This window comes from Clostridium sp. AF28-12 (assembly GCF_003435225.1).
In the GTDB taxonomy this organism is placed as follows: Bacteria; Bacillota; Clostridia; order Lachnospirales; family Lachnospiraceae; genus Pilosibacter; species Pilosibacter fragilis.
Genome location: NZ_QWGJ01000007.1, coordinates 58,074 through 153,680, shown reverse-complemented (window position 1 = coordinate 153,680; position 95,607 = coordinate 58,074). Strand labels below are relative to the sequence as shown.

The following is a 95,607-nucleotide window of genomic DNA, read 5'->3' as shown; positions in this document are numbered from 1 at the left end:
GCCCTGTCGCTCAAGGCGAGTATTATAATAACAAATCCCCACGGAAAAGTCAACACTTTTTTCCAGTTTTTTTAAAGTTTTTTCTTTTGTTTGTGCAATTACAACATATTGCGGTTCATAATCGTTTTGCACACAATATATGCAATTCGGTATTCAAGCCATCATTTGAGCAATTTCAAATTGCTCTTTTACACTATAAAAACAGGGATTGCAGCTCAACGTTTTCTCCTGCTGCAATCCCTATTATCAAACTATCTTGTCCTTTTTATATATGAATACCATATAAGTCCGCATACTTCTCTTTCATGTAGTCAAGAAATGGCACAGCGTCCAATGTTTTTCCTGTCAATCGCTTCAACATTTCTCCCGATGTATAACAGCACCCATACTGCCAGATATGTTCCTTCATCCACTTGTTCAGCCTGTCAAACTCTCCGTGGCGTATCTGCTCATACAAATCCGGAATTTCTGATAACAATGCTTTTCGAATCTGTCCATCATAAATATTTCCCAAAGCATAACTTTGGAAATATCCAATATAGTCTCCAGCCCAATGCATATCCTGTAAAATTCCTTCAGTATCGTTTTCAGGACAAACTCCCAGATATTTTTTATATTTATCATTCCATGCAATGTTCAGATCTTCCGTTCCTATTTTTCCGCTGAAATAATCGCGTTCCAGCTCATATCGCAAGATAACATGAAGGCTATATGTAACTTCATCTGCTCCAATTCTGCGCAGACTTGGACGGACTGTATTCATGGCACGATAAAATTCATCCATTTTTATATCTTTGAAGAATGGGAATGCTTTCTGAAATTGTGGATAATAAAACTCCCAGTATTCCCTACTTCTTCCCACGATATTTTCATAGAATCTGGCATTTGCTTCGTGAAAGCTGCCTTCTATTCCTCCCCACATGTTTGCTGCATTGACCTGGTCGTTTCCGCCGCTGGAAAACATTGCATGTCCCGCTTCATGAAGACAGGTGAAGATCAGATGTGGACTTCCGCTTCTCTGTGTTGATACGCGGGCATCCTGCGGTCCAAGAAATGACGTAAATCCGTGAATAACCTTGTCATTAAATCCACCCTTTCGCTGATCATATCCGGCTTCCGCTGCTAATCGTCTTCCAAATGCAGACATTTCATCCGGATCCTCTTCTCTGAGAAATATTTCTTCATTTACTCCAAGATCTGCTTTTGTAATCTTGTCAAGAATTTCTCCAATTCCCCGTTTTAATACATCGAATTCTCTGCTTACGTCTGCACTTTTCAAGCCTTCATCCACAGCTCCGATCATCGTGTCAAACGCAGGGGCATCCGGATCTATCGCCAGGGCAATCTTCTTTTTCAGATCAAATACCTGTTTCAGCCACGGTTCAAACACATGATAATCTTTCCGCTCCCGTGCATGTTTCCATGCCGACATCACATCCGCACGCAGAAGATTATACTGTTTCATCGTTTCTTCCGGCACACGGACAGCATTCCGGTACCTGCTTTTAAATGTCCGGATCAGTCCATGTTCTATTGGGTCCTCTATTTGTCCTTCATCTACATTTGCAAAATATTCAAAGGCCTTTTTCGCATCTTCTGTTTGAAACAGCCCCGCCTTCTGTGTCCCAACAAAAGCGCTCATCTGCTGGCGATACGCGCCTCCAAGCTCCGGAAGACCGGACCATTGATCCAGTTCAAACAGGGATTCTATACTTTTATAATAGCGAAAGCGGTCATTTACCGTCCGGATTATATCCATATATTCCTGATATCGCATATCTACTCTCCCCTTTCCTCTTTTTTCTCTGTTTTCAGATAATCCATTACCGCGACCGCTGCTGACACGGCAATCACAATCAACATATAATATGCACTTGCCACTTTTGTACAGTAGCAGAAGAACAGGCAGACTGCCAGTGGAATCAGATAGTGAAAGATTTCTTTTTTCCCTTTTATCACAGTCTGAGCCACAAGTCCTCCAAATAGCGCCGGAACTACATAGTCAAATGCAGGTTGGAGAACAGGTGCCTGGATAATCGGGGTAAGCGGTCCTGATACAACGACTCCGAGTGCAACAATCACTATAGATGTGATCACAGAAGCGCCGCAGGCAATAATTGCCAGCGTATGACACTCATCCGTATTCGGTTTGATTCCCAGTGCATTGATTGTGCCAATCGTAGCAGGCATTCTAAGATTGGTGACATTGCCGGTAATGTAAGAAAGGTATAATGCTCCTGGTCCCATAACCGACATATAGCCGATCGTTTCTGATGGAAGATATGGTGCCATAAATAAAACAACTGCAACAAATCCAGGCCATAGTTCTCCAAAGTCCGGCCAAATTCCGTAAATAAGACTGGCTGCTACCGGAAGCCCTATCATTGCCGCAAGAAGAAGGAGGCTTGTCGAAATTCCGAACTTATGGATCCATTTTTGATAATTGCTTTTCATTTTTCCAGCCCCCCTAAAAAATAACACAGGCTGCCGCCATTGCCGCAAGCATGCTGATCGTCATAATATAATCTGTGAGCCATTTTGCCTTTTCTACTTTGTTCGCAACGAGCATAAGAAATGCTCCTACAGCAAAGCTGATGCAGAATACAACGCCTTTCGTCGACATGGCGCTGAAACCATATGACACTGATACATAGGCCATAACACCTACCAGGCATCCGCTTCCAACTGCCAGAACAAGTTTAATATTGATCTTTTCTGCTTTTTCATAAAGCATCGAAATCGGTTTAATAGCAAATGCCGACCATAAAATACATACGCTTCCTCCAATCGTCATTACCCACAAGGCCGCGATCCATCCATTCGCGCTGTACCCGTTGATCTGGAATGTCTCTCCCAGGCACGATAACGCAGTTGTTGCTGCATATGTTTCATAATAAGCAGAGCCGATAACCGAAAGACGCAGCCACGGAAGCGGGATTCCCAGGAGTGGTGTGAGCGAAAACAACACCAGTAAAACCGGAAGTGTTGGCATGATACTGATCGTGATCCCTGTCTTTAAACCCTTTTTTAGCTGCGATTGTTTCAGACCGATCTCCATGCCGTGTTTCCATGCTTTGCTCATGAAGAGCATACATTGAGCTATTACCGCAAAGAGCAACAGTCCGACCCATATAAACAGCCATTTATCATTACATATCTCTGTATATTTCATTTCAAAATCTATTGCGTAACTTGCAACATTCCTTTCCTACATAAATACATATGCCCCTGGTCCAATTGGAAGATTTAATGTTACCCAAATCACCAGCTGAACGATCCATCCCAGCAAGAATGCAACTGAATACGGGAGCATCATGGAAATCAAGGATCCCATTCCAAAGTTTTTATCATATTTCTTAGCCATTGCGATCGCAATCGGAATATATGGATAGATCGGAGTGATCGCATTCGTTGTGGAATCTCCGATTCTGTATACAACCTGGGCAAATTCCGGGCTATATCCAAGCATCATCATCATTGGTACAAGAATCGGCGCAAAGATATACCATTTTGCTGTACCACTTGTCATAAACAGGTTAACCACACAGCACAGGAGAATAAAGAAGATCATTAACGGGATCCCTGTGAATCCTGCCGCCTGCAATGCACCCGCACTCTTGACCGCAATGATCATTCCCAGATTCGTGTAATTGAACATGTTGATAAACTGTGCGATTACAAATACCAGCACAATATATCCTGTGGTTCCCTCCAGCGACTTCGCCATGATCGTTGGCACATCACTGCTGCTTTTGATCGTTCCTGCTTTTAATCCGTAGATAATACCTACCAGAATAAAATAGATGATCAGGATCGCTACCAGTCCCGTAATCAAAGGTCCATTTAAAACAGAGCCGTCTTCACCCCTGAAAAAGCCGTTTTTCGGAACTGTAAGTATGGCAAGGAGAGCAATATAGGCGATGCTGAAAATGCCAGCCGCTCTCAGCGCGCCAGCCTGAATCGGTGTGATCTCCCCCGATGCATCGGCTGTCCCAGTCTCTCCATTTGCCGGATCATATTTGCCAAGACGCGGAACAATGAAATATTTGTTTACAACAACACCAACTGCGGTAAGCATGAACACGGAAACGATCATAAAATACCAGTTGGCAGTTGCATTAACTGTAATCGACGGATCTACAAGCTGCGCTGCCAGTTCAGTAACGCCGCAAAGGAGTACGTCTGTTCCTGATACGATCAGGCAGGCTGTGAATCCTGCATTTGTTGCCGCATAACCAGCCAGAAGTCCTGCGATCGGGTGCATTCCAACCGCCTGGAATGCTGCGGCTGCCAGTGCCGGAACAACAATGATTGCTGCCTCCGAAGCAATACTTCCATTAATTCCAAGGAATAACACGGTTGCAGTTAATGCCCAGAGTGGTACTCCAAGAATCGCTTTTCTCATAGCTGCAGTCAGTAATCCGACTCCTTCAGCAAATCCAATTGCCATCTGCATGGCAAGTACCAGACCAAGTGCTGAGAAGCCCTGAAAATTTTTTAGTAAATTTTCGAGCAGCCATACAATTCCATCTCTGCTGAAAATTGCTTTTGCCAGAACAGTTTCTCCAGTTGTCGGATTGATCACCTGAACTCCTGCCAGGCTGCACACCGTACTGATTCCAGCAAGAATCAGGCAGAGCCACAGGAACATAATATACGGATGCGGCAGCTTATTGCCGACCGTTTCGATCACATCCAGGATCTTTCCTCCTTTTTTCTTCTCCACAGTGTTGTTCATACAAACATCCTCCTCGTATTTTTAAAAAATGACTATAGTCATTTTTTATCTATGATACCCCTCCCGCTTGCGCTTGTCAACTATTTTATGACTTTGGTCATTTTATATTTTGCTCATATTTACAAAAAAAGCTGAGTACAGAATCTCTTTCTATACCCAGCTCCTCTTGTTATTCATTATTTAGACTCGATATTCTTACTTTCCCTGCGGATTGCGCGGCAAAACATCCTCGCAAAGTTTTCACATTCTTGTTTTAGAACAAACTCATCTCCCTGTATACACCACTCAAAAAAGATTCCCCTGATACAGGTGACAAATCGATTTGTCAGCACAATACTGTTTTCCTCTGCCGAAAAAATTCCCACATTCTGTCCTTCTTCAATTAATTCGTGCACAACCCGGTACAATGCACGCTTTGTATAAAGATCTCCATTTCCCTGTTCCATCAGCTGGTTACTATACAAGACCCGTATAACATCCCGCCCCATCACATTTTCCGTAAACTCACTGGAACTTTGGGTAATGACGAGAAGTCGCTCTTCAACTCCCATCTCCGGCAAGAAACCTGAAGCAACTTTGTCATAGTAATCATCATATGCTTTCAGCATGTAAATGAGAACATCCGCTTTTGTCTCAAAATAGATATAAAAGGTTCCTTTTGCCGTTCCTGCACACTTAACAATCTCATCTACAGAAACCTTGTCATATCCTTTGGTTCGGAATAATTCAATCGCACATTCATAAATATGCCGTTTGGTTTTTTCTCCTTTTTTCATGGCATTCCTCCGTTTAATCTACTCCCGTTACAGGACAGACTTTACCAGACCGACTACAAGGTAGGAAAGCATATTGTGGTCATACAGCCACGTCAGCCAGATACTTCCATTGATCTGGGTGATCATGCTCTTTCCGATCTCACTGCCTGAAAACAGGGTAAGGACCAGGGCGCCCACCCATATAAAGATCAATGCTTCCGCGAGTCCCAGAACCGCACCGGCGATCTTGTTAAGCCCATACAGGATCGGCAGTCTGGAGATCAGGTTCAGCCAGACTATGATGATATGAAGGAACGCATAGAATACTATAAACAGCACCGTAAATATGATCACGCGGATCACACGGTCTGCAAGGTATTTTCCCACATAGTCCTCAAAGATCTGGACGCCCATTTCCTGATATATTTCTCCGTTGTTATTCTCGATCAGAAGCTTTTTGATCTGGTCCGGGATCTCCAGGCTCTCTATGACCGCGCGTTCCCCGGCTTTTCCCGCGAGACCGGCTGTCTGAGCCATCTCTTCCATCTTCTCATCAAGGCCGCTGGCCTTCAAAGCACTCTCCTTCATCGTTTCGTATACAGCCGTATTATGTTCCAGCCAGGCTGCCGCCTGTGGAATCGCTACACGCGCTGCAAACAGCGTGATGAAAAGGGACATTGCGGAAACTGCTATTTTTATAAAACCTCTGTAATGACCGTAGAGCATCATCCCGATGAGATATACCGCTACAGCCACTTCCAGCCAGCGGCTGGATAGAATCTCCATTATTTCCATTATTACTCCTGTCACATATGTGCATAGTTCTTCCGTAAAACAGACAAAGCCTGGATGATCCAGATACCCCGCCGCGTCTATTACCTGAAAGTCCTCATATGCCCATCATTCCTGTTATATCTGAATTCCTGTAAAATGGCAGAGCGCCTTCGCGACACCTGCCTCATTGTTGGTCTTCGTGATATAATCTGCTGCCTCCTTTACGGATTCATGGCCATTTTCCATGGCAACGCCAATTCCAGCCATGCGGATCATGCTGAGGTCATTCTCCCCGTCTCCAAAGCCCATGGTGGACTCTCTGGCGATTCCCAGACGTGCGGCAAGACGGAGCAGCGCTCCGCCCTTATCAGCTCCCTCCGCGTTGATCTCGAGGTTATTCGGGATCGATGAGGACACAAGGATCCCCGGGAGCTTCGAGAGTTCCTCTCTCATCCGCTTTCTGGCATCCATGTCACGGAAGAACATGTTGATCTTCTCCGCGTCCTGTCCCCGCTCTTTTAAGTAAGCGATATTATCGGGAACCGTGTCCCTGGTTCTGCGCACCAGCTCCGCCAGTCCCTCCGATGAGACATATTTATATACATCATTGTAGAACTCCGGCATGGTGTAGCCGATTCCGCCCACATATACATCATACATGATCTCATCCGGACTTGTCCGGGCCATCATCATGATCTTTTCTGCCAGAGCCACCGGGATCCGGCAGGAGTCGATGATCTCGTTTTTCGCAAGGTCTACCACCTGTGCCCCGTTCGTGAGGATCGCATAGTGTACGCCCGGCAGATTCCGAAGCTCATCCGGCAGTCCGCGCATCGTGCGGCCTGTCGCCGGGACGATCTCGATCCCCTGTGCCGCGCATGCGCGGAAAGCGCGCAGGTTCTCCTCCGGGATCCCTTTTTCGTCATCAAGCAGCGTTCCATCCATGTCCGCCGCGATCAGCCTGATCTCCATATCTTTTCTCCTATAAGAAATCTAGCGCACATGCAAAACATTGTTTACGGCGATACTCCGGAATTGAAAATATCTATTGCAAAAGGGCCGCATGCGCATTAGTTTTGTCTGTGTTCAGCAAACATTAGTTCGTGTGTATTGGTGAAAAATTTGCGCACCCACTCATCGCAAAAACAATGAGCTTATGGTGCGCATATATTCAGTTCCTATAAGCATGTCACGGAATTCCTGTGTGCCGTCTGAGCTTGCCCAGAACAGTGCGCAGGGATCCCATCACACTCTTTATCAGTCAAAGAAATCCTTTTCATGAAGGATCAGAAGACCTTCTTTTGTATAAGTCGGAGAGAAAAGTCCCGAGATCTTCTTTCCAAGAGACTTTTTCTCTGCCTTATCAGCAGCTTCCTCGATCAGATCTACGGCTGCTGCCTTTGTCAGGTGGACTTCATCCTCCTCCATCATCTCGATGCGCTCATAGAGGGCGAGAAGGCTCTTTCCGGTGATGCTGCAATCGATCTCCGTCGCATACTTGCACGCGTACTGGGCGAACTCATCCGGATCCATCTCTTCTTTGTCATCGTAGTCTTCCGGAACAACTTCCTCTTCCGCTGCGGACGCAGCCTCCTCCGGGAGTTCCGGCTCTTCTTCAGTCACTGGCGCCTTTTTCTGAGGTTTCTCCTGCTTTGCGAAGAGTTTTGCCTTCTTCGGCGGTACGTATTCCTCTGGCTCCGGTTCTTCCTCGTCCTCTTCATCTGTTTCCGGCTCGGATGATTCTTCCAGGATGTCCGTTTCCTCTTTCTCGTACTCCGGTTCTTCCTGCAGTGCTTCAGCGTCTTCCTGTTCCGGCTCCTCTTCTGTCTCCTGCTCCGCGTTTACCACATCACGGGCGATCTGTTCCTGCTTTTCTGTGGAGCGCTTCAGCGCAGCTTCCATCTCGGTATCTGCCTCTTTCTGCGCAGACGCGTTCTCATCGCTTCCGATATACTGGAACTTGCTTGCAAGGGATGTATTATGGGCATGGAGTGCCTCAAGGTTTTCCGGTGTATCGATCAGGACAACGATCATTCCGGAGCGGTCTTTCTCCATCAGATCATCCAGTTCGTTCTGGACAGCATCAGTGAGTCCTGCCGCATGCTGGATGATCAGGTCTTTTCCTGCCAGCATATCGGCTACCGCGCTGATTCCTCGTTTATTTAACTTTTCACTGCTGATCTTTGCAACCGGATTCTTGATGCCGAGCTCACGGTGGATCTCCTTTAAGGAGTTGACAGCCATGGAAAGCCCTTCCTCGTCCGTCTCCGCCTCGATCATCAGGTTGTTGGTATCGAGCATATCATCCAGGGATTCCAGTTCCAGATCTTCCTCGTTGTCATCCTCTTCCGGAGCCGGAATATTGCGGACCTGGTTTCTGCGTGCGCGCTCTCTGTCGATCTCCGCCTGTTTTTTCGCACGGCGTTCTTCTTCCTCGCGTCTCGCAGCTTCCCGCTCTTCCTCAGCACGGCGGAGAGCTTCCTCTTCCATCTCTTCCCGCTCTTTTGCGGCGCGGATCGCCAGCTTCTGGCGCTCGATCTCACGCTCTTCCCCGGTCGGGATCGTGTTTTCTTCCTCCTGTACTTCCGGTGCAGCCGCCTGTCCGCCTCTGCGGACCTGGCTTAAGTCAGCGATGGTTCTTGTGGCACCCATGTCATCGTCTTCCTCGACAACAGCAGTCCGTCCCTCTTCCTCAGAGAGTCTGGACATCTCGTCTGCCAGCTTTTTCGCCTGGGCATCCTCATGAATCTGCATGGCAACCTGCTTGGAAGCTTCGGAATCCGGGATTCCCTCATCATAATCATCCAGCTCCGGGGCATTTCCGCTGTACTCTTCCTCAACAGCGCGCAGCTTTGCCTCGTATTTGTCCCTGTTTTCCACAAGGTCCATCTGGTATTTGTTCAGCGGCGCGTACTGGAGCTTCAGATCCATTGCCTTATCCACATATTTGCCGAGACCAAATAAGAGCATGATGCGGTCACATGTGGCTACACACTTGTCCTCGATCCCGGCTTTGTGGTAGAGGTCAGCCAGTTCGTAGAGCCATTTTTCATCCACCTCGGATGCTGTATACACTTCCAACGCGCGGATCAGCTGATCCACCGGCGCTTTCTTCGCTTTTAAGATCTTGTAGCGGAGCAGATACTGGCGCGGATCATCCTGCGCGAGATCACAAAATTCTCTGTAGTATGCCTCCGCTTCGGCGGTACTTCCGTCCTTTAAGGCGAGATCCGCCAACTTATAGAGCAGGCGCTTTCCTACCGGCGCGCGCTCGAATGCCAGGAGCAGAATATCCTTCGCCTCCTGGTACTCTTCATTTTTCTCATAGATCTGAGCGATCATGGACAGCAGGCTTGCGTTGCGGACACGGTGCCAGTCAATGGTATCTGCGATCTTCATCGCAGTTCCGTAGTCTCCGCGGCTGACCATCTTTTTGATCTGCTCAACTTTAATATTAAACTCGTATTTATCCATTTCTTTCGCATCTCCTGAAACCGCCCAGCTGTCCAGCTGCCGGTTTTATAACTCCACCCGGCCTTCTAACGCCCGAAGAAGTGTGACTTCGTCAATATATTCCAGATCGCCGCCGACCGGAACGCCGCTGGCGATCCTCGTCACCTTGATCCCTGTCGGTTTGATCAGTTTACTTATGTACATTGCGGTCGTCTCACCCTCAAGGCTTGAGTTTGTGGCGATAATGACTTCCTTTACTTCCTCTGTCTGAAGACGCATCATCAACTCTTTTAATTTGATATCTCCCGGGCCGATTCCAAGCATCGGGGAGATCGCGCCGTGAAGCACATGGTACACCCCGTCGAATTTGCCCGTTTTCTCGTACGCCGCCAGATCGCGCGGGTTCTCCACGACCATGATCACGCTGTGGTCCCTCGTCTGACTCCGGCAGATCGGGCAGAGTTCCTGATCCGTCAAGGTAAAGCACTCCTTACAGTAATGAACATTGTGCTTCGCGTCGCGGATCGAGCTGGAGAGACGTTCTACCTGTTCCTCCGGCATGTTGATGATATGGAATGCCAGACGCTGGGCTGTCTTGTTTCCGATCCCCGGAAGCTTCGACAGCTCCTCGATCAATTTTGATATCTGACTGCTGTAGTAATCCATAATTAGAAGGAAAGTCCTCCCAGGTTTCCGAGACCGCCTGTGAGCTCAGACATCACTGCGCTGGATTCAGCTTCCATCTGGTGGAAGGCCTCGTTTGTAGCGGCAACGATAAGGTCCTCAAGCATCTCAACGTCATCCGGATCTACCGCCTCCGGTGAGATCTTTACAGCGACAACTTCTTTTTTACCGGATACGGTAACGGATACAGCTCCGCCGCCTGCTGTTGCTGTGTACTGCTTCTCCTCAAGCTCTTTTGTCTTCTCTTCCATCTGGCGCTGCATTCTCTGCGCCTGTTTCATAAGATTTGTCATATTGCCCGGCATACCGCCCGGGAAACCGCCACGTCTTGCCATGGTGTAATTCCTCCTGAATATTCATTATTTTCTATGTGGCTGTCTTACAGCCATTTTTCACTCCCGTCAGGCGGGAGTAACGGGTCCTGCTTTCAGCTTTCGACCCGGATATTTTATTATTAATCGCAGCATGCTGCTGCGGCTAATCTTCGATCGTGATATCCATATGGATGTTTTCCCTCAGCTCATCATCGCTGATGTAGCGTGTATCCATCCGTTCCCCGCTCTCCCGGACACGGGATTTAAAATACAGGGATTTTCCGTATTTCTGTTCCACATACCGTTCCAGGTCCCCGAGAACACTCGGGCGGCTTCCGATGGCAAAGTTCATCGGATCATTGAATACGATGCAGAGACAGCTGTCGCCCGCCGGTTCCACAACCGTCTCCCGGAAACTGGGGCGGATGGACATGCCCATATCACGGACGATCTTTCCCCACTCGTTGCGGATCATGTTGAGATCTTCCAGCTGGGCTTTCGGCAGGGATACGGTCCTCGGCTCATAATTCTGGCCCGCACCTTGCTGGTTCTGCATATCTGCCGGATTCTGTGCCGGCTGCCCTGAGGGGACCATGCCGTTTCCCGGCGCACCAGCGCCGCTGTAGACCGGCTGCGCGTATGCCTGCGGCGGGATCTGCTGCCCGGCATTTATCATGGGCTCGCCGTCCATTCCGGCAGTCTGTACCGGAACATAACCGCCCGCGGACATTTCCTCCACCATGCGCTCCAGCTTCTCCAGCCGTTCCAGAACAGAATCCATGCTCTGTTCCATCTCCGGCTTTGTGAGTTTGATGAACGCGAGTTCGATCAGCACACGTTTCTGGTTCGCGAAGCGGATCTGGTTCGACAATTCTGAGAACACGCGGATATACCGCATCAATGTATTCTCATCTACAAGCGCCGCATCTTCCCGCAGCTGTGTCAGATTATCCTCTGACATATCTAAAAGGTCTTCCGCGTCATCTGCTGTCCTTAAAAGCAGCAGATTGCGGAGGAACCAGATAAAATCCACTACAAACTGGGACAGTTCCCGGCCCTGGACTACCATCTCCTCGAGTTTCAGGATGCAGTCCTTTGTCCGGTTCTCCCGGATCGCATGGAACAGGTCCCGGAATACGCTGTTGTCCACAGCGCCGAGAACATCCAGCACATGCTCATAGGTCAGTGTCTCACCGAAGTGGAACGCCGCGCACTGGTCCAGGAGACTCAATGCGTCTCGCATGGAGCCGTCTCCGGCTTTTGCCACATAGCGGAGCGCTTTGTCCTCCACCGGCATGTTTTCCGCTTCCGTAAGTTCTTTTAACCGGGCCGTGATCGTGTCCAGCGTGATGCGCCGGAAATCATATCTCTGGCATCTGGAAAGCACCGTGATCGGGATCTTATGAACCTCCGTGGTCGCAAGGATAAAGATCACATAGGACGGCGGCTCCTCAAGCGTCTTTAACAGGGCATTGAACGCGCCTGTGGACAGCATATGAACCTCGTCGATGATGTATACACGATATTTTCCTTCCGTCGGCGGGTACTGGACCTGTTCCCGGATCTCACGGATATTCTCAACGCCGTTGTTGGACGCAGCATCGATCTCTACCACATTTAAAGATGTTCCAGCTAAGATCTGCTTACAGCTTGGACATTCCCCACAGGGGCTTCCGTCCACCGGGTGTTCACAGTTTACCGCCCGGGCCAGGATCTTTGCCACCGTCGTTTTACCTGTTCCGCGGGTTCCGCAGAAGAGATAGGCGTGACCGATCCTGCCGGAACCGATCTGATTCTGTAAGGTTTTAACGATATGGTCCTGGCCTTTTACATCCGCGAATACCTGCGGACGCCATTTCCTGTATAACGCTTGATATGACATTCTCTATCAGTCTCCGAAACTGATTCCGATAAGCTTAGCCTCTTTTACAATATCAGACTGCGGATCCACATATTTCAGTTTTCCGGCAGATTCTGCCAGCGGGATATCCGTGATCACATTGTTTTTTACAACGACCAGCTTGCCGAATTCATTATTTTTGATCATGTCGGCCGCATGCGCGCCGATTCTTGTCGAGAGCACGCGGTCATATGGGACCGGGGTTCCACCGCGCTGCATATGGCCCGGAACCGTCACGCGGATCTCCTGGCCTGTCATCTCCTGGATCTTCGCGCCGATCTCATATGCAACGGATTGGTATTTTGTGGCGCGTTCTTCCAGATATTTCTTATATTCTTTCTTGGAAAGGGCTGCCTGCTCTTTTGAGATTGCGCCCTCTGCCACCGCGAGGATCGAGAAGCGGCTTCCATTTTTTGTGCGCTCTTTGATCTTCTTTACGACCTTGTTTAAGTCATACGGGATCTCCGGGATCAGGATGATATCCGCGCCACCGGCAATTCCCGCGTGAAGGGTGAGCCAGCCGACCTTATGTCCCATGACTTCCACGATGAAAACACGTCCATGGGAGGACGCGGTGGTGTGAATGCAGTCGATGGCGTTTGTGGCGATATCCACAGCGCTCTGGAATCCGAAAGTCATGTCCGTTCCCCAGAGGTCGTTATCGATGGTCTTCGGGAGACCGATCACATTGAGTCCTTCCTGGCTTAAGAGGTTCGCAGTTTTCTGGCTTCCGTTTCCGCCCAGGACCACAAGTGCATCCAACTTCAATTTATAGTAGGTGTGCTTCATGAGCTCCACCTTGTCAAGTCCGTTCTCGTCCGGCACACGCATCAGCTTGAACGGCTGTCTGGAGGTACCGAGCATCGTTCCGCCTTTTGTGAGGACACCTGAAAAATCTGACTGTTTCATCATCAGGTAGTTTGCGTACATCAGACCTTTATAGCCGTCTTCAAATCCGATAATTTCCACTTCATCTTTGTAGATCTGGTACAGACCTTTCGCGACTCCGCGCATCGTTGCGTTTAACGCCTGGCAGTCGCCGCCGCTCGTAAGGAATCCAACTCTCTTCATCGTCTTGTCCTTTCTCCGATTTCTTTCAGTCGAAATATGAATGCATGTATCCAAGATAAGATTATAATACAAAGAAAAGAGAGGGGCAAGGAAAAAATCTTTGTACGGAATTTTCAGTTCAGAAAATGTTACTGTACACGGGTAGGAATAACTTGCTATATCTCTCTTTTCTTACGGTAATATTATGGCCGCTTCAAGTGGATCGGATTCGGGATCTCCGCGTGATTGTTCGCCGAGATCGAGTCGCGCATCATTCCGTCGAGCTGGCGGAACTCAGTGCTGGGATCCATATAGCGGACCCAGAGTCCGTAGCCGAACTCATTTTTCTTCTCCGAGTAGCTGATCGGCACACCGGCATAGTAGTCTTTATACAGATCCGTATAAAAATCGACCATGACTTCCCTTAATTCTTTCGGAACATCTTCCAGCTTCCGGGCTATCTGGTTTTTGAGGACCGTCTGCAGATAATTTTCTGTGTAGGACGAGAAGTCGAGAAGATTCTCATCGGTCTCCCCATTCGCAGCCGCCCAGCTGGAAACATTCACAATCTTCGCCAGATAGTCGATGCTGCCGTCCGTATTTAATGTCACTGTTCCGTACTGGCACGGCGGCAGGATCAGGGAATTGCTGACGATCTCCCATATTCCGTATGTATCTGAATCCATTCCCGGCTCCGTCAGGTGTTTCATGACCTTCTGTGTATGAAGATGGCCGCTGAAGTACACCGGTGTCAGATAGCGCTCAAAGAGTTCCAGAACCTCGTCACAGTTTTCGATCACGCACTCTTCCACATAGACACGGCTAAGGCGCTGGAGGTTGTGATGTCCTACAGGGATCACCGTGATTCCCTCGGCGTACGCCTCCTTCAGGCATTCTTCCATCCACTCGAGCGTGCCCTCTTTGATCTCGCCGTAGACCTCATTTTCCGGCTCGCAGACCGTTGTGTCCAGCATCATGAGCCAGGTGGTATCGTTTAACTCCACCAGGTAACTTAAGGAATCCGGTGCCCCGCTCTTCGCTTCGTTATAGCCGAAGTCCGCGTAGATCTCCCGGAATTCTTCCGATGTCACACTCTCCACATCGGTTCTCTGATCCCCGAAGTATTCTCCGGCGTCTGGCTTATTGATATCGTGGTTTCCGGGGATCACATAGACCGGAACTCCCGCTTCTTCGATCTCATGGAGCTTTTCGGAAAATTCCAGGTGGTTTGCCTTTTCACCGTTTAAGCTCAGGTCTCCGCTTAAGATCAGGGCGTCAGGGTTGGCTGCGAGGACTTCCGATTTAAACGCCTGCCATAACTGTGGCTGATAGCGGATCACTTTTCCATCATTGCTATTTACGAGACTGTCAAACGCCGCGCCGTAATCCGTCATGGATGGTGACATATAGTGCGTGTCAGAGGCAATGATCAGATGAGTCTCCACCTTTTCACGGTCCACCGGGTCTCCGGGACCTTCCGTCTCCTCCTCAGTCGTTTCTTCTGTCTCGGTCTCAGATTCTGTTTCCGTCTCTGTGGGCGTTTCTGATTCTGTCTCCGTTGTTGATTCTGTCTCTTCTGTGGCACTCTCTTTCGTCTGCTCCGGGGCATGATCCCGCACCGCGGGCAGGATAAAGATCACTCCGGCCAATAAAAAAAGAAGCGCCAGCAATAACAGAAATTTCTTTCTCATTAGCTGTCACCTCTTAAACTTTCCTTTTTTGTCCGCACGTTCTGCTTTGAATACGTCTCATGAACGTTACCCTGGCAGCCAGCTCGGTCCCGGCTCCCTCGCGGCACATGGAAGGTTCTCTTTAATGCTGCTGCATTCCTGCCCTGACATGGTTCAGAGAGTCCCATTGCGCGAGACCAAAACGTCAGCACCGCTTACCCGGGGCAGCTTCACAAGGAAGTACCCGAGGCAGAACAACACCCCTGCTGTAGCGGATTGCAGGTACAGGGCACCGCTATCTCCCCGGCTGTGCGGACCAGTTAAGTATACATGGATGGGAGCATTTTGTCAAGTTTGGAAAAATTGCGTGTATCCAATGTAAAGTATTTATTTTTGCTGAAATAAAGGCATTTTTGCGATCGGAAATGTCTGGTTCTCCAGCGGTGCATGCCAGATTCCGTACCAGATGTCTTCCAGCTTGTCACCGTCCGCTGCCAGGAAGCCGTAGACCTCGCTGTCAAACTCCGGGATCGCCACCGGGCCGTACAGCAGTGTGCTGCCATATTCGTTGTAGATATCCGATGCCATCTGATTCAGACGGTCGTCCGTCAGATATGCATCCTTGAAGCTGCCGTTTTCTTTATTCTCTCTGAGGATCTTGCAGACTTTTTCCGGAAGCTCCGTCACATCTCCATAGGTGTTGGAGTAGAGGTACATCGGATTCTTTTCCTTCATATACGCCTTCGGTGCCACCACGCAGCCATCCGCGCTTCCGAGAACTTCCGTATACTCATCGCCCTGTGTCACGATGGGACCAGACTCTTCCAGGGTGTAGGCTGCCACCGGCTCCATTGTCGCAGAATCATCGGAGCCATTTATGTCGAAAGCAATATATCCGAAGGAGCCGTGGAGGGAGATCCTGTCGATACTCACATAGTCGAGCTCCACTACCTGACCATAGGGCTGTTTTTTTGCGGTCTCGAGGTCCAAAATTGCGGCCTTTGTTCCTTCATCGGCGGAATTGTCAAGTTTACCGGCAAGAAAAATCGATGTCGGTCCGTCCGCACCGCCGATAATACATACTGATGCCGCCACCTGAGTTTTATTTTTCTTCCATATATAAAATGCCATCGCGGCAGCTCCTGAGAGAATCAGGATGCCTGCTGCCGCCAAAATTTTCTTTTTATTATTCATTGTTTCCCCACCTTTTATTTTACTCGTCGTGTTATCGGGCAGAACCGCTTGTTCCCCAGCTGATTATATGGTCTATATTACCACATACTTTTTACTCCCATATATAAATTCCCTTAACATTTCCTGTCTATTTTCTTCCCGTCTTACAACAGCCTTTTAACATGGTCACACTTCACTACATGTTCTTGCACTTCATGTACATCCAGTATATACTTGAACCGAAAATTATAGCTGTGGGAAAGACATAACGCATAATGCTCACAGCAGATCACCAAATCACAAATGGGAAAGGGTTCTGTATTATGAACAACAAGGGATTGATCAAAGAAATTTTTGTCATGACCCTGGCTGACGCAATCACGGCCATAGCGGTTTTCTTTTTTCTGGTACCAAGCCACACATCGATCAGCAGTATTTCCGGTCTCGGAATTATTCTGACCCACTTTATCCCGCTTCCGCTTTCTGTGATCACGATGGCGCTCAACATCCTCCTACTGATCATCGGATTTATTTTCTGCGGTAAGGAGTTCGGCGCAAAAACTGTATACACGAGTGTCATGTTGCCGGTCTTCTTAGGTATTTTCGAGAAAATCTTCCCGGATTTTACGTCCCTCACCGGAAGTCAGGAGCTGGATGCGGTCTGCTATGTGCTGGTAGTCAGCATCGGTCTCGCGATGCTTTTTAACATGAATGCATCATCCGGTGGACTGGACATCGTTGCAAAGATCATGAACAAGTACCTGCATATGGATCTCGGAAAGGCAATGTCTCTCTCCGGCATGTGCGTGGCGCTTTCTTCCGCGTTCGTGTATGACAAAAAGACCGTCGTGCTCAGTGTACTCGGTACATATGTGAACGGAATCGTCCTCGATTACTTTATTTTTGACCAGAATGTCAAGAGACGTGTCTGCATTATCACGAAGAAAGAGGAAGAACTCCGCGAGTTCATTATTAACAATCTGCACAGCGGCGCAACGATCTATGAAGCGATCGGTGCGTATAATTTTGAGAAACACAATGAGATCATTACGATCGTGGATAAGCGTGAGTATCAGGCGCTGATGAACTATATCAGTTCCAGTGATCCGGAGGCATTTATCACGGTGTATAAGGTTTCGGATATCCGGTACCGGCCGAAGAAGATCAGTGCGTGATAGAATCAGCACTCTTCTTGGCCTTGGACACTTCTATCGTTTGCTTCTTCCGCTTTCCTTCCTCCCGCAGTGCCTTAAAGAAATCCTTCAGCATCTGTGAGCATTCCTCTCCCAACAGTCCTACTTCCGTCTCCACCTGGTGGTTGAATCCGTCCTCGTGGAGCATGTCGAGCACAGATCCGGCACAACCGGCTTTTGGGTTCATGCAGCCGATCACCACCTTCGGAATTCTCGCCTGAACGATGGCTCCGGCGCACATCGGACATGGCTCCAAGGTCACGTACATCGTACAGTCCTCTAATCTCCAATCGCCGAGAATGCGGCAGGCCTTCCGCATCGCGATGATCTCCGCGTGGGCCAGTACGTTTTTATCTACCGTCCGGCGGTTATATCCTCTCGCGATGATCCTTCCGTCATAGACAATCACGCAGCCGATGGGCACTTCCTTAAGCGCAGCCGCCTTTTTCGCCTGACGGATCGCTTCTTTCATATAATGTTCTTCTATCGTCATCTTTCTCATACGTTTCTCCAAATTCATTTCAAATACTCCTGCCTCTTATTTTACCGTATTTTTGATTTCTGGCAAGAGAAAATCACCCGATGTCCGGTCTTCTTCCCTTTTTCATGTGCAGAATGTCTAATAAATATCAATCTCGATTACAGCTTCTGTTTGATTCGTCAACAAACATACAACTTTATCCGGAAAATGGTAAAAGTTGTTGAAAATCACATTTCCAGTATGTTAATCTTGTATCACAAGATACGAGAAAAGCACTCATGAATCATCAATTTTTAACAAAGGAGAGGTAGTATGAAGAAAAAATTATTAGCACTCGGTCTCGCCGTTATGACGGTGGCTATGTCACTCGTGGGATGTTCGGAAAAGGCGGTTACATGGACGGTCACATGTCCCTGGGCTCCTTCCGGAGTCGCTGCTATGGTAAGCCAGAAGGCAGCAAGTCTTTCAAATACTTATTCTGATAAGATCATTCTCGTCGCTGACGCAGTAAAGGGTGACGCGGCAACGGTAAATAGCTGGGTTGCTGAAACGAAAGCAAACGATCCGGAACTCGTTTTCGCAGGTGAGGGACTTTTCTCCATCACCTCCATTCTTGATCCGGCAAAGATGCAGTTCACTTACGATGATTTCGAGTTTGTTGAAAACCTGTATTCTTCCGTTTTCGTTATGTCTGCTGATTCCAAGCTCAATATCAAGAATATTGATGATTTGAAGACATACATGGAGACAGGAAATCAGATCTCCATCGCCGCAAACGGCGCAACCGGTTCTGAAGCATTCCTCGCAGCCGCATTATTCGGCTCAATGGGATACGGTGACCAGATCAAGATCGTTGCCTATAGCTCTGCTGCTGAGGCTGCACAGGCAGTTGCAAAGGGCGAGACAAACTTCGCAGTCTCCCACCAGTCCCAGATCCTTGAAACCTATCAGCAGGGCGGCGTTACCATCGTGTGCGCGTTCGACGGTGAAGACATTGCCGATGGTCCGTTCGCAGGAGTTGAGGGTGTTGGCAAATACGGTTATCCATACTTCAGAAACCGCTGCCTGATCCTCGCGAGAAAAGGTACTGACGCGAAGAAAGTTGCCGAGTTAAAAGAACTCTATGACAAGATTCTCGCAGATAAGAGCGTTACCGAGTGGCTTTCCGACACGATGCTTCTTGAAGTTGATACAATGACAAATGATCAGGTTCTGGAACATATCCAGAATGTACAGGATATCGTAAATGAGTACAAAGACCTGGTTGTCCAGTAAGTAACTTTTCAAAACCGGGATGCTGCAAAAGCGGCATCCCGCTTTTATTCTATGATTCCGGATATCCTGCGGCACGTTCCGCGGAAAGGAGAAAATCTTATGTTTAACGAGAAAAAATTAGATGAGCTCGCAACACGCATGAAGGAAAAAGAGATTTCGATCCCAACCGACCTCGCCGGATCCATCCTGTTCTTTCTCCTGGGCACTGTCCTGTTTTTCATGCTGCCATCTCAGGTGCCGATTTCCGAAAATGATGTCATAAACGGGCGCGTCTTCCCAAAGCTTCTTTTTTCACTCATGATGATCTGCAGTGCAGTCCTCATCATCCAGAATATCATTAAAATTTCAAAAAAACAGCCGGTTCAAGTCAGCACCTTTAATCTTCTGACTGAGGTGAAGGCACTCATGATCCTGACGATCCTTTTTATCACTTATTTCATCTGCCGGATCACGGATCTGTTTGTTTTGGGAGCAATTTTCTGCTCCATTGCGTTCCTTGTCTATTTCCGCTGCAAAAAACGGTCCTACTATGCGATCACCATCGGAATGGCCGTGCTCATCTGGGCGGCATTCCGTTTCGGTCTGAACGTAAAATTTTAGAAAGGAGGAACAGAATATGCTCCAATATATCATCCCTGCTATGAAAATGCTGTTTACCGTTGAGAATTTCATCTGGATCAACCTGGGTGTCTTCATCGGTTCCGTCTTCGCGGCGATTCCCGGTCTGACCGTTATTCTCTGCATCATCCTGTTCCTGCCGTTTACCTACAAGATGACGGCGATCCCCGGCATGATGTTTCTTCTTGGAATCTACTGTGCCGGCGGATACGGCGGCAGTGTATCTGCAATTCTGATCAATACACCGGGTACTCCCCACGCGGCGACCACCATGCTGGATGGTCATCCGATGTCAGAAAAAGGCCGTACCAAGGCAGCGTTGAAGATTGCCCTTTACGCGTCCACCTTCGGCGGGATCTTCTCCGCACTGACTCTTTTATTTCTGGCTCCCCAGGTTGCAAAGGTCGCAGCAAACATCGGAACTGCCGAGTACTTCCTTGTCTGTGTCTTTGGGCTCACGATCATCGCCGGAATCTCCGGTAAAAGCATGATCAAAGGGATCATCTCAGCCTGCCTGGGCTTATTTATCTCCTGCATCGGCGCTGACCCGCAGACAAGCTATGACCGGTTTACCTTCGGAATTTCCAGACTTTATCTCGGACTTGATCTGGCGATCTGCCTCATCGGTCTCTTTGCCCTGATCGAGATCCTGAAAAAGGCGGAGTTAAAACCGGACCGTCTGAAGCTTGACACCTCAAAGATCATGGATGACGGAAAGATCACAAAGGACGAGTACAAGCGCATGGCCCGCCCGGCGCTGCTCTCTTCCATCATCGGTGTCATCATCGGAATCATTCCGGGTACCGGCGCTTCCATGGCATCCTGGTTCAGCTATGATGTAGCGAAAAATATGTCCAGACATAAAGAAGAATTCGGTCACGGCTCTGTTGAGGGAATCGCAGCGGCAGAAAGCGCCAACAACGCGGTTACCGGCGCTACACTGATCCCGCTTCTTACACTCGGTATCCCGGGCGACGGCTGTGTCGCGATCATGCTTTCCGCGCTTATGATCAATGGACTGAATCCTGGTTTGAGCCTGTTCACGACCCAGGGCGATATCATGTACGCCATCATGCTCGGACTGCTCTTCGTCAACCTGTTCATGCTTTTACAGGGCAAATATCTGACAAAGCTTTTTGCCAAAGTCGTATCGATCCCGCAGGAGATCCTGACTCCGATCATCGTGATCTTCTGCTTTGCAGGCGCTTACTCTGTCAATAAATCTTACTTTGACGTTGCCGTTACCCTGACGTTCGCAGTCATCGCGTGGCTTCTCTATAAGCTCGATTTTCCGACTGTTCCGATCCTGCTCGGTCTTGTACTCGGAAACATGACAGAAACAAACTTCCGCCGGGCACTCCTGATCTCAGAAGGAAATCCTTCCATTTTTGTCAGCAGTCCATACTGCATCGCATTTATCATCCTGATCATCGGCGCTGTAGCAATGATCATCCGAAGCAAATTACGGGACCGGAACGTTCAGAAAGGGGCTTAACCATGAGAGAAAACATCATCTTCTATTTTACTGACCAGCAGAGGGCAGATACCTGCGGCTGTTTTGGACAGCCGTTAGATATCACTCCGAATCTCGACACACTGGCTGCGGGCGGTGTAAAATTCGACAACGCCTTTTCCCCGCAGCCGGTATGCGGTCCCTGCCGGGCATTATTCCAGACCGGAAAGTATCCGACAGAAACAGGCTGTTTCCGCAACAATATCATGCTTCCGAAGAACGTAAAAACTCTCGCGAATTATATCGAGGAAGCCGGTTACGAGACAGCTTACATCGGAAAATGGCATCTCGCAAGCGACGGTGAGCTTGAAAAACCGCCGACCATCGATCACACGATCACCGCTGTGCCGAAGGAACTCCGCGGCGGATATACCGGATTCTGGCGGGCGGCCGATGTGCTGGAATTCACCTCCCACGGATATGATGGATATGTGTTTGATGAGAACAATAACCAGATCGATTTTAAGGGCTATCGTCCAGACTGCATCACAGATCTGGCTCTTCAGTTCTTTGATCAGTATGACCGGAAAAAACCATTTTTCATGACGGTTTCCCAGATTGAACCGCATCATCAGAACGACCACAATCATTACGAAGGACCTGCCGGTTCCAAAGAAAAATATAAGGATTTCGTTCTTCCGGGCGATCTCGCCGCTTTAAAGGGAAATGCTGCCGAAGAATATCCTGATTACCTCGGTCAATGCGCAAGTCTTGATGAAAATCTCGGGAGACTTGTAAATCGCCTGAAAGAAGAGGGACTTTACGATAATACAGTGATCATCTTTGCCTCCGATCATGGTTCCCACTTTAAGACCAGAAACACCGATGAGCATTTAAACGGCTATGACGATTATAAGCGGAGCTGTCACGATGCCGCCACCCATGTCCCACTCGTGATCGCCGGCGGTGCGTTCAAAGGCGGAAAAGAAATCACGGAACTCGTCAGCACGGAAAGTCTTCCAAAAACGATCTTAGCCATCGCCGGGGTCGATGTCGGCGATGCCATGATCGGTGAGAATCTTCTTGACGTAGTTCAGGGAAAGACCGATAATAGAGCTAACGAAGTTTATTCACAGATCTCCGAAAGCCGTGTCGGCCGTTCGATTCGCACCGAGGACTACATGTACGCGGTATATGCGCCGGGAAAGAACGGCGGGGAATACGCGTCCGCAGACCTCTACGCAGACGATTTTCTCTACGATCTGAAAAAGGATCCATATGAACTTACAAATCTGATCCATGACCATGCTTATGACTCTGTTCGTCTGAAAATGAGAGAGAAGCTGCTCGCATGGATCGAAAAAGCGGAGCATACGCGGCCAGTAATCGTTGATCAGGCGTAATGCCGCAAAACAACTGGGATGTATCATCCGGCAGGACATGCTGTCAGTGTGTTTTGCCGGATTTTTGTCAGGGGGGACTCCATATGCTTGATTCTGGTATACAGCCAGGCCGGAAAAAGGCCGATAAAATTTACAACTGGCTTCGGGCTTACATCGATGAAAATAAATTTTCTTCCAACCAGAGGCTTCCATCTGAAAATGAACTCTGCCGCAGACTGGATGTAAGCCGCGAAACAGTACGTGCCGCCATGGCACGGCTCGTCGAGGAAAATCTCGTTACCCGTGTCAAGGGAAGTGGAACCTACATCAATAAAGATGCCGCCGTTTCCGGACCCGCCAGAAGTTTAAACGCTGAATATAAGATCGGACTGATCCTTCAAGGGCAGGACTCTCACGCAAATTCCCGCCTGATCGATGGGATCCGTGATGTGATGTCTGACACAGACGTAGATCTTCAGATCTTTTTTACAGACAATAAATTTTCCAACGAGAGAAACTGTCTCGATGTGGTAGCACATCAGGGATTCGACGGGTTTATTGTGGACGGGGTAAAGGCAAGTCTCTTAAATCCCAATCTTGACTGCTATCGGAACATCTTTGCGAAAAAGATCCCGGTCATCTTTTACAACAACTACTATAAAGAATTAAATTATCCCCGCGTGATTAACAATGACTACAAATGCGCCAGAGAATTGATCGGTCTTTTAACCAGAGCGGGGCACAAAAAAATTGCCGGGATCTTCGTCTACGACAATTATCAGAGCATTGAAAAGTTCCGTGGTTATGTAGGCTCTCTCCGCAGCGCAGGACTGAAATTCGAGGATGATTACATCAAATGGTGTATTTCCAACGAAGCCCATGCCGATGGATTCTACAAGGAAATCGGCAAGTTCTTAAAGGGACTTCCGAAGTGTACCGCCATTGTCTGCTGCAACTACATGATCCTGCAGTCTGTCCTGCATTTTCTTCAGGAAAACGGTAAATCCGTCCCAAACGATTATTCTCTGGTCTGCTTTGACTATTCCGGTCAAGACTGGGAACGCAGTGGAATTACCTGTTCCATTCATCCGGGTTATGATATGGGAATTCAGGTTGGCAAACGCCTGCTAAAGATGATTCAGAATCATGAATACTGCGGAAACGGATACTCATATCTCATGGATCTGCGGATCTATGAGGGACGTTCCATCCGGAAATTATGACATAATGAGCCCAACAGGAAAATGTTTTTGAGGAGAGCAAAACCATGAAACACCTGACCATCATGCTGAAACCGGCATCTTCACTCTGCAATCTACGCTGTAAATACTGTTTTTATGCGGATATTACGAGTCTCAGAGAGGTTTCCTCTTTCGGAGTCATGAAAGAGTCCGCAATGACCGCTGTCATGGATCATATATTTATAGATCTTGATGATGGGGACTATCTAACACTGTCATTTCAGGGCGGTGAACCGATGCTTGCGGGACTTCCTTTTTACCGGAATCTGGTACAGTATATTGCGGGAAAAAAACGAAATATCCATATAAACTATACCCTTCAGACCAACGGAATTCTTCTGGATGATGACTGGTGCAAGTTTCTTGCCAAATACGGGTTTCTCATCGGAATCTCCCTGGATATTCTCCCGGAAAGCCACGACGCGGTCCGGGTCGACACAGCCGGACAGGGAACGTACGAACAGGTTCTTCGTTCCATCTCCCTGTTGAAGAAATATCACATCGCGCATAACGTGCTCTGCACCTTGACGCGGCAGACAGCAAGACATCCCGCGAAGGTCTGGGCACAAATCAAAAAGCTGGATCTGTCTTATATCCAGTTTACCCCCTGCCTTGGAGATCTCAATTCTCCCGGCTCTTCCGCATATGCCCTGACCCCGGAACGCTTTTTTCACTTTTATTCTGATCTTTTTGATCTCTGGTACCGGGATTTCGCCACGGGAAATTACCGGAGCATCAAGCTATTTGACGATCTTCTTCAGTTGCTTGCAAAGGGGCTCGTGACTTCCTGCGGAATCAGCGGGTACTGCCAGCCCCAGATCGTCGTGGAAGCGGACGGAAGCGCTTATCCCTGCGATTTCTACTGTCTCGACCAGTTCCGGCTCGGCAGCCTGGTTTCTGACTCTCTGCGGACGATCTATGAAAAGTCCGCAGTGTCTCCATGTAAGGTCAGAGATCTGCTTCCGGAATTATGTTCCGCCTGTCAGTATCGAAAATTTTGTGGCGGCGGATGTAAACGCATGCAGCGGGAAACTGCATGTATGCCTGGTGATACATTCTGTGGTTATCAGGCGTTCCTGGACCACGCGCTCCGCCCGCTCATGCAGATTGCTGCCGGAATACCCGGCTAAAAGGAAGGATTATGGAAAATAGAAAGAAAATTCTTATGAAGCTTTTCGTCTCGACCCTGTATCTCAGCGCTTTTACGTTCGGCGGGGGATATGTGATCGTGACCTTGATGAAGAAAAAATTTGTAGATGAATACCACTGGATCGAGGAGAACGAGATGCTGGACCTTGTTGCGATCGCGCAGTCAGCTCCGGGGCCAATCGCCGTCAATGGGGCAATCGTGGTCGGTTATAAACTGGCCGGGATGACCGGCGTGATCACGGCGATCATCGGCACGATCATCCCTCCGTTTCTCATTATCTCCCTGATCTCGGTCTGCTACAACGCGTTCCGTGACAACTTTATCGTCAGCCAGATGCTTTCCGGCATGCAGGCCGGTGTCGGGGCTGTGATCGCCTCTGTGACATATGAGATGGGGGCGGGAATTGTCCACGGGAAGAATGCCGTCTCCATGTGCATCATGGCTGCCGCTTTTCTTGCTTCCTGCGTTTTTCATGTCAACGTCGTCTTCGTTGTCATCGCCTGCGGGCTGATCGGCGCGCTGCGGACACTTGCGGCGGAAAGGAGAGCACAAAAATGATCTATCTACAGCTTTTCTTGAGTTTTCTGCAGATCGGCATGTTCAGCTTCGGCGGCGGGTATGCGGCAATGCCGCTGATCCAGGGACAGGTCGTGACTGCCCATCACTGGCTTTCGATGGAGGAATTCACGGATCTGATCACGATCTCCCAGATGACACCGGGACCCATCGCCATCAATTCCGCAACCTTTGTCGGAACAAAGATTGCGGGAACCGGGGGCGCCCTCGCGGCCACCTTCGGATGCATCCTGCCGTCCTGCATCATCGTGACTTGTATCGCCAGACTATACTTAAAATACAGAAATCTGGCACTCTTACAGGGGATCTTAAACTCCCTGCGTCCCGCGGTCGTCGCTTTGATCGCCTCTGCCGGGATCTCGATCCTCATCACCGCGTTCTGGGGCAGTCAGGCAGCGGTCGCCCTCGCGAACACAAACTGGCTTCTTGTTGTGATCTTCGCTGTCTGCGTTGTCCTGCTTCAGAAGTTTAAAATGAACCCGATCTGGGTGATGGTGCTGGCCGGAGTCATAAAGACCGTCGTTTCCCTGATCGTCAACGTATTCTAAGGTCCGTATACCAGTACCCAAACCGTCCGTCTCCCACGGGCTGGCGTCTGGAGAGGACGAAATTCGGGAAGCCGAACATCGTTGCCATATATTTTTCACTGCTGTAATAGTGGCCCGGAACCCCTAAGAGGTATCGGGCTTTCTTTTTGTTTCCGCCGAGTTTTACGAGGATCAGGTAGCGGAAATTGTAGTAACCGTGGAGAAGAAAGCTGTTGTTTCCGTGGATCCAGCACTCCCGCGGAAGTTTTCCGATGTCCTGGGGGCGGATCGTTAAGATATCGCATCCGTCCTCATACTCGAATGGCTGGATCTTCGGGTATGATTTTTTTAGTTCTTCCCAGAGTTTTTCCGGGTCCGCTGCAAGGTCCTCAGTCTCCTGTAAATAGCGCAGGACTTCCGGATTTTCGAGTTCCGGGGAGACCATGGGGGCTGGGGAGGCATTTGTCCGCGCTGTCTGGCTGTTTTGCGGCCGGGAGGGACATGGTGCAGCCGATGCAGGGGCAGTTATCTGAGTTTGAGTCTCCGCTGATGAAGCAGACTTGGACATTACCGGCTGCCCACCCACAGGATTTTGCGTTGCATTCTTCATCGACCGCATCGGATCCTGACGCGATTCTTCTGGTTGTTCTGTTATTTCTGCCCGATCTGTCTTTTCCTCTGCCTGGTCGATCTCTTCGGTTTCCTCCGACAGGTATACCATCCCATGCTCTTCACTATTCTCTTCCTGCTTCGGCTTCTCATCCTTTTCTGCATCATCCTGCACCGTTGTCTCACCCTGTGCCGATGAAGCTTCTTCCGTCTCCTGCGCTTCATCCCGCAGCTCCGCCGCATGCGCAGTCTTTTCCTCCTGTTCCCGGCGTTCCTCCTCTTTGGCGATCTCGGCCTCGATCTCTTTTACTACTTTTGAGACTGCCTGCGGTGTCATCTCTTTTTCTGCTTCCGGCAACATCTCCGCAGTAAATTTCGGCACAGAAAGAACTGGATTCTCCCCGGTATTTCCCTCTTCCGCTGCCAGCGCGTCCTCCCAGATCGTCTTGTAGCACCGCCAGGAATTTTTCACGTCATGGACCGAGAGTCCGAAATATGTATCAAGACCTGTTCCTGTTCCTTCCACGTTCTTCGTGTCCACATTCGCACGGAATTCCCCGTTTCCGCCCCGCACGAACACATTCCCTAGAAATGTCTCGCGACCGCCTGTCCCCAAAAGGTACACTCCGATGGCGTTTCCGCCCATATAGATCCGCTTCACGTTCACATTGATCCTGCACTGCCCGTTCCGCGCCTCCAGCTTCGCGAATCCCACATTTTTTCCTTTTTGTTTTCCTTCGTACTCGTAAATATAAGAAATCAGTCTGCGATAATCTGCCATAATCAAAAACACTCCTTCTGCACTTATGTATATGCGGAAGGAGTATTCTTCATGATCATTCTATGAAATTTATCATTTGATATTTTTTATTACTTACGGATCGCGCCGGACTTCACAGCCGCCTCAGCCACACGCTTTGCGACATGCTCCGCAACGCCTTCTTCGAGGGCACCTGGGATAATGTACTCTGCGGAGAGTTTATCCGGTGTTACGAGTTCTGCGATGGCCTGGGCTGCAGCTACTTTCATATCATAGTTGATGTCTCTTGCGCCGCAGTCTAACGCGCCGCGGAAGATTCCCGGGAACGCGAGGACGTTGTTGATCTGGTTTGGAAAATCGGAGCGGCCGGTTCCCATAACCTTTACACCTGCTGCCATCGCCTCATCGTACATGATCTCCGGGTTCGGGTTTGCCATTGCGAATACGATCGGATCCTTCGCCATTGTTTTGATCATTTCCGGTTTCAGTGCGCCTGCTACGGACACACCGATAAATACGTCCGCACCGACGAGGGCATCAGCCAGTGTTCCGCGCTTATCCTCAAGGTTTGTGATATCGCAGAGCATCTTCTTGTGATCTTTAATGCCGACTCCGCGGTCTTTGTAGAGGATTCCGTTCTCATCACATGCGATGATGTTCTTTACGCCTGTCGCAAGCAGCATCTTGATGATCGCGGTTCCGGCAGATCCCGGTCCGTTTAATACGACATGGATCTCATCGATCTTCTTTCCGACAACTTTTAATGCATTTAAGAGGGCTGCCGTAACGACAACAGCGGTACCGTGCTGGTCATCGTGGAATACCGGGATATCGAGCTCTTTCTCCAGGCGCGCCTCTACCTCGAAGCACTTCGGGGAAGCAATGTCTTCCAGGTTGATTCCGCCGAAGCACGGAGCGATGTATTTTACTGCTTTGATGATCTCTTCTGTGTCTGTGGTGTCAAGGCAGATCGGGAACGCGTCAACGCCGCCGAACTCTTTAAAGAGGACTGCCTTTCCTTCCATAACCGGCATAGCGGCTTCCGGTCCGATGTTTCCGAGGCCTAAAACTGCGGTTCCGTCGGAGACAACCGCTACCAGATTGCCCTTTGCGGTGTATTTGTAAACGTCTTTCTTATTATCATGGATCTTTCTGCACGGCTCCGCAACGCCTGGTGTATAGGCTGTGCTTAAGTCATCTCTCGTCTTTACCGGAACCTTGCTGACAACTTCGATCTTTCCATGATGTTCCTCATGGAGCTTTAACGCTGCTTCATTGAAATTCATTGCGCTTCCTCCTGCGAATTCGTTTTCGTTGCTGAACTGTCTTTCCGTTTCATATCCAGAATGGCTTACATTTTGCCATTTCTGACAGCCATATTCTTTCATGCTATTTCAATGTATCTTTTCCTAACAGTTCTTTATCTGCTTAATTTCGAGTTTACCACAATCACTTTAAAAAGGAAACTGCTTTTTACTGTGTTTTCCCACTCGCTCTTTCTTGGCAGAGATGCTGTATTACCACACCGCCACCGAACCGTCCGCCCGCGGCTCCGTCGCCCCACAGAGCACGCCGTTCTCATCCCGCCAGATAATCTGTCCACGGCCAAAGGTCAGGGAACTCTCCAGAACTTCCATCTCATGTCCGCGGCGCTTCAGTTCTTCCACGATCTCCGCCGGAAATGTTTTCTCCACCTGGATCTTCTTTCCGCCGACCCACTGCCATCTGGGCGCATCTAAAGTCTCTTGCGGATTCATCATGAAATCCAGCGTGTTCATGATTACCTGCACATGTCCCTGGGGCTGCATGAAACCACCCATGACGCCGAACGGCCCCACAGCTTTTCCATCCTTCACCAGAAATCCCGGAATGATCGTGTGAAGGGACTTCTTTCCCGGTCCCAGGCAGTTTTCCATGTCCTCGTCCAGGGTAAAATTTGCCCCGCGGTTCTGCAGCGCGATTCCTGTCCCCGGGATCACGATGCCGGAGCCAAATCCCATATAGTTGCTCTGGATGTAGGAGACCATGTTTCCTTCCCCATCCGCCGTGCAGAGATAGATCGTTCCGCCGCGGAACGGATCGCCTGGCTCCGGATCTTGCGCCATTTCCCCGATCAGGGATCTCCGCTCTGCCGCGTATTCATCCGACAGAAGCGTCTCCACTGGCGCGCGCATATACTCCGGATCCGCCACATACCGGTTGCCGTCCGCGAATGCCAGCTTCATCGCCTCCAGCTGCTTGTGCACCGTGTCCACACAGCTTCGGTCCGTGAAGGAATATCCCTTCAGGATATTTAACGCCATCAGCGCGATGATTCCGTCCCCGTTCGGCGGGATCTCGCAGATATCATATCCCCGGTAATTTACATGGATCGGCTTTACCCACTCACACCAGTAGTTCTCCAAGTCCGATTTTCGGAGATAACCGCCGGTCTTTCTCGAATATGCGTCGATCTGATCCCCAAGTTCTCCCTGATAGAACGCCTTTGCGTGAGTTTTCGCGATCTTTTCTAACGTCTTCGCATGAGCTTCCGATTTCCAAATCTCTCCCGGCTGTGGGGCATGTCCGTCCCGGGCGAACGTGTCGAACCAGGGCTTAAAGCACTCGTCCTTGAGTGTCCCGGAAAATTCCTTGTATGCATTGTTCCAAAGCTTTGAGATCACCGGACTCACCGGATATCCCTCTCTCGCGTATGTAACTGCCGGCTCCATCACCTTCTCAAGCGTCAGTCTTCCAAACTTTTCCGAGAGCTCTGCCCAGGCCGAAGGAGCGCCTGGGACCATCACCGGAATCCAGCCACGCTTCGGCATCGCGGTGTATCCCTGCTTTTTTACCTTCTCTGCCGTGATCGCCATGGGTGCTCTTCCACTGGCATTGAGACCGTGAAGCTCCCCTTTCGTCCAGACCAGGGCAAAGGCATCGCTTCCGATCCCGTTGGAGGTCGGCTCCAGCACGGTCATGCAGGCCGCTGTGGCGATCGCCGCGTCAATGGCATTTCCTCCCTGTTTTATGATATCAAGCCCCGCCTGTGCCGCCAGCGGCTGGCTCGTGCAGACCATGCCTTTCCGGCCGTATATCACGCTTCTTCGCGATGGATAGTCGTTTTTCAGCGTGTCAAATTTCAGCATAGTTTTCTCCTCCAGGTCTATTATTTTCTGCAAACAGGTCATCGCCTGTTCCAGCTGCGTGGATTATAGATCTATATGTCGAAATCGTACCACTTTAACGTATTAAATGTCAATCTGTAAAAAGATAATGTGCCCCAACATATTTTCATGTCACAGGCAGACTTTTCACGATCTTCTGCTTTGTCTCGTCATACAAAAACGGTGCAGGAACTTTTTCCCGCACCGCAGCTTCTACTCTAATATAAAATTTTCCACCAGCTTCTTCGTAAATTCCGCCTTTGGATGCCCAATCACATCTTCCGTCCGGCCGGTCTCCACGAATTTTCCTTCTTCCATGACCGCAACCTCATCGCAGAACCAACGGACCACATCGAGGTCGTGGGAGATGAACAGGTAGCTGAGACCCAGTTTTTCCTGGAGCTCCTTTAAGAGTGTCATGACCTGGGCCTGCACGGAGACATCCAGCATGCTGGTGGGCTCGTCCAGGATCAGGATCTTTGGATCCAGGGAGAGAGCCCTGGCGATCATGATGCGCTGCGCCTCGCCGCCGCTGATCTGGTGCGGATAGCGGTCCAGAAGTTCTTCCCCGAGGTCTACCAGGTCCAAAAGTTCTTTTACGCGTTTCTTTCTTCCGGCTTTGTCATACATTTTATGGATGATCATCGGCTCTTCCAAACTGTAACCGATCTTTTTGGCCGGATCTAAGGATGTTTCCGGGTGCTGGAAGATGATCTGGATCGTTCCGTCGATCTCGATGGTGCCGGAATCCGGCTTGATCAGGGAGAGCAGCATGTTGGCGATCGTGGACTTTCCACAGCCGGAATTCCCGACAATTCCGAATGTCTCCCCGTTGCAAATCGTAAAGGACACATCTTTTACCGCATCCACACGGGTCTTCCTGATGATTCCGCCCGTAAATGTCTTGCAGATATGGCTGACCTTAAGCATACAGGACACACCTCACTTTCCGTCCATCCGGAAGCTCCGCCTCCGGGACCGGCCCGTTTTTGCAGGCGTCCGCTGCATACGGACATCGCGGATAAAAACTGCAGCCGGAGTTTCCTTCGTTCTTTCTCACCGCGCGCCCGATGGGGCTCATTCCTTTCGCCGGAAGCGACGCGACCAGTCCTTTCGTGTACGGGTGAGCCGGATGTTCCAGGATCGTCCTCGTGTCCCCGACCTCCATAATACTTCCTTTATAGAGCACCATCAGCCGGTCGCAGAGCACGCCCGCCAGGGCGATATCGTGGGTGATCACGATCATTCCTTCGGTGTCCGTCTCGGAGATCTCCTTCAGTACCTGGTAGACCTGCCGCCTTAAGATGGCGTCCAGACCTTTTGTCGGCTCATCGGCGATGGCCCACTTCGGCCGGTTCATGAGTCCCATGGCGGAGATCACACGCTGGTTCATGCCGCCGCTGAGCTGAAAGGAGTAGGCACGGCTGATCCGGTCTGGGTCAGCGAATCCAAACCGGCGCAGGAACTCATCCCGCCGGGAATTTGCGAGTTCTTTATCCTTGTTTCCATGGACAGTCATGCACTCCGTGAGCTGTTTTCCGATTCTCCGGATCGGGTTTAACGACTCCGTGGGATTCTGTGGGATCAGGGCGATCTCTTTTCCACGGATCTCCTGCATCTCCTTTTCCGGCAGCCGGTACAGATCCATGCCCTTATACATGCAGGTTCCTTCCACCTTCGCCTGACCGGAGAGAAGTCCTAAAATAGACATGCCGAGAAGTGATTTTCCGCTGCCGCTCTCCCCGATGAGTCCGGTGACACTGCCCGCCGGGAAGTACGCGTTGACGCCCTCCATGGCATGTACCGTCTCGCCGCCGTCCTGGAAGGAGACGGAGAGATTCCGAATCTCAATGTCGCTTTTTTCTCCTGTTTTCCATTCTTTTCTATCTTCCATTTAATCTTCCCCATTCTCTGTGCTCTGTATCTGCTATCAGCCCCTGTACTTTGCACGCTCACGCTGCTCATAAATTTTCGTGATCCGAGTTTCCTTCAACAACGTTAAGCGTTAAATTTCTCAGGCGGGCTTACAGCGGATCATTTCCCTGGCACTACATGTTCTTCATGACATCTTTCCTCACATCCAGCCGGTCACGCAGCTCATCCGCGAGAAGGTTGATACTCAGGGAAAGCAGTAAAATACAGAGCCCCGGCGCGACGACGAGCAGCGGTTCCTGGCGGAAATACTGCCTCGCGTCGTTGATCATAACGCCCCAGTCCGGTGTCGGCGGCTGGAGTCCCAGACCCAGATAGCTCATGGATGCCACGGAGATCACGTTTCCGGCAATTCTTGTGGCAAAGAGCACGCATAAGGTTCCAAGGATATTGGGCGAAATGTGGAGAAACAGGATCCTGAGATCACTGGCTCCGATGGTCTTAAGTCCCTTGATAAAGCTCTCCTGCTTTAATTTCATGACCTCGCCACGGGCGATCCTGGAAAAACCTACCCAGGAGTTGATCACGATAGCGATCAGCATGCTCTTCACGCCCTGTCCCAGGAGACCTGCCACAGCGATCATAAGTGTCAGGCCCGGAAGTCCCTGGAAGATGCTGGAAATCGTCGTGATGACTCCGTCGATCCAGCCGCCGAAATATCCCGCGAAGAGTCCAAGAACAAAGCCGAGCAGCATGGAGAGCACCGTCGCAGCCAGTGCGAGAAGAATGGACTGTCTTCCGCCGTAGAGAACACGGCTCAGGGTGTCCCTGCCGATATTATCGGTGCCTAAAAGGTGCGCAGCCGACGGTTTCTGAAGCGCCTCTGACAGGTTCGATACCAACGGATCATAAGGCGCGAGAACTGGTGCCAGGACGCTGGTGAGAAGAATGATAAATAAGAGCACAAGACCGGTCTTCGCTTTCACGGTTAGACGGGGTTCTTTTAGTTTTCTCATGATTCCACCGCCTCTCCCGCACGGATCTTTGGATCCAGCGCGATGTAAATCAGATCAATCAGGATATTTGTCAGCACATAGATGCATCCGGAGAACAGAACGTAGGCCTGCACCACATAGTAGTCTTTCGACTGCACGCCCGCGATAGCGTAGCTTCCGATTCCGGGGATCGCGAAGATCGTCTCCACGATGGACGCGCCGCCGATAATGCCCGCCATATGGTTTCCCAGGTAGGTGATGATCGGGATCAGGGCGTTTCCGAAGGCGTGGCGGATCACCGCGCGGCGGCGGCTCATGCCTTTCGCGTCAGCCACGGTCATATACTGGCGTCCGATCTCATCAAGGATCGCGCTCCGTGTCAGTCTCGCGCAGACTCCGATACTCGGGAGTGCCAGCGTGATTGCCGGGAGAATAAATCCGGAGCCGTCAGAGATTCCGCTGCTGGGCAGGATCTTCCACTGTTCGGCAAAGATGAAGATCAGGACGATGGCGATCCAGAATCCGGGGACGGACAGGGCCACTGTGGAAAATGTCCCCAGAACATGGTCCAGCAGCCGGTCTTTTTTCACCGCCATCAGGACACCAGATCCCACGCCGAAGACGATCGTTAAGATTATGCTGAAACCAGCCAGCTTTAACGAGATCGGGATCCGCTTCGCGAGCTGGTCCATGACACTTTTATTCGTGAAAAATGAGCGGCCCAGGTCGCCGTGCGCCAGACCGTCGACCCAGTTGAAATACTGGACTACCGCCGGCTGGTCCAGGCCCATTTTTGCCGCCATGGCATCATACTCCGCCTGCGTGTAGGATTCATTTCCATTTGGATTCAGCACCTGGTCCACCGGATCCCCCGGCGACATGATCCCAAGCGCAAAGGCAATGATACTGATTCCGACGAGTACCGGCAAGAGCATCAGCATTTTTTTCAGAATGTACTTTAAAAGTGCCATATGTGTTCCTTTCAAAAACAGCAGAACTGCCTTTTTCAGACAGTCCTGCCAAATTCATGTCTTATCTGCCTGACCGGCGGATATCTGACCCGCCGGATCGCTCTCAGATATTATTTCACCCAGGAAATAGTCGGAAGACCGACACCGAAGGTCTTTCCTGCGTAGTGCGTGATCGCTGTGTTGTGGATGTTTACATTGATCTGATAGCAGATCGGAACGCACGCACTGTCATCAAAGAGTTCCTGCTGGATCTCATCGTAGATCTTGCTGCGCTCTTCTACGTCAGCGATCGTCGGAGCTTTTGCAACGAGCTCATCGATCGTCTCGTTATAATAGTTGTAATTTAATGTCTTGTTGCTGTTTCCTTCGCTTGCGAAGTACTGCTTAAATGTGGAAGTCGGATCTGCGTTATTGATTCCGAATACGGTGAGTGTCATGTCGTAGGTGCCTTCCTGCTGTCTCTCTTTATAGAGGGAGGAATCTACGATCTCGATGTTGATGTTGACGCCGAGTTCAGCGTAAACCTGCTTTAAATACTCTGCAACCGCCTTGCAGTTGTAGTCAGATGCAGTGCTGGAACGGATGATCATGGTCATGTCCACAGTTTTGTCGCCGAGAACCTCTTTTGCGAGGGCCTTTGCCTGTTCCATGTCGTAAGCTCCCTGAATATCCAGATGGAATGTAGACTGGGTGCTCAAGAAGGAATATGCCGGCTGTAAAAGTCCGCCATAGATCACGCTGCAGATGCTGTCGCGGTCTGTTGCGAGGTTAAATGCCTCTCTCATGCGCTTGTCCGCAAGGTACTCATTTTTATCGTTGAACATGATGTACTCGGTCATATGGCTCGGAGTGCTGTCCATCTCGAAGCTGGAGTCTGTGTCGCAGAGGTTCTTTGCAGCGTCCATGGTGATCGCGCCGTTGTCCGCAAGTCCCATAACTTCACCGGATTTTAATGCGGATACACGTGTCTCGGCATCCGGGATACAGCGGATCTTGAAGGTCTTTACTTTACCCTTTTCGCCATAGTAGTTGTCATTTCTCTCAAGAGTCACATACTCGGATTCCACATGGTCAGTGATCTTATACGGACCGGTACCGATCGCGTAGTCGGAGATCACGCCCGTCTCCTCGTCGAAGCAGTTCGGGCTGTACATCGGGCTGCCGTAGTCGGAAAGAACGTACTCAAGTGTTGTGATCGGCTGCGTGAAGGTGAATTTTACGGTGAAATCATCGACTTTTTCCATCTTATCGAGGTTCGGGAGCGATTTCTCGATGCTGAGTGTCGTATATGTGGAGGTGATTCCATGACCCCAGCGCTCGATGTTCTTTAAGCATACGTCAGCATTGAACTGGACACCGTCTGTAAAATACGCGTCATCCCGCAGGTTGAATGTCCACTCGGTACAGTCATCGTTGTGTTCCCAGGATTTTGCGAGCCACGGATCGATCACGCCGCCGTTGTTTGCCGTGAGCGCTTCCCATACATAAGCGCCTTCCCAACAGTAGTAAGCGTCTCCGCTTCCCTGTACAGCGTCACGCGGAGTCGCAATAACGACCTCATCTGTCTCGTTTTTCTCTGTGTCTTCCGCTGCCTCGGCTGCTGTTGTTTTCTCCGCTGCACTTGTCGCTGCCGCTGCAATTGTCTCTGTCTTTTCTGTCTCTGCCGTACTGTTGTTCGCGCTGTTTCCGCATCCTGAGATTACGGATGCCGCCATTGCTGCCGCTAAGAGCAGACTTGCATGTTTCTTCTTCATGTTCTCCTCCAGGTTGTGTAAATATTGAATTGTTTTGCCTCCCGGCCTATCCTTATCTGTAACCGACCCGGTAATTGTACAGGGCTGATGGATAGCTGTATTTTATTTATAACTTCGGAGTTGGTATGGAGATGTTCCATCTGAGAATTTTCAAATACCGAAATGCATATGCATCAGAAAAAGATGTCCGCTGGAATCAGCCGACATATAAACGGTACGATCAATGCCTCGTGACCTGGAAATTTTCTTCCTGTACCAGCAGTCCGGCAGGTTTCCTGACTCACAGATCATCACACAAAACCGCCTTCCCAAAGCTTTCACGACAGTTTATCCAACTGTCCTTCTTCCTCAGTGACCGCGCTTTCGCGCATGGTCTTGTATTCCCTGCTCACAGTGACGAGATCGTACAGGTCTTCCACCTGTTTCCCTTTTACCTGCTGTCGCCTGTTCTCATGAACTTTTTCACAGCGGCAGCAGCACCGGATGCCTCTTCGATTGTTATGGGAGATATTTTAGCATTACAGAAATTATTATGCAATAGGCTCTATAAAAAACGGGGACAGATTTTTTGATCCGTTCCCGTTTTATCCGTAATAACAGTATTTATAAGATTTTTAGCCGGTTTTTCACCCACAGAAACTACAGTTTCTGACTATGGTAGATCTCACCGTCCAGATCTTTCCAGACAACTACCCCATCCTGTAGGATCATGTAACTGTGCTCGCTCTCCGCTTTCGGAATCGACACGGAACCCGGATTCAGGTACAGGTTGCCGTCGCCGAACGATTCCCAGGCCGGGATGTGGGTGTGGCCATGAAGAAGAATGTCCCCCGGTTGAAGCGGAGGGAGCTGTTTTAAGTTAAAGTGGTGTCCATGGGTGGCGTAGATCAGGCGGTCCGCCGTTGGGATCACTGCGTAATCCGCGAGGATCGGGAATTCCAGAACCATCTGGTCCACTTCGGTATCACAGTTTCCGCGGACGCAGAAGATCCTGTTTTTCCGCTCATTTAACATTTTGATGACTTCCTTTGGGGCGTACTCTTTCGGGAGGTCGTTTCTCGGTCCATGGTATAAAATATCGCCCAGAATCAGGAGACGGTCCGCCTGCTCCCGGTCGAATGCTTCCAGCATCTTTTTGCAGTAGTACGCGGAGCCGTGGATGTCGGACGCGATCATGAGTTTTATCATTTCAGCAAATTCCTTTCCTTTTACAGATCAGCGCATCTATCTCCATGCTGCTCTTGCCTTCTTTAGATTTCATCGTTCCTGTCGTTTTTTTCAAGCACATGGACATGTTCTGTCACTGTTTTATTTAACAATTTCCACTCCAGATCCCTGTTCGTATGATGATACCGGAAGCCGCATTTTTCTGCCACGCGCTTCGATTTCTCATTCCCGTCAAAATATGCGTACCAGATTCGTTTCAGCCCCAGATCTTCAAAACCGTACCGAATCAGCTCCTTTACCGCCTCCGGGATGATTCCCTGCCCCCAGTACGGAGTTCCCAGCCAGCAGCCGATCTCTCCCTCATCTTCTGGTACCGGCATATTGCATGCCTCGCCCACTGTAAGGCCTGCACAGCCCACCGGCTTTCCGGTACTCTTTAAAACCACCGCATACGTTCCATCCGCCGATAAAACTTCCCGGATGATCTCTCTGCTGTTCTCCACACTCGTATGCACCGGCCATCCTGCTTCCGGACCGACCTGCGGGTCTTTCGCATATTCGTAGCAGCTCTCTGCATCGTTCTCCTGCCATGGTCTTAAAATCAGGCGTTTTGTTTGTAATTCCATCTATAGTTACCTCTCTTCCATTTTCTTATACAGGTGATTCTCCGTTAATACTACCAGATCACCTTCATCAATCCCCTGCTCATAAAGCCAGTCATCTTCCTGACGGATCATCCGCTCGCTTTCCTTAGCGTCTTTCAGCCGGACGAGAACGGTTTTCTTTGCCCCTGCAGAGCGTTCCTCACAGCCGTAATCATCTTCCTGGATCTGGAGAATAATGTATTCCTGTTCCATTTTATATCCCTTCGATTTTTCAATTTCCTCTACCGTTGTTGCAAATTTTGCAACCGCTGAACTTTTAGTTAATTCTCGTCAGCAAGACGTGATATCTTTTTTAGTTAATAATGCTACCGTCTCTACATGCCCTGACATTCCAAACATGTCGACAGTTCTAACGCGTTTTACCTCATATCCGTTCTCCCCGAGATACTTCACATCTCTCGCCAACGTCGAGGAATCACAGCTCACATAAACGACTTTCTCCGGTGCCATCTTTACGATCGTCTCAAGGCAGAGCTCATCACAGCCTTTTCTTGGCGGGTCGACAACGATCACATCGGCTTTGATATGATTTTTTTCATACTGTTCCGGAAGAACCTCTTCGGCTTTGCCGACGAAGAATTCTACATTGTCGAGACCGTTGCGCTTCGCATTCTCCCTCGCATCCTCGATCGCTGCCGGAATGATCTCGACACCGCAGACTTTCCCGGCTTTCTGGGCGAGGAAAGAAGAGATGGTTCCGATTCCACAGTAGAGATCCCAGACGGTCTCACCGCCGTTTAAATCAGCGAATTCCAGAGCTGTTCCGTAGAGACGTTCTGTCTGGACCGGGTTTACCTGATAGAACGATAGCGGAGAGATCCGATATTCGATGTTTCCGATCTTATCCGTGATATAACCCGGCCCGTAGAGATTTTTGATCTCGGTTCCCAGGATCACGTTTGTCTTTTCCATATTGAAGGACAGGGAGATACTGTCTGCGCCGGCTTCACGCATCCGCTCGATGAACTCTTTCTCGTGAGGAAGCTTCTTTCCGTTGATCACGAGACATACCATGTGCTCGCCGCTGGCGAAACCTTTTCTTAAGAGAACATGGCGCACAAGTCCCTTGTGGTTTGCCTCATCATAAGGTTCCACACCAAAATCTTCCATGAATTTTAACACTGCCGCCAAATAATCCTTATTTTCCAAACATCCGAGCAGACAGTCCAGTTCCGGCACCGGGATCAGGGAATGGGTCCGGCCTGCAAAGAATCCGGCCGTCGGTTTTCCGTCCTTTCCGCGTCCGATCGGATACTGCGCCTTGTTTCTGTATCTCCACGGGTCTTCCATCCCTATGATCGGTTCCATGACGACCGCGTCCTGCACTCCCTCTGCCTGTTCCGCTTCCTCCGGCAGGAACAGGTTTTCCATGCCACCGATGCGTTTTAAGTGATTGTATACTTTCTTTTCCTTGAATTTTAACTGTTCTTTGTAATCCAGTTCCTGAAGCTGGCATCCGCCGCAGGCTCTCGCCACCGGACATTTCGCCTCCACGCGGCCTTTTGCCGGGGTGATGACGCGCACAAGGCGGGCAAATCCGTAATTTTTTTTCATTTTCATGGCTGACGCCTCGATCGTATCCCCGATCAGGGCATCCTTCACGAACCAGATATATCCGTCCACGCGGCCGATACCTGCGCCGTCCTCCCCCATATCCTCGATGGTCACTGTAAATTTATCGTTCTTCTTGATTTCCATGTTTTGTTCCTTCTATATAAATATTGTGATTTTCTAAGTTTTCTTAAGTATACAGGAATTCCTCTCGCATTTGCAACCCCTCAACACATAAACAGAACGAAAAAACCGACTTTCCATGCCCCGCAGAGAATCTGTGGAACCGGAAAGCCGGTCTCTATTCATCAAATATATAAGTTACACATTATGTAAACCGCAATTTATGCTCTCGCCTCAGAACCTGCCTTCTTGCTTAACAGCTCCTTACCAGATGTAACAACGATGATCACACCGAGAACCATAAGAAGGATCGCAACGATCAGCTGAAGTCCTTCAACCATAAATACTGCGGTACCTGCGCTGAATGCGTTTACAAGAGCAAGTGTTCTCTGAACCAGTGCTGTGAAGGTTACGCAGAGCATGATCACGCATGGTACGATCAGGGTCTTGTTCTGTCTTCCCGTTACCTTTAAGAATACGCAAAGTGTGATCAGAACAAGGGCGCTTAAGAGCTGGTTTGCGCTTCCGAATAACGGCCAGATGTTGGAGTAACCGACTCTTGTAAGGATATAGCCGAATGCAAGTGTGATGATCGTGGATACATATTTGTTGCAGAGGAATTTTCTCCAGCCCTCTGCGTTCTCCATATCGTCTACGGAGAAAAGCTCCTGGAAGGACATACGTCCGATACGTGCCACCGCGTCAAGGCTTGTAAGAGCAAGAGCGGATACACACATGGTCATGAAGCACTGTGCAACATAGATCGGAAGACCGAACATCTCAAGAAGTCCAGCAACGCCGGAGGAGAAGATCTGGAACGGAGTTCCTACTGCTGCGGTACCGTCAGCGGCTGCGGCGGCGCCTGCTACGCACAGTGCAAGTACGGCTAAGAGGCTCTCAAGAACCATTGCGCCGTAACCAACTTTTAACATATCTTTCTCATTCTCAACGGTCTTGGAGGAAGTACCGGAGGAAACGAGGCTGTGGAAACCGGAAACGGCTCCGCAGGCTACGGTTACGAAAAGGATCGGGAACATGTTTCCGAGCTTCTCATTTGTGAAGCCTGTGTACATCGGAAGATTCATGTTCGGATGCGCAACAACAATACCGACAACAGCGCCGAGGATCATTCCTGCAAACATGAATGTTGTCATGTAGTCACGCGGCTGCTTTAAGAGCCACATCGGAAGAACAGATGCAAAGAAGATATACGCAAATGTGAATCCTGTCCATGCGTCCTTACCGCCGATTAACGGAAATGCCATACCGATTGCAAGAGATGCAACCGTGCATGCAAGTCCTACGAAGAACTCGCCCTTGCCTTCAAGGTTGAGCTTCTTCTGAAGAACACCGAAAACCATCGCAAATACGATAAATGCAATGGAAATGGAGCCTGCGGCGCCGTTTGTCTGAGCCGCTGCTGCCAACTCTGTAACGCCATCCTTAACCGTATAAGCATTGAATGTGCCTGCAACCATGTCAGCAAAGGCTGCGATAACGATCAAGGTAAATAACCAACAGAAGATCAGGAATAATCGCTTACCTGTCTTGCCGATGTACTTCTCGATCAGGAGTCCCATGGACTTACCTTCGTTCTTTACGCTTGCGTAAAGAGCGCCGAAGTCTGTGACCGCTCCGAAGAAGACACCACCGACAAGGATCCAGAGAAGAACCGGAACCCAGCCGAATGCAGCCGCCTGGATGGCACCCGTTACAGGACCGGCACCTGCGATAGAGGAAAACTGGTGTGAGAAAACGATCCAGCCGTTTGTAGGTACATAATCCTGTCCATCTTCATGTGTATAGGCAGGTGTTTTTGCCTTCGGGTCGATGCCCCAGGTCTTTGCCAGCCAGCGTCCGTATACCATATATCCGCATAACAGACACACAGCTGCGATGAGAACGATTACTAATGTGTTCATGTCATTTCGCTCCTTTGTAAATTCATTTTGTCATACCGGAATGTCGCAAGTTCCGGTCCCTGTAGTCCATCCATATTCAAACGATCCTAAAAATACGGCAGAAATCGCTGTGGAATCTACGTACAAAACAAAAAATCCCTCGTCTCCACAGGGATCGCTCCCTTAGAAGACGAAGGATCTAACATTCTCCGCGTTACCACTTCTGTTGCCGGAAAACCGGCCTCTCAGTCCCATCCTCCTCAAGTATCTGCTGTACTCTCAGATGAATCGGTCCCCTTTTAACGGTGAGGTTTCCGTCCGGGATTACTAAAATGAGCTGTTCATCCCGGCTGCTTCCAGGTGATAACCTTCTAATTTCTTATCTGCCTCGCACCGACCGGCAGTTCTCTGAATAAGATCCTGTTAGAAGGTCCTGTCCCGTTCATCGCATTTGAATATGAACAACACTCATTTTAGTCACAAAAGTGATTTTGTCAACCGTTATTTTTTGATCTTTGCGGTTTCTTATCAGTGCAAAGCGCACATATATCTTTTACACACGGACATTTCGTGTCATCTGTCTTTCCATGACAAATTATTATCAAAATTATGCACGATTTATGATCCGCTGCGGGTCAATTTTTCTACATACTAGTTTTCACTCGTCCGGCGGACATTCGTCTCCATGAAGCGGTTGTAGCCGAGCCAGCCCATGTTGTCCCCGGCACCTCTTAAGATCTCTGTCATGGTCTCCATTTTCGCATCCGCGTTGTCCGCAAGATTTAATGCCATCGCCTCGATCAGGGCTGGTTTCTTCGGGGAACCGTACTCAAGCTCACCGTGATGTGCAAGAATGCAGTGGATCAGCTCACTCTCCAGCTTTTTCGGGAATCCCGGCATCGCGTCGATCCGCTCTTTTACCATCTGGGAGCCGATGATGATGTGGCCGAGAAGCTGTCCGTCATCTGTGTAGTCATTCTCCGGGAACGCGGAAAGTTCTTTTGTCTTTCCGATATCATGGAACATCGCTGCCGTCAAGAGCAGGTCGCGGTTCAGCACCGGGTACTGTTTGCTGAAGTAATCGCACATTTTTACAACACTTAAGGTGTGTTCTAAAAGTCCGCCGACGAAGCCGTGATGAACGCTCTTTGCCGCAGAATGGAAGGAGAACGCCTTCATGAACTCCGGGTCGTTGAAATAGCCGGATGCCAGTTTTCTTAAATACTGGTTCTTGATGGTTGTGATGTACTGGGTGAGCTCATGCTGCATCGTCGGGATGTCCTTTGTAGTCACCGGGAGATAGTCTGCCGGATGGTACTCGCCCTCATCCGCCTTGCGGATCCGCTTTACATTCAACTGGCTCTGTCCCTGGAACAGAGTCACGTCCGCGTCAACATACACGTAATCCAGTGCGCAAAACTCGTTGATTCCCGGAGAGTTTAACTCCCAGATCTTCGCGTCGACAGTTCCTGTTTTATCCTGCAGTACAAGAGAACCGTACTCTTTTCCATTCTTTGTGAGCGCGATCTGTTTTGTCTTGCACAGGTATACATCCGAAATGTGGTTTCCTTCCCGGAATGTTTCAATAAATCTCATAATCTCTCCTTCTATTCATTGCGTCGACAGACGTTTTCTGTCTTTACATCTAGCGCTTCAGTTTTAAGGCTGAAACGTTATTATTGGACTAGATAGCTGTTCAGTAAGTCTGAGCAGTTACAAGCCAGGCAGTAATAACTACCTGGCTCCAATCGTCACTTGATACTCTATTTCTTTATATTCATCAATAGACTTCCGTTTTACCGTAACTTTTACAGAATCTCCGGTCTTCGTGTCCTCCAGCCGGTTCTGGAAGTCCCGGATCGTCTGGATCTCCGTGTCCCTGATCTTTGTCAGGATATCACCGTTCTGGATCCCCACGTTGTAGGCAGGTCCATCTGCAATGGAATCTGTTATATATACTCCGCTGGGGATTCCGCTCTCCATCATCACGGAGGTCACATCCTGTCCCCGGATTCCGAAATACGGGGCGGACTGTCCGTTTGTGAGCTTCTGGAGCACGCCCTTGTACTCCGAGATCGGTATCGCCATCGTCTTATCTTCCGTCTGTCCGTTATCACCGGACTGATAAGTGTCGGTTGCCCAGCCCACCAGCTGGCCGGAAAGATTTAAGAGGAATGTTCCCTCGTCTGCATGGCTCTCAAACTCTGTATACAGGATACGCGTCTGACCATCCACTGCCTGGACTCCCTTTGCCACATAGGCAATCAGCCCCTGCTTGACGGAATGGACATGTCCGGAGGGACTTCCCACCGCGAGGACCATGTCCCCGGTACGGACGGAATAGGAGTTTCCGAGTTCCACCGCCTTCATCCAGTTTACGGTCTGCTCTTCAATATCGGAGATCTTCGCGCTGACAACTGCCATCTTGGAGGTGATGTCCTGGGATTTCAGTTCTACTGCCGCCGTGGATCCGTCCCCAAAGGTCACCCGCAGGGAGTCGGCTCCAGCCACCGCGCTTTGTCCTGTCAGAATCAGCGCCTCGCTGGGATTCACCGCGATGATGATTCCCGCATACTGTCCTGTCGTCTCAATAGGGTTATCAAACCAGTCCACGTCGTTTTTCACTGCGGAAACTGTCACGATACTCTTCTCGGATTCCAGGTAGATGTTCCGGAACGCGTCGTTTAACTCGGTGAGGTTTTTCGTCGTCCATGGGAACTTTTCCATGGCGTCCCCAACGATCTTATCCACCTCATCCTTCAGATCTTCCGCGCGGATCCCCTCTCCTGTGGTCTCCGCCATGGTCTCCACCGGTGTCGGCTCGCCGGATGGATCCTGGTCCCGTTCGATCGTGATCGGTGCGGAGGTCACCGGCTGCTCTTTACCCAGAAGCTTTTTCGCTGTCGGCAGTGATGCCACAAAGCTCACCGCAGCAACTCCACCGAAAACGGCCGCAAAAAGAACATAGCACAGGATCCGGCCCGCGGCCCTGCGCTTATCGATCGGAGGTTTTACGACCTTTTCCCTCATAAATTTTTTCTCGTTAGGTGTATCTGACATGAAAAAAGTCTCCTTTTCATATCTTACAGCAGCCCTTACTCCTGCTGCTACAGGCAAATATCCATCAAAATACGATTCCATTTGCGGATTCTTTGCGTTTAGCCTATCTTCTTTTCATTATAATTTTTTTCCGCTTATTATGCAACAAAAAAATGGTGTATACAGGTTTCTCCGTACCATTCGATAACCTTTTCCACAGGCTCTTCCTCCCAAATCTGACACCTCCACCGTAAGAAAAAATCTCTATGATATTTAACACGTTTGTGTTATACTTTTTCTGTGCAGGCAGGCATCTTTACTGAAAATCTCCGCATGTTTCATACCGCGGAATGTCTGCGTATTGAAAGGAAAAAAGGATCGACCTATGAATCAGAAAGTATTAAAAACACTTGAATATTATAAAATCATTGAACGACTGACCGACTGCGCGGCATCTGAGCCTGGAAAAAGGATGTGCCGGGAACTGGTTCCCTCCTCAAATTTTGATGAGATCGTTCAGGCCCAGACGGAAACTGCCGATGCGGTGACCCGTGTGCGCCAGAAAGGAAGTCTCTCCTTAGCCGGAGTCCGTGATGTACGGGATTCCTTAAAACGTCTGGAGATCGGCAGCTCCTTAAGCATCACGGAGCTTCTCTCCGTCAGCGGACTTTTGACCTGTGCGGCCCGCGCAAAGAATTATGGACGCCATCCGGAAAATATGGAACTTCCTGATGACTCTCTCGATGAGATGTTCCGCACTCTGGAACCACTGACGAATGTGAACAGTGAGATCACCCGCTGTATTCTCGGTGAGGATGAGATCGCCGATGATGCAAGCCCGGGACTCCACCACGTCCGCCGACAGATGAAGATCACGGCAGATAAAGTCCACACCCAGTTGAACTCCATCCTAAACTCCAGCCGGACCATGCTGCAGGATGCCGTTATCACCATGCGTGACGGACGCTACTGTCTCCCGGTCCGCGCCGAGTATAAGAGCCAGTTTGCCGGAATGGTCCATGACCAGTCGGCCACCGGATCCACACTCTTTATCGAGCCGATGGCGATCATCAAGCTAAACAACGAACTCCGTGAACTGGAATTAAAGGAGCAGAAAGAGATCGAGATGATCTTAGCTGCCTTAAGCACCGAGCTCGTCCCGTATATCGAGCCGATCACAACGGATTTTGAAATCCTCACAAAGCTGGATTTCATCTTCGCGAAGGCTGCTCTCTCAAGAATCTATAACTGTTCCATGCCGAAGTTTAACCGAAAAGGTTATATCCATATCAAGGATGGCCGCCATCCGCTCCTTGACCCAAAAAAGGTCGTTCCGATCAATATCTGGATGGGAAGAGATTTCGACCTGCTGATCGTAACAGGACCGAATACCGGCGGTAAGACCGTATCCTTAAAGACGGTCGGTCTGTTTACCCTGATGGGACAATCCGGTCTGCAGATCCCGGCGTTTGACGGATCCGAGCTTTCCGTTTTTGACGAGGTATTCGCGGATATCGGCGATGAGCAGAGCATCGAGCAGAGCTTAAGTACCTTCTCCGCCCACATGACAAATATCGTTAAGATCCTAAATCAGGCAGACAGCCGGTCTCTCTGCCTTTTCGATGAGCTTTGCGCCGGAACGGACCCCACCGAGGGCGCTGCTTTAGCGATCTCTATCCTGTCCTTCCTTCACAATATGAAGTGCCGGACCATGGCGACCACCCACTACAGCGAATTGAAAGTATTCGCCCTGTCAACGCCGGGTGTTGAGAACGCCTGCTGTGAATTTAATGTTGAAACACTGCGTCCGACTTATAAGCTTTTGATCGGTATTCCCGGAAAGAGCAACGCATTCGCGATTTCCAGACAGTTAGGTCTGCCGGATTACATCATCGATGATGCAAAGACCCATCTGGAATCCAATGATGAGGCATTTGAGGACCTGCTTGCGAACTTAGAGCAGAGCCGCGTGACCATCGAAAAAGAGCGTGAGGAAATCGCAAGCTACAAGGAAGAGATCTCCCGTTTAAAGAAGAATATCGAGCAGAAGGAAGAGCGGCTTGATGAGCGGAAGGAAAAGCTCTTAAAGAACGCCAACGAGGAAGCCCAGCGGATCTTACGCGAGGCGAAAGAGACCGCGGACCAGACGATCCGAAATATCAACAAGCTTGCCGCAAGCTCCGGTGTCGGAAAAGAGCTGGAAGCTGAGAGAACAAAGCTCCGCGAAAAGCTGGATAAAGTCGATAAAAGCTTAAGTCTGAAGAACAATAAGGGGCCGAAAAAGACGATCTCACCGAAGAAATTAAAGATCGGTGACGGTGTTAAAGTCCTCACAATGAACTTAAAGGGAACAGTCAGCACACTGCCGAACGCAAAAGGCGATCTCTATGTGCAGATGGGAATCCTGCGCTCCCTTGTAAATATCAAAGATCTGGAACTTTTAGACGAGGCGTCCGTATCCGGACCGGGCCTCGATCCGGCTGCCCTGAAGCGGAACAACACCGGAAGCGGAAAGATCAAAATGGCAAAATCCTTCTCCGTCTCCCCGGAGGTCAATCTCATCGGAATGACAACGGACGAGGCGATGCCTGTTCTTGACAAGTATCTGGATGATGCTTATCTCGCCCATCTTCCGCAGGTCCGCGTTGTGCATGGGCGCGGAACAGGAGCGCTGCGGGCTGCGGTTCATAAGCATTTGAAGAAGCTTAAATATGTGAAGGAATTCCGACTTGGTGAGTTTGGGGAAGGCGATACGGGAGTTACGATCGTAACCTTCAAGTAACTTTCAATTAGGAACTGCGTCGGATTTTGTCTGAACAGTACTATTTTAAAGTTATGTTAACCGCAAAGGTTTCAATTTTACCCATCATCCTATAGGAAATAGAAACCTGCCCTGATTTACAGGCAAAAAACGAAATTTTTACGATAAATTTTAGAAGGAGGAGACCTCCATGGTCGATAAACAGAGAATTCTCATCGTCGACGATGACGAGAATATTGCAGAGTTAATTTCCCTGTACCTGATGAAAGAATGTTATGATACAAAGATCGTCGGGGACGGAGAATCCGCATTGAAGGAGGTTCCGGTCTTTAAGCCGAACCTGATCCTTCTCGACCTGATGCTGCCGGGCATGGATGGCTATCAGGTCTGCCGGGAGATCCGCACGACCTCTCAGGTACCGATCATCATGCTGTCCGCAAAGGGCGAGGTCTTCGACAAAGTTTTAGGTCTGGAACTCGGTGCCGATGACTATATGATCAAGCCCTTCGATTCAAAAGAACTTGTCGCCAGAGTCAAGGCTGTTCTCCGCCGCTATCAGGCGGCCCCGGTCAGTATGTCCGCTGCGACAAAACAGCAGGGAGAATATGTGGAGTATCCGAATCTCATCGTCAACCTGACGAACTATTCCGTCCTCTACAAAGGTCACTCTGTGGATATGCCGCCGAAGGAGCTGGAACTTTTATACTTCCTTGCCTCCTCTCCGAATCAGGTCTTTACCCGAGAACAGCTGTTGGATCATATCTGGGGCTATGAGTATATCGGTGATACCCGGACTGTTGATGTCCACATCAAACGTCTTCGCGAGAAGATCCGCGACGACGAGAACTGGGCGCTGTCCACCGTCTGGGGAATCGGCTATAAATTCGAGGTAAGACGATGACCCGTTCTCTTTATACCAAGTTTCTTCTCGGATATCTGGTGTTTGGTCTTCTCGGTTTCATTTTCATCGCGACCATGTCCTCGGAGATCACCTACCAGTATCTCTTAGAAGAAAAGTCTGAATCGCTCTACGATGAGGCGAATCTTCTCGCCTCCACCTACAGCGATATCTATCAGGGCAAAAATATCAGTCTGTCCACGGCAAACCCGCAGCTGCAGGCCGTTGCCACCTACTTAAAGGCACAGGCCTGGGTCATCAACCAGAAAGGCAGCGTCGTTGCGGAGACTGCCCCAGCCTCCCATATCGGCACCGCCATCGATGGTTTTGATCCCACCGTGGCGGGAAACCGCTCGTATATGACCGGCAGATTTTTCGGCATGTTTGATAAGGAGATGCTGTCCGTCATTGCGCCGATCACGGGCAACTTCAATACATATGGTTATGTAGTGATCCATATGCCCATCGAACAGATCGTACATGGGAAAGACCGGATCCTGAACATTGTATACATTACAGCGCTGGTGGTTTTCACCCTCTCCCTGATCATTCTTCTCGTGTTCACAAAGACTGTATATGTCCCGTTAAAAAAGATCACTGCGGGCGCGAAGGAATACGCGGCGGGAAATTTAAGTCATACGATCAAGGTAAATTCTGCCGATGAGATGGGGTATCTTGCCAACACCTTAAATTATATGTCCAGTGAATTAAATAAGATGGAGGAATATCAGCATTCCTTTATCGCCAACGTCTCCCACGACTTCCGCTCCCCGCTGACATCCATCAAGGGGTATCTGGAAGCGATTAAAGACGGAACGATCCCACCGGAATTATACGATAAGTATCTCGGTATCCTGATCTCTGAGACAGAGCGTTTAAACAAACTCACTCAGGGCATGCTGACGCTGAACTCTCTCGACAGCAAGGGATTCCTGACACGGAGCAACTTCGATATCAATCGTGTTATTAAAGATACCGCAGCAACCTTCGAGGGAACCTGCAATGCAAAGGATATCGTTCTCGATCTCACCTTCGCTGCGGATATCCAGATGGTGTATGCAGACCTCGGTAAGATCCAGCAGGTGCTCTACAATCTGATCGACAACGCCATCAAATTCAGCCGTGAGAACTCTGTGATCTATATCCAGACTTCGCTGAAGTACGAGAAAGTCTTTATTTCCGTGAAAGATACGGGAATCGGTATTCCGAAAGAGAGTATCAAGAAGATCTGGGACCGGTTCTATAAGTCGGATCTCTCCAGAGGTAAGGATAAGAAGGGAACAGGACTCGGTCTGGCAATCGTAAAAGAGATCATACAGGCACATGGGGAAAATATTGATGTGATCAGCACCCAGGGGGTCGGGTCGGAATTTATCTTTACGCTGCCGAAGGCGACGGCACTGTAATACAGCCAAACATCCGGACACAGAAATATCTATTCTGTGTCCGTTTTTTGTTGCTCGCCCCTCGCGCGGTCGTTTGCGACAATCTATAATTTCGCACAGTGCACAAAAAATCTCTGTCTGGACGCACCTCGGCGTGTCCGGGCAGAGATTTTTATTTCTGTCGATTCTTCCGTTTTCTTAGATTTCTTTCATCTTCGTCCCGATCGCATGAACAACCACCTTCATGCTTTGTTATTTTTATGATCGGCCGGACATCATATCAAGTCCTGTCATTGCCAGCACTTTTACTGCTGCAGTGAGAGCACGTTTTCCTGCTTCTCCGCCTGCAGCGTCCGCAAATGCTGCTGTATGGGTTCCCAAGCCTTCGCCCACACCGATATAAAACTGAGCAGCCGGAAGTGCCTGAGTCACATTTCCCACATCCGTGGAACCGATTCCCTGAGTCAGATCACGGGGGATATGATGTTCTCCAATGAAATCCATGTTCTTTTCCACTGCTGTCACAAGTTCCCTGTTGTTGCGGACATCTTTTATCAGATAGCCATTCTGCTGAATTTCCACATCTACACCGGCGCAGATGGCTGCGCCTTTCGCGCACCGGTCTATCACGGAGATCACATCTTTCAGATACTCCGCATCCAGCGCCCTGATATTAAATTTGCAGACTGCTCTCTCCGGAACAATATTCACAACGGTTCCGCCTTCCACGATAATTCCGTGAACCCTCGTATAATCCTTAAAATGAAGTCTCTGGGAATCTACCGCATGGAACATCTGGAGAACTCCGTTTAACGCACTTGCCCCCATCCACGGACATGCTGCGGTATGTGCTGGTTTTCCTGTGAAGGTATAGGTCTTATTTACGGCTGCAAATGAGATATCATCTGCCATGGACATATCACTCGGATGCATGATCAGCGCCATATCCACACCATCGAAAATTCCTTCGTCCAGCATCGTGATCTTTCCGCTTCCGTTTTCCTCGGCCGGTGTTCCAAGAACCTTCAGGGTTCCGCCGATCCCGTATCTTTCCATGATCTCTTTTAATATCACACCGGCTCCGGCTCCGCTGGTGCCAATCAGATTGTGACCGCATGCATGTCCAATTTCAGGAAGAGCGTCGTACTCGCACATAAAGGCAAAGGTCATTCCTGGCTTTCCGCTCCGGTATTCTGCCACAAATGCGGTCTCCAGAGAGCCGGCTCCCCTCTGTACTTTAAAGCCATGCTTTTCCAGCAACCCGCACAGCTGATCCTGCGCCAGCATTTCATGGTATGCCAGCTCCGGATGAGCAAATATGTATGCACTGACCGCCTCAAACTCATCCCGGTATTTCTCCGCCAATGTTTCAATCTCGTGCTTTACCTGTGTAAGCTCCATTGTCATTTCCTCCTGTTATTCCCGACATTATATCCATTATTATACCGCGGTTGCTCCTGATTTCTCAAGCACTGATCACATAAATTTCCCACTCTGGCACAGATGGGAACCTTCCTTTTCGTCCATTGAATCCCCCTGCGTTTCATGATAAAATATAATTATCTGACCAATCATTTCTAACTGCTCGAGAGGAGGACACAACTATGAATTCTATTTCTATCACCTGGAATGGTCATTCCTGTTTCACCGTTGAAAAAGATGGATTTTCCATTGTTTTTGATCCATATGGCCCAAATACGGTACCGGGACTCGCTCCGCTTTCCCTCACCGCAGACATGATACTCTGCAGCCACGAACATGGTGACCACGGTTACACGGACGCAGTGACCTTAAAGCACAGCGGGACAAAGAACCCGTTTTCCATCACGAAGATCGACACCTGGCATGACCCGGAACAGGGAGCCCTCCGTGGACCGAACCGGATCCACATTTTAGAATCAGATGGACTTAAAATTGCCCATATGGGTGACATCGGATGTCCTCTTACCAGAGAACAAAAGGATCTGTTAAAGCATCTCGACGCGATCCTGATCCCTGTGGGCGGTTATTATACGATCGATGCGGTCCAGGCGAAGGCTGTGGTGGATGACCTCGCGCCCCGCGTTGTGATCCCGATGCACTACCGCTCTGACCATTTCGGCTATCCGGTGATCGGACGTCTTGAGGAATTTACAGGACTCTGCCGGAATGTGGTGGAGTACGACTCCAACACACTGGTGCTGACGGCTGAGACGAGACCGCAGACGGCGGTTTTGAAGCTGAAATAACCAGATAAGTTCCATTTTTGCTGCAGTTTTCCGTGATGATCCGACCGGCGGTGTAAAAATACAGCTGTCATGTCCGGTCAAATACAGAGTTTAACTGCAGCAATTTTTATGTCCTTTTCCCGGCGCTGGAGAGTACTATAATTTTATAACTTTAAGTTATGTGCCATATCAATACGTGCCATTTTATTTATGCCTGATCCTATGTTATAATAAAGAAATGAAAGAATTCATGAACTGTTACGGCGGCTGACGGTCTAGATCTTCGCAGCTGTCTTTTAATATTTCTTAGATAAGAAAGGAACATATAAAGTCATGGCAGAAGGAACGATCTTTAAATTTCATAATGACCTTGATACCGATCAGATCATTGCATCCCAATATCTGCTCTTACCGAATCTGGAAGAGATGAAAGAGCACACATTCGAGTCTCTCGACCCGGATTTCCCGAAAAAAGTAAAACCAGGCGACTTTGTTGTCGGCGGTGAGAATTTCGGCTGCGGTTCTTCCAGAGAACAGGCTCCGGGCGTTTTAAAAGCACTCGGCGTACAGGCTGTCGTTGCGAAATCTTTCGCAAGGATCTTCTATAGAAATGCGATCAATATCGGACTTCCGGTTATCGTCTGTAAAGACCTGCCGGATGATGTAAAGACCGGCGATACCATGGAACTTTCCATGTCTGACGGAACTGCTCATGCAAATGGAAAGACATATTCCTGCACAAAGCTGCCGGAATACATGCAGAACATCTTAAATCAGGGCGGACTGATCGCTTCTTTAAACCGTGAGGAGGAGTAGGACAATGGGAATGACAATCGCAGAAAAGATCATCGCGGCGGCAGCCGGCGTTGAGAGCGTAAAACCGGGAGATATCCATACCGTAACATTAGACCGTATGATGAGCAACGACGGAACCACACATCTGACCGTTGACATGTACCGCAATAAATTAAAACATCCGCATATCGCGGACACAAAAAAAATGGTATTCATTGTAGACCACAATGTCCCGTCTGACTGTCCGAAGACAGCGGCGTCCCAGAAGAAGATGCGCGACTTCGCGAAGGAAAACAACATCGATTTCTGGGAAGGAAAGGGCGTCTGCCACCAGATCATGATGGAGAATTACGTCTGCCCGGGTGAACTGATCTTCGGCGCTGACAGCCACACATGTTCCTACGGCGCTCTCGGCGCCTTCGGTACCGGAGTTGGATGTACCGACCTCCTCTACGGCATGGTGACAGGGAAATCCTGGGTTCTTGTTCCGGAGACTGTAAAATTCAACCTCGTCGGAAAGCTGCCGGAAGGCGTTTACGCGAGAGACCTGATCTTAACCATCATCGGCACCATCGGCGCAAACGGCTGCAACTACCAGGTTATGGAGTTCACCGGCGAAGGCGCTAAGACATTAAGCATCAGCGAGCGTATGGTCCTTTGCAACATGGCTGTCGAGGCAGGTGCCAAGACCGGTATCTTCGAGCCGGACGAGAAAGCCATCGAATACCTGGAAGCTCACGGAAGAAAGCCCAAGGCACTCTTCACAAGCGACCCGGACGCAGTCTACGCAAGAGAATATACCTTTGACCTCTCCAAGATCCGTCCGGTAGTGGCAAAACCAGACTTCGTTGATAACCTGGTTCCGGCTGAGGAAGTCCGCGGTGTGAAGATCGACGAGGCATTCTTAGGTTCCTGCAACAACGGACGTATCGAGGACCTGAGAGTCGGCGCTTCCATCTTAAAGGGCAGACATGTTGCAGAAAAGGTTCGTTTCCTTGTCGTTCCGGCAAGTCAGACCGTTTATCTTCAGGCATTGAAGGAAGGGCTGATCGACACCTTTATTGAGGGCGGCGCGATCGTCATGAACCCGAACTGCAGCGTATGCTGGGGAAGCTGCCAGGGCGTGATCGGCGAGAACGAAGTCCTGATCAGCACCGGTACGAGAAACTTTAAGGGCCGCGCAGGTCATCCGAGCTCCAAGGTATATCTTGGATCCGCAGTGACGGTTACGGCGTCTGCTATTAAGGGCGAAATTGCATTAGCAAGTGATTTATAATCTGCACCGATTTGTAAAGACTATTTTCACTTCTGCCTGTACTTTTATACAGGCAGAAGTGTCGTTCCACCAGTAATGCCCCTATACATAGAATAAATGTAACTATTCAGTACCTTCATAGTTACGTGCAAAAATCCATTCCTGATCAGCTTCGCTGATGGGATTTTTGCCTTCCAGCCTATGTTTTCTTACGGTCAGCGCAGCAAGTGCGCAGACCTACTGAACAGTTACGGATAAATTACTTATTGGTATTTGCCAGAATGATACGGCAATATGCATTTTTGAATATGATCACTATATTTGTATAGAAATCGAGGATATTTACATGGAAAAAATGACTGGAAAGGTCTGGGTCCTGGGCGATGACATCGACACCGACATCATCATCCCGACCGAGTACCTTGCATTAAAAACCATTGACGATATGAAACAGTACGGATTCAGTCCGCTCCGCCCGGAGCTTGCAGGACAGATCAAGCCGGGCGATATCATTGTTGCCGGAAAGAACTTCGGCTGCGGCTCTTCCAGGGAACAGGCCCCGGAGATCATCAAAGCGCTGGGAATCCAGTGCGTGATCGCGAAATCCTTCGCGAGGATCTTTTTCCGTAACTCCATCAACAACGGCCTGCTCTTAATCGAACAGCCGACGCTCCACGATGACATCAAAGAGGGCGACACCGTATCTGTTGTGATGAACGAACACATCGACTACAACGGAAAAGAGTACCCGATCGCGTCTCTTCCTGAGAACCTGATGGACATTATCCGCGCTGGCGGCCTTGTAAAAGCCATGCGCAAGCTGAATGGTCTCGATTAAAGGGGGAGAATACAATGGGAAAGACAGTAATTGAGAAAATCGTTGAACATAATACCGGAAAGTCCGTAAAGCCGGGCGATATCGCGATCGTAAATGTGGACCGCGTCATGATCCACGACATTTTTATTCCGTTCGTGGCTGAAAAATTTGAAGAAATGGGCTTTAAAAAGCTGTGGGATCCGGACAAGGTCGTTCTGATCTACGATCACCTCGTTCCGGCAAGCCAGCAGGACGACACGAGACACTTCCGCATCGGAAATGCATTCGCTGAAAAGTACGGCATGACCCACGTTCACAGAAGCGACGGAATTTGCCACCAGTTAATGACTGAAGCCGGATATGTAAAGCCGGGCGATATCGCATTCGGTACCGACAGCCACACAACGACTTACGGCTGCGTCGGCGCATTCTCTTCCGGGATCGGATATACCGAGATGGCAAGTATCTTAGGAACCGGTACCATGTGGATCCGCGTACCGGAAACGATCAAGGTCGTCATCAACGGAAAACTGCCGGAGAATGTGATGTCAAAGGACATTATTCTCCGTCTCATCGGTGATCTCGGCGCAGACGGTGCTACTTACAAGGCGCTGGAATTTTCCGGAAGCGCCGTTGAAAACATGACGGTTGCGAGCCGCATGACGATCTCCAACATGGCGATCGAGGCAGGCGCAAAGTGCGCTCTGTTCACACCGGATGAAAAGACGGCGGAATACTGTGATATTACCTTAAACGACTACCAGAAGAGTCTTTTCGGCGATCCGGACGCAGCTTACTGCCGCGTGATGGAATACAACGCGGAAGATTTCGTTCCGGTCATGGCATGTCCGTCCCAGGTTGACAAGATCCGCAATGTCAGCGAACTTGAAGGCACAGAGATCGACCAGGTATTCATCGGTTCCTGCACAAACGGACGTCTGGAAGATCTGGCTGCTGCCGCCGAAGTTTTAAAGGGCAAACAGGTTGCAAAATTCGTAAAGCTGATCGTAACTCCGGCCAGCCGGAAGATCTACAAGCAGGCGGCTGATCTCGGAATTCTTGAGACTCTCGCCGAAGCGGGCGCAATGATCACCCACCCGGGCTGCGGTCTCTGCTGCGGACGCGCGGGCGGTATCCTGACCGACGGTGAGCGTGTTGTCGCTACCAACAACCGCAACTTCCTTGGACGTATGGGAACATCCAAGGTACAGATCTATCTCGCCTCCCCGAGAACGGCTGCGGCATGCGCAGTGGCCGGTAAGATCGTTTGTCCGGAATAAGCCAGTCAGCACAAACGATAACTACAAAGTAAAAACAGACTCGTCATATCGAATCATAAAAATCCGGTAATCAGGATATCTCGCAATGATACTTTGCGGTTATCTCCGATTACCGGATTTTTTATGTAAGTGTTATATAATCAATTTGAACACTTATGTGCAAAACCTAATAGAGTTTTTAAATGCATTTTCATAAGGTTTTAACCGACAAACCCCTGTACGAAGGTCTTAATAAACCAAATTGTCTGCGGTTGATAAATAATATCAACCAAGAATGCGCCAACGATAGGAACAATCATCATTGCGCGGCGGGACATGCCATAACGCTCATTCACAGCAGTCATGTTCACAATTGCTGATGGAGTAGCACCTAGACCATGGCCGCACAGACCAGCACACATTACAGCTGCATCGTAGTTCTTTCCTAACAGGCGGAATACTACAAAGTAGCTGACAAGAACCATGAATACTACCTGACAGATCAGCACCACCAGAACACCGCCGATCAGACCAGCTAATTCCCACAATTTCAGCGTCATCAGTGCAATAGACAGATACAGTGATAACATAACATCTCCGATTCCATCAACTATCGCAAAATCGAAATTATAAAAATTAAATTTTTCATTAAGGTTGCGAACTATTACCGCTACAAACATTGCGCCCACATAAGTAGGAAAGCTCATTCCGATTCGCTTTCCAATCCAACCGGAAACCATAGTTCCCAGCGCCATGCAAACAAGTAAAGCTGTCACATTCTTTATTACATCCAGGCTGCTCAGCTTTGCTGCTCCGGCTGCGTTTACTGTATTAATATCACTCTCGAAATTTTCAGATGCATCCGGTTTTAAATTGTATTTTACAATTAACCGCCGTCCAACTGGGCCACCTACCATAACAGCACTGATTAATCCAAACGTTGCTGCTGCCGCTCCTACCAGAGGTGCTGCTGTATATCCCATATCCGCGAATGTACTGCCATAAGCAGCCGCTGCACCATGACCACCTACCATGGAAATAGCGCTAGAGAGCAATGCATAAGGAGCCTCCAATCCAACCAGCTTGCCTACACCGATGCCGATCACATTCTGAAAAGCAGAGATAATACCCGCAATCAGCCAGTAAACAATAAGTAACATGCCACCTTTTTTCAGTAAACTGATACTTGCGCCCAATCCAACTGTTGTAAAGAAAGCAAGCATAAATGGCGACTGATACATACTGTCAAACGAAAATGCAAATGTTCCCGTCACATGACCAATAAAAGTGACAAACATAAACAGGAATCCGCCAACAACAGGTGCTGGAATACAATATTTTTCCAAAAATTTAACCTTGCTCTTGATAAAGAAACCGATAAGCAATATCACAGCAGCCATGGCAACTGTCATAATACCATCAGCCTTGATGGTAAAAAGGGAATCAATGACCTCAAACGACATGTGCGCATCCTCCTTTTTTTGTAAAGCAGACAAGTTTTTTATTTTTCACGTGCTTTCGTTGCAAACCCCATCAGATCACAAGTCAGGCGAGCCGCTGTGTAACAGGTAGTGTCACCTTCATCATCATACTGTGGAGCAACTTCTGTCATAGCCATACCAACTACATTGCAGTGGTTCGCAATCGCTTCCAACATCTCAGTTGCTTCATCGTATGTAAATCCACCCAGCATAGGAGATCCTGTACCTTTCGATAACGGATAGTCCATAGCATCAATATCAAAATGGATAAACGTATTACGGCCAGCTTCCAAATTCTTTAAAATTTCTTCAATTCCAACACGACGATAATCCTTAACAGAATATATTTTATCGCCATTTGCACGTGCTTCCTCAAAATCAGCAGGTCCACTGCTTCCTATACCGCGAATGCCCAGATGAATCATTTTTTCCACATATGGCAGTGTGGAATTATTTCGCATAGGTGAACCATTGAAATATGGCTGACCATTCAGCGGTTTTGTCCAATCCAGATGGGAATCAAAATGGATGATGTCCAGTTGGGAATAACAATCTAATCCTTTTACAGCTTGATGACCGACTGAACAGTCACCACCTAAAACGATAGGCATAACCCCCTGCTTTGCCAGAATGCGAACTGCTTCTTCCAAATTTTTATTCGTAGCAGTTAAATCACCCGGAACATAATCACAGTCACCACAATCTACCACGCGCCACAGATCGGTATCCAGATAACTCTTATTACGCTCAGGATCATAGTTGCCGCCCTTTTTCATGCGGAAGCGGGTAGATGCATTGCGGATTCCACGCGGTCCAAGGCGACATCCTGTTTTTCCCTGAATCGCCAGATCAAATGGCGCGCCCAAAATAGCGATATCTGCATTAGCGTGATGAATATCATAGCAGATCGGTACTTTAGCAAAAGTCGCAATACCAGTAGGTGCCATATTTAACGGTGCATCTTGTACAGTAAAAGCATTCATAATAAACCTCCTATTAGTCACAATTTTGAAACGCGTTTTGTTTTTGTGTCTTTCTGATATCATTATATGCTATCTAAGAAATAAGTCAAGGTTTTGTTGTCTATTTTGAAATACAGACACTCACGTGAAACAGTCTGTTTCTATTCTAGTACATATCAGATTGACTTTTTTCAGGCAGTTTACTATAATGAAACTACATTAGTAGTTGTCTAATAAGTCCGCGCCTTTACTGCGCTGACCGCAAAGTGCCACCCCACTCAGAAAATGGACACAGAAAAGGAGTAATCTTTATGGGCGATACGAATTTTATTGAATCCTCCACACCTATGGTAAATTCGGTACTTCATGCCACAAAAATTCTAGATTACTATGCTTCCCAGCGCCGGGAATATTTAAGCCTAACTGAGATCAGCCGCGCGATTGGTCTGCATAAAACAACAGTATACCGTATTTTGCGCACACTGCAGTCTGTAGGCTGGATCGAGCAATCCAGCACCAATGGACAATACCGGTTGGGCAGCGGTATTTTAATGATTGCATCTGCCGTGTCTGTGCACTATACCACACGCCAGCTAATCAGTGAAGAAATGCGCCGCTTGTGTGATTTACACAATGAAACCGTCGTGCTTTCCTCTTTGCGCGGAGATACGGGCATTTGCGTGGATCTTGTAAAAGGACATCATAATTTGGGAATTTCAAGTGAAAACGGTTATATTGTACCTTTAGATTGTGGTGCAACCGGTAAGACTTTGCTGGCTGCACAATCAGATGAATTGGTTGAACGTCTAATTCAAAATTATCCTGGTCTGGAAGAAAAGCTGCGTAATCAAGTAAAAGAAATCCGGCAGCGGGGATATTGTATCTCCGAAGGGGAGGTAGATGAGGGAGTCGCTGCCGTAGCAGTTCCACTTCCTATGCCGGATCATATTTATACACTAACCTACTCCGGACCTGTTGAGCGTTTACGCGGTTTAGATTATATGGTTCTGGTACATTCATTGCAACAGGCAGTTAAAAATATATTATTAAAATGTGATGGAAAAAGAAAGGAAGCTCTTTAAAACCTTTTACTCAGTATATTTTCTAGACAAGCAAAGTCTTGAATCAAACTGTTTCCATTGAAATAAAAATCCGATAATCGGATACTGTACGATTTTACTGGTGCAGTTATCCTGATCATCGGATTTTTCTATATGCGTATAAGATTATTATGCCTTATCTAATTTTTTAAGTGCCTTTTTAAATTGAATTGAAAACAAAATCGCCGTGAATGTCACTGCGATCGCATCCGCGATCGGCTCTGCCATGTAGACGCCCAGCGTTTTATTGCTGACGAACATCGGAACAATGAAGATTAACGGAAGCAGAAGCACAAATTTACGCACAACTGCCACGATGATCGAGCATACCGCATATCCGATGGCAACGAAGGTCATCTGGCAGGCGAGCTGGATTCCAAAGAGGAACATCGCACCGCAGTAGATCCGCAGAGCGCCTGCAGTGAAGGAAACGAGTTCTGGATCGGAGCTGAAGATTCCCGCGAAGGTTGCCGGGAAAAGCTGGACAAAGAGCCAGAACAACGTGGAATAGATCAGGGAGATCACGAGATGGAGCTTGAATGTCTTCTTCATACGGTCGATATTTCTCGCTCCGTAGTTATAGCTCATGATCGGCTGTGCGCCCTGTCCGATTCCCTGAAGCGGCAGCATTGCAAACTGCATCGTACTTGTAAGGATCGTCATGGCACCGACTGCCAGATCTCCGCCGTACTTTAACAGGGAAGAGTTAAAGCATACCGAGATAACACTCTCACTGGACTGCATCACAAATGTGGAAAGTCCCAGCGCAAGACACGGAAAAACGATAGATGGAACCGGCTTTAAATACTCCTTTTTGATCCGTAAGAAGGTCTTCTTTCCGGTCAGGAACGCGAGAACCCATCCGCAGGATACCGCCTGAGAGATGATCGTCGCGAGAGCCGCACCCTTTACGCCCATGCCAAACCCGAAGATAAAGATCGGGTCCAAAATGATGTTGCAGACAGCTCCGATGGTAACCGTCAGCATACTGGTCTTTGAAAATCCCTGGGCCGTGATGAACATGTTCATGCCTAACGTCATCTGGACAAAGATCGTTCCGACAGCGTAAATACTCATGTAATCAACGGCATAGTCGATGGTGTTTTCACTGGCTCCAAAAGTCAAGAGCATAGAGCGGCCAAACAACAGTAAGACTGCTGTCAGGATCGCAGAAATGATGATCTGAACCGTAAAACAGCCGCTGAGAATCTTCTCCGCAGAGTCCATGTCATCTTTTCCCATAAAGATCGACGCTCTCGGCGCACCGCCGGAGCCGACGAGGGCCGCGAAGGCGGAGACCACCATAATGATCGGCAGGCAGACGCCGACACCGGTCAGGGCGAGACTTCCGCTTCCCGGGATATGTCCAATGTAGATCCGGTCAACGATGTTGTACAGCATGTTGACGATCTGTGCAATGACAGATGGAACGGCAAGCTTGAAAAGAAGCTTTCCGATCGGCTCTGTCCCAAGAAATTCTTTACTGTTGTTCATGCAGTTTTCCTTCTTTCCTGTAATCTGAAATGTTTGAATTGATCCGGTTCATAAGTTCGAACAGCATCCGGTGCTCTTCCGGGGAGAATCCGCGGCAGATGATCTCAGCAGCCCGTTTCTGGACGTTTTTTCCATCAGAGACCATCGGCGCAGCAGCGTCTGTAAGTTTCAGATGGATCGTCCTCCGGTCCGTCCCATAATATTCCCCTGTGAGCAGTCCGCGCTCTTCTAATGAGCGGACAGACATGGAAACATGGGACTTTGTAAAAGCCCGCTTCTTGATAATCCGGGCGGCGGTGTCGCACTCCGGATTGTTGGCGAGAAACAGCAGAATATTGAATTCCATCTGGGTCAGCCCGTATTTTTTGCAGACCGGATCAATGAGCCCCGTATAGAAATCCCGGCTGTCCGCCATAAAATCAACAAATTTCATGTGTATCACCTCTGGTTCAAAAGTGAACTGTTCTATTTAGAACTATATTAGTATACAGGACTATTCTTAAAAAGTCAAGAGCAGCGGCAGTTCTAAGCATTCTAATCCTATCCAGGTGCCATATCCAGATCTCGTTCTTCACATGATGTCCTTACCTGCACTACAGATTTTATAAAAAAGAGGTGCCTTGGCTGCATATTCCCCAGGTCGACCGGAATTTGCACCCTGGCACATTCGCGCAGTCGCTTGCGACAATCTACATCTTCGCGCAAGTGCGCATCATTGGCACGTTAGTGCCTTTTGTGTGACAGGGAATTCTTCGGAATTTCCTATTACATCAAAAAGATCCGACAATCAAGTTGTCTTACAGAATCAAAAATTCCCGTAAAACAACCCAACTGCCGGATCTTTTCTATATATAGCTTTATATTCTAATTAAACTTCATCGAGATTCCCCGGCTCACCAGATCATGCCAGACGATCTCCCCTGTTTCCAGAGACTTTTTCACATCGATAATCCTCTGGTTCTCCGAACCGCGGAATGCCAGTGCCACGCTGTAAAGTTCCTGAACAAACTCGCCGTCCACGAGGACATCGATCAGGCTTAACATCTCATCCGTACACTCACATCTCGCCCGGCTCTCACCGAGAAGCTCTTTATCGAAAAGATAACCGGTATAGCACCAGATATTTTTCTTTGGGAATCTCTCGCGCACTTTCTTTAAGAACGGAAGAAGTACCCGCTGGTTCTCCGGCTCAAAGGGTTCTCCACCGAGAAGCGATAATCCATCCACAAAATCCGGCTCCAGCGCCTTTAATAACATTTCTTCCGTCTCTTCCGTAAACGGCTTTCCGTATCCGAAATCCCACGCCACATCATTAAAGCAATTTTTACAGTGATGTGTACAGCCGGACACAAAGAGGGACACGCGGACTCCCTCACCGTTTGCAATATCACATGTTTTGATCTCTCCGTAATTCATTACAGGTGCAGTACCCTTTCCTTAATTTCCTGCGTTCTGCCCTGATTCCAGAACTGTGTTCCGATGTATCCGCAGGTACGTCTCGCAACGTTGAGCTTGCTCTGGTCACGGTTTCCGCAGTGTGGGCATTCCCATACGAGCTTTCCGTCATCCTCGATGATCCTGATCTCGCCGTCGTAACCGCATACCTGACAGTAATCGCTCTTCGTATTTAACTCCGCGTACATGATATTGTCATAGATGTAGCGGATGACCTGAAGAACAGCCGGGATATTATCCTGCATGTTCGGAACTTCCACGTAGCTGATCGCTCCGCCCGGGGACAGTGCCTGAAATTCAGACTCTAATTTTAACTTACTGAAGGCGTCGATCGGTTCCGTTACATGTACATGGTAGCTGTTTGTGATGTAGTTTCTGTCAGTTACGCCCTTTACGATGCCGAAGCGTCTCTGGAGACTCTTCGCAAAAGAGTAGGTTGTGGACTCCAGCGGGGTTCCGTAGATGCTGTAATCGATATTTTCCGCCTCTTTCCACTTCGCGCAGTAGTCATTTAACTTCTGCATGATCTCAAGACCGAGTTTCTTTCCTTCCGGCTCAGTCAGTTTCTTCTCGATTAAGCTGTATACACACTCCCAGAGGCCTGCATAGCCAAGGGAAAGTGTGGAATATCCGTCATACAGGAGCTTGTCGATGGTCTCACCTTTCTTTAAGCGGGCAAGCGCGCCATACTGCCAGAGGATCGGAGCCGCATCGGATAAGGTTCCTTTTAATCTCTCGTGGCGGCAGCGCATTGCGCGGTGGCAGAGTTCCATTCTCTCATCAAAGATCTCCCAGAACCTGTTCATGTCTTTTCTTGCACTGAGTCCGATATCAACGAGGTTGACCGTTACAACGCCCTGATTGAAGCGGCCATAATACTTGCGCTCGCCTTCCCGGTAGTTTCCTGCATTCGCAAGGTTTCCTTTTACGTAGGAACGGTCCGGAGTCAGGAAGGAACGGCATCCCATACATGTATACACATCGCCCTTTAACTCCCGCATCTTCTTCGCGGAGATATAATCCGGAACCATGCGCTTTGCGGTACATTTTGCCGCAAGCTCTGTTAAATAGTAATACGGCGCATCCGGAGTGATATTGTCCTCATCGAGCACATAGATCAGCTTCGGGAATGCCGGTGTGATCCATACGCCGGCTTCATTTTTAACGCCGAGATATCTCTGTTTTAAGGTCTCCTCGATGATCATCGCAAGGTCTTTTTTCTCCTGCGGATTCTTTGCCTCGTCGAGGTACATGTAAACGGTAACGAACGGTGCCTGTCCGTTTGTGGTAAGGAGTGTTACGACCTGATACTGGATCGTCTGGATTCCCTTCGTGATCTCTCTGCGGAGACGCTCCTCCGTGAGCTTATCGATCTGATCCTCTGTCACAGCAATTCCAAGATCCTTCATCTCGCCGATCACTTCCTGACGGATCTTCACTCTCGATACCTGAACGAACGGAGCGAGATGCGCAAGGCTGATGCTCTGTCCGCCGTACTGGTTGCTGGCAACCTGCGCGATGATCTGGGTCGCGATGTTACAGGCTGTGGAGAAGCTGTGCGGGCGCTCGATCAGTGTCTCGCTGATCACGGTGCCGTTCTGCAGCATATCCTCCAGGTTTACAAGATCGCAGTTGTGCATATGCTGTGCAAAATAGTCGGAGTCATGGAAGTGGATGATTCCCTGCTTATCCGCCTCAACAATATCTTCCGGAAGAAGAAGCCTTCTCGTGAGATCCTTGCTGACCTCTCCAGCCATATAGTCACGCTGTACGCTGTTGACGGTCGGATTCTTGTTGGAGTTTTCCTGCATAACCTCTTCGTTGTTGCACTCGATCAGGGACAGGATCCGGTTGTCCGTCGTATTTGCTTTCCGCACCAGAGAGCGGTCATAGCGGTAGCGCACATAATTTTTTGCGATCGCAAAAGCACCGATCGCCATCAACTGGTTCTCGACCATATCCTGGATCTCTTCTACAGACACAGCACGTCCCAGCTTATTGCACTTATACTCTACATAATCCGCAATATCCGTAAGCTGTTCCGGTGCCAGATAGGCATTTTCTGTGGCGTTGCACGCCTTCTGGACCGCATTTACGATCTTGAGCGTGTCAAAACTTTCCTCCGCTCCGTTTCTTTTGATGATCTTCATCCCTGATTCCCCGTTTCATTTCATTGTGTTGGCAGAATTGTCCGTTTTACGCACAACTGCCGTTGCCTGTTTTTCTCTTCTGTCTATTCTGCTAAAAAACACAGCTGACCTACAGGTCCGCGCATTTACCGGCCGGCCTCAGGCATGTACATTTCAGTTGCTGATAGTTTTCTTGGTTGTATATACAGTTTGTTTTTTTCAGAATTATACAGAAATTTTATCTGATTTAGATATTTTATGATTGATCTGTCGGACCTGCCGCCACGAGTCTCTTAAGGCGGTCATGTCATGTTCCCGCCACGTTATTTTTAGTCACTCACGCGAGAACGATTCTATTATAACTGTATTGTTCCCGGATTGCAAGGAGTACTGCTATATAAATATGATATACCAAAACCATATATATGGTGAAAAATTCATGATTCAAAACTATATCTTGTTGTTTTTTGAATACAATCTACAAGAAGAGGCCCCTCCGGGATCGTCCCGGAAAGCCCTGAAAAGGCATATCCCGCAAGCCATTTTTCTGCCGTTTTAAGCGTCCAGAAAGCCCGCGGGACTGTTTTCTCTGCTCTTCTTACTTAAATATGTCTGCGCCATTCTTCAAGGCGGTAACGCTGTCTTTTCTTTGCGTCCTCCAGTTGTGCCAGCATTTTCGGAATATCTTCGTTAAAAGTTCCCGCAAGCACTACATAGTTGGACGCGTGGTTTGTCCGGAAGATCGTTCCGGGAGAATCTATGTGTGTTAAAAACAGCTCCATTTCCTCCACGATCTCGTCCGGGGTGATAAGCTCCATCTCCCCGCGTTTTACTTCCTCATTCATCTGGGTCCCCTCATAGAGGCGCAATGTCAGGAAGGAGGCATACTCCGGATTCATCTGATTGATCAGCTCCGCCGACTTGATGGCATGTTCCCGGATCCCTTTTCTTCCGCCGAGGCCGGAGATCAGCGTCACAGAGGTCTTGATGCCGCAGCGCTTCAATTTCTGTCCCGCCGCCGCAATCTGGGCCGCCGTCACATCCTTATGGATATGCTCCAGAACGCGGTCATCGCCGGATTCTGCTCCGATATAGACCATCTCGAGTCCTGCTGCCGCTAAGGCTTTTAAATCTTCCTCGGACTTTGCCAGAACATCCTTTGCAGTCCCATAGGAGGTGATCCGTTCCACATACGGGAAATTTTTGTGGACGTAAGCCAGAAGCTCTAAAAGAAGTTCTGTCTTTACCACCAGTGCATCACCGTCCGCAAAGAATACGCGGCTGACATACGGTCCGTAATAATCGCGGCATTCGTCCAGATCCTTCATGATCTCTTCTTTTGTCCGCACTCGGAATTTTTTCACCCGGTACATGTTGCAGAAGGTGCACCGGTTATGGGCACAGCCCACAGTCACCTGAATAATTAAGCTTCTCGCCTCGCTCGGCGGGCGGTATACGGTTCCTTCGTATTCCATATGATCACTTTCCTTTCCAATTAAAATGCCCCAAGTCTGTCCAGCCTGCTCAGAATATCTGCCCGTCTCTCATCAAACAGCAGATTCTTATTGTATTCAAAATATCGTTCACACTCATTTTCCTGTAAGAACCGCACGGCCGGGGCGCTGGAGTTCAGTTCTGTGATAAACACCACCATCTCCTGACTGCTGCCGAAGGTTCCTTCCATGAAATCAAAGGCATACTCCAGTGTCTGTCCGGCATGAGCGCACAGATCCTCAAGTTCTGTCCGTTCGTCACCAAACAGCTCCCGGAACCGGTCGAATATCTCGTCACCACCCGATAAAAGCTCTGCTTTCACAGTCTGAAGGTATCGGTTCATATCCGCTGCGATATCGGCACAGCGATATTTTTCCTGTCTTGTGAGAAGACCGGCTTTCTGTTTCTGCTCGGATGCCGCGGTGAATGCCTCGATCTGATGGGAGAAAATGTTGATCGGAGTCTGCGGCACTGTCTTCATCGTTTCTCCGGCCTCCGTTTTATCTTCCAGACTTCTCTTGAATGCTTTCAGCTCCCCAAACAGCACTTCCAGATAATCCTCTTTCTGCGCATAAGCCTTGAACTCCACATCGAGCTTCGCTAAAATCAGGCTGATGATCGAAATCTTCTCATCAAACGGCGCTTTCGCCGCCTGTTCCATCAGGTGCCCGTCCCGCTTTCCTTCCAGGATCTCGTCGATCTGGTATCTCGCCTGATACTTCTTATATAATTCCAGATAGTTCGCAAAATCTTTCGCGATCCGCGGGTGCTCGATATACTGTACCACAACCTCCCGGTCACAGATAAGATCCACCTTCTCGCAGACCTTCAAAAATCCGGAGAGATCTTCCCACCCACGAGGTGTCGCAAAAATCTTGCCATCCACAGTTGTCTCCACCTGGTAAAAATACTGCGGCTTTGCGGTGAGGAATGACAGGATCGCCGGATGGATATCCGCCTGCTTCGCGTACTCTTTCCAGACCTCAAAATCCGCCTCCACATCGATCTTTTTGATGCGGTCTAAGGTCGCGATATCGAATTCCCGCACGGATTTATTGTATTCCGGCGGGTTTCCTGCTGCCACGATGATCCAGCCATCCGGAATCTTATGATTTCCGAAAGTCTTATACTGCAAAAACTGCAGCATGGCCGGAGCCAGCGTCTCGGAAACGCAGTTGATCTCATCGATGAAGAGAAGTCCCTCGGCGAGTCCTGTGTCTTCGATCTTATTGTAGATCGCCGCGACGATCTCACTCATGGTATATTCCGTCACATGGACATTCTTCCCACTGTAAGTCTTCTCCGAGATAAACGGGAGACCGATGGCACTCTGTCTCGTATGGTGTGTGATCGTGTAGGAGACGAGACCGATCCCGCACTCCCGCGCCACCTGCTCCATGATCTGGGTCTTTCCGATTCCTGGCGGACCGATGAGCAGCACCGGGCGCTGCCGCATGGACGGGATCTCGTATTCCCCGTGTGCGTTCTTCGTCAGATACACCTGTATCGTATTTTTAATTTCCTGTTTTGCACGCTTGATGTTCATATCTTTTTACTCCGGTATAATTTTTACAGTCCGTGAACCAGCCTGTCAAACCTTTTACTTTCCGTAACTGTTCAGTACCCCCACAGTTACGCGCAAAAATCCATTCCAAATCGGCTATGCCGATAGGATTTTTGCCTTCCATTCTAAGTTTTCTTACGGTCAGCGCAGTAAATGCGCAGACCTACTGAACAGTTACTATTTTCCATCTAATATTTTCCCCACATCTTCCATCGACTCCGGGTCCAGAATCACCTTCATCGCCCAGGGCGGAACGTCCGCGTCAGTATAATTATCCCGCATAAACACGAAGGCCGTGTCATATGGCGGCATTTTCACCGGAAATGTCCCATATCCGTCCGTAAAATAGAGAAGTCCCCGCAGCCTGCTGAACTTTCCCGCCTTGATCATCTGGTCCACATGCAGGAATGCCGGGCGGAAATCAGTCCCGCCCATGCCATGAAGCTCCATGTGGTCCATGTAATTCCGAAGGTCTTCCTCGCTCTCGATCTTCACATCCTGCCGTACTTTATCGTCGCACTGCAAAATGTGAATATTGACCTTCTTAAAGAAGCTCTCCGACTGAGCCAGCACCCCGTAGGTCTCTTCCAGGAATTTCTTCACCAGCTCCCCGGAACATGACATCGAAGTGTCGATGACGACCACAAAATCCTCGATCCGCCGGACTTCCTTCGTCTCAAGAGGCTCGATCAACGGCATATTTCCATATAACTGCATGCCGTAATTGTAAAACACATAGTCAAATGCGTCGGGATCGATCTGAACCGTCTCCTTCAGCACCGAAAATTTCCGCAAAAATTTCCGGTAATCGTACCGCTCCCGGTTTTCCACCGCAAGCTGATCCATCAGCTCCCTGGAGTCATCCGCCGCCTCGTTGGAAAACGCCTCCATCTCCGCCTGCATCTTCTCCCGCTTGTCATCCCAATCGTTTTTTCGGTTCCGGTTGGGATTCGGAGATTTCTTCTCGTCCTCTTTCTCCCATCTGGAATGATCGTCCCGGCAGAATTCCCGGCAGAGCCGCTCATATTCGATCTCCGAAAGCTCCATCTCCTGCATAGTGTGATAGATGCTCTCCGCGTTCAGTACCTTGATCTTTTTCCTCAGACGTCCGTAAAATTCCGCCCGCACCGGGGACATCGGCAGATGGACGCACGGCTTGTGGATCCCGTCGATCAGGGACTCCACAGCGATATCGCATGCCAGATTCCAGTATTCCTCTGTCCGCTTTTTTCTCGACCATGGGTGGACAAAGAGACAGTGGAAAGTCTCGTGCAGGATCATGCGGTTTACATAAACAGGATTTCTCCGGTACCAGCCGCAGATGTATCCTGTCTCAAAGGATAATAAGGTTCCGTCCGTTCCGATTCCCTTGATGCTGTTGTCCGCCACCGGGAACAGACCATTTAAGGCCACGTCGAGAAACCGCATGGAAAGATACAGCTCATTCCTCGCGTTCCGTATGATCTCAACGCCGATCGCCGCCAGTTCTTCCAGCGCGCCCTGCTCTCTCAGGATCGGCGACCATGCCGCATCTTCTCTCATGACGATTTCTGACCTCCTCACAAATCAAAATCAAACTTTTTCTTCTTTACGCCAAACTTCTTCCTCTGGATCTCCATAAACATCCCCAAAAGCTCCGGCAGATGCTTTTTCGAGATCTCCGTGATCAGCCCCGACATCTTATCCGCCGTCAGCGGATTCTTTTCCGGTGTTAAATACTGTCCCGCAATCCATTTTATGGTCTCCGGGTCCTCAAGGCTGCCGAGAAGTACTTCATAAAGATTCTCCATAAGAAACTTTTCATATTCCTTTTTCGCGCTCTCCCACAGTCCTTTCGGATACTGCAGCCGGGTCACCGCGATCTTCGATGCCATGAGAACCGATTCCTCTGCTTTTTCATACACAAACATTTTATCATACCTGTCAAATCGGAATTTTCGTCCCTCAAAACAGTAGCGATACTTCTGCCCTGCACCGTGGATATTGGATACCGTGATCCTGGCGGGCGTATTTTCCACCGCCTCGTCGTAGTATTCCGGGAAGATCACACGCGCAGTCTCTGTCTCCCCGTTCTCTTCCTCAAAAGTACTTGAAGCCAGCGATGTTCGTGCAAAGTCCGTGTCTCTCTCGTCCTGCATTCGATTTTGTCCGCTCTGTATAAACACATGTACTGTGACTCTCTCATTGATCTCCGTCACAAAATCCCTGAGTGCCGACTCTTCATCCACCCCCATATGCACAGTCAGACTCCTGATATTCCGGCAGCCCGTAAACACACCGCCGCCGACTTCCCGGAGCGTCCCGTAAAAATGGATCTCCTGAAGCTTCTCACATCCATAAAATTCATATCTTCCGATCCGGGTGAGTGTCCGCGGTAGATAGACTTTCTCCACCGTGCTCCCCGAAAATACCTTGTCTGCCAGCTCTGTCACCGGAAGTCCGCCCAGACTTTCCGGTACCACGCAGACGGCGCCTGGTGCCAAAAGCTTTGTCACACAAGCGCCCCCATTTTTCTCTTTAAATTCAAATTCAACATCCATATTCCAGTTACACTTATTATAATTGTTCAGCAGACCAGCGCAATAAGTTCACAGACCTGCCGAACAGTTATGCTTATTCTTCAATCAGTTTATTTAACTTTCTCATCGCACTGAACCGGTAATAATATACCAGGAATGCCAGCGAAGTGATACTCCAGCTTAACGGATAGCTCGTCAGCGTCGTGTACAGTCCCGGATGGACTGCGCCTGCGCCGAATACCCAGATCACACGCAGGATACATGTACCGACACAGATGATCAGCATCGGGATCAGGGCATCGCCCACACCGCGCAGAGTACACGGATATACGTTGACGCAGATATAGCAGAACCAGAACGGTACCAGGAAACAAAGGATGTTCATGCTCTCAGCCATAACATCCACATCGTTCGTAAAGAGACTGATCAGAACCGGTCCCGCCGTAAACATAAACAGACCGAGTGCCGCCGTGATGATCGTCGACATGAGAAGTCCCACGTAGGTTCCCTTCTTTAAACGTCTGATCTTGCCCGCACCGAAGTTCTGACCCGCAAAGGTCGTCACGGAGATTCCCATGGCATCCATAGTCATCCAGAAAATACCGTCGATCTTTCCGTAAACCGCCCAGGACGCGATCGTATTCGTTCCGTATCCATTGATGTTTGCCTGAATCAGGATATTGGAGATCGAGTACATCATGGACTGGAGTCCCGCCGGAAGACCGATCTTTATGATCCTCTTTAATAATACCGGCTCCACACGGAGTTCCTTCGGGATAAAACGGTAAGATTCTTTTGTCCGGATCAGCGTTATCATAACGAGTACTGCCGATAAAAGCTGGGACATGATCGTCGCAAGCGCCGCCCCGGCAACTTCCATATGAAAACAGACTACAAACAGGAGATCCAGAGCAATATTGGTCAGGCAGCTCGCCACAAGGAAATAGAGCGGTCTCTTCGAATCTCCCACAGCTCGTAGGATCGCAGCGCCCATGTTATAGACCAGATTTCCTATGATACCCAGAAAATAGATCCTGAGATATGTCACAGAATATCCAAGGATCTCTTCGGGAGCACCCATAGCCCGGATCGCAGCCGGAGTGAAGATCTCACCGATCACTAAGAGTGCCACACCGCCGGCCAGCGCCAGACAGAACGATGTGTGGACCGATTTCTGCACCTGCTGCTCTTCTTTTGCCCCATAGAACTGGGATACGACAACGGCCGCGCCGGAGGACATTCCGACGAAGAAACCAACTAACAGGTTGATCAACGTTCCTGTCGTACCCCCTACCGCGGAAAGTGCTTCTTTTCCAACGAATTTTCCAACGATCATGGCATCTGCCGTGTTGTAAAGCTGCTGGAAAAATGTCCCGAACAGGATCGGAAAGAAAAAGAGCAGAAGCTGCTGCCAGATCACACCGTCCGTGATCCCGTTGTAGCCTGCCGGATGATTCTTCTTAAGTGTCATATCTTCACCCTCTACAAAATCCGCCATGCATGGATCCCGTTTGCAGTCTTTTCTGAATGCATGGCAACTGATACTTCCGCCCTGTATCTGTCGGTTGCGGACACAGGGCGGAGATATGATTGATCAAAGGCCGGCTCTTTCGCCGCCTTTAAAGGTTCTTTTTATGATTACAGGAGATTCTTTCTGAGTTCCTCGCCGCTCTTTGCGGAAAGGTATGCCGGCGGAATGTCAAGAATGGTCTTGCATCCGCTCATTCCCTCCTGTTTCATGCGGAATGCGGCGCGGGCACAGCAAACGATCACGGAGGAAGTGAACTCCGGGTTGGAATCCAGTTTCAGACGATACTCAATCACATGTGTATTCTCCTGATTCCATCCGGTCTTTCCGTTTCTGATCACGAAACCGCCGTGCGGGAGTGTGGAGTGGTCACGCTTCATCTCTTCCTCGCTGATGAAATGAACCGTTGTGTCATAGTCGGAGAAGTAGTTCGGCATCGTTACGATCTCTTTTTCGATGCGTGCAAGATCAGCACCCTCTTCAGCAACAACATAGCACTCTCTTGTGTGTTTCTCTCTCGTTGTGAGCTCCGGAGTCTCGCCATTTCTGATTCTCTCCAGTACACTCTCAACCGGGACTGTATACTGTCTTGCGTCCTTCACGCCATCAATGCGGCGGATCGCGTCGGAATGTCCCTGGCTTACACCTTTGCCCCAGAATGTATAGTCTTTACCATCCGGGAGAATTGCATTTGCGTATACACGATTTAAGGAGAACATACCCGGATCCCAGCCTGCGGAGATCACTGCTACATTTCCTGCTGCCTTTGCCGCAGCATCAACTGCCGCAAAGTGCTCCGGAATTCTCGCGTGTGTGTCAAAGCTGTCCACTACGGTGAAATATTTCGCATACTCCGGTGTCTGCACCGGAAGATCTGTCGCACTTCCGCCGCAAAGGATCAGGACATCGATCTTATCTGTCATATGTTTCGCTTCGTCCGCATGGTAAACCTTTGCGTCTTCGGTCAGGATCCTTACATTTTTCGGATCTCTTCTTGTAAATACTGCCGCAAGCTCCATATCCGGATTCTGTTTGATGGCGCACTCAACGCCGCGTCCAAGATTTCCATAACCCATAATTCCGATTCTGATCGTCATATTGTTCTCCTCTTCTTTCTTTATTTAATGTCGCTATCTCCATTTTACCAATAGGCCGTTATAGTGTCAATTGAAATAAGTTTAACGAATTTGTCTCCTGTTTCTTCCAGATACACCTGCAAAACCTGCCACCGGAAGGTTCTTCTGGGAACACGGTAATGAAAAAAGAAACAACGGAATCCGAAATCCTTTTTCTCAAAGATCCCTGAGTCCGTTGTTTACATATTTTTTAATATATTAATGTTTTTCCCTTTTCATAAGCACAAACGCAACGCCCGCCGTGATGAACTCTGATACAGTCACCGTAAGCCAGATTCCGTCTACACCAAAGAGTGCCGGGAGAAGGAACACGAACACGCTGTTTAAGATCACTCCGCGGAGCAGTGTGATCGTTAAAGAAAACCACGGTCTCACAGTAGACTGGAAATACATTCCGCTGATGATGTTCCACTCGCTGACTAAGAAGCAGAGGAAATACAGCCGGATCGCCGGGACCGCCATTGTGAGGATCTCCGGTGTCGGGTCCAGGAACAGATAGGACAACTGTACCGGGATCAGCATGCCGATCGCAGTGAATATGAAGCCTGCGGCAAATCCGGTCCGGACTCCCAGTTTTCTCGCCTCGCCGACTCTCTTCAGGTTTCCCGCGCCAAAGTTCGCGGAGAGCAGCGGCTGTACTGCCTGAGCGATACCGTTGGAAATGGACGATGCCACAAGCGCGGTGTTTGTGATGATTCCATAGACCGTGATTCCCATCTCTCCCACGTAAGCGAGGAGCTGGCGGTTAAACAGCAGCATCACGAAGCCGTTGGAAATCTCCAGAATAAAGCTTGCGAGCCCATTTCCGAGCACCTCCGGCACCCGTCTCCACACATCGCTAAATTCCAGCTTCAAATGGTTATCTTTCGAGAAAAAATGGCTTGCGAGGATCAGCACCGTGAGTGTCGTTCCGGTGGCTGTCGCCAGCGCCGCACCTCCCATTCCCCATTTCATGATAAAAATATATACATAATCTAGGATCACATTGGTGACGCCTCCACTAATCACGCCCGCCATGGCAAGCTTCGGCGCACCGTCATTTCGGACGAATGCCTGAAGGAATGAAGACAGGGCAAACATGGGAGCCGCTGTTGTGAGCACAGTTCCGTAAGGCACGGTGTATTCATTTAAGAGCGGGGTATTTCCCATAAAAGTAATCAGAGGGTTGAAAAAGATTCTTCCCAATATCAGAAAGACTGCTGACAGAGCAAGCACCACACAGAGTGCCGCCGTAAAATAACTTCTGGCGCGTTTTTCATCGCCGCGTCCTCTGGAAAACCCAAAGAGAACGCTGCCGCCGACTCCGCACATCATTCCGATCCCGAAATATGTGTTGTAGAGCGGCAGTAAAATATTCATCGCCGCAATACCGGAACCACCGACTCCGCGTCCGATCATCATCGTGTCAGCCAGAATATAAATAGATGTCACGAGCGTCGCGCTGATGGACGGCACCAGGTAACTGAAAAATACCTGGCGGACCGGGGATTCCAGCATGTTGATCTGTTTCATAAGTGTTGCTCCTCAATATTCTTCAAAATGTATTTCGATATACCTTGTTCTTCTTTCTAACAGCAATATTTCAGCAACTCTTTTTGCAAAGCTGCTGATTTCTTAGTCTGCGATGTTAAAATTCGTCCTTGCATATCCTGCCAGCGTGTCTGCCATCTTTTTTCCATACTCTGCGGCAAAATCATCAAGGACTCTTTCAGCGATCCGTGTCCCCTCTTCCCCGAAGATTGCTTCACAGACTTCCCGGTATGCCCAGTAGGAGTGAGCGCAGTGGTACTCGAAAGATCTGAGGCCTGCCGGATTTTTTGCCATATTGGACTCCGGCGTCAAACCGGCGTTCCGGATCGTCTGTATACAATAATCATGGTCATGGAGTGTCTGGGAGACCTCATAGCGAATCTCCGGGTTGAAACCTCGGGAAATGGACGCATCCAGGTCCTTACAATAGAGAAGCCCCGCTTCCGGGAGTCCCATATTCTTAAACTGGGTATGCCACGGACAGACATGGATGTGGATCTGAAAGTCCGGGCTTAAGCTTGTCATCTCGGACTGGTTTCCGAGTCCCTGTGCTTTCACCTCTTCCGTGTTGACCCACTCACCGTACTGGCAGTATGTCTCATAAGTCAGAGGTTTTCCGTCCCGGATCGCCCGCTGTGCCATCCGACGTCCACGCTGTTCGCCGTAATATCGGGTGGCATGCAAAAATGCCGCCTCGCCGCGGTCACCGAAGATTTCCTTCAGGTAAACATAATATTTTGCCGCGATAAACGCGTGTGACAGTTCTGTAAATCCCATAATGCTTCCTCCCGTCCTTTATTCTATTCTTCTGCTTCACCATAGCGCTCTGGCTTGTATACAAAGTCCATGCTGCGGACAGACTCATTTTCCCGCATGACCAGATATCCGCATGCTTCTTATTTCATCTCTCCAAGAATATCCGACAACTGCGCAAACTGTGCAAGGCTTAGCGCCTCGCCGCGGATCGTCGGAGTGAGTCCCATCTCTGCGATCGCTGCCGCGATCTGTTCCTTTGTATACGGAAGTTCAGGCGCATTTCCGAGACCGTTCTGCAGCGTCTTTCTTCTCTGATTGAAGGACGCGCGGATGATCTTAAACATCAGGGCAGGATCCTTCACCTCCACCGGCATCTCCTTATGTCTTGTAAGCCGGATCACCGCGGATCCCACATTCGGACGCGGGATAAAGCAGTTCGGCGGCACATTCGCCACGATCTCAGGCTCTGCGTAGTACTGGACAGCCAGGGACAGAGCGCCGTAATCCTTGGACCCCGGACCTTCCTTCATGCGGTCCGCAACTTCCTTCTGGACCATGACGGTAATATTGTCGATCGGCATGCCGCTCTCAAAGAGCCCCATGATGATTGGGGTCGTGATATAGTACGGCAGGTTCGCAACAACCTTGATCGGCTTTCCGCCGTTGTATTCCTCGGCCAGTGCCTTGATATCGACTCTTAAGATATCCTCGTTGATGACGGTCACGTTGTCGTAATCCGCCAGTGTCTCCTTTAAGATGGGGATCAGGTTCCGGTCGATCTCAACAGCTACAACATGTCCGGCGTTCTCCGCAAGGTACTGGGTCATGGTTCCGATTCCCGGGCCGATCTCAAGGACGCAGTCATTCTTTGTGATCCCGGCTGCGGAGATGATCTTCTCCAGTACATGGGTATCGATCAAAAAGTTCTGACCGAACTTTTTCTGAAACATGAATTCATACTTCTGTATGATTTCTATGGTATTCTTTGGGTTTCCCAGATTCGCCATTTATTTCTCTCTTTCTATTTTGGACTGCGCTTTTGCGCAGGTGCTTTTATTTACGCGAACAACGAGCCAAAGTCCGCGCTTGCGCGAGACCTTGGCGACTGTCGCGATAACAAGGGGAAACTCGCGAAGCGTGTTTTCACTTGTTGCATGAGTTGCATCTTGTATACAAAATTTGATACTATTCCGATATCGCAGTCCGATCGGTCTGATCGTCCCGAAACTCCTATTCTGTGATCCGATACAGCGCTCTAGCGTTCTTCGCCGTCTCCCGGATGATCTCTTCCGCGGAAACGCCCTTGATCTCCGCCAGCTTTTCCACTACATACGGAAGATTTCCGGAGAAATTTCGTTTTCCCCGGTTTGGCACCGGGGCCAGATACGGACAGTCCGTTTCCAGAACGATCCGGTCGAGCGGCGCATATTCTGCCACTTCGATCAGTTTTTTCGCGTTTTTAAAGGTCAGCACTCCGCCGATCCCGATATAATATCCCATATTCAGGTATTCTCTCGCCATCTCCACTCCATAGGAGAAGCAGTGGATCACGCCGCCGGTGGCACCGTTGTGTTCCACCTTCATAATATCTAACGTGTCCTTCGCCGCGTCACGGCTGTGGATGAGCACCGGGAGTCCCGTCTTCTTTGCGACCTCAAGCTGTGCCGTAAACCAGTGTTTCTGGATCTCCCTCTCCGGCTCGTCCCAGTAGTAGTCAAGACCGATCTCACCGATCGCCACAACCTTCGGGTTTTCTGCCAGGGATTCCAGCCACTTCATATCCGCGTCCGTAAGCTCCGCCGTCTCGTTCGGATGCACACCCACCGCCGCATACATGAAGGAATGCGTCTCAGCTAACGTCAGAGTTGTTTTTGTGGATGCGATGCTCGCGCCGACATTCACAACGGTGCTGATTCCCTGTTCTTTCAGGCCCGTGAGCACTTCCTCCCGGTCCGCGTCAAATGCCTCATCGTCGTAATGGGCATGTGTGTCAAAAATATAGTCCATTCTTTCTGTCCTCAAGTCATATGTCGTTTTCTTTTTCATCCGGAGCCGGCATCTGTAAGACTTTTTGCACAATCTCATTTTCTACAGTCCCACAGCCATCTTGATTCCCCGGATCACCAGCAGATGCAACGGATAAAACAGATAGAAAATCCTTCCGCTCCCACCGCCCTTTTCTCCATTGTAACGGTTTATCAGAAAAATTGCAACGCAAGCCGCAGCGCCATAGAAATCCATATACATACAAAATAAAAGCACAACGCAGACAGCCGTGCGAAGCTGTGGTTCCGTGCGCAATGTATACAATATAACGATCAACAGCACGCCCATAAACCCATAATCCGTCTTCAGGTAATAGGCTGCCAGTCCGAAAGGGACCGCCGCCAGAACCCGGATATACCGCTCATATTCCAACGGAAATCTCCTCTGGCCTACCGCCTCCCTGCCGCCATCTCCTGTTTTTTCCCGGTTTCCGTATGACACTCCAGATCCGGTCCCACAGATCAGATCTCCAGCCCAGACTGCCAGAAGTCCCAGAAGTAATGTGAACACCGTATTCTGGTCCGCCGGAAAAAGCCATGTTCCCCCCGCCACAAGATCAAAGGGGATCTCCGAAATAACCGCCAACAGAAGCAGCCTCAGCGCATACCTTCTCCGGTCTCTCGTGTGCACCGCCCCCTCTGCGATCATAAACGCAAAGAGAGGAAAAGCCACACGTCCCATAAGGCGCATGGCTGTCCCACAGAGGCTCCAGGCAACGCCCGAAGCCAGTTCTGACTGTTCAATAAGCCCCACGGCAGCATGGTCAATGACCATGCTGACCAGAGCAATGTTTTTTAGCTGTTCCGCCGAAAAGCAAAAGCGCACATTCACTTAGCAGACCTCAGAACCGGACTTGATATCCTTTGCCGGTGTCATTAATGCGAGGTTGCCCTCATCATCCTCTGCACAGAGGATCATGCCTTCGGATACCATGCCTGCAAGCTTCGCCGGTTTTAAGTTCGTAACAACCATGACTTTTCTGCCGACCATATCTTCCGGTTTATACCATGCCTTGATTCCGCTTAAGATCTGTCTTGTCTCAGAACCGATCTTAACCTGGGAGCAAAGTAACTTTTTAGACTTCGGAACCTCTTCACACTTCACGATCTCACCGATCTGGAACTGAAGCTTTGCAAAATCATCATATGTGATCTCCGGCTTCTTCTCAATGTCCATGCCTGGCTTCTCTTCTTCCTTCTTCTCTTCCTGATTCTCTGCTGCGGCTGCTGCCTTCATGGCCTCTACCTTCTCCATAACGTCCTTGATATCCATACGGGCAAACAGGATCTCCGGTTTCTCTGTAACCTTATTTCCGTTCGGGTACAGACCGAAGGTATTCATGTTCTCCAGTGATCTCTTCTCTGTGTTTAACTGCGCGAGGATCTTCTCAGAGGTCTGCGGCATGAAGGAGAATAACAGGGATGCACCGATGGTGATCGCCTCTGTCAGGTTGTAGAGAACGGTTGCAAGGCGGTCTTTCTTCGCCTCGTCCTTTGCGAGTGTCCATGGAGTTGTCTCGTCGATGTACTTGTTGCTGCGGCGGAAGATATTGAAGATCTCTGTGATCGCGTCTGCAACACGGAGCTTGTTCATCTTCTCGTCTACCTTCTTGACAGTCTCAAGAACGGTTGCCTTTAACTCTTCATCGACAGGCTCTGCGGCGCCCTTGTTCTCGACAACGCCACCAAAATATTTGTTTGTCATGGAAACGGTACGGTTTACAAGATTTCCAAGGATATTTGCAAGGTCGGAGTTCATGCGTTCAACCATAAGATCCCAGGAGATCACGCCGTCGTTCTCGAACGGCATCTCATGAAGTACAAAGTAGCGGACTGCGTCTACACCAAAGAAGTCAACGAGTGTATCAGCATAGAGGACATTTCCTTTGGATTTACTCATCTTGCCGTCACCCTGTAACAGCCACGGATGTCCGAATACCTGTTTCGGAAGCGGAAGACCGAGAGCCATTAAGAAGATCGGCCAGTAAATGGTATGGAAGCGGATAATATCTTTACCGATCAGGTGAAGGTCTGCCGGCCAGTATTTCTTAAACTTCTCATCGCTGTTTCCATCACAATCATATCCGATTCCCGTGATATAGTTGGTCAGCGCGTCAAGCCATACATAGGTAACGTGCTTCGGATCAAAGCTGACCGGGATTCCCCACTTAAAGGAGGTTCTGGATACACAGAGATCCTGAAGTCCCGGAAGCAGGAAGTTGTTCATCATCTCGTTCTTTCTGGATACCGGCTGGATGAACTCCGGATGCTCGTTGATGTACTCGATGAGCTTCGGAGCGTATTTGCTCATACGGAAGAAGTATGCCTCCTCCTTTGCCGGCTGTACCGGGCGTCCGCAGTCCGGGCATTTTCCGTCAACGACCTGGGACGGAGTCCAGAAGGACTCGCACGGTGTGCAGTAAAGTCCCTCATAATGTCCTTTATAGATATCGCCCTGATCATATAATTTCTTGAAGATCTTCTGGACCTGTTTCTCATGGTAATCATCTGTGGTACGGATGAATTTATCATAGGAAGTGTTCATGAGATCCCAGATCTCCTTGATCTGACCTGCAACGTTGTCAACGAACTCCTTCGGAGTTACGCCTGCGTCTGCAGCCTTTAACTCGATCTTCTGACCGTGCTCGTCGGTTCCTGTCTGGAAGTAAACGTCATAGCCCTGTTCTCTCTTGTAGCGTGCGATCGCGTCTGCCAATACGATCTCGTAGGTGTTTCCGATATGCGGTTTGCCGGATGTATAGGCGATCGCAGTGGAAATGTAATATGGTTTCTTACAGTTTGTACACATGGATTGATTCCTCCTGTTTTTTTATCTCTTTTTACGGCTCTTCTCCTGCCGGTCGTTTTTATTGCACAATGACATAAAAAAGAATGTGCTTTGGCACGTTCAGAGCTCTCGCGCAGTCTCTTGCGACAACCTGCCTCCTCGCGCAAGTGTGCGTTTTTGTTTAACAGGACGTTCCTTCGGAGTTTCCTGTCAAATAAAAAAAGCTCGTCTTTAATTATTAAAGACGAGTCTCCCCGTGTTACCACTTTAAATTCGGCGGTGCCTCACGGTCATCACCCTCACCGGCTGTCAAAAACAGCCTGACACGCTAACGGGCGCTTCCGGCACAGGCTAACACGGTTTCCGCTTTCACCTGCACAGCTCCGGGACCATCTTCTGCCGCCTCTTTGCTCCCCTTTCTCACCAACCGGGGTCTCTGAAAGCTTCCTTTCGGCATACTCTTCCCTTCCAAGCTTTTTCCATATGATGCCTTTAGTCTATCCTGTTCGAATAAATTTGTCAAGGTATCGTTTGTTTTTCCGGCGTTTTATGTTGCAGTTCAGCCATGCATCTTCATCTAAACCATCGCATAAATGAACTCTAATATTTTTATTGATTTTTTATCCGCAAAAGACTACACTGTGGTTACCAAAAAACTTTTTCACAGATCTTTGCATCGGTATCCTGCAAATCTGCGGCGTCTCTTAACTCTGGAGGAATGAGCTTATGAATCATACATTACTTAACAATCAGGAACGCGCAAGACAGCTCCGTATCCGGGTCGAAAATATCACGATCCTGTTGCTTGCCGTCTTTTCCTTTTTCCTGTTCCTTTTAACCTTTTTCCCGTTTTCCAGGATCTCGAAGGCCATGCAGGGATCCTTTGAGATGGGGCGCATGGTACAGCGTGCCTTTTCCATTGTTCTTTTCGTTTTGTCCCTGCAGTTATGGAAGAGAAAACGGAACGCATGGATGATCGCCGTAGGGATCTTTGTCCTCAATTTTCTGCGCGGACTCATCGGAATGGGACATCCGCTGCACAACGGGATCATGATTCTCGACCTTTTCTTATTTATCCTGTTTTTCATCACGCGGAAAGATTTCTGCTGCCCGGCCGGACGCGGAAACCGCCGACAAACACTGCTTCTGGCACTTTTTGCCATCATCGGTGTCCTCATAAATGTAGGGATCACCTGGCACTATATGCGGCTCGGAACCGCGGACGGTGCTTCTGTCTCCTTTGCCGACAGCTTCACTCAGGGAATCAGTATGATCTTCGGCATGGGAAGTCTTCCCGCGTCTATGGCTGACCGCCATGGAACGGAGTTCGTCCTGTTCTGGTTCAGCTGGGGCTGTATTCTCGCCGCTATTCTCTGTGCCGTGCGCCCGTGGATTCAGAAACAGGCCCACGGATCCCAGGAAATCCAGCATGCCAGAACACTTTTAAACCTTTACAGTCAGAATCCATGCTCCTATCTCGCGCTGGAGGATGACAAATGTCTGTATTTCGGTCATTCTGTCGATGGAGTGCTTCCTTATGGAACCGTCGGAGATACCATTGTTGTAAACGGTGATCCTGTGTGCAGGGATGAAGATTTTCCGGCTCTTCTCGCGGAATTTAAGGAATTCTGCCAGAACAGCGCCCACAACATTTTTTTTCTCGGGTTGACGGACTATTATCTCAGGGAATATGAAAAACAGGGTTTTGGTCTCGTAAAGAGCGGTGAGGAGGCGCGTTTTAAACTCGCCGATTACGAGATCAGCGGCAAAAAGGGCGCGAAAATGCGAATGAACATCAACCATGCCACGAAAGCCGGTGTCACCGTCCATGAATACAAGGTCCTTGAGAAACGCGATCCGGCTCTTGACCGGGAATTCGACCGGATCACCGATGAATGGCTGGATGGCAAGAAGAGCGGTATGCTCCAGTTCACCATGGGTACCGTAGGACTTGAGGATCCGATGGATAAGCGTTATTTCTACGCATTAAATTCTGATGGAAAAATGGTTGCCTTTATCGTCTTTGTTCCATTTCTTGGAAAAAACGGCTACATGGCAGATGTGACGAGACACGGAAAAGACGCGCCCAGCGGAGTCATGGAGACGATCATATACGAGGCATTTCAGGTATTTAAGGAAGAAGGCATCGGCTACGGCAGCCTCGGTGTTGCCCCTCTGGCAGGATTAAGTGCCGAGAGCAAAAATCCGATGGAACGTCTTCTGCAGTTTATCTATGACCACTTAAATGCCTGCTATGGATTCCGGGATCTTTACCGCGCGAAAGAAAAGTACAGTCCCACCGAATGGGTTCCGTCCTATTACGCGTACCTTCCGAAATATCCGACGCCGAGCATGCTCTACGCTGCTGTCGAGATCCAGAATCCCCACGGGATCCGCGGTTACATTCTGACGTTTCTAAAAGGAGAGCTGCACAAATGGAAAAAATGATCTGCCGTCAGGGAATGGCGGATACGTCTCAGGCGTGGATCTATTATAAGGAAAGCGGGCGCGGCACTCCCATCTTAATGCTGCACGGAAACGCGGAGACGCACCTGATCTTTGATTATTACGAAGAAAAGCTGTCCATGAAATACCGTGTCATTCTCATGGACAGCCGCGCCCACGGGCGCTCACGGATCAAGCCGGAATACGCGGAATCAGAGTTCACTACCACAGATATGGCGAGGGACGCAGCAGCGCTTCTGGATATCCTTCATATCCCGTCCTGTATTCTTTTTGGATTCAGCGATGGAGCAAATATCGCCTTGGAATTCGCATCCCTGTTTCCGGAACGAACTCAGGCTGTGATTGCCATCAGCGGGAATGTCTCACCGGTCGGGCTGATTCTTCCTGTCCGGGCTTTCTGTGTGGGGAAATACTTCTGTCTGAAAGCGGCGACAAGTCTGTTCCGGGGAATCTGCAAAAAAAATCCTGCCGCTTCCTGCATCCTTTCATGTCTTTTCCGTCATCAACAGCTCGCTTCCCTGCTCTGCAATTCTCCCATGATGTCCCGGGAGCAGCTTGAAAATGTCCAGGCGCCGGTTCTCCTGATCGCCGGAACGAGAGATCTGGTGAAGGTCTCCCATTCCCGCCTTATGGCCCGGCTGATTCCCCGGGCGCAGTTAGTTTTGATCAAGGGGGCGACCCATACGTCCATGTTTGGGCGTAAAGCGTTTTATTTGAAAATCATCCATGATTTTCTGGACAAATCACAAGCATAACAATAAGCCCTTTTCTCTTTCTCAACAATAAGTCCCGGCACCTCCACCGGTCGGTCATTTTTTATCGCTGTATAGTTCTGTTTTTACCGGCAAAGCATATATTGAACCAAATGGCTGTTTCTTCCGCGCCTGGTCAGCCAATATTTTTCGGAGGTCCGAAGATCTATGGCTTTTAAAACATTCCGCCTTGCTATTGCCGCTTTAGTTTTGACCGTTTTCATTACTGCCTGCCAGAATGACCGGATCTCCCGGGCCCTTTCCCCGGAGACCGGGGAATTTTATTCCTCTGACGCTCTTTCCTCTACCCGATCCGGTCATTCCGAAGAGGAGCGAAAGCTTCAGGCAGATTTCGACGCCTTCTGCACGGAACTGTTTCGAAAAGAGATGGAGTCTTCCGGCACTCTGGATCTTCACTATACGCTTCTGCACCCGGAAAATTATGGAATTGATGCTGAAGATGCTGCTCTCGGTACATACCGTCTGTCGGAGCTCATAAAAAACAGCCGTGAGATTCATGACCTGAAGGAAAAGCTCTCCGAGTTTGATCCCCATATGCTGCCCGATGACCAGCAGATCCTCTATGACTCCCTTTTCGAGAGAATTGAGACCGGTCTGATGGCAGAAGGTTTAGAACTTTATGATCAGCCTCTCGCTCCCACCATCGGGATCCAGGCGCAGCTTCCGATCCTGCTGGCGGAGTATTCTTTTCACTCGCTTCAGGATGTGGAAGATTATCTCACTCTGCTTTCCCAGCTTGATTCCTATTATGGGGATATCCTCTACTTTGAAGAGCAGAAGGCGGCTGCCGGACTCGGACCATCTGATGCCTCGATTGAACGGATCCTGGAATCCTGTCAGAGTTATCTCATAGATCCCGTGAACAATTTTCTCACGGAAACCTTTGAGACACGGTTAAATTCTCTTTCCACAGATATTTCCCTGTCGGAACAGCAGAAAAATAATTTCCGCTCCCGCCATCTTGAGGTCATAAAGAACTCGTTTCTTCCCGCTTACCGCCATCTGATCGATGGGCTCTCCGGATTAAAGGGACGCGGTATCAATGAAGGTGGGCTCTGCGGATTCCGGAATGGCAGACGGTATTATGAATATCTTCTACGATCCGGTCCCGGCCTTTCTTATAATATAGAAGAATTAAAGGCAGCTCTGTCTGACCGGATGCAGAAAGATCTGGAAACGATTTCTTCTCTTTCGAAAAAGACAGGTCCTGATCTCTCCTTCCGCCTTACCGATCCACCTGCGATTCTGGCTGATCTGCAGACACAGATGTCCGGAGATTTCCCGGTTCTTTCCGAAGCCTCAAAAAAATATGAGATCCGGTACGTTCCCGCGCAGCTGGAATCTACGTTAAGTCCAGCGTTTTATCTTACTGCACCCCTTGACGATCCCACCCGGAATGTGATTTATATCAACAATGGTAGCACCAGCGCAAAAGACGAACTGTACCCAACACTCGCCCATGAGGGCTTTCCCGGTCATCTCTACCAGACCGTCTATTTCCGGGAACACACACACAATCCTCTGGCGGCCCTGCTCACCTGTTCCGGGGCAAATGAAGGATGGGCAACTTATGTAGAACAGTTATCCTACTTCTATGATAATGGTCTTTCTGAAGAAAACAGCGCTTATCAGGCCGCCATGCGGTCCTTTTCTCTCTGTTTTCACTCACTTTTAGATATCGGGATCAATTATGACGGCTGGTCAAAAGACCGGGCTGCCGCCTTTGTCCGCACCTGCTTTGACGCGGATGACGCGCTGGTGGAGGAACTCTGGCAGACCATGATCGACAATCCCACAAATTATCTGGAGTATGCCGGCGGATATGTGGAGATCATGGAGATGCGGGAGGAAGCAGAAAAAAAGCTGGGGAACCGATTTTCCGCGAAGGAATTCCATAAGTTTCTTCTCGATCTCGGTCCTGTGCCGTTTTCTGTGACACGGAAATACTTTACATTATGGCTCCAACAGAAATAGCCTGTAAAAAAAATAAAGTGTGTAAGTTTTTGCCTCAACTTACACACTTTATTTACACGTTCTTTTTAATCGGATGTTCTAAAACTTAAGCGAAATATCCTTTTTCTTCCAGCTTCACAAGCGTACGGTAAACCATTTCTGTTCTCGGTTTGATGGTGTCAATTCTTAGATTGGACTTTTTAAAATGACTATGATAAACTGTTACCAGTATATGTTTCGGGTTTTTATGGAGATCAAAAGGTTATGGTGAACTGTAACTATTTGCACAGGCACTTCAAAATATATAACTTGACAACACAGGAATCGCTGAAAGCGAAAGGACTAAAAAATGAAAATAGCGTTACTATCAACGTCATATCTGGAATCTTTTTATAAAAAAGAGCTGAAGGAACTTGACCTCGCAGATATTATTGATGTTTATGTGTACTATACATATGAACATGTTGTGGATCTATATCGTCAGATCTCCGAACAGTACGATGGAATTCTGGCCGGAGGAACCGCCCCGATGCGGATCATTCAGAAAGCCTACCCGAAGCACAAACCAATGCGGAACATTGAATGTGGTATCAGTAATTTCTACCGCGAAATTACCAGAGTCATTTTCGAATATCAGGATTTTACACTGCAGTATGGATACTTTGATTTCTGTGATGTTATGTGTCCGGATAATGCAAAAAGTCTGATTGAAAAAATGAGGCAGGGAAAATTTGAGGACTGGTTTGAAAAGAATCAGGAGTTTATAAATCAGGTGCCGCCCAATGAAATCTGGGATTCTCTGGAGGCAAAACGAAATAAGCACATTGAACTCTGGAAGAGCGGAACCGTTAAATACACGCTATCCAGACGAAGCCTGATCGTGCCGGACCTTTTAAAGGCAGGTGTAAATTGCCGATTTGTCAACTGTAATCAGGACGATATTTTAAAGAGCAGTGAGCTTCTGATGCATGACATCACGATTCAGAATCTGAAGAAAAACCGCCCTGCGGTGATCGATATCAAGCCTTATCCAAATACAGAAGAAAACAGGCAGAAAATCCAAAAGTGCCTGATGTCATACAGTAAAAAATATCTCTGTGACTTCCTGCAGGAAGATCAGGATGATTTTATTCAGGTGTTTACGAATCACCACTCCGTGGAGAAGCTTACCTGCGACTTTCAGACCTGCACGTTGAAAACGTATCTCGAGGAAAAATGTGATTTTCGCGTCAGTATCGGATACGGATTAGGAGAAAGTCTCCAGGATGCCGTTTCCAACAGCCTGTATGCATTAAAAGAATCCATGAATACAGTGGATTATAACAGTTATCTGATCAATGTGAAGAAAAACAAGATCGGTCTGTTTGGAGATGGAAGGCTGGTAGCCTTTTCAAGTGACGTTTCCCCTCAGATTTTGAATCTGGCCGAAGAAACAGGGTTATCTACCCTGACCATTCAGAAAATTTTAAAAGCTAAGGAAATATTAGGCGATACGGATTTTACTTCCCAGGATCTGGCTGATATTCTCCATATCACACTTCGAAGCGCCAATCGAATGTTGGATAACATGGTGCGTTATCATATGGCCGCCCTCTTATACCATCGTCAGAAAGGAACAAAGGGAAGACCACAGAAAGTATATCGGATCATCCATGAATAGCTGCACCCGGCAACCTGTTGCAAAACATATTGTAACTATTCAGTACCTTCATAGTTACACGCAAAAATCCATTCCATATCAGCTTCGCTGATGGGATTTTTGCCCTCCAGCCTATGTTTTCTTACGGTCAGCGCAGCAAGTGCGCAGACCTACTGAACAGTTACAACATATTACATAAATCAAACATAACAGGAGGACTTTTCAATGAATGAGATCATGAACAACATACTGACAAGAAGAAGCATCCGGAAATTCACTGATGCACCTGTGTCCAAAGAGATTCTGGATGATCTGGTGCAGGCTGCGCTCCATGCGCCGAGCGGATGTGGAAAACAGACCTGGAAATTTACAGTTATCACAAATAAAGCAGCGATCAGGCGGTTGGCAGACGCGATCAGGACGACCTTAGACCGCCCAGGCTACAACATGTACTGCCCAACGGCAATCATCATGCCTTCGAACCTCCGTGACAGCATCTGGGGAAAAGAGGATGATGCCTGCGCCCTTGAAAACATTTTTCTGGCTGCCCACTCCTACGGTGTCGGTTCTGTATGGATCAACCAGCTCCAGAATATCTGCGATACTCCGGCGATCCGTGACATCTTAAATGATTTTGGTATTCCGGCCGATCATGTAGTCTATGGGATGGCTGCTTTAGGCTATCCGGATCCGGATACTGAGATCCAACCGAAAGAGCGGATCGGAAAAGTTGCCTATATCGAATAAGCAAAAACTTTCCGGCGCCGCTGTTCACCGCGGCGCCAGTCTTTATACACATCCAGTTACAGACACAAAAATACCTGGTCAGAGTGAAGTAATCCATCTCTGCCAGGTATTTTTATCCGGATCTTTGTGCTGATCTACTCTACGTACCCCGCATTCCAGAAGTAGAGTCCGCTGTAATTATTTAAGCCTTTCACATGATCATTCCATGCATAATTCGCAATATAATGGCCAAAGTTGATGACCGCCAGATAATCCCAGGAATACTCCTGAACTTTCTCCCAGGCCGCCTTCGCGTCATCCATATTTGTGGAGGTATTCATGTCATTTAAAAGACTCTGCAGGGTTTCATCATCGTTCCAGCCCGCGTAATTCGGTCCAAAGTAAAGCTTTAAGGACGGAATCGGAACCTGTGAAAATGTGCAGATATATATCCAGACGAAATATTGTTCTACCACAGGTTTATCCAGCCCCATCTTCGCCCGGAGCGCCGCGATATCTTCCACCGTGGCCTCATCGCCAAGAATAGAAGCTGCCGGATCACCAGGCGTCAGGTGCACTACTGAAAAGATAACGACGGATACGATGATCAATACTGGAATAATGGAAAGTAACCGTCCTACGATGAATTTTCTCATATTGTCCTCTCCCTTCTTGCTATCCAGAAAAAACAAATAAAAAAGCACACAATGCGTCTTTTGATACACCATTGTATGCTCAACAGTTATCTTTTTGCTTTTTCTGCTCCTGTAATTGCGTTTTATTCTACTGTCCATAATTGGATTTGTCGATTAACGATTATGTATATATATTCAGACTATTTTGCCAGTTCATTTAGTTATTTTTTACAATGTGCCTGGAAATTTTGTTCAGAGTGAACCATTGACTCTCTTTTAAAGTTATTTTTGTTTTTACTTTATTTTATTAATTTCTATTTTGCATTCACTGCCACTACAAAGGTGATAGTTATTAGACTTCCCACTATCTGGGCGTGTTCGGAACCTTCACCGTTAGAGCGCGCCCATGGCGCGCATACTCAAAAAGGCAGATATCCTTTTGAAGAACATCTGCCTTTTACACATCTTATCAAGAGCTGGTAGTCTATCGTTTCTACTCCCGATTCTTTTTATTCTCTTCTTCCTTATTCTTAAACCAATTATCCAGTTTCGTGAGACCCCGGATCAAGATCTTCTTCTCATCATCATCAAATTCATCCATGATGGATGTGATCATCTCTTTGTGGAATCTTGCATGATGAACAAACGCCTTCTTGCCCTTATCTGAAAGCGAAATATATACGACCCGGCGGTCTTCCTCACCGCGTTCTCTCTCCACATAGCCTTTTTTAACCAGGCTGTTCATTGCGATCGTCAGGGTTCCCACCGTGACGGAAAGCTTTTTCGCGATCGAGGACATATTTTTCGGTGTTCCTATGCCGATGGCCTCAATCACATGCATATCGTTATTTGTTATATCCTGGAATTCCCGGGTAATGATCGCTTTCTCCTCAACATCCATGATGCTGCGGAATAATCTCACCAGGATCTCATTCAGTTCCTTATAATCGTCCAACAGCGGAATCCTCTTTCTCCCTGGGCTGTCTGATCTCTTCTGGCAGCCCGGATCTTTTGTCTTTTATAGGTTTTATTATAACCGATTCCAACTGACGGCACAACTGATTTCCAAGTGTTTCCGACCTTTTTCCGGGAAATTTCAGGACTTGCAGCCTCTTCTCTTGCTATGTCCCCACTGCTGTTCCGCCGCTGAGAACGCCTGGCTTTTTGCCTGGCATCCTTGCGGTCTTACAGTAAATCCGCCAGAAAGATACTTGCAGCTATCCCGGCCGCTGTCGCGACTAGAGCTCCCGGCAGTGTCCAACGGGTCTTTCGGATATGGGCAGACATAAAATATACACTCATGGTGTAAAATACTGTCTCCGTACACCCCATCATGATCGAGACCATATTTCCCACCAAGGAATCTGGACCGTATTCTTTAAAAATATCAAGGATCAGACCGACAGCCGCGGAACTGGATATGATCCTCACCAGGATGATCGGAATTACCGGAACCGGGATATGGCAGAGTGCGGCTGGGAATTTCAGAAGCTCTGATAATACCTCCAGAATCCCGGAAGCTCTCAATACTCCCACCGCAGTCATCAGTCCGATCAAGGTTGGAAGTACATCCGCCACTGTCCGCATTCCTTCTTTTGCACCATCCAGGAAATCGTCGAATACCGGCCGTTTTGCGAGGATTCCGGAACCAACGATATAAAATACCGTGAGCGGAACCATGAATTCTGAGAGGAAAATCAATATATCCATGTTTTTCTTCTATGCCCTGCGATTGCCGTTTCTTTAGAACTTCCCGACATTAACACATACTCTACAGAATGTCTTCTTCCCGTCCGTCCAATCCTGGAAACCGCAGCATTCTCCCTTCAATTCTCTTCCTTCTCATTGTATTCTCCGCGAAAATCCATTATACTAAGCCCATGGAGGTGTTTTTCACTATGAGTATTCTTTTTCTAGAGTATCCACCCTGTTCTACCTGTCAGAAGGCAAAGCGCTGGCTTGATGAGCATAACGTATCCTATACCAGCCGCCACATCAAGGAGAACAATCCCACTGCGGAGGAACTGACAGAATGGTATAAAAAGAGCGGACTTCCGTTAAAAAAATTCTTTAACACCAGCGGACTTATCTATAAATCCATGGGATTGAAGGATAAACTCCCGACAATGAACGAAGAAGAGCAGATTGCCTTGCTCGCAACAGACGGAATGCTTGTAAAGCGTCCGTTAGTTATCGGCGATTCCTTTGTTCTCACCGGTTTTAAGGAAAAAGACTGGCAGGAAAAGCTAGGGTAACTGACGCCCTGGCTTTTTTCCTGTCTTCACGAATAACCAGATTCCCGCTGCTAAAAAGAACAGGATCCCGATACTGACCGTTATCGTTGTGACATGGCTCTCCAGCCATTCTATGATCCGCTCCGCCAGACTGGTTCTCAAAAGATCTGGGGGATCCGTTTCTTCTTCTGCCCGACTTACGATCTCTGTCTCGGGTGCGTTTTCTGTCTCATTTTCCGTTTCTGGAAGAACTTCCTCATAAATTCCAATATACTGCTTTCCTTCCAGATCCGGTGTTCGGATCTGACCTCCATATTTTGCTTTTACATTTCGAATCAGCTTACTTCCGCCTGCAGTCGCATTTCTGAACATCACCTCCCCATCCATATAAGGTTCTCCGTCCCATTCCACCCGGTCCACCCGATAACATACCCGGGACAACCCTGCAAGTTCTAAAAGTTTTTCTCCATAATCAGCAAGATCTGCATCGCCAGGAATCTCCATATCTCCCAAATAGAACGAATCTGCCCCGTATCCAGATACCGTCACAGAAAAGGAAAAGGTATCCGACCAGCTTCTCGACGTCTCTTCCACATCTACAAGAGAAAGTTCCCGCTCAAACTCTGTGCCGGACTCCTCATCGATAAGCGGAACGTCTGCCGTCTCCGGCACCGTATCATCACCTTCCAGGTCATAGGGAATTGTCACCTGGGCATATGTTATTTCTCCGGCTTTTTTCGCATTTCTGATTCGTTTTGATACCAACCGGTATTCCTTTTCCCCCTCGCTCCTTGTCTCTTCCGGTATGAATGCCTCACCTCCATCCGTAAATATGGGGCTTTCATAGATCAAAGTCTCTTTTTCTTCTGATTTTTTTTTCCCAGATGCTGCCTCTTCCGTGAAAAGTGTTTCCTCTGCAAATGCTTTTTCTTCTTCCAACTTCGTTTCCTCCGTCTGCGATATTTTCTCCGCTGATAGTGCCTCCTCTTCCGATGATATTTCCTTCTCTAGTATAGTTTCATCCTGCGACATTCTCTCTGCAAATGTAGGCAGCGGAAATGCCAGACATGACAGAAACATCACACTTCCTAAAAAACCGGAAATTTTTTTGACAGGAAGCCGGAATATTCGGCTCCCATCATTTTTTATCCTTACGTTCTTCTTTTCTCTCATTTTCCTCCTTCTTTATATGCAGATACCAAAGACCAAGGAATCCGATAAACAGACCAAATACCGCAATTTCCGGTCTCCGGGTATCGCCAGTCTCCGGGGTCCTGAGACTTGTCCTGTCCTTCTGACGGACTCGCCCCTCTGTGCTGCCGGAAAATTCCCGCTCATAGCGTACCGTAATCCTGCCATACGTCTTTTCTCGGTCCCGTTCTTGTTTCGATTCCTCCTCCGATTCCGGTTCTGTCCACTCTGCCTCCACCGGTTTCTTCGGTTTGTCATGCGGAGTGGGCGCTGTTGGCTGTTCCGGCTCTGCCGGTCTCTCAGACGTCTCCGGTTCCTTCGGCGCTGTCGGAGTCTCCGCTGGCGCCGTTGTCTCAGATTCGGCGGGCTCTGTCGGCAGCTCCGGTTCAGTAGGTCTTTCCGGTTCGTCCAGTGTTTTTCTGCGGTCTGTCATCTCGATTTTTATAAAGCTTCCATCTATTGGCACTGTAAATTTGATGGAATCAGCGATCTCATACCCATCCGGCGCAGATATTTCCGTCAGGATATACGTCTCTCCTGCTGTCAGCGTTCCATCCACAAAATGCGGAGTTTTTCCTGATATCCAGGAATCGATGACCGTTCCATCCACCGTTTTTAACTCCAGGGACGCTCCAGGCAGTTCTTCTCCCGTCGCCATATCTAACTTGCTGAACTGTGCTCTCGTCTTTTTATTCGTAATCGAAAGTTCATACAACTGGATCACCGCTTCTTTTTCCCTGTCAAATACGATAGAAAACGTCTCTTCCGAACACCCATATCCAGGTGGAGACTGGATCTCCTGAACCTCATACTCGTACATGACCCAGGCACCATTTTTCAGATAACCGATCGGGAGCTCCGGTGACAGCGCAATTCCGTCCGCACCTGTCATAAATATCGTCTTTTCTCCCGTCTGTACGCAGACCGCCTCAAACCATGCCCCGGAAAGTTTCAATTCTTTATCTTCCGCATCTGCCTTTCGGATCCTGATCCTGCCACATGCTATCTTTTCTTCTGGTTCCCGTCTGTTTTCCACCTCATAACGGACGATATTCTCCGTCTGGTCTACCGTGATAAGGATCGGTTCCGCTCCCTGATAACCGTCCGGAACTCTCGTCTCAAGAAGTACATATTTTCCTTCCGGGATCCGGTCAATTCGGTGCAGACCGGCTCTCATATCATAACTGGTCATTCCCGGATACCTCTCGGATGATCTGTCATGATAGCGGAACTGGTATTCAAACCGCGGTGACAGCTGACCGTCGGATGTTAATCTTTTCGGATCTCCATCAACTGTGACTGAGACCCGCATTCTGCTTCCATCCGATAATTCCCAGATCTGTGTGATGATTTTTCTGTTTTCCGTCGCCATATCCTCCAGAAGTCTGGCATCTCCTGAAGAGACTCTTCCCTGAAATTCCTTTTTCCACGAGAACTGCCGGAATTCATTTCCATACTGTCCAAACATCTTTTCATACGCCTCTGGAATCGCCGGAACATATTCCGACAGATCATCCGCCTTCCAACTGTCCACGATTCGGTCTTTCCGGTACAGATAAGCGCCGTTTTCCGTCTTTGCTCCCCCATTCTCATCCAGAACTGCCTCACAGAGGACAAACTCTGCTGCGGCAGGCCAGGATAACGGCTCTTTCTCCCCGGATGCATTTCTCTCAAGCTTAAAGACCTCCAGCTTCGTATGATCGTCTTTCAAAACAAAGCTCTGCAGATTTCCTGTTTCCTCCACTGTAATCTCCATGGATGCAGGAATGTAGCCACCCGGTGTTTCCAGTTCCTCCAGAATATAATCACCTACAGGAATTCCTTCAAAATATTTCGGTTTTTCATCCGTTATCCACATTGCAGTGACTGAAGCTTTACGGTTATCCACAGGATCTTCCGAGTTCCACACAGCCGGTGTCTCCTCTGCCTTCACGAGATAATATCCTTTAGGATATTTATCCTGATCGGCAGTATTTACCCGCTTTGCCTTAAACAGCGCAAGCTTCGCCCCTGTTACAAAGGTCTGGCTGTATGTGCCCCGGATCTCTGTGCTTGTTTCACTTGTCTCCATATCTGTGCGGTTTTCTACCTTCTGACGGTAATCTTCTGTTCCGTCGATTTTTGCGATCTCCACCTTTGTTTTTTCATCCGACAGGAGTACTCTCTGGACCTCATTCGTCTCCTTCACTTCCACTGCTGACGGAAATGTGCGGACATAGCCATCCGGCGCTTCCAGTTCTTCCAGGATATAGCTGCCCGGGATCACCCGCCTTAAAAGGTCCGGCTGTCCGTCCGTACTTTCATCCATCCGTCCATCCTGAATCGTTTTTTCGCCGCTGATCCACACATTTGGAATCAGATAGGACTCTCCTTTCCTGTGCTTTAGCGGCACGTCATCCGCCTCATCCTCCGGATCTCCCACATCAAGCAGCTTTTCTCTCTCATTTAAATGATACGCAGCCCGGTTTTCCATCTCCAGAAGCTCCTCATACCGGTATGTCACATAGTCCCCATCCCGGTCATAGACCGGCTCACCCTTTTTATACAGAGCTCCGCTCTCCGGATAATATTTCACCAGGCCAAACTCATCGAGAACCGGTTCCATCCATTTTTCAAAAACCCTTGTTTCCGTGTTCCATGTTCCCGTAATATAGGCATTCTCACTTCCTTCCATGATCTCCGCCGGTCTTCCCGTCAGTATTTTTCTTCTTCCAGTCAGATTTCCCGCGGTGTCTGTTTCCTTTACCACGGGCCATACATAGAATACCTGCTGTTCTCTTCCATTCGATCCGATTTCTGTCTTCTTCACATATGCCAGGCCTGTGTAGGCATCAACCTCCGCATCCCTGCACAAAGATCCATCGAGATGAAACAGTGTGGTCTCCGGATCCGTTGCAGTAAATACCTTCGATTTCCGGTCATACACAAGTTTTGTAAAATCGCCTCCCGATATTTCAAATACCGGCTGTCCGTTTTTCAACGCATAGATCGATTCTGTATCAAAGGTGATCTTCTGTTGCCGTCCTTCCCGGTCATAGCCGTAGAAAGTCCCGTCTTTTCCCTTTTTTATCACATCAAGATTTCCAAGATCATAGAATAAGACCGGTGTATCCCTTCGCTTCACTGTCTTGATTTCCCAGGTATCTTCTCCCCGCATCTCATCTACTGACGCTCTGTCCCGGGAAAATTCCAGCTTTTCTCCGGCATATCCCTCTTTTACAACAATATCTGTCACATTTCCATTTCTGTCCCTTGTGACCTCAACACCTTCAAATGCATGATCCTGTGAATCCCCGGTCTGATTGACCCGGATCGCATCGTAAAGTGCAAGCTTGGCTCCTGTTACATACGGATTCTGATGATCTGCCGCCTCCAGTTTTCTCGTCACATAACCATAACCCTGAAAGATTCCATTCTCATAGACAATCTCCACCCGTTCTCCGCCGCGTTTCCTCTGCTCCAGCATCTCCAGAGTCCCCTTTTTCCAGCCAAATCCCTGGTATGTACCTGCATGATTGTAGGCAAGATCTAGATTCTCAAGCCCGTACTGTGCACGAAGTTCCGATATCGTTCCTTCCACTCGCCCTGATACTTTCATTCCACGAATTGAGTCTATTGCCTTTGTTTTTGAAATTTCCAGAATTGTTGCGGTATTTTCCGCATATATTCTGG

Annotated in this window: 79 protein-coding genes, 1 other RNA gene, 1 riboswitch and 2 other annotated features (1 of these 83 cut by a window edge); of the genes, 25 read left to right on the top strand and 55 right to left on the bottom strand. The window is 48.9% G+C overall.

Annotated elements, in window-relative coordinates; translation table 11 throughout:
* The coding region (locus DWY93_RS17290) for a hypothetical protein (RefSeq protein ID WP_207658693.1) at positions 1-275 on the top strand (275 nt) is incomplete at its 5' end.
* Here the strand turns inward: DWY93_RS17290 and DWY93_RS08360 are convergent.
* The 15 genes from DWY93_RS08360 to DWY93_RS17160 all read right to left on the bottom strand — a co-directional run bounded on the left by DWY93_RS08360 (position 266) and on the right by DWY93_RS17160 (position 16,532).
* Positions 266-1,759, bottom strand: coding sequence for a carboxypeptidase M32 (locus tag DWY93_RS08360; RefSeq protein WP_242990568.1), 1,494 nt, complete (start codon positions 1,757-1,759; stop codon positions 266-268). The two genes, DWY93_RS17290 and DWY93_RS08360, sit on opposite strands and share 10 nt — an antisense overlap.
* Positions 1,760-1,779: 20 nt before the next feature.
* A complete protein-coding gene (locus DWY93_RS08355) occupies positions 1,780-2,454 on the bottom strand; it encodes a hypothetical protein (RefSeq protein ID WP_021903991.1) in 675 nt (224 codons plus the stop codon).
* A gap of 13 nt (positions 2,455-2,467) precedes the next feature.
* Positions 2,468-3,172: a DUF5058 family protein gene (locus DWY93_RS08350; protein WP_117470017.1), complete on the bottom strand. Its 705-nt coding sequence runs from the start codon at positions 3,170-3,172 to the stop codon at positions 2,468-2,470.
* 36 nt (positions 3,173-3,208) lie between these two features.
* Positions 3,209-4,738: an AbgT family transporter gene (locus DWY93_RS08345; protein WP_117470016.1), complete on the bottom strand. Its 1,530-nt coding sequence runs from the start codon at positions 4,736-4,738 to the stop codon at positions 3,209-3,211.
* Positions 4,739-4,914: 176 nt separating this feature from the next.
* Entirely contained in the window at positions 4,915-5,514 is a 600-nt protein-coding gene (locus DWY93_RS08340) for a TetR/AcrR family transcriptional regulator (RefSeq protein ID WP_117470015.1), read from the bottom strand.
* Positions 5,515-5,541: 27 nt separating this feature from the next.
* Positions 5,542-6,288, bottom strand: a complete 747-nt coding sequence (locus tag DWY93_RS08335; RefSeq protein WP_242990566.1) for a CvpA family protein — start codon at positions 6,286-6,288, stop codon at positions 5,542-5,544.
* Between the two features lie 114 nt (positions 6,289-6,402).
* Positions 6,403-7,239: an HAD family hydrolase gene (locus DWY93_RS08330; protein WP_117470013.1), complete on the bottom strand. Its 837-nt coding sequence runs from the start codon at positions 7,237-7,239 to the stop codon at positions 6,403-6,405.
* 285 nt (positions 7,240-7,524) lie between these two features.
* The gene (locus DWY93_RS08325; protein ID WP_117470012.1) at positions 7,525-9,741 is read right to left on the bottom strand and encodes a tetratricopeptide repeat protein; all 2,217 of its coding nucleotides are present in this window, start codon (positions 9,739-9,741) and stop codon (positions 7,525-7,527) included.
* 45 nt (positions 9,742-9,786) lie between these two features.
* On the bottom strand, positions 9,787-10,386 hold the full coding sequence (gene recR, locus DWY93_RS08320; RefSeq protein WP_015554029.1) for a recombination mediator RecR: 600 nt from the start codon (positions 10,384-10,386) through the stop codon (positions 9,787-9,789).
* 2 nt (positions 10,387-10,388) lie between these two features.
* Entirely contained in the window at positions 10,389-10,739 is a 351-nt protein-coding gene (locus DWY93_RS08315; RefSeq protein ID WP_021903984.1) for a YbaB/EbfC family nucleoid-associated protein, read from the bottom strand.
* 142 nt (positions 10,740-10,881) lie between these two features.
* Complete coding sequence (gene dnaX, locus DWY93_RS08310) at positions 10,882-12,600, bottom strand: DNA polymerase III subunit gamma/tau (protein WP_117470011.1); 1,719 nt, start codon at positions 12,598-12,600, stop codon at positions 10,882-10,884.
* A 6-nt stretch (positions 12,601-12,606) separates the two neighbouring features.
* On the bottom strand, positions 12,607-13,689 hold the full coding sequence (locus DWY93_RS08305) for an ATP-dependent 6-phosphofructokinase (protein ID WP_117470010.1): 1,083 nt from the start codon (positions 13,687-13,689) through the stop codon (positions 12,607-12,609).
* A gap of 182 nt (positions 13,690-13,871) precedes the next feature.
* A complete protein-coding gene (locus DWY93_RS08300) occupies positions 13,872-15,359 on the bottom strand; it encodes a metallophosphoesterase (RefSeq protein WP_117470009.1) in 1,488 nt (495 codons plus the stop codon).
* Between the two features lie 32 nt (positions 15,360-15,391).
* An RNA gene (gene ffs, locus DWY93_RS08295) (signal recognition particle sRNA large type) lies at positions 15,392-15,653 on the bottom strand.
* A gap of 72 nt (positions 15,654-15,725) precedes the next feature.
* Positions 15,726-16,532, bottom strand: coding sequence for a hypothetical protein (locus DWY93_RS17160; protein WP_117470008.1), 807 nt, complete (start codon positions 16,530-16,532; stop codon positions 15,726-15,728).
* Positions 16,533-16,834: 302 nt separating this feature from the next.
* Between DWY93_RS17160 and DWY93_RS08285 the strand changes: the two genes are divergently transcribed.
* A complete protein-coding gene (locus DWY93_RS08285) occupies positions 16,835-17,686 on the top strand; it encodes a YitT family protein (protein WP_117470007.1) in 852 nt (283 codons plus the stop codon).
* Here DWY93_RS08285 and tadA read toward each other — a convergent pair.
* Positions 17,676-18,197: a tRNA adenosine(34) deaminase TadA gene (tadA, locus tag DWY93_RS08280; protein ID WP_207658695.1), complete on the bottom strand. Its 522-nt coding sequence runs from the start codon at positions 18,195-18,197 to the stop codon at positions 17,676-17,678. The genes DWY93_RS08285 and tadA overlap by 11 nt on opposite strands.
* A 300-nt stretch (positions 18,198-18,497) precedes the next feature.
* Here tadA and DWY93_RS08275 point away from each other — a divergent pair, with 300 nt between their 5' ends.
* The 8 genes from DWY93_RS08275 (at position 18,498) to DWY93_RS08240 (ending at position 26,428) form a co-directional block, all read left to right on the top strand.
* On the top strand, positions 18,498-19,460 hold the full coding sequence (locus DWY93_RS08275; RefSeq protein ID WP_117470006.1) for a hypothetical protein: 963 nt from the start codon (positions 18,498-18,500) through the stop codon (positions 19,458-19,460).
* A 99-nt stretch (positions 19,461-19,559) separates the two neighbouring features.
* The gene (locus DWY93_RS08270; RefSeq protein WP_117470005.1) at positions 19,560-20,060 is read left to right on the top strand and encodes a tripartite tricarboxylate transporter TctB family protein; all 501 of its coding nucleotides are present in this window, start codon (positions 19,560-19,562) and stop codon (positions 20,058-20,060) included.
* 16 nt (positions 20,061-20,076) lie between these two features.
* Positions 20,077-21,573 carry a tripartite tricarboxylate transporter permease gene (locus tag DWY93_RS08265; protein ID WP_021903975.1) on the top strand — a complete coding sequence of 499 codons (1,497 nt, stop codon included), beginning with the start codon at positions 20,077-20,079 and terminating at the stop codon, positions 21,571-21,573.
* 2 nt (positions 21,574-21,575) lie between these two features.
* Entirely contained in the window at positions 21,576-22,934 is a 1,359-nt protein-coding gene (locus tag DWY93_RS08260) for a sulfatase-like hydrolase/transferase (RefSeq protein WP_117470004.1), read from the top strand.
* Positions 22,935-23,017: 83 nt separating this feature from the next.
* Complete coding sequence (locus DWY93_RS08255; protein ID WP_021903973.1) at positions 23,018-24,136, top strand: GntR family transcriptional regulator; 1,119 nt, start codon at positions 23,018-23,020, stop codon at positions 24,134-24,136.
* 44 nt (positions 24,137-24,180) lie between these two features.
* Positions 24,181-25,284, top strand: coding sequence for a radical SAM protein (locus tag DWY93_RS08250; RefSeq protein WP_117470003.1), 1,104 nt, complete (start codon positions 24,181-24,183; stop codon positions 25,282-25,284).
* An 11-nt stretch (positions 25,285-25,295) separates the two neighbouring features.
* The gene (locus tag DWY93_RS08245) at positions 25,296-25,862 is read left to right on the top strand and encodes a chromate transporter (RefSeq protein ID WP_117470002.1); all 567 of its coding nucleotides are present in this window, start codon (positions 25,296-25,298) and stop codon (positions 25,860-25,862) included.
* Positions 25,859-26,428, top strand: a complete 570-nt coding sequence (locus DWY93_RS08240; RefSeq protein WP_117470001.1) for a chromate transporter — start codon at positions 25,859-25,861, stop codon at positions 26,426-26,428. Before DWY93_RS08245 ends, DWY93_RS08240 begins: the two co-directional genes overlap by 4 nt.
* Here the strand turns inward: DWY93_RS08240 and DWY93_RS08235 are convergent.
* The 15 genes from DWY93_RS08235 to DWY93_RS08165 form a co-directional block, all read right to left on the bottom strand.
* The gene (locus DWY93_RS08235) at positions 26,415-27,797 is read right to left on the bottom strand and encodes a DUF6128 domain-containing protein (RefSeq protein ID WP_117470000.1); all 1,383 of its coding nucleotides are present in this window, start codon (positions 27,795-27,797) and stop codon (positions 26,415-26,417) included. The genes DWY93_RS08240 and DWY93_RS08235 overlap by 14 nt on opposite strands.
* 89 nt (positions 27,798-27,886) lie before the next feature.
* Positions 27,887-29,062 (bottom strand): malic enzyme-like NAD(P)-binding protein, encoded by a 1,176-nt coding sequence (locus DWY93_RS08230; protein WP_117470029.1) that lies wholly within the window; start codon positions 29,060-29,062, stop codon positions 27,887-27,889.
* A gap of 231 nt (positions 29,063-29,293) precedes the next feature.
* Complete coding sequence (locus DWY93_RS08225) at positions 29,294-30,904, bottom strand: gamma-glutamyltransferase family protein (protein ID WP_117469999.1); 1,611 nt, start codon at positions 30,902-30,904, stop codon at positions 29,294-29,296.
* Between the two features lie 231 nt (positions 30,905-31,135).
* Complete coding sequence (locus tag DWY93_RS08220) at positions 31,136-31,852, bottom strand: ATP-binding cassette domain-containing protein (RefSeq protein WP_117469998.1); 717 nt, start codon at positions 31,850-31,852, stop codon at positions 31,136-31,138.
* Positions 31,845-32,816, bottom strand: coding sequence for an ABC transporter ATP-binding protein (locus tag DWY93_RS08215; protein ID WP_117469997.1), 972 nt, complete (start codon positions 32,814-32,816; stop codon positions 31,845-31,847). Before DWY93_RS08215 ends, DWY93_RS08220 begins: the two co-directional genes overlap by 8 nt.
* Positions 32,817-32,970: 154 nt before the next feature.
* Complete coding sequence (locus DWY93_RS08210; RefSeq protein WP_117469996.1) at positions 32,971-33,810, bottom strand: ABC transporter permease; 840 nt, start codon at positions 33,808-33,810, stop codon at positions 32,971-32,973.
* Positions 33,807-34,760, bottom strand: a complete 954-nt coding sequence (locus DWY93_RS08205) for an ABC transporter permease (RefSeq protein WP_117469995.1) — start codon at positions 34,758-34,760, stop codon at positions 33,807-33,809. Before DWY93_RS08205 ends, DWY93_RS08210 begins: the two co-directional genes overlap by 4 nt.
* A 110-nt stretch (positions 34,761-34,870) precedes the next feature.
* Positions 34,871-36,514, bottom strand: a complete 1,644-nt coding sequence (locus DWY93_RS08200) for an ABC transporter substrate-binding protein (protein ID WP_117469994.1) — start codon at positions 36,512-36,514, stop codon at positions 34,871-34,873.
* Positions 36,515-36,761: 247 nt separating this feature from the next.
* Positions 36,762-37,013: riboswitch (cobalamin riboswitch) on the bottom strand.
* A gap of 140 nt (positions 37,014-37,153) precedes the next feature.
* Positions 37,154-37,699 carry a phosphodiesterase gene (gene yfcE, locus DWY93_RS08195; RefSeq protein WP_117470028.1) on the bottom strand — a complete coding sequence of 182 codons (546 nt, stop codon included), beginning with the start codon at positions 37,697-37,699 and terminating at the stop codon, positions 37,154-37,156.
* Between the two features lie 65 nt (positions 37,700-37,764).
* Positions 37,765-38,307, bottom strand: coding sequence for a GNAT family N-acetyltransferase (locus DWY93_RS08190; RefSeq protein ID WP_117469993.1), 543 nt, complete (start codon positions 38,305-38,307; stop codon positions 37,765-37,767).
* 6 nt (positions 38,308-38,313) lie between these two features.
* Positions 38,314-38,538: a hypothetical protein gene (locus DWY93_RS08185; RefSeq protein WP_117469992.1), complete on the bottom strand. Its 225-nt coding sequence runs from the start codon at positions 38,536-38,538 to the stop codon at positions 38,314-38,316.
* 78 nt (positions 38,539-38,616) lie between these two features.
* Positions 38,617-40,044, bottom strand: coding sequence for a 23S rRNA (uracil(1939)-C(5))-methyltransferase RlmD (rlmD, locus tag DWY93_RS08180; RefSeq protein ID WP_181968519.1), 1,428 nt, complete (start codon positions 40,042-40,044; stop codon positions 38,617-38,619).
* 197 nt (positions 40,045-40,241) lie between these two features.
* Entirely contained in the window at positions 40,242-41,942 is a 1,701-nt protein-coding gene (locus DWY93_RS08175; RefSeq protein WP_117469991.1) for a carbon starvation CstA family protein, read from the bottom strand.
* Between the two features lie 162 nt (positions 41,943-42,104).
* Positions 42,105-42,376: a binding site (T-box leader), on the bottom strand.
* A 196-nt stretch (positions 42,377-42,572) separates the two neighbouring features.
* Complete coding sequence (locus tag DWY93_RS08170) at positions 42,573-43,517, bottom strand: HD domain-containing protein (RefSeq protein ID WP_117469990.1); 945 nt, start codon at positions 43,515-43,517, stop codon at positions 42,573-42,575.
* Positions 43,518-43,655: 138 nt separating this feature from the next.
* Positions 43,656-44,981: a S1C family serine protease gene (locus tag DWY93_RS08165; RefSeq protein WP_181968518.1), complete on the bottom strand. Its 1,326-nt coding sequence runs from the start codon at positions 44,979-44,981 to the stop codon at positions 43,656-43,658.
* Positions 44,982-45,345: 364 nt separating this feature from the next.
* Between DWY93_RS08165 and DWY93_RS08160 the strand changes: the two genes are divergently transcribed.
* The 3 genes from DWY93_RS08160 to DWY93_RS08150 all read left to right on the top strand — a co-directional run bounded on the left by DWY93_RS08160 (position 45,346) and on the right by DWY93_RS08150 (position 50,025).
* Positions 45,346-47,742: an endonuclease MutS2 gene (locus tag DWY93_RS08160; RefSeq protein WP_117469988.1), complete on the top strand. Its 2,397-nt coding sequence runs from the start codon at positions 45,346-45,348 to the stop codon at positions 47,740-47,742.
* Positions 47,743-47,911: 169 nt separating this feature from the next.
* A complete protein-coding gene (locus DWY93_RS08155) occupies positions 47,912-48,622 on the top strand; it encodes a response regulator transcription factor (RefSeq protein WP_015554002.1) in 711 nt (236 codons plus the stop codon).
* Positions 48,619-50,025: a HAMP domain-containing sensor histidine kinase gene (locus DWY93_RS08150; RefSeq protein ID WP_117469987.1), complete on the top strand. Its 1,407-nt coding sequence runs from the start codon at positions 48,619-48,621 to the stop codon at positions 50,023-50,025. Before DWY93_RS08155 ends, DWY93_RS08150 begins: the two co-directional genes overlap by 4 nt.
* Before the next feature lie 237 nt (positions 50,026-50,262).
* Here DWY93_RS08150 and DWY93_RS08145 read toward each other — a convergent pair whose 3' ends face one another.
* Complete coding sequence (locus tag DWY93_RS08145; RefSeq protein WP_117469986.1) at positions 50,263-51,405, bottom strand: M20 family metallopeptidase; 1,143 nt, start codon at positions 51,403-51,405, stop codon at positions 50,263-50,265.
* Positions 51,406-51,608: 203 nt separating this feature from the next.
* On the opposite strand from DWY93_RS08145, the gene DWY93_RS08140 reads away from it, so the two are divergent.
* The 5 genes from DWY93_RS08140 to DWY93_RS08120 all read left to right on the top strand — a co-directional run bounded on the left by DWY93_RS08140 (position 51,609) and on the right by DWY93_RS08120 (position 56,358).
* A complete protein-coding gene (locus DWY93_RS08140) occupies positions 51,609-52,232 on the top strand; it encodes an MBL fold metallo-hydrolase (protein WP_117469985.1) in 624 nt (207 codons plus the stop codon).
* 312 nt (positions 52,233-52,544) lie between these two features.
* Entirely contained in the window at positions 52,545-53,027 is a 483-nt protein-coding gene (gene leuD / locus DWY93_RS08135; RefSeq protein WP_117469984.1) for a 3-isopropylmalate dehydratase small subunit, read from the top strand.
* Positions 53,028-53,031: 4 nt separating this feature from the next.
* Positions 53,032-54,282: a 3-isopropylmalate dehydratase large subunit gene (locus DWY93_RS08130; RefSeq protein ID WP_117469983.1), complete on the top strand. Its 1,251-nt coding sequence runs from the start codon at positions 53,032-53,034 to the stop codon at positions 54,280-54,282.
* Between the two features lie 325 nt (positions 54,283-54,607).
* Positions 54,608-55,099: a 3-isopropylmalate dehydratase gene (locus tag DWY93_RS08125; RefSeq protein ID WP_117469982.1), complete on the top strand. Its 492-nt coding sequence runs from the start codon at positions 54,608-54,610 to the stop codon at positions 55,097-55,099.
* A 14-nt stretch (positions 55,100-55,113) separates the two neighbouring features.
* Positions 55,114-56,358 (top strand): 3-isopropylmalate dehydratase large subunit, encoded by a 1,245-nt coding sequence (locus tag DWY93_RS08120; RefSeq protein WP_117469981.1) that lies wholly within the window; start codon positions 55,114-55,116, stop codon positions 56,356-56,358.
* Positions 56,359-56,558: 200 nt separating this feature from the next.
* Here the strand turns inward: DWY93_RS08120 and gltS are convergent, their stop codons facing one another.
* Together gltS and DWY93_RS08110 are read right to left on the bottom strand one after the other, a co-directional pair.
* On the bottom strand, positions 56,559-57,800 hold the full coding sequence (gene gltS / locus DWY93_RS08115) for a sodium/glutamate symporter (protein ID WP_117469980.1): 1,242 nt from the start codon (positions 57,798-57,800) through the stop codon (positions 56,559-56,561).
* A gap of 38 nt (positions 57,801-57,838) precedes the next feature.
* The gene (locus DWY93_RS08110) at positions 57,839-58,801 is read right to left on the bottom strand and encodes an arginase family protein (RefSeq protein ID WP_117469979.1); all 963 of its coding nucleotides are present in this window, start codon (positions 58,799-58,801) and stop codon (positions 57,839-57,841) included.
* A gap of 290 nt (positions 58,802-59,091) precedes the next feature.
* Here DWY93_RS08110 and DWY93_RS08105 point away from each other — a divergent pair, with 290 nt between their 5' ends.
* Positions 59,092-59,862, top strand: coding sequence for an IclR family transcriptional regulator (locus DWY93_RS08105; protein ID WP_199537912.1), 771 nt, complete (start codon positions 59,092-59,094; stop codon positions 59,860-59,862).
* Between the two features lie 147 nt (positions 59,863-60,009).
* Here DWY93_RS08105 and DWY93_RS08100 read toward each other — a convergent pair whose 3' ends face one another.
* The 16 genes from DWY93_RS08100 to metG all read right to left on the bottom strand — a co-directional run bounded on the left by DWY93_RS08100 (position 60,010) and on the right by metG (position 80,339).
* The gene (locus DWY93_RS08100) at positions 60,010-61,374 is read right to left on the bottom strand and encodes an MATE family efflux transporter (RefSeq protein WP_117469978.1); all 1,365 of its coding nucleotides are present in this window, start codon (positions 61,372-61,374) and stop codon (positions 60,010-60,012) included.
* Complete coding sequence (locus tag DWY93_RS08095) at positions 61,361-61,807, bottom strand: MarR family winged helix-turn-helix transcriptional regulator (RefSeq protein ID WP_117469977.1); 447 nt, start codon at positions 61,805-61,807, stop codon at positions 61,361-61,363. Before DWY93_RS08095 ends, DWY93_RS08100 begins: the two co-directional genes overlap by 14 nt.
* A gap of 431 nt (positions 61,808-62,238) precedes the next feature.
* Positions 62,239-62,790, bottom strand: a complete 552-nt coding sequence (gene nrdG, locus DWY93_RS08090; RefSeq protein ID WP_117469976.1) for an anaerobic ribonucleoside-triphosphate reductase activating protein — start codon at positions 62,788-62,790, stop codon at positions 62,239-62,241.
* Positions 62,790-64,979, bottom strand: coding sequence for an anaerobic ribonucleoside-triphosphate reductase (gene nrdD, locus DWY93_RS08085; protein ID WP_117469975.1), 2,190 nt, complete (start codon positions 64,977-64,979; stop codon positions 62,790-62,792). The genes nrdG and nrdD overlap by 1 nt, the downstream gene beginning before the upstream one ends.
* Before the next feature lie 581 nt (positions 64,980-65,560).
* On the bottom strand, positions 65,561-66,433 hold the full coding sequence (locus DWY93_RS08080) for a radical SAM protein (protein WP_117469974.1): 873 nt from the start codon (positions 66,431-66,433) through the stop codon (positions 65,561-65,563).
* A 20-nt stretch (positions 66,434-66,453) separates the two neighbouring features.
* Positions 66,454-67,998, bottom strand: coding sequence for a MoxR family ATPase (locus DWY93_RS08075; protein WP_117472184.1), 1,545 nt, complete (start codon positions 67,996-67,998; stop codon positions 66,454-66,456).
* Between the two features lie 195 nt (positions 67,999-68,193).
* Complete coding sequence (locus DWY93_RS08070) at positions 68,194-69,558, bottom strand: VWA-like domain-containing protein (protein WP_117469972.1); 1,365 nt, start codon at positions 69,556-69,558, stop codon at positions 68,194-68,196.
* Positions 69,559-69,575: 17 nt separating this feature from the next.
* Entirely contained in the window at positions 69,576-70,511 is a 936-nt protein-coding gene (locus tag DWY93_RS08065; RefSeq protein WP_181968517.1) for a leucine-rich repeat domain-containing protein, read from the bottom strand.
* Positions 70,512-70,629: 118 nt separating this feature from the next.
* A complete protein-coding gene (locus DWY93_RS08060; protein WP_347465854.1) occupies positions 70,630-72,033 on the bottom strand; it encodes an MATE family efflux transporter in 1,404 nt (467 codons plus the stop codon).
* A 140-nt stretch (positions 72,034-72,173) separates the two neighbouring features.
* Complete coding sequence (locus DWY93_RS08055; protein WP_117469970.1) at positions 72,174-73,160, bottom strand: diaminopimelate dehydrogenase; 987 nt, start codon at positions 73,158-73,160, stop codon at positions 72,174-72,176.
* Between the two features lie 237 nt (positions 73,161-73,397).
* Complete coding sequence (locus DWY93_RS08050) at positions 73,398-74,711, bottom strand: MATE family efflux transporter (protein ID WP_117469969.1); 1,314 nt, start codon at positions 74,709-74,711, stop codon at positions 73,398-73,400.
* Positions 74,712-74,813: 102 nt separating this feature from the next.
* Complete coding sequence (locus DWY93_RS08045) at positions 74,814-75,506, bottom strand: L-2-amino-thiazoline-4-carboxylic acid hydrolase (protein ID WP_117469968.1); 693 nt, start codon at positions 75,504-75,506, stop codon at positions 74,814-74,816.
* 119 nt (positions 75,507-75,625) lie between these two features.
* Positions 75,626-76,492 carry a 16S rRNA (adenine(1518)-N(6)/adenine(1519)-N(6))-dimethyltransferase RsmA gene (gene rsmA / locus DWY93_RS08040; protein WP_117469967.1) on the bottom strand — a complete coding sequence of 289 codons (867 nt, stop codon included), beginning with the start codon at positions 76,490-76,492 and terminating at the stop codon, positions 75,626-75,628.
* Between the two features lie 223 nt (positions 76,493-76,715).
* Positions 76,716-77,492, bottom strand: coding sequence for a TatD family hydrolase (locus tag DWY93_RS08035; RefSeq protein ID WP_242990565.1), 777 nt, complete (start codon positions 77,490-77,492; stop codon positions 76,716-76,718).
* An 81-nt stretch (positions 77,493-77,573) separates the two neighbouring features.
* Positions 77,574-78,362, bottom strand: a complete 789-nt coding sequence (locus DWY93_RS08030) for a TraX family protein (protein WP_117469965.1) — start codon at positions 78,360-78,362, stop codon at positions 77,574-77,576.
* Positions 78,363-80,339, bottom strand: coding sequence for a methionine--tRNA ligase (metG, locus tag DWY93_RS08025; RefSeq protein ID WP_117469964.1), 1,977 nt, complete (start codon positions 80,337-80,339; stop codon positions 78,363-78,365).
* Positions 80,340-80,555: 216 nt separating this feature from the next.
* Positions 80,556-80,798, bottom strand: a binding site (T-box leader).
* Between the two features lie 246 nt (positions 80,799-81,044).
* On the opposite strand from metG, the gene DWY93_RS08020 reads away from it, so the two are divergent.
* From DWY93_RS08020 to DWY93_RS08000, 5 genes are all read left to right on the top strand, one after another.
* The gene (locus DWY93_RS08020; RefSeq protein WP_117469963.1) at positions 81,045-82,766 is read left to right on the top strand and encodes a DUF2156 domain-containing protein; all 1,722 of its coding nucleotides are present in this window, start codon (positions 81,045-81,047) and stop codon (positions 82,764-82,766) included.
* A complete protein-coding gene (locus DWY93_RS08015) occupies positions 82,754-83,539 on the top strand; it encodes an alpha/beta hydrolase (RefSeq protein ID WP_117469962.1) in 786 nt (261 codons plus the stop codon). Before DWY93_RS08020 ends, DWY93_RS08015 begins: the two co-directional genes overlap by 13 nt.
* Positions 83,540-83,704: 165 nt before the next feature.
* Positions 83,705-85,531, top strand: a complete 1,827-nt coding sequence (locus DWY93_RS08010; RefSeq protein ID WP_117469961.1) for a DUF885 domain-containing protein — start codon at positions 83,705-83,707, stop codon at positions 85,529-85,531.
* A gap of 328 nt (positions 85,532-85,859) precedes the next feature.
* The gene (locus tag DWY93_RS08005; RefSeq protein WP_117469960.1) at positions 85,860-87,170 is read left to right on the top strand and encodes a hypothetical protein; all 1,311 of its coding nucleotides are present in this window, start codon (positions 85,860-85,862) and stop codon (positions 87,168-87,170) included.
* Between the two features lie 204 nt (positions 87,171-87,374).
* Positions 87,375-87,896, top strand: a complete 522-nt coding sequence (locus tag DWY93_RS08000) for a nitroreductase (protein ID WP_117469959.1) — start codon at positions 87,375-87,377, stop codon at positions 87,894-87,896.
* Positions 87,897-88,030: 134 nt separating this feature from the next.
* Here DWY93_RS08000 and DWY93_RS17155 read toward each other — a convergent pair whose 3' ends face one another.
* From DWY93_RS17155 to DWY93_RS07985, 3 genes are all read right to left on the bottom strand, one after another.
* On the bottom strand, positions 88,031-88,531 hold the full coding sequence (locus tag DWY93_RS17155) for a hypothetical protein (protein WP_015553957.1): 501 nt from the start codon (positions 88,529-88,531) through the stop codon (positions 88,031-88,033).
* A gap of 472 nt (positions 88,532-89,003) precedes the next feature.
* On the bottom strand, positions 89,004-89,465 hold the full coding sequence (locus DWY93_RS07990; RefSeq protein WP_347465850.1) for a MarR family transcriptional regulator: 462 nt from the start codon (positions 89,463-89,465) through the stop codon (positions 89,004-89,006).
* Between the two features lie 230 nt (positions 89,466-89,695).
* A complete protein-coding gene (locus DWY93_RS07985) occupies positions 89,696-90,220 on the bottom strand; it encodes a membrane protein (RefSeq protein WP_015553956.1) in 525 nt (174 codons plus the stop codon).
* Positions 90,221-90,408: 188 nt separating this feature from the next.
* Between DWY93_RS07985 and DWY93_RS07980 the strand changes: the two genes are divergently transcribed.
* The gene (locus DWY93_RS07980; RefSeq protein ID WP_117469958.1) at positions 90,409-90,765 is read left to right on the top strand and encodes an arsenate reductase family protein; all 357 of its coding nucleotides are present in this window, start codon (positions 90,409-90,411) and stop codon (positions 90,763-90,765) included.
* Here DWY93_RS07980 and DWY93_RS07975 read toward each other — a convergent pair.
* Together DWY93_RS07975 and DWY93_RS07970 are read right to left on the bottom strand one after the other, a co-directional pair.
* Positions 90,757-91,683: a hypothetical protein gene (locus DWY93_RS07975; RefSeq protein ID WP_147324195.1), complete on the bottom strand. Its 927-nt coding sequence runs from the start codon at positions 91,681-91,683 to the stop codon at positions 90,757-90,759. The genes DWY93_RS07980 and DWY93_RS07975 overlap by 9 nt on opposite strands.
* Positions 91,684-91,882: 199 nt before the next feature.
* Positions 91,883-95,607: the end of a SpaA isopeptide-forming pilin-related protein gene (locus tag DWY93_RS07970; RefSeq protein ID WP_117469956.1), read on the bottom strand. Its footprint extends 6,448 nt past the window's final position; only the last 3,725 of its 10,173 coding nucleotides appear in the window; its start codon lies beyond the right edge, outside the window — the gene reads right to left on this strand; its stop codon occupies positions 91,883-91,885.

Coding starts and splice junctions, on each gene's coding strand:
- DWY93_RS08360 (WP_242990568.1), bottom strand. CDS start 1,759: ATGGATATAATCCGGACGGTAAATGACCGCTTTCGCTATTATAAAAGT.
- DWY93_RS08355 (WP_021903991.1), bottom strand. CDS start 2,454: ATGAAAAGCAATTATCAAAAATGGATCCATAAGTTCGGAATTTCGACA.
- DWY93_RS08350 (WP_117470017.1), bottom strand. CDS start 3,172: ATGAAATATACAGAGATATGTAATGATAAATGGCTGTTTATATGGGTC.
- DWY93_RS08345 (WP_117470016.1), bottom strand. CDS start 4,738: ATGAACAACACTGTGGAGAAGAAAAAAGGAGGAAAGATCCTGGATGTG.
- DWY93_RS08340 (WP_117470015.1), bottom strand. CDS start 5,514: ATGAAAAAAGGAGAAAAAACCAAACGGCATATTTATGAATGTGCGATT.
- DWY93_RS08335 (WP_242990566.1), bottom strand. CDS start 6,288: ATGGAAATAATGGAGATTCTATCCAGCCGCTGGCTGGAAGTGGCTGTA.
- DWY93_RS08330 (WP_117470013.1), bottom strand. CDS start 7,239: ATGGAGATCAGGCTGATCGCGGCGGACATGGATGGAACGCTGCTTGAT.
- DWY93_RS08325 (WP_117470012.1), bottom strand. CDS start 9,741: ATGGATAAATACGAGTTTAATATTAAAGTTGAGCAGATCAAAAAGATG.
- recR (WP_015554029.1), bottom strand. CDS start 10,386: ATGGATTACTACAGCAGTCAGATATCAAAATTGATCGAGGAGCTGTCG.
- DWY93_RS08315 (WP_021903984.1), bottom strand. CDS start 10,739: ATGGCAAGACGTGGCGGTTTCCCGGGCGGTATGCCGGGCAATATGACA.
- dnaX (WP_117470011.1), bottom strand. CDS start 12,600: ATGTCATATCAAGCGTTATACAGGAAATGGCGTCCGCAGGTATTCGCG.
- DWY93_RS08305 (WP_117470010.1), bottom strand. CDS start 13,689: ATGAAGAGAGTTGGATTCCTTACGAGCGGCGGCGACTGCCAGGCGTTA.
- DWY93_RS08300 (WP_117470009.1), bottom strand. CDS start 15,359: ATGAGAAAGAAATTTCTGTTATTGCTGGCGCTTCTTTTTTTATTGGCC.
- DWY93_RS17160 (WP_117470008.1), bottom strand. CDS start 16,532: ATGAATAATAAAAAGAAAATTTTGGCGGCAGCAGGCATCCTGATTCTC.
- DWY93_RS08285 (WP_117470007.1), top strand. CDS start 16,835: ATGAACAACAAGGGATTGATCAAAGAAATTTTTGTCATGACCCTGGCT.
- tadA (WP_207658695.1), bottom strand. CDS start 18,197: ATGACGATAGAAGAACATTATATGAAAGAAGCGATCCGTCAGGCGAAA.
- DWY93_RS08275 (WP_117470006.1), top strand. CDS start 18,498: ATGAAGAAAAAATTATTAGCACTCGGTCTCGCCGTTATGACGGTGGCT.
- DWY93_RS08270 (WP_117470005.1), top strand. CDS start 19,560: ATGTTTAACGAGAAAAAATTAGATGAGCTCGCAACACGCATGAAGGAA.
- DWY93_RS08265 (WP_021903975.1), top strand. CDS start 20,077: ATGCTCCAATATATCATCCCTGCTATGAAAATGCTGTTTACCGTTGAG.
- DWY93_RS08260 (WP_117470004.1), top strand. CDS start 21,576: ATGAGAGAAAACATCATCTTCTATTTTACTGACCAGCAGAGGGCAGAT.
- DWY93_RS08255 (WP_021903973.1), top strand. CDS start 23,018: ATGCTTGATTCTGGTATACAGCCAGGCCGGAAAAAGGCCGATAAAATT.
- DWY93_RS08250 (WP_117470003.1), top strand. CDS start 24,181: ATGAAACACCTGACCATCATGCTGAAACCGGCATCTTCACTCTGCAAT.
- DWY93_RS08245 (WP_117470002.1), top strand. CDS start 25,296: ATGGAAAATAGAAAGAAAATTCTTATGAAGCTTTTCGTCTCGACCCTG.
- DWY93_RS08240 (WP_117470001.1), top strand. CDS start 25,859: ATGATCTATCTACAGCTTTTCTTGAGTTTTCTGCAGATCGGCATGTTC.
- DWY93_RS08235 (WP_117470000.1), bottom strand. CDS start 27,797: ATGGCAGATTATCGCAGACTGATTTCTTATATTTACGAGTACGAAGGA.
- DWY93_RS08230 (WP_117470029.1), bottom strand. CDS start 29,062: ATGAATTTCAATGAAGCAGCGTTAAAGCTCCATGAGGAACATCATGGA.
- DWY93_RS08225 (WP_117469999.1), bottom strand. CDS start 30,904: ATGCTGAAATTTGACACGCTGAAAAACGACTATCCATCGCGAAGAAGC.
- DWY93_RS08220 (WP_117469998.1), bottom strand. CDS start 31,852: ATGCTTAAGGTCAGCCATATCTGCAAGACATTTACGGGCGGAATCATC.
- DWY93_RS08215 (WP_117469997.1), bottom strand. CDS start 32,816: ATGGAAGATAGAAAAGAATGGAAAACAGGAGAAAAAAGCGACATTGAG.
- DWY93_RS08210 (WP_117469996.1), bottom strand. CDS start 33,810: ATGAGAAAACTAAAAGAACCCCGTCTAACCGTGAAAGCGAAGACCGGT.
- DWY93_RS08205 (WP_117469995.1), bottom strand. CDS start 34,760: ATGGCACTTTTAAAGTACATTCTGAAAAAAATGCTGATGCTCTTGCCG.
- DWY93_RS08200 (WP_117469994.1), bottom strand. CDS start 36,514: ATGAAGAAGAAACATGCAAGTCTGCTCTTAGCGGCAGCAATGGCGGCA.
- DWY93_RS08190 (WP_117469993.1), bottom strand. CDS start 38,307: ATGGAATTACAAACAAAACGCCTGATTTTAAGACCATGGCAGGAGAAC.
- DWY93_RS08185 (WP_117469992.1), bottom strand. CDS start 38,538: ATGGAACAGGAATACATTATTCTCCAGATCCAGGAAGATGATTACGGC.
- rlmD (WP_181968519.1), bottom strand. CDS start 40,044: ATGGAAATCAAGAAGAACGATAAATTTACAGTGACCATCGAGGATATG.
- DWY93_RS08175 (WP_117469991.1), bottom strand. CDS start 41,942: ATGAACACATTAGTAATCGTTCTCATCGCAGCTGTGTGTCTGTTATGC.
- DWY93_RS08170 (WP_117469990.1), bottom strand. CDS start 43,517: ATGAGATTTATTGAAACATTCCGGGAAGGAAACCACATTTCGGATGTA.
- DWY93_RS08165 (WP_181968518.1), bottom strand. CDS start 44,981: ATGTCAGATACACCTAACGAGAAAAAATTTATGAGGGAAAAGGTCGTA.
- DWY93_RS08160 (WP_117469988.1), top strand. CDS start 45,346: ATGAATCAGAAAGTATTAAAAACACTTGAATATTATAAAATCATTGAA.
- DWY93_RS08155 (WP_015554002.1), top strand. CDS start 47,912: ATGGTCGATAAACAGAGAATTCTCATCGTCGACGATGACGAGAATATT.
- DWY93_RS08150 (WP_117469987.1), top strand. CDS start 48,619: ATGACCCGTTCTCTTTATACCAAGTTTCTTCTCGGATATCTGGTGTTT.
- DWY93_RS08145 (WP_117469986.1), bottom strand. CDS start 51,405: ATGGAGCTTACACAGGTAAAGCACGAGATTGAAACATTGGCGGAGAAA.
- DWY93_RS08140 (WP_117469985.1), top strand. CDS start 51,609: ATGAATTCTATTTCTATCACCTGGAATGGTCATTCCTGTTTCACCGTT.
- leuD (WP_117469984.1), top strand. CDS start 52,545: ATGGCAGAAGGAACGATCTTTAAATTTCATAATGACCTTGATACCGAT.
- DWY93_RS08130 (WP_117469983.1), top strand. CDS start 53,032: ATGGGAATGACAATCGCAGAAAAGATCATCGCGGCGGCAGCCGGCGTT.
- DWY93_RS08125 (WP_117469982.1), top strand. CDS start 54,608: ATGGAAAAAATGACTGGAAAGGTCTGGGTCCTGGGCGATGACATCGAC.
- DWY93_RS08120 (WP_117469981.1), top strand. CDS start 55,114: ATGGGAAAGACAGTAATTGAGAAAATCGTTGAACATAATACCGGAAAG.
- gltS (WP_117469980.1), bottom strand. CDS start 57,800: ATGTCGTTTGAGGTCATTGATTCCCTTTTTACCATCAAGGCTGATGGT.
- DWY93_RS08110 (WP_117469979.1), bottom strand. CDS start 58,801: ATGAATGCTTTTACTGTACAAGATGCACCGTTAAATATGGCACCTACT.
- DWY93_RS08105 (WP_199537912.1), top strand. CDS start 59,092: ATGGGCGATACGAATTTTATTGAATCCTCCACACCTATGGTAAATTCG.
- DWY93_RS08100 (WP_117469978.1), bottom strand. CDS start 61,374: ATGAACAACAGTAAAGAATTTCTTGGGACAGAGCCGATCGGAAAGCTT.
- DWY93_RS08095 (WP_117469977.1), bottom strand. CDS start 61,807: ATGAAATTTGTTGATTTTATGGCGGACAGCCGGGATTTCTATACGGGG.
- nrdG (WP_117469976.1), bottom strand. CDS start 62,790: ATGAATTACGGAGAGATCAAAACATGTGATATTGCAAACGGTGAGGGA.
- nrdD (WP_117469975.1), bottom strand. CDS start 64,979: ATGAAGATCATCAAAAGAAACGGAGCGGAGGAAAGTTTTGACACGCTC.
- DWY93_RS08080 (WP_117469974.1), bottom strand. CDS start 66,433: ATGGAATACGAAGGAACCGTATACCGCCCGCCGAGCGAGGCGAGAAGC.
- DWY93_RS08075 (WP_117472184.1), bottom strand. CDS start 67,998: ATGAACATCAAGCGTGCAAAACAGGAAATTAAAAATACGATACAGGTG.
- DWY93_RS08070 (WP_117469972.1), bottom strand. CDS start 69,558: ATGAGAGAAGATGCGGCATGGTCGCCGATCCTGAGAGAGCAGGGCGCG.
- DWY93_RS08060 (WP_347465854.1), bottom strand. CDS start 72,033: ATGGCGGATTTTGTAGAGGGTGAAGATATGACACTTAAGAAGAATCAT.
- DWY93_RS08055 (WP_117469970.1), bottom strand. CDS start 73,160: ATGACGATCAGAATCGGAATTATGGGTTATGGAAATCTTGGACGCGGC.
- DWY93_RS08050 (WP_117469969.1), bottom strand. CDS start 74,711: ATGAAACAGATCAACATGCTGGAATCCCCGGTCCGCCAGGTATTTTTC.
- DWY93_RS08045 (WP_117469968.1), bottom strand. CDS start 75,506: ATGGGATTTACAGAACTGTCACACGCGTTTATCGCGGCAAAATATTAT.
- rsmA (WP_117469967.1), bottom strand. CDS start 76,492: ATGGCGAATCTGGGAAACCCAAAGAATACCATAGAAATCATACAGAAG.
- DWY93_RS08035 (WP_242990565.1), bottom strand. CDS start 77,492: ATGGACTATATTTTTGACACACATGCCCATTACGACGATGAGGCATTT.
- metG (WP_117469964.1), bottom strand. CDS start 80,339: ATGTGTACAAACTGTAAGAAACCATATTACATTTCCACTGCGATCGCC.
- DWY93_RS08020 (WP_117469963.1), top strand. CDS start 81,045: ATGAATCATACATTACTTAACAATCAGGAACGCGCAAGACAGCTCCGT.
- DWY93_RS08015 (WP_117469962.1), top strand. CDS start 82,754: ATGGAAAAAATGATCTGCCGTCAGGGAATGGCGGATACGTCTCAGGCG.
- DWY93_RS08010 (WP_117469961.1), top strand. CDS start 83,705: ATGGCTTTTAAAACATTCCGCCTTGCTATTGCCGCTTTAGTTTTGACC.
- DWY93_RS08005 (WP_117469960.1), top strand. CDS start 85,860: ATGAAAATAGCGTTACTATCAACGTCATATCTGGAATCTTTTTATAAA.
- DWY93_RS08000 (WP_117469959.1), top strand. CDS start 87,375: ATGAATGAGATCATGAACAACATACTGACAAGAAGAAGCATCCGGAAA.
- DWY93_RS17155 (WP_015553957.1), bottom strand. CDS start 88,531: ATGAGAAAATTCATCGTAGGACGGTTACTTTCCATTATTCCAGTATTG.
- DWY93_RS07985 (WP_015553956.1), bottom strand. CDS start 90,220: ATGGATATATTGATTTTCCTCTCAGAATTCATGGTTCCGCTCACGGTA.
- DWY93_RS07980 (WP_117469958.1), top strand. CDS start 90,409: ATGAGTATTCTTTTTCTAGAGTATCCACCCTGTTCTACCTGTCAGAAG.